Here is a 112,353-nt window from a genome sequence, read left to right as displayed (position 1 = left end):
ACGACCTGGACGACGATATTCCCTTCTAGGATCGTCGCTCCGCAGATCGAGTGCCACGAGGCCCGCCAAGCGCGGGCCTTGTTGTTTCGGCGCTCTCCGCTGGACGGCGTATTCGATTGAGGGTCGGGCCGAACCTCCGGCTAAGACTGGCGCCGCGGCCATGTCGGCGACCGCTACACGCGCCCGACGAAGGGAGAAGAAGGATTTCGGCCTACTGGTCGGCCCATGCGTCTCGACAGGCGCCAGGTTTTGTGGTGTGGGTTACAATATTAGGCTTGCTTGAATTCGCCCGAAATGGGCACGAACGGTCATGACCAGCACGACCCAACCCAAAGTCTTCGTTCAGACCTGGGGCTGCCAGATGAACGAGTACGACTCGGCCAAGATGGTGGAAGTGCTGCGCAAGCAGCGCGGCGCCGAGCGCGTCAATACGCCGGAAGAAGCCGACGTCATTCTCCTGAACACCTGCTCCGTGCGCGAAAAAGCGGCCGAGAAGGTGTTCTCGCAGCTCGGCCGCTGGCGCGAGCTCAAGGCAGAACGCCCAGATCTCGTGATCGGCGTGGGCGGCTGTGTGGCATCTCAGGAAGGCCATGCCATCCGCGAACGCGCGCCATATGTCGACATGGTGTTCGGCCCGCAGACGCTGCACCGGCTGCCGGAGATGCTCGACGCCGTGCAGGACAACGGCGCCGGCATCGTCGATATCGCCTTTCCGGAGATCGACAAGTTCGATCATATGCCGCCGGCCAAGGCCGAAGGCGCGACCGCGTTCGTGTCGATCATGGAAGGCTGCTCCAAGTACTGCAGCTTCTGCGTGGTGCCGTATACCCGCGGCGAGGAGATCTCGCGACCGTTCGACGACGTGATTCTGGAAGTCGCGGAGTTGGCGGAGCAGGGCGTTAAGGAAATCACCCTGCTGGGACAGAACGTCAACGGTTATCGCGGGCCGATGGAAGACGGTTCGGTCTGTGATCTGGCGATGCTGGTCGAGTTCGTGGCCGAGATCGAAGGTATCGAGCGTATCCGCTACACCACCAGCCATCCGCTGGAATTTTCGGATGCGCTGATTGAGGCTTATGCCCGCGTGCCCAAGCTCGCCAACTATCTGCATCTACCGGTGCAGTCCGGTTCGGATGCGGTGCTGGAGCAGATGAAGCGCGGCTACACGGCCGAGCATTTTCGTGAGCGCATCGCGAAGCTGCGCGAAGTGCGCCCGGACATCAGCTTGTCAACCGACATCATCGTCGGCCATCCGGGTGAGGGCGAGGAAGAGTTCGAGCAGACCATGCAGCTGGTCGAGGACATCGGCTTCGATGCCGCTTTCTCGTTCGTCTACAGCAAGCGCCCCGGCACGCCGGCGGCCGACATGACCGACGACACGCCGCGCGAGGTCAAGAAAGAACGCCTTGCGCGCCTGCAGGCGCGCATCGGCGACTTCAACCGGCAATACATGCAGGGCATGGTCGGTACCACCCAGCGTGTTCTGGTCGAGCGTGAATCCAAGCGCGGTGGTGGCCAGATGGCCGGGCGCACCGATTCCAATCGCTGGGTTAACTTCGACGGCCATCCGCGCATGGTCGGGCACTTCATCGAGATCGAGATTACCGAAGCGCTGGACAACTCCCTGCGTGGACGCGTGTCCGTGATCGAGCCCGAGCCGGCCACGCCGGATCTGGCCGCCGCGGCGGGCTGACAGCGACGCCGACCGCACTACAGTCAACGCCGCGCGGCGCAAAGCCCGGCACAACCGACGAGTCATCTTGAGCGAAAATATCCGTAAGTCCCTGGAACTCACGCCGCCGGACACCACGCGGCTGGCACATCTGTGCGGCCCGCAGGACGAACACCTGCGCCTGATCGAGCGCACGCTCGGCGTGCAGGTGCACAACCGCGGTCATCAATTCCAGGTGGAAGGCGAAGCGGTCTCGAGCGAGGCCGCGATCGATACCCTCAACGAGCTGTACAGCGCGACGGCTGCCGGCGCGATCGACCCGGAGCGCGTGCATATCGTGGCGCGCACCGCCGAGCGTGAGCGCAAGGGCGAACCCGAGGACGAGCAGTCCGCCAAGGATGTCGTGATCAAGACCCGGCTCGGGCTGGTTCGCGGCCGTGGGCCGAGCCAGCGCCGTTATCTGGCCAACCTGGCCGAGAACGACCTGAATTTCGGCATCGGCCCGGCCGGTACCGGCAAGACCTATCTGGCGGTGGCCGCAGCGGTCGATGCGCTCGAGTCCGAACGCGTGCGGCGTCTGCTGCTGGTGCGCCCGGCGGTGGAGGCCGGCGAACGGCTGGGCTTTCTGCCTGGCGATCTGGCCCAGAAGATCGACCCCTACCTGCGTCCGCTCTACGACGCGCTCTATGAAATGCTCGGCTTCGACCGCGTGGGGCGGCTGATCGAGCGCAACGTGATCGAGATCGCGCCGCTGGCCTATATGCGTGGTCGTACGCTCAACGAGGCGTTCATCATCCTTGACGAGGCGCAGAACACCACCGTCGAACAGATGAAGATGTTCCTCACCCGTATCGGCTTCGGTTCCACCGCGGTGGTCACCGGCGACATGACCCAGGTCGACCTGCCGGTCGCGAAGAAGTCCGGGCTGCGTCATGCCGTCCGGCTCCTCAACGGTATCGAGGGCATCAGCGTGACCAAGTTCTCGGCCCGCGACGTGGTCCGCCACCCGCTGGTTCAGCGCATCGTCCAGGCTTACGACCGCGAAAGCGAAGCCGCTCAGGGCGACAGCTAGCACCGCATGAATGTCGAACTCGCGCTGGATTGCGCGCCCGGTATAGAAGCCGTCGACACGGACGCTCTCGAGGCGGCCGCCGTCGCGGCCCTGCGCGGCGCCGAACAGGACGACGAGCCGGTCTACGAGATCGCCGTGCGGTTGGTTGACGAGGCCGAGTCCGCGGAGCTCAACGGCCAGTATCGCGACAAGCCTTATGCGACCAACGTGCTGTCGTTTCCGGCGGGCGCCGAACTGCCGGGGCTGGTGGTGCTCGGTGATCTGGTGATCTGTATGCCGGTGATCGAGCGCGAGGCTGGCGAACAGCACAAGTCGGTCGACGTGCATCTATGTCATATGGTCGTGCACGGTGTGCTGCACTTGCTCGGCTACGATCACATCGGCGACGATGAAGCTGAAACCATGGAAGCGCTGGAACGCCGGATCATGGCCGGATTGGGTCACGACGACCCGTATCGCGAGCGCGACACAGCAATCTGACGGCTGCGGGCCGCTATTCATAACAAGGGAGGATGCGGTTCTGGCCGCAAGCCAATGAGCGACGACGACGACAGCGACCAGAGTCGGAACAGCGGAAACTGGCTGCGACAGATCGGCATGAGCCTCGCCGGCCCGCCGCGCGACCGCGATGAACTGGTCACCGTGCTCAAGGAGGCGCAGGAGAACGGTCTTCTCGATATCGATGCGCTGTGGATGATGCAGGGCGTATTGAAGGTGTCGGAGCAGCAGGTGCGCGACATCATGATTCCGCGCTCGCAGATGGTAGTGGTCGAATCCGACGCCGCCGCGGTGGACGTGCTCTCCAGTGCCATCGAGTCCGGCCATTCGCGCTTTCCGGTGATCGGCGAGTCGCGCGACGAAGTGGTCGGCATCCTGCTCGCCAAGGACATGCTCCAGCTGGCCGAGTCCGGCAACGACGGCGACAATTTCGAGCTGGCCTCGGTGCTGCGCCCGGCGGTGTACGTGCCCGAGTCCAAGCGCGTCAACGTGTTGCTCAAGGAGTTCAAGGCTTCGCGCAACCACATGGCCGTGGTCGTGGATGAATACGGCGGCGTGGCCGGATTGGTCACGATCGAAGACGCGCTCGAACAGATCGTCGGTGATATCGACGACGAATACGACCAGGCCGAGGGCGCGAACATCCTGCGCCAAGAGAAGAATCGTTTTCTTATTCGCAGCCTCACGCCGGTCGAGGAATTCAACGAATACTTCGAGACCGAGTTCTCGGACGAGGACTTCGACACCATCGGCGGGCTGGTGGTGCACGAGTTCGGGCATATGCCCAAGCGCGGCGAGACGACCATCATCGACCGCTTCCAGTTCAACGTGCAGCGCGCCGATTCGCGGCGTATCCACCTGTTCCAGATGACGATTCTGCCGGAGGCATCCGAATAGGAATGTCGAAGGCAAAGACCGTCGGCCTTAGCCTGCTGCTTGATCTGCTGCTGCCCGCGCTGCTGGGCGCGGCGGCCACGCTCGGCTTCGCGCCGTTCGGTTATTACGGGCTGACCTTCCTCGCGCTGGTCGGCCTGATCGCGCTTTGGTGGCCGGCGACGACCGGCCGCGGTGCCTGGCGCGGTTTCGTGTTCGGGCTGGCCCATTTCGGCACCGGCATCTACTGGACCTTCGTGTCCACCTACTACTACGGCGGCGCGCCGCTGCCGATGGCGATCGGCCTCGTCTGCCTGCTCACCGTCTATATGTCGCTTTACCCGGCGTTTGTAGGTGCGCTGGCCGGCTTCACGCGGCGCCTGCCGCGCACGCTCTGGGCGATTGTCGTTCTGCCCGGCGCCTGGCTGCTCGCCGAACTGGTGCGCAGCTGGGTGATGACCGGCTTTCCCTGGCTGTCGCTGGGTTACTCGCTCATTGATGCGCCGGTGACATCGCTGGCGCCGATCGGCGGCGTGTATTTCCTCGGCGTACTCATGATGATCAGCGCCGGCATCGTCACGCTGCTGTTCGCCGGCTCGCTGGCCGCGCGGGCGATCGCGGTCGTGCTCATCGCGCTTACGCCGCTGGGCCTGTGGTACACGCCGCCGGCCATGGAATGGACCCGGCCGGACGGCGAGCCGATCAGCGTGGATGTGGTGCAGGGCAACTTCGATCAGGCGATCAAGTGGCAGCGCGACACCTTCCCGACGACGCTCGAGCGTTACCGGTCGATGACCGAGCGCTCGAATGCGGATCTGGTCGTATGGCCAGAGGTGGCGATCCCGGCACCGGCCAATCAGGTCGAGCCATACCTCGCGGATATCACCCAGCTTGCCGGCAAGCGTGACCAGACCGTGCTCGCTGGCGTGCTCGTCCACGAAGGCGCCGACGCCCCGTATTACAACGCGGTGCTCGCGCTCGGCGCGGGCGAGGGGCGGTACTACAAGCGTCATCTCGTGCCTTTCGGCGAATATTTTCCCGTGCCGGATTTCGTCAAGAGCTGGCTCGACGGCATCGACATGCGTTACAGCAGCTTTGGCTTCGGCGCGGATGACCAGTCGCTGATCGATGTGCGCGGCGTGAAGCTTGGGCTGTCGATCTGTTTCGAGGACGCCTTCGGCTATGAGATTGCCAAGGCGTTGCCGCAGGCCGGCGTGCTGGTCAACGTCACCAACGACGGCTGGTTTGCCGGCACCACTGCGGCCGCCCAGCATCTGGAGATCGCGCGCATGCGCGCACTCGAGGCCGGCCGGCCGATGCTGCGCGCGGCCAACACAGGCATCTCCGCGATCATCGATTACGACGGCCGGGTGCGTGAGCGCACGCCCGAGTTCGAGGTAGCGAATATCGAATCGCAGGTGCAGCCCCGCACCGGGCTTACGCCCTATATGCGGATTGGTGATACGCCGCTGTGGATCACCGGCTTCCTGCTTACCGGCCTGAGCCTGCTCGCCGGTCTGCTGCTCAATCGGCGTCCGCGTAAGGCGTCGTAGGCACCTCACAGCCGGTTGCGCATCGCGCCGGCTGATGCGAAGCGGCAAGCGACGCAGTACACTTGCCCGCTGTTTTTCGACCGCCCGATCGATAGTCGCCAATGGATTCCACCTACCGTTTCGATGCAATCGAGGCCGATGTGCAGGCCCGCTGGCGCGACCACCGCGCCTTTGAGGTCACGCGCGACGCCCGCGAAAAATTCTATTGCCTGTCGATGTTTCCGTACCCGAGCGGCAAGCTGCACATGGGCCATGTGCGCAACTACACCATCGGCGACGTGATCTCACGCTATCAGCGCATGTGCGGCAGGAACGTGCTGCAGCCCATGGGCTGGGATGCCTTCGGCCTGCCCGCCGAGAACGCGGCCATCAAGAACGGCGTGCCGCCGGCGAAATGGACGCGCGAGAACATCGACTACATGCGCGGCCAGCTGCAGCGGCTGGGCTTTGCGTACGACTGGTCGCGCGAACTGGCCACCTGTGACCCGAGCTACTACCGCTGGGAGCAGTGGCTGTTCACCAAGCTGTTCGAGAAGGGCTTGGTCTATCGCAAGGAATCGGTGGTCAACTGGGATCCGGTCGATCAGACCGTGCTCGCCAACGAGCAGGTGGTCGACGGGCGCGGCTGGCGCTCCGGCGCGATCGTCGAGCAGCGCGCGATTCCGCAGTGGTTCGCGCGTATCACCGACTATGCCGATGAGCTGCTCGACGGCCTGGACGATCTCGACGGCTGGCCGGACGCGGTCAAGACCATGCAGTCGAACTGGATCGGCCGTTCGACCGGCCTCGAAATCGATTTCGCCGTCGCCGATCAGGACGCGCCGCTGACGGTCTATACGACCCGCCCGGATACCCTGCACGGCGCGACCTATATGGCGCTGGCGGCCGATCATCCGCTGGTCGCCGCCGCCGCGGATACCGACGCCGAACTGGCGGCTTTCTGCGAGGAATGCCGCAAGGCCGGCACCGCCGAGGCCAGCCTGGAAACGCGCGACAAACGCGGCTATCGCCTGCTGGTCGAGGCGATCCATCCGCTGTCCGGCGATAGGCTGCCGATCTTTGTAGCCAACTTCGTGCTCATGGGCTATGGCACGGGCGCGGTGATGAGCGTGCCGGCGCATGACCAGCGCGACTGGGAATTCGCCACCGCCTACGATCTGCCAATCGTGCCGGTGGTCGCTGACGCCGACGGCAACGCGCCGGATATCAGCGCGGGCGCGAGCGCCGAGAAGGGCGTGCTGATCAACTCGGCCGCGGACGATGGGAAGGACTTCGATACCGCGTTCGCCGATATAGCCGATCGTCTGGAAGGCCAGGGCATCGCCCGGCGCAAGACCCAGTACCGCCTGCGCGACTGGGGCATGTCGCGCCAGCGCTACTGGGGCGCGCCGATCCCGATCATCCATTGCGATGATTGCGGCCCGGTGGCGGTGCCGGAAGCCGATCTGCCGGTCGTGTTGCCGGAAGACGTAACCCCGGAAGGCGCCGGCTCGCCGCTGCCGGACATGCCCGAATTCGTGAACGTGGATTGCCCGAGCTGTGGCAAGGCCGCGAAACGTGAGACCGATACCTTCGACACCTTCATGGAATCGTCCTGGTATTTCGCCCGTTTCGCCTGCCCGGACGCGGACGCCATGCTCGACGACCGTGCCGGCTACTGGCTGCCGGTCGACCAGTACATCGGCGGTATCGAACACGCCATCCTGCATCTGCTCTACGCGCGCTTCTTTCAGAAGGTGATGCGCGACGAGGGATTGTCGGATGCCGGTGAGCCGTTCAAGCGCCTGCTCACCCAGGGCATGGTGCTCAAGGACGGCGCCAAGATGTCCAAGTCCAAGGGCAACACGGTCGATCCTCAGGCGCTGATCGAGAGCTACGGTGCGGATACCGTGCGCCTGTTCACCATGTTCGCCGCGCCGCCCGAGCAGTCGCTGGAGTGGTCGGATGCGGGCGTGGAAGGCGCCAATCGCTTTCTCAAGCGTTTGTGGCGTCTGGTGGCCGAGCATGTCGAAACCGGCACCGTGGCGCCGGCCACGAGCGCGAAAGGCGACGCCGGCGAGCTGCGCCGCAAGCTGCACGAGACCATCGCCAAGGTCGGCGACGACGTCGGCCGGCGCTACACCTTCAATACTGCGATCGCCGCGATCATGGAACTGTGCAACGCGCTCGGCCGGGCCGACGGCAGCGATGCCGAGCAGCAGGCCGTGCGCCAGGAAGCGCTCGAGGCGATCGTGAAGATGCTCGCGCCGATCACGCCCCATGTCTGCGATGCGCTCTGGCGCGAACTGGGCCACGACGATCTGCTGCTCGACGTCGCCTGGCCGCAGGCCGACGACGCTGCATTGACGCGCGACACGCTTACGCTGGTGGTTCAGGTGAACGGCAAGGTGCGCGCGAAGATCGATGTACCGGCTGCCGCTGACCGGGGCACGGTCGCCGAGATAGCCCAGTCGGAAAGCAATGTGCTGCGCTTTATCGACGGCGCACCGATCAAGAAGACGATCGTCGTGCCGGGCAAGCTCGTCAATCTCGTGGTATAGATCGCGCTATGAAAAAGACCAATGCTGTAACCGGCCGTCGGCGCTTGAATGCGCGCGCCGCACTGACCGTCCTGCTCGCCACCGGCGCCATGCTGCTTGCCGGCTGTGGCTTTCATCTGCAGGGCGCATCGCCTTTGCCGGACGGCATCCAGTCGATGTACGTCAGCTACAACGACGACTATCGCGTAGGCGATCCGCCGCTGGTGGAAACCCTGCGTCAGCGGCTGCGCGAACGCGGCGTGCTTGGCCAGGCGAATGCGCCGGCACGTCTGGATATCGAAGAGATCGAGAATCGCCAGCGCATCGTCTCCGTGAGCCCGGTGGACGGCCGGGTGGCCGAGTACGAACTCACCACCGCCGTGTCCTTCGACTACGACGTCAAAGGCGCGAGCCAGCTGCGCAACGAGACCCTCCGGATCAGTCGTAACTACAGTTTCGACAACACCGAGCGTCTGGGTGCCGAACAGGAACAGCGCGAACTCCTCACCAGCATGCATGAGGAACTCGCCAACCTGATCCTGCTGCGCGTGGCCAGCGCGAACGACAAGCTCTAGACTCGCCCGCGTCAATCTCCAATCGCAGGGTTCGTCATGGCCGATCGCGCCGCGCTCACGCCCAGTCCGATCACGCCGGCCCAGGCGGCCGAGTTCATACGCGGGCGGCGTACGATCGACCAGTTCACGGAGCAGGTACCCGACGAGGCGATCGTCCAGGAAGCGATCGAGGTTGCGCGCTGGGCACCGAATCATCACCTGACCCAGCCCTGGCGTTTCTATCTGCTCGGGCCGCAAAGCCAGGCCGCAGTCATCGATCTGAATACGCAGCTGGTAGCCGCGCGCAAGGGCGACGAGGTCGCCGCGGCAAAGCGCGAGCGCTGGCAACAGATGCCCGGCTGGCTCGCGGTGACCTGCCAGATCAATGACGATCCGGTTACCGCACGCGAAGATTACGCAGCCTGTGCCTGCGCGCTTCAGAACCTGACGCTCTACCTGCACAGCGCGGGCCTGGGCAGCAAATGGATCAGCGGGGAAGCGACCCGCCATCCTGATCTGTTGCCGACGCTGGGTATCGATCCCGCGCGCGAATACTGCGTAGGTCTGCTATGGTACGGCTATCCAAAGCGGTATCCGCGTAGCCAGCGCACCGATTTGGAAAAGATCATGGGCCGCTGTCCGTAGCCCATTCATGGCGAGCCCGAATCCGGGCGTTGCAAATCCCGTGTACGCCCTATAGAATTGCGCGCTTTCGCAGCCGCCCGGCTGCCTAATCGCGTTGGTCCAGGAACAGTGCAATGAAGACGTTTTCTGCGAAGAAAGACGAAGTCCCCGGTGACTGGTATGTCGTCGATGCCGACGGCAAGACACTTGGTCGTCTGGCTTCGGAAGTCGCCACGCGCCTGCGTGGCAAGCACAAGCCGGAATACACCCCGCATATGGATGTCGGCGATCACATCGTGATCGTGAACGCCTCCAAGATTCGGGTCACCGGCAAAAAGCCGCAGCAGAAGATCTACTACCGTTTCACGGGCTACGTCGGCAACCTCAAGTCGATCACGCTCGAAGATCAGCTCGCGGCACACCCGGAGCGCGTGATCGAGCACGCGGTCAAGGGCATGCTGCCCAAGAATCCGCTGGGCCGTCAGATGGCCCGCAAGCTGCGCGTCTATCCGGGCGCCGAGCATCCGCATACCGCACAGCAGCCGCAGACGCTGGAGATTTAGTAGATGGCAACCGAACAAGCCTACGGAACCGGCCGTCGCAAGACCGCGACCGCCCGTGTCTTCATCAAGCCGGGCAGTGGCCAGATCACGGTCAACAAGAAGTCGCTGGACGACTACTTCGGCCGTCCGACCTCGCGCATGATCGTGCGCCAAGCGCTGGAAGCCACGGACGCCACAGGCCGTTTCGACATCAACGTCACGGTCGCCGGCGGCGGCCCGAACGGTCAGGCCGGCGCCATCCGCCACGGACTGTCCCGTGCGCTGGTGCAGTACGATGAGATGATGCGCGCGCCGCTGCGCGCCGCGGGTTACATGACTCGCGACGCTCGTAAGGTCGAGCGCAAGAAGATCGGCCTGCACAAGGCCCGCAAATCGCCGCAGTACTCCAAGCGCTAGCGACGATTGCCGACCGCTCGCCGCCTGCCCGGCGAGCGGTCGTCCCAGTTTGTTGGGGGATCGTCTAGTGGTAGGACTGCGGACTCTGACTCCGCCAACGGGGGTTCGAATCCCTCTCCCCCAGCCAGCACCCAAAGCCCGCCTCATGGCGGGCTTTTTTATGGGTGCTGGCTGGGGGAGAGATCTTGGTTCGCACTCCTTGGTTCGACGAGCGAGCGAAGCTCGCGAGGACAGTTTGGCAAAGCCAAACTGGGCCCGAAGGGCCGAGGTGCGCAGCGCCGAGCAATCCGAGAGTTGCAGCCCGTCGTTCTCTAACAAAAACGTGCAGGTTCAATCGCCAGCGCACCCAAAGCCCGCCTCATGGCGGGCTTTTTTATGGGTGCGGGCTGGGGGAGAGGTCTTGGTTCGAACCCCTTGGTTCGACGAGCGAGCGAAGCTCGCGAGGACAGTCGGGCGTAGCCCGACTGGGCCCGCAGGGCCGAGCGGCGAAGCCGCGAGCAATCCGAGTGTTGAAGCCCATCGGTCGGTAACGAAGCCGCCCGTATTGAGCGATCGACGAACCCAAAGCCCGCCTCATGGCGGGCTTTTTTATGGGTGTCGACTGGGGGAGAGGTCTTGGTTCGCACCCCTTGGTTCGACGAGCGAGCGAAGCTCGCGAGGACAGTTTGGCAAAGCCAAACTGGGCCCAAAGGGCCGAGCGGCGAAGCCACGAGCACTCTTGATGTTGAGGTCTGTCGGTGGCTAACGAAGCCGTTCTTGTCGAACTATCGCCCACACAAATCCGCCCACCAGCGGATTTTTTTCGGAATTAGCCGGAACAGAGAAGCTGGCTCGAATCTCTCGGTTCGACGAGCGCGCTGAGAAGGGGCGCGAGAATCCGAGGTCGGAATGCTAGAGACTCAAATTCGGAGGTCCGTGATTGCGCTTGATCCGCTCGCCTTTCATGCGGCGATAGGTGATCTCCACGTAGCGGCGATTCGCGCGGCGCCTGACGACCACCCAGACGGCGGCGCCGCAGGCGGTTGCCAGACATAGAAGAGCTAGGAATACCTCCACAATCGCCATCGCCCCGAACATTGGAGAACAGTTGTCGTAACGGAGTATAGAACGATAATCGAAAATTCCAAATTTGTGAAACGTTGTGTCATGAAGCGAAATAGCATGATTTCTTAAGACGTTAGCTCGTACGGCTAAGCCTGCTTCATGGCCTGTTGTCTCGACGGCGGTGTATCGCTTGTCGGAAGCGGTGATGGACGCGCGATGGCATGTTTGTTGCTCCCTTGGTTGTGTTGCTTGTTCGAGAGTCTCAGTGGTCATGCGTGTGCTGCTCGTGGATCGTCACTCCGCCCGACTTTCTGCCTTGCGTGCCGTGATCGCGGATGCCGGTTTCGATGTCTTGGATGTCGTCAGCGAGGAGGCGGATCTCTACGAGGCGGTCGAAAGACTCACGCCCGATGCCGTGATCGTCGACGCCGACTCGCCGTCGCGCGACGTGCTCGAGGACGTCGCCACGTTCGGCGAGCACTACCCGAAACCCTTGCTGATGCTGTCGTCCAACGATGACCGGCGCCTTATGGCCCGGGCGTCGGAAGCGGGTATCAGCGCTTATGTGATGGAAGGGTTGTCGCCGGCACTGGTGCGCTCGCTGGTCGACGTGGCGATGCGCCAGTACCGGCAGATGGAGTCCCTCAAACAGGAATTGGCGCAGACGCGGGAAACACTGGCCGACCGCCAGGTGATCAACCGCGCCAAGTGCCTTCTCATGGAACGCAGCGCATTGAGCGAGAAGCAGGCCTACACGCGCTTGCGCAAGACCGCGATGGATCACGGCCTGCCGCTGCCCGAGATCGCGCGTCAGGTGATGGTGCAGGCCACGGCCGACTGAACTGGCCGGCCGGCGCACGAATAGGGTGCGCATCCGCACGTTGAAGATGCATTTGCGGGCCTCGAACGCCGCAGGCGGATTGGCTGGCGGCTCTTGTTCAACCCGCTTCAAGCCTTGCGCCACCAATGTGCGTAGGCCGCTGCCGTCCGATTGGCACGGTTCTCGCTACACCCTTGCTACGCGTTCAAGAGGCGCTGCGGCCTTTCCAGTTTGATCGGTAGTAGCGGCACGGCGCGATACAACCTGTTCAGGACAACGAAGTCCGGTTAAGCAAGCGTTCGATTCGACCGCCTGCAGCCGGGCTTTTTTTATGCGCGCCCAAAACGACGCATATCCGACAAGAGGCGGACCGACGATGACGACATGGCATGAAGCGACTTTCGGTCGTAGCGGACGCGCCACCGGCGCCGGCCTGGAGCGCACGCGTCTCAAACTCGGTTTCATCGCACTCAACGACTGCGCACCGCTGGTGATGGCGAGCGAAGCCGGTTTTTTCGCCGCCGAAGGCCTGGACGTCGCGCTGTCGCGCGAGGCGTCGTGGGCCGCGATCCGCGACAAGGTTGCGCTCGGCCTGCTCGACGGCGCCCAGATGCTGGCCGGCATGCCGATCGCCTCGACGCTAGGCGTGGGCGCGCCACCGCACGAGATGGTGACCGCCTTGTCGCTCGGGCTGAACGGCAATGCGATAACGCTTTCCAGTGCGCTTTACGAACGCATGCAGGCGGCTGACCCGCAGGCGATGTCGGCCCGCCCGTGCAGCGCCGAGGCGCTGCGCCGTGTGATCGAGGCCGATCGCGCAGTCGGGCTCGCGCCACTGACCTTCGGCATGGTCCATCCGGCCTCAGCGCACAACTATCAGCTGCGCTACTGGCTGTTCGCAGCCGGGATCGATCCGGATCGCGATGTACGCCTGATCGTGGTGCCGCCGGCGCGCATGGTCGCCAATCTGCAGGCCGGTCGTCTGGCCGGTTATTGCGTGGGTGAGCCGTGGAATCAGATGGCGGTACGTGCCGGGCTCGGGCATGCGGTGATCACCGGTTACGAGATCTGGAACAACGCGCCCGAGAAGGTGCTGGGCGTGACCCATGAATGGGCCGAAGCCCATCCGCGTACCCATCGCGCATTGATTCGCGCGCTGGTGCGCACCGCCGCCTGGCTCGATGGCCACGACAACCGCGAAGCGGCTGCCGAAGCCATCGCCGCGCCCGAGTATGTGGATGCGCCGGTCGAAGTGATCCGGCGCACGTTAACCGGCCGGTTCTGCTACCGGCCCGGCGCCGCGCCCAGGCCGGCGCCGTATTTCAACGTTTTTCATCGCCACGCGGCGACCTTTCCCTGGCGCTCGCATGCGATGTGGCTCATCGCCGAAATGCTGCGCTGGGGCCAGCTCGGCGAGGCGATCGATATTGGCGCCACCGCCGCCGGCGTCTATCGCTCGGATATCTATCGCGAAGCCGTCGCGCCGCTCGGCATTGCCTGCCCCGATCGTGATCACAAGACCGAGGGCGCCCACGCGGGGCCGTGGTCGATCGCGGCCCGCGAAGGCGGGGCGATCGAGATGGCGTCGGATCGATTCCTCGACGCCCGCGTGTTCGATCCGGCTGACCTGGTCGGCCATCTCGATGACACAGCGCCCGCCATCTCGCCTGCGCTGCTGACAAGACTGGCCGCCCTCAATTCTTCGCTGGACGCACCGGTCGCCGGCGGGCGCCGCGCGACCGCCCTGGGCTAGCGCGTTCGCCTTCGCCCATTCGATTGCCTATTCCTATTTAAAGCAGGAGCACTCACGCCATGGAACTTGCCAACAAGGCCACCCGCATCCGGCTGTTCGACTTCAAGTCGGTACAGATGCGCGCCTTCCATATGAGCTGGCTGGCTTTTCATCTGTGTTTCTTCGGCTGGTTCGGCATTGCGCCGCTCATGGCCGTGGTGCGCGAGGATCTGAATCTCGACAAGTCGATGGTCGGCTCGACCATCATCGCCTCGGTGGCGATCACGGTGCTGGTGCGTCTGCTCATCGGCCCGCTGTGCGACAAGTTCGGACCTAGAAAGACCTATTCGACGCTACTGATCCTGGGCTCGATTCCGGTCATGTGCATCGGTTTCGCCGACAGCTTCGAAAGCTTTCTGATCGCGCGCCTGTGTATCGGTGCGATCGGCGCGTCGTTCGTGATCACCCAGTACCACACGTCGGTGATGTTCGCGCCCAATATCGTGGGCACGGCGAATGCGACCACCGCGGGCTGGGGCAATCTCGGCGGCGGCACCACGCAGATGGTCATGCCGCTGATCTTTGCCGTGATCGTATCGCTCGGGGTCAATGAATTCCTCGGCTGGCGCCTGGCTATGGTGGTGCCCGGCATCCTGCTGTTCGTGCTCGGGCTGGCGTACTGGAAGTTCACCCAGGACGCACCGGACGGCAACTACGCCGACCTGCGTGCGGCCGGCAAGATCCCGCCGGCGGACCGCGAGAACGGCGGCATGGCCAGCTTCAAGAAGGCGGCCTCCGACTATCGCGTCTGGGCGCTGTTCGTGGTCTATGCCGGCTGCTTCGGCGTCGAGCTGACCATCAACAACGTCGCCGCGATCTATTTCTTCGACAATTTCGAGGTCGATCTCAAGACCGCGGGCCTGATCGCCGGCCTGTTCGGGCTGATGAACATCTTCGCCCGGACCATGGGCGGCTTTTTCTCGGACCTGTCGGCTCGTTACATGGGCCTGACCGGGCGCGTGCGCTTCCTTTTTCTCGCCATGTTCATCGAGGGCATCGCGCTGGTGACCTTCTCGCAGATGGAAGTGCTCGCCACCGCGATCGCCAGCATGATCGTTTTCAGCCTGTTCGTGCAGATGTCCGAGGGCGCGACCTTCGGCATCGTGCCGTTCATGAACAAGAAGGCGCTGGGCGGGGTGAACGGCATCGTCGGCGCGGGCGGCAATGCCGGCGCGGTGCTCGCCGGCTTCCTGTTCAAGAGTGAGTCGCTGTCCTATGGCCAGGGCCTGATGTTCCTGGGCTGCGCGGTGATGGTCTGCTCGTTCTTCGCGTTCTTCGTGCGTTTCTCGCCGGAAGTGCTGGCCGAGGAAAAGGCCGCCTTCGATACCGCCTCGTCGGGCGACGATCCGATCAAGGCACGCGGCGCCAACGAGCCGGAACCGGCCTAGCTGCAGGCGTATCGATATGAGCGACACCACACAACCGAAACTCGATCTGGTCGTGATCGGCAACGGCATGGCCGGCCTGCGCACGCTCGAGGATCTGCTCGACGCCGCGCCCGAGCGTTACAACGTGACGGTGTTCGGCGCCGAGCCGCATCCGAGTTACAACCGAATCATGCTTTCGCCGGTGCTTGCGGGCGACAAGGCCTTCGAGGAGATCGAAACCCACGGCCGCGCCTGGTACGTCGACAACGGCATCACGCTCTACACCGACGAGGCCGTGGTCGATATAGACCGGCGGCGGCGCATGGTGATCTCGGACACCGGCCGCGAGATCGGTTACGACCGGCTGCTGCTGGCGACCGGTTCCACCCCGTTCATCCTGCCCGTGCCGGGACACACGCTCGACGGGGTGATCAGTTTTCGCGATATCGGCGATGTCCATCGCATGGTCGAAGCCAGCGAAAAGGGTGGCAAGGCCGTGGTGATCGGCGGCGGACTGCTGGGCCTCGAAGCCGCTTACGGGCTGCACAAGCGCGGCATGGAGGTGACCATCGTGCATCTCATGGGCACGCTCATGGAGCGCCAGCTCGACCCCACCGCGGCCGATCTGCTCCAGTATTCGCTTACCCAGCGCGGGCTGTCGTTTCGCATGGGCGCGAAGACCGCGGCCATCCTCGGCGACGAAGCCGGCCGCGTGACCGGCCTGCGCTTTGACGACGCCGACGACTCCGAGATCGATGCCGATATCGTGGTCATGGCCGTAGGCATCCGCCCGAACGTCGAGTTGGCGAAGACTGCCGGTCTGTACTGCGAAAAAGGCATCGTCGTCAACGACACGATGCAGACCTACGATCCGCGTATTTACGCGGTCGGCGAATGCGTCGAGCATCGCCATTCGGTCTATGGCCTGGTCGCACCGCTATGGGATCAGGCCAAGGTCTGCGCCAATCATCTGGCCTATCGCGGTCATACCCAGTACGAAGGCTCGGTGACCGCGACCCAGCTCAAGGTCACCGGTATCGACGTCTATTCGGCCGGCGATTTTTCCGACGCCGAAGGCACGGAAACGCTGATCTTCTCCGACGTGCGGCGCGGCGTCTACAAACGCATCGTCCTGGGCGACGATCGCATCGTCGGTGTCGTGCTCTATGGCGATACGCGCGACGGCGGCTGGTACTTCAGGCTCATGCGCGAAGGGGCGGACGTCTCGGGCTTTCGCGATCTGCTGCTGTTCGGCCAAGCCTATATGCCGCCAGCCACCGATGCCGCGGAGGCCGCTTGATGAGCACGTTGACCACACGCACCACCTGTCCCTATTGCGGCGTCGGCTGTGGCGTGAATGCCGTGGTCGAGAACGGTGCCGTCAGCGTGGCGGGCGACGCCGCCCATCCTTCCAATCTCGGCAGCCTGTGCTCGAAAGGCACGGCGCTCGCCGATACGGTCGGCCTCGACGGCCGGCTGCTGCACCCGGTGGTCGATGGCCGGCGCGCGAGCTGGGACGACGCTCTCGACGAGGTCGCCACGCGCTTTGGCGAGATCATCGCCGAACACGGCCCGGACGCTGTGGCCTTCTATGTCTCCGGCCAGCTGCTCACCGAGGACTACTACGTCGCCAACAAGCTGATGAAGGGCTATATCGGCTCGGCGAATATCGATACCAACTCGCGGCTGTGCATGTCTTCGGCGGTGGCCGGCCACAAGCGTGCCTTTGGCGAAGACGTGGTGCCGGGCTGCTACGAGGATCTCGAAGTCGCCGATCTCGTGGTGCTGGTCGGTTCGAATACCGCCTGGTGCCATCCGGTGGTCTATCAGCGCATCGTCGCGGCACAGGAGAACGATCCAAACAAGAAACTCGTGGTCATCGATCCCCGCCGTACGGCCACTGCCGAAGGCGCGGACCTGCACCTGCCGCTCGCGCCCGGCACCGACGTGCATCTGTTCAACGGCCTGCTGGCCTTCCTGGCCGAGCACGGCTTCGACGGCGATCTGCCCGGGGCACAAGATGCGGTGGCCGAAGCACGCCGCATGGGCGGCGTCGCCGCGGTCGCCGCCGCCTGCGGCGTGGGCGTGGAGACGGTACAAGCCTTCTTCGAGCTGTTCGCGCAGACCGAACGCACGGTCACGGTCTTCTCCCAGGGCGTGAACCAGTCCTCGGCGGGTACCGATAAGGTCAACGCGATCATCAACTGCCATCTGCTCACCGATCGGATCGGCAAGCCGGGCGCCTGTCCGTTCTCGATCACCGGCCAGCCGAATGCGATGGGTGGGCGAGAAGTCGGCGGCCTGTCCAGCACGCTCGCCGGGCATATGGGTTTCGACGCGGCCGAGCGCGTGCAGCGTTTCTGGCGCTCGCCGGCGATCGCACACGAGCCCGGACTGAAAGCGGTCGAACTGTTCGAAGCGATCGAGTCGGGCCGCGTGAAGGCGGTCTGGATCATGGCCACGAATCCGCTGGTCAGCCTGCCGGATGCCGATCGTGCGAAGCGGGCTTTGGACGCCTGCGAGTTCGTGGCGGTGTCGGACTGCATGCGCCATACCGATACGGTCGATCGCGCCCACGTGCTGCTGCCTGCTGCGGCCTGGGCAGAGAAGAGCGGCACGGTCACCAACTCCGAACGCATCATCTCGCGCCAGCGCGACTTCCTGCCCATGCCCGGCGAGGCGAAGCCGGACTGGTGGATCGTCTGCGAAGTCGCGCGCCGGATGGGTTTCGGCGCCGGCTTCGATTTCCACAGCGCTGCAGCGATTTTTCGCGAACACGCCGCGCTGACCGCGTACGAGAACGACGGTGAGCGGGTGCTAAATCTCGAAGGGCTCGCGGATCTGTCCGATGCCGACTACGACACGCTCGAGCCGCTGCGCTGGCCGGTCTACACGATCGAAGCCCTGCGTGCGGCAGGCGCGATGCCGGCCCGCCAGGACAGTCGGCGCCTGTTTGGTGACGGTATCTATCCGACTGAAGACGGCAAGGCGCGCCTGGTCGCGGTTACGCCGCGCGGGCCGGCCAATCCCGTCAGCGAGCAATGGCCGCTGGCCCTGAATACGGGCCGCGTGCGCGATCACTGGCACACCATGACGCGCACGGCCAAGTCCGCGCGGCTGTCAGCGCATATTCCGGAGCCGTTCGTGGAAGTGCATCCCGACGACGCCAAGCGGTATGGCGTGATCGACGGCGCGCTGGCCACGGTCTCGACCGCGCTGGCCGAGGCGCATGTGCGGGTGATTGTCACGGCCGGCCAGCGTGAGGGCGCGCTGTTCGTGCCCATGCACTGGAACGACCAGTTCGCCGCAAAGGCTCGGGTCGGCGCGCTAGCCAATCCGGCGGTCTGCCCGATCTCCGGCGAGCCCGAATTCAAGCACACGCCGGCCGCGATCGCACCGTTCGAGGCCGCCTGGCACGGCTTCATCCTCGCCAGCCGGCCGTTGCGGCTCAACGGCGAGGCGAGCATCGACTACTGGGTGAAGGTCCCCGGCGAACGTTTCTACCGCTACGAGATCGCCGGTCTGCAAACGCCCGACCACTGGGCAGCCACCGCACGCGGCTGGATCGGCGTGGGCGAGCGCACGGCCGACTGGCTCGATGCGAGCGACACCTCCGCCGGGCGTTATCGCGCTGCGCATATCGACGCCGGCCATATCGAGGCCTGCCTGTTCGTCGCTCCCGAACCGGCTGCACTGCCCGAACGCAGCTGGCTGGCGAGCCTGTTCACCGGCGAGCCAATTGTCGAGAGCGAACGCGCCGGCCTGCTTGCCGGCAGACCGGCCGACGCCAGTAAGGATGTCGGCCCGCAGATCTGCTCCTGCTTCGGCGTCGGCCGCAACACGATCCTGCGTGCGATAGGGGAGGACGGCCTGGACAGCGTGGCCGCCGTCGGCGAGGCACTGGATGCTGGAACCAACTGCGGCTCCTGCAAGCCGGAGATCGCCGCGCTCATCGAGGCTCACGCCGGCAAATGATCCATCCCGATTTCATCGACAACGGTTCGACAACACAGATCGATACACCATGAGCACACAGGATTTCGACGACAGCCAGGAACGCTATCTCAAGGGCGTGACGGCCGGGCTGCATATCGCCCGCGGCGTGCCCGGCATGACCGGGCTGACCACCGGCAAGCGGCTGCGCCCAGATGATTTCCATACCCAGGCACGAATCCGCGCCCAGGCCATGGGCGGCGAGCTCACCAGCCAGGAGGCCGCGAAGGCCGATCTCAATCCCAACGACATGTGGAACGAGATGGTCCAGCTGGCCAGTCTGGGCGAATACCCGAAGGGCGACGACGTATTCCTGATGAAGGGCCGCGGCATTTTCTATGTCGCGCCCAATCAGGACAGCTACATGTGCCGGCTGCGCATGCCGGGCGGCATCTTCTCGTCGCACCAGTTCCGCGCGATCGCCGATCTGGCCGAGACCTACGGTGGCGGCTATACGCATGTCACCACCCGTGCCAATCTGCAGATCCGCGAGATCGGGCCGAAGGATCCGGTGCATGTACTGACCGGCCTGACCGATGTCGGCATCGTCGTACAGGGCTCCGGAGGCGACAACGTCCGCAACATCACTGGCAGCCCGCTGGCCGGCATCGATCCGGACGAGTTGATCGACGTCACGCCGTACTGCCGCCAGATGCATCATCACATCATCAATCACCGCGAGCTGTACGGCCTGCCGCGCAAGTTCAATATCGCCTTCGATGGCGGCGGACGCATCAGCGCGCTGGAAGGCACGAACGATATCGGCTTCTCGGCGGTGCTGCCCAAGGCCGATGGGCCGCTGCCGCGGCGGCCGTATTTCCGCATGGGCCTCGGCGGTATTACCGGCCACAAGGACTTCGCGCGCGATACCGGCGTCATGCTCAAGCCGGAGGAATGCGTGGCGGTCGCCCATGCCGTGCTGCACGTCTTTCTCGCCAACGGCGACCGCACCAGCCGCGAGAAGGCACGCCTGAAATACGTGCTCGATCGCTGGGGCTTCGACAAGTTCATGCGCGAGGTGCAAAAACAGCTGCCGTTCACGCTGCGCCGCTACCCGCTGTCGCGCTGCGAGAAACGCGCGCCGGTGGACAAGGCCGGACATGTCGGTGTCCACGACCAGGTCGACGACAAGCAATACGTCGGCATCGTGCTGCCGGTCGGCCGCCTGACCATCCCGCAGATGCATGGCCTGGCCGATCTGGCCGATCGCTATGCTGACGCGAAGATGCGCACGACCGTGTGGCAGAACCTCGTGCTCGGCAACGTGAAGAAGTCGGACATGAAAACGCTGGTGGCCGGTATCGAGAAGCTCGGCTTGCATGTCAACGCCAGCCCGGCGCGTACCGGCATGGTGGCCTGCACGGGCAGTTTCGGCTGCAAGTTCGCCAATGCCGAGACCAAGGGCAACGCGCTCAAGCTCGTCGACCATATCGAGGAAAAGCTTGAGCTCGACGAGCCGCTGAATATCCATATGACCGGCTGCCCGAACTCCTGTGCCCAGCACTATGTCGGCGATATCGGCCTGCTCGGCGCGCGCGTGGTCGACCCGGACGCAGACGATCCGGAAGAGGCCGATCAGGTGGACGGTTTCCATGTCTATATCGGGGGCGGCTACGAGGACGAGGAAGGCATCGCCCGCGAGCTGGCGACATCGATTCCGGTCGTCCACCTGAACGCCTATCTCGAGAACCTGCTTGGCCTGTATCTGGAGGAGCGGCATGACGGCGAACGGTTTGTCGCCTATGCCCGGCGCCAGGATATCGACGAGCTCAAGCAGCGGCTCGCGGCACGTTCTGAGAAGGCGGCAGCCGCCCAGCGCGAATCCGTGGAAAAAGCCTATTCCAAAGCCGAGGCCGAGGCGGACACCCCCGAAGAGGTCAAGACCGAACGCGACGAGGCCGCACAGGCCGAATACAACCGTGCGCCGGATAAGGAAAACGCCGGCTGATACAGGCGGGATCCGTCCATTTGCGGACTAAAAGCACTTTTTCTCGTGACAAAAAACGAGGTAACCACATGCCCACACAAGTCGACCTGATTCCCGAGGACGCGCCGTTTCCGAACGAGCAGCGCGAATGGCTCAATGGGCTGATCGCCGCGCTGGCCGGCTGGGAAGGTTCGCTTGGCGGCGCCGAGCAGGGCGGTGGCGAGGCCAAGGAATCCTTCCCCTGGCACGACCCGGGCATGGATATAAACGAACGCATGGAGTTGGCTGAGGGCAAGCCCCACGCGCGACAGCTCATGGCCGCGATGGCGCAGCTGGATTGCGGCCAGTGCGGCTATCTCTGTAAGACCTATGCAGAGGCGATCGCTTTTGAAGGCGAGGATCTGAACCGCTGCGTGCCCGGCGCCAAGGAGACCGAGCGCAAGCTCAAGGAACTGGTCGCGGAGCACCAGGCCGACAAGCCGGCCGTAGAGGCCGAGCCGAAGCTGGAACCCAAGCCAAAGAAGAAAGGCCCGCTAGGCACCCGCGACAATCCCTATATGGCCAGGCTCAAGTCGAGCACGCCGCTCAACGCCGATGGCTCGACCAAGGACACGCGCCATGTCGAGATCGATCTAGGCGACTCGGGCATCGAATACGAGGCCGGCGACTCGATGGGGATCTTCCCCGAGAACGATCCGCGTACCGTGGATGCGATTCTTGCCGATATCGATGCCTCCGGTGGAGAGAAGGTCAAGGCGCCGAGCGGCGAGAATCGGCTGCTGCGCCAGGTGCTGCTCAAGGAAGTCGATATCACCAAGCCCAGCGACGAGGTGATCGCGCTGCTGGCCGACTCCGCGGGCGATGCCGAAGAGGCCGAGGATCTGCGGCTGCTGGCCGAGCGTGGCGCCGAGGAAGGGCAGAGCCTGCTCGAGCTGCTGCGGGTCTACCCGAGCGCGCGGCCCGACGTGCAGAAGCTGGTCGACGAACTCGGCCCGCTGCAGCCGCGGCTGTATTCAATCGCCTCCTCATCGCGCAAGCATCCGAACGAGATTCATACCACCGTGGCGGTGGTGAAGACCGCGGTCTACGGCCGCGGCTACAAGGGCGTGGCGTCGACGTTCCTTGCCAAGCGGTTGTCTCGCAACGGCGAGGTGCCGGTCTATATTCAGCGTTCGGACGAATTTCGGGTGAACGCCGATCCCGATCACCCGGCGATCATGATCGGCCCCGGTACCGGCATCGCGCCGTTCATCGCTTTTCTGCAGGAGCGTGAGGCGCGCGGCGACTCCGGACGCAACTGGCTGTTCTTCGGCAACCCGGAAAGTGCGAAGGACCATATCTACCGTGAGCAGCTGGAAAGCTGGCGTGACAGCGGCCTGATCAGCCGTCTGACGCTGGCCTTTTCCCGCGACCAGGAAGACAAGGTTTATGTGCAGAACCGGATGCGCGAACAGGCGCGCGAATTCTGGGCCTGGCTGGAAGCCGGGGCGGTGATCTATATCTGTGGCGACGCCGAGCGCATGGCCAAGGATGTGGACGCCGCGCTGCACGATATCGTGGCCGAGCAGGGCGGGCTGAGCGAAGCCGAGGCCGGGCGCTACGTCGAAACGCTTTCAGCCGAGCACCGCTATCTGCGCGACGTCTACTGAGCCGAGTTCAGTCGGCAGGTCAGCCCTCGATTTCGTACTCGATAGCGAGACGCAGCGTGTGATCGGCCGCGTCGTCGTCGAGGCCGAACAGCAGGGCGAGCTGCCAGTTCAAGCGCGATTCGTCGCCGATATCCATGCCGGCGAACAGCGCGGGGCCGGCGCGATGACCGGGCGCATAGCGCGGCGCGTGGGGATAGGCTGAATCGTCCTCGTCATCCTCGGCAAGGAATTCGTGCTCGCCGAAGCCTTGCACGCCCAGATCGAACGGCCCGGCCGGTGGCGTCCAGCGTGCCTGCCAGCCATAGCTCAGGCCGACGTCGGGTTCGTGCACCATGGCGCGGTCTACAAAGACATTGGCGCTGAGCAGCCATCGCCCCAGCTCTTTCTCTAGCACAGGCCCGATGACCAGCTCGTCCTCGGCGTCGTCGATGGTGCCTATCTCGTAGGACAGGAACAGGCCAATATCGGGCCATAATCCGGTGCCGTCGCCGGGCAGGGCGAACACGTTCTCGATCTGGATCTGGTGCAGATGGGTGGCCGAGCGTGCGCCGTTCACGAGTACGGGCGATACGCTGGCGCGCCAGAAATCGGTGGGGCTGTAGCCGATCTCGATCCGGGTTTCGTGGGTGTTGTTGGTGTCGTTGTCGCCGAGATCGTAGTAGCGGATCTCGGCCTCGAGTTCGCCGGCCTCGACCTGCGGCGAATAGATCTCGTCATCCGGGCCGACATCTGCCGTCGCAGCACCCGCAGCGGCCAGCCAGACGACAGCGCCCAGCGTCCGCGCTGCACGGCGCGTGCTGATGGTATTCGCCATGTTTTTCTTGTTGGTTCTCCCCAGCCTGCATAGTGCGCGCCGGCAAGTGTTGGCGCAACGCAGTGCGGTCAGGGGTTGCCGAACCGCGGGTCGTCCCAGACGGCACGCATGTCGCCCGGCAGTGTCCGCAGGCGTCCTAGGGCGAGCCAGAACTGTTCGGGCGCGTGGAAGTCGGAGCCTACCGATCCGGCCAGGTCGTGCTGGTACGCATCGCGCGCGGCGGTGATTTCCTTCTGCCGATCGGTGGTGCCGGTACAGATCTCCAGTCCGTCGCCGCCGGCCTCGGCAAAGGCCGCGATCGCGCGCTGGCGCCAGGCGCCGGAAAAACCATAGCCGAACGGGTGGGCGAGTACGGCCATGCCGCCGGCGCCGTGTAGCCAGGTGATCGCCTCATCTAGCGATGTCCACTCGATGGCGGCATGGGCGTCGCGGCCCGGGCGCAGATGTTTCTTGAACGCCTGGTTGTTGTCGCGGCAGATGCCGTCCTCGATCAGCAGCCGGGCAAAATGCGGGCGGGTGATCTGGCCGTCCCCGGCCATTGCCTGGGCGCGACCGAGCGCATCGGCAACGCCAAGTTTTTCGACCTTGGCCGCGATCCGTATGGCGCGATCGCGGCGTGCCTGCTGCAGCGTGGCGAGGCCGTCGGCTAGCTGGCTGTCCTGACTATCGAAAGCGAGACCGACCACATGCAGCGTACGACGCTGCCAGGTCACCGAGAGTTCGACGCCGTTGATGAAACGCATGCCGTGGGTGTCGGCTGCTGTGCGCGCTTCGGCCAGGCCGTCGATCGTGTCGTGATCGGTCAGCGCGAAGGTCTTCACCCCGGCCTCGGCCGCGCGGGCGACCAGTTCGGCCGGCGTCAGGCGTCCGTCGGAGCAGGTGGAATGGGCATGCAGATCGATCATGGCCTACAGGGTCGCATGTTCCGCTCTGCACACAGATCGCGGACATGAAAAAGGCGCCGCAAAAGCGGCGCCTTGGACGGGAAGACAGAAGCCCCGATCAGGCGTCAGCGAGATGGGCCGCGTGCAGCACCATGTCGGCCGGGCCGAAGCGGTCGGCCACGGTCTTGCGCTGATGCCAGTAGGGATAGAGCAGCGGCGGGCGGCTGACTTGCTCGATCCGTTCGATCTCGTTGTTGCTCAGCTCCAGATCAGCGGCGGCGAGGTTGTCTTCGAGCTGATGCTGCTTGCGCGCACCGATGACGGCCGTGGTCACGCCCTGGCGGCCCGTGATCCAGGCCAGTGCGACCTGCGCGGCGGAAACGCCGTGGGCTTCGCCGACTTCGACCAGGGTCTCGATGATGTCGAACAGGCGCTTCTCGTCGTGGATCGGCGGTTCATCCCAGCCGTCCGCGAAGCGCGTGCCTTCGGGCTGGTCTTGGTCGCGACGATACTTGCCGGACAGCAGGCCGCCGGCCAGCGGGCTCCAGATCATTGTGCCCAGGCCCTGATCGTGGGCCATGGGCATGAGCTCGTACTCCGCATCGCGGGTATGCGCGGTGTAGTGGATCTGCTGGCTGATCGGCTTGGTGAAGCCGTGGCGTTCGCAGACCTGCATCACCTTCATCGCCTGCCAGGCCGAGAAGTTGGAGATGCCGTAATAGCGGATCTTGCCGTGTCCGACGAGGGTGTCGAGCGTCTGCAACGTCTCTTCCAGCGGCGTCTGGCCGTCCCACATATGCAGCTGGTAGAGATCAATATGGTCGGTATTCAGCCGCTTGAGGCTGGCCTCGACCTGCTCCCGGATATGCAGCCGCGACAGGCCGCCCTCGTTGGGTCCCTCGCCCATCGGGAAACGCACCTTGGTGGCGAGTAGCACATCGTTACGCTTGTCGCCCAGGGCCTTGGCCAGGATCTCTTCAGACAGCCCGCCCGAGTACATATTGGCGGTATCGAAGATGTTCACGCCGTGGTCGATGGCCGTGTCGATCAGCCGGCGGGCGTCGTCGACGTCGGTGTTGCCGACTTTGGACATGAACCCTTCGCCGCCGAAGGTCATGGTGCCCAGGGTGAGTTGCGAGACCTTGAGTCCGCTGTTGCCGAGAAGCCGGTATTGCATAACTGCCTCATTGAATAGCTGTATGTTGAAGATTGGTTTGCATCAGCGGCATTTCAAACACCGATTACCGTGCGCTTGCAGTGTTATTCTGTTGCAGCGCAGCAAAACGAATTAGAATGCGGCCTCGTTTGCATTCGGAAATTGCCGCGCATGTCATCGTCGCTCGTTGCCACCCGCGATTTCGTCGGCCGTCAGTTCAAGCGTAATCAGGCACGGCTCGGCCACGCGCGCCAGCGTCTGTTCGATCCGGAAACGCTGGTTCGGGCCGGTCGGACGTCTTACGAGGTCATCCATCAGGACGGTCCTGTCTCGCTGCGTTATTACCCGCCGCTGGCTGAAAATGAGATCGAGATGGCGGACGGCAGCGTCGTGCCGGTCGCAAGGACAAGTCAGCGCACGCCGCTGGTGATCGTGCCGCCGCTGGCGGTGAACATGCTGGTCTACGATCTGTTTCCCGAGCGCAGCCTTGTGCGCTATCTGCGTGCCCGCGGCTTCGAGCTCTATCTCGTCGACTGGGGCACGCCGACCCGCGCGCAGGACAAGCTCGATCTCGCCAGCTATTTCGCCGGCCTGCTACCGAAAGCGCTGGAGCAGGTGCGCGCACACAGCGGCAAGCGCGAGCTCAGCCTGCACGGCTGGAGCTTCGGCGGCTTGTTCAGCCTCTGCCAGGCCGCGATCGCGGGCGGCGATATTGCCAATCTGGTGCTGGTCGGCGCGCCGGTCGACTACCACGACAACGGCGTGCTCGGTGAGCGCTACAAGACGCTGGCCAAACACGCTCGCTGGGTAAAACGCTTCACGGGCCTGACCGCACACCGCCTGCCGGCTGCGCTGCTGCGTTCGCCGGGGCGGCTGAACTCGCTGGTGTTCAAGCTGACGAGCCCGATGGCGGCGGTGAAAAGCTATGCCAATCTCGTCGCCAACCTACACGACGAGGACTATGTCAGCGGTCATGCAACCAATTCGGCTTTCCTCGACGGCATGGTCGCCTACCCGGGCGGCGTGGTGCAGGACTTCATCGACTATCTCTGGATCGACGACGTGCTGGGTCACGGTAAGCTGCCGATGCCGCACCCGCCAGCCGATCTGTCGACCGTGTCGGCGCCGATTCTCAATATCACCGGCCGCCACGACGTGATCGTCACCACCGAATGCAGCCAGGCGATGCTGCGCTATGTGTCCAGCCGTGATGTCATCTGTCGCACGCTCAAGAGCGGGCATGTCGGCATCGTCTCCAGCGAGACGGCGATGACCGAGACCTGGCGTGAGATGGCCGACTGGCTGATCGCCCGCGATTGACGCCGGGCCACGGCCAGGTCAAGGCTACAGCAGCCCGGCGATCCGTCCGGCGAGAAAATCCAGGAACAGTTCAATCCGCAGCGCCAGCGCGGTATTGCGATAATAGACCGCATGGATCGCCTGCCGCCGATCCTCGATCCGGTCGACGAGCACCGGCTGCAGCCGACCGTCGGCGACCAGTTCGCGGGTGATGTAGTCGGCCATGCTGGTGATGCCTTCACCGGCCAGGGCCAGCGCGATGAGCGTGCTCGCGCTGGAGGCCGATACGGTCGGCGTGATCTGCAGATCACGCCCGCGCGCATCTTTTACCGGCCAGGCATTGAGATGCGGCATCTGGTTGAATCCGAGCAGCGCGTGGTTCGCGAGATCGGCTACCGATGTCGGCATGCCGTGGCGCGCCAGATAGGCCGGGCTCGCGACCAGGCGCAGGCGGGTATGGCCGAGCGGGCGGGCGTGCAGGGTGGAATCCTCGAGCGCGCCGATCCGGATGGCAACGTCGGTGCGCTGTTCGAGCAGGTCGATGAAACGGTCGTGGGTATCCAGCGCCAGCGTGATCTGCGGATAGAGCGCCCGGAACGCACCGATCTGCGGCACGATGACCGACTGCATGAAGGTTGGCGCGGCGTTGATACGCAGTGTGCCGGTCGGTTCTTCGCGGCGCAGCGCCATCGCCTGTTCGGCGTCGTCCGCGGCGTCGAGCAGCACCCGCGAACGAGGCAACAGCTCGCGGCCTTCCTCGGTTAGTTTCACCCGGCGTGTCGTGCGCGCGAGCAGGGTGGTGCCCAGCTTGTCCTCCAGCCGGGCGAGGCCACGGCTGACGCCGGATACGGTCTGGCCGAGCCGTTCGGCGGCCGCGGTGATCGAGCCGCTGTCGACGACCGCGACGAAGACCTGATGTTCTGCCAGCGTCGTTTTCATTGTTGATTAATGGTCAATAATGATTTGCAGTTTATCCCGTTTCGAGCAGGGCGTGAACGCGCCAGACTGCGCGTCGTTTCATACTTCGAACCGCTTCGAGACCCTGTCATGAACATTCTTCTGCTCAACGGCCAACGCCCGTTCGCTCATTCCAGTGGGCGCCTCAATACCACGCTGCACGACACCGCGATCGAGACGCTCACGGCCCTCGACCATGATCTGCGTACGACCGATATCGACGCCGGCTACGACGTCGCGGCGGAAGTCGAGAAATTCCTCTGGGCGGACGCAATCGTCTACCAGATGCCCGGCTGGTGGATGGGCACGCCGTGGATCGTCAAGCGCTATCTCGACGAAGTGCTCACCGAAGGCCACGGCAGCCTCTATGCCAGTGACGGCCGTAGCCGGCGCGATCCGGATCGCCATTACGGCACCGGCGGCCTGCTGCAGGGCCGTCGCTACATGCTGTCGCTGACCTGGAACGCGCCCCAGGCCGCCTTCGACCGGCTGGATGAATTCTTCGAGGGTCGCGGCATCGACGGCGTCTATTTCCCGTTCCACAAGTCGCAGGAATTTCTTGGCCTCGAAGCGATGCCGACGTTCCTGGCCACGGACGTGATGAAGGCGCCGTCGGTCGATGCCCAGCGGGCCCGTTATCGCGAGCATCTGGTAAGCGTCTTCGGCCAGGCCGAGACCAAGGCCGCGATGTCGGCCTAGCCCGGCCATCTCTGCTGCACGACGCGCGGTTTTCGGTAGTCGCCCGCAGTAGCCGCCGCTACACTCGGGCAAACGAAAACAACGCGTGTCGATAAGCGCGACGAGGGGATGAGACATGGTCGAAAAAGCGGACAGTATTGTCGTAGGTGCAGGTCTGGCGGGGCTGGTCGCCGCCGCGGAGCTGGCCGATGCCGGCAAGTCCGTGCTCATCGTCGAGCAGGAAGGCGAGAACTCGGTCGGCGGCCAGGCGTTCTGGTCGCTGGGCGGGCTGTTCATGATCGACACGCCAGAGCAGCGGCGTATGCGCATCAAGGACAGCCCGGAGCTGGCGATGGCCGACTGGTTGGGCTCCGCCGGTTTCGATCGCCCCGAGGATTACTGGCCGCGCAAGGTCGCCGAGGCTTTCATCGAGTTCTCGGCCGGCGAGATGCGCCCCTGGCTGTACGAACAGGGCATGCGCTGGTTTCCGGTCGTGGGCTGGGCCGAGCGCGGCGGATCGCTGGCCAGCGGCCACGGCAATTCGGTGCCGCGTTTTCATCTCACCTGGGGCACCGGCCCGGGCACGGTCGCGCCCTTCGAGCGGCGCGTGCGCGAACATATGGACGCCGGGCGGATCACGCTCAAATGCCGGCATCAGGTCAGCCGTGTGGTGATGACCGACGGCGCGGCGACCGGCGTGGCCGGCGAGACTCTGGCGCCGAGCACGGTCGAACGTGGTGAACAATCCAGCCGCGAAATTACCGGCGCGTTCGAGTTCAGCGCCGGTGCGGTGCTGGTGACTGCAGGCGGCATTGGCGGCAATCACGAACGGGTGCGTGCCAACTGGCCGGTCGAGCGCCTCGGCGCGGCGCCGGCGAACATGATCTCGGGCGTGCCGCACCATGTGGATGGGCGCATGCTCGAGATCACCAACGAAGCGGGTGCCGCGATCATCAACAACGATCGCATGTGGCACTACACCGAAGGCATCAAGAACTGGAACCCGATCTGGCCGATGCACGGCATCCGCATCATTCCGGGGCCGTCGTCGCTTTGGTTCGATGCGAATGGCCGACGCCTGCCTGCCCCGTGTCTGCCCGGTTTCGATACGCTCTCCACGCTGCGCGAGATTCTGGCCACAGGCCATGATTATTCCTGGTTCGTGCTCACGCAGAAGATCATCGAAAAGGAATTCGCGCTGTCCGGTTCGGAACAGAACCCGGATATGACGTCGCAGCAGTGGCGCGAAGTGCTCAAGAGCCGTCTGTCCAAGGGCGCGCCGCCGCCGGTCGAGGCGTTCAAGGAACACGGCGAGGATTTCATCGTCGCCGACGACATCGGCGAACTGGTGGCCGGCATGAACCGGCTGGCGGGCAACGAGCAGATCGATCGCGCCGCGCTCGAGGCCGAGATCGTCGCCCGGGATCTGCAGATCGACAATGCCTATTCCAAGGATGCTCAGGTGACGGCGATCCACGGCGCGCGCCGCTATATCGGCGACAAGCTGTTCCGGACCGCATCGCCGCACAAGATTCTCGATCCGGCCAACGGGCCGTTGATCGCGGTGCGCCTGCATATCCTTACCCGCAAGACGCTGGGCGGGCTGCATACCAATCTCGATGGCCAGGTTCTGGATGCGACTGGCGAGCCGATCACCGGGCTCTATGCGGCGGGCGAGGTCGCCGGTTTCGGCGGCGGCGGCTATCACGGCTACAACGCGCTCGAAGGCACCTTTCTGGGCGGCTGCATCTTCTCGGGGCGTTGTGCCGGCCGCCATGCGGCGACGATCGTCTAGGGGTCAGTCGAGCCGGCGCAGCGTGACCGGCGCGACGCCGCTGCGGATCATGTCCAGCCGGCTAGCTGCAGCACGGGACAGATCGATGACGCGCCCGCGCACATGCGGGCCGCGGTCGTTGACGCGCACGACCACCGAGCGGCCGTTGTCGTTATTGGTTACGCGCAGCCGCGAGCCCATCGGCAGGCTGCGGTGCGCGGCCGTCAGGCGATTCGCGTCGAAGCGTTCGCCGCTGGCCGTGCGCCGGCCTTGAAAGCGGGCACCGTAGTAGGAGGCTTCGCCGCGCTGGTAGACCGCGGTGTCGCTGCCGGTACCGCGCAGGCTCGCGCAGCCGGCGAGCAGGCATGCGCCCGCAAGCAAGGCAACGAGTAAAATCTGCCGCGTGTGCGGGCCGCAAGTGGTGGCGTAGGCGGTGCCGACAGAGGCTGGGGCGGGCGCGTTCATGGGCGCAAGGCTACCGGTAAAACCCGATCCCGTCCTCGTCGGATCGACATTACGGCGGGGTTCTTGCTTATATGCCTGTGGGCCGAGGGGGCCCGGGGTGCGGCGTCAGGCCACGCGAGAAAGGGGCCGGCGTGAGGAGGTAAGGGTCGATGTATGCGATACAAGATTCTGTTATTTGATCTGGACGGCACACTGACCGATCCGCGTGATGGCATTACCCGCTGCGTGCAGTACGCACTGGCGTGCCAGGGCGTGCAGGTCGATGATCTCGCGACGCTCGAGTGTTTCATCGGGCCGCCACTGAAGCAGTCGTTCATGCGCTTCTACGGCTTCGATGACGCCGGCGCGAGCCAGGCGGTCGATGATTATCGCGAGCGTTTCGGGCGTACCGGCATGTTCGAGAACGTGGTCTACGACGGCATGCGAGAACTGCTGGCCGGACTGCAACGCAGTGGTCGCCAGCTGTTCGTAGCCACGTCCAAGCCGTGGTTCTATGCGCGCCAGATCATCCGTCATTTCGAGCTGGATCCGTTCTTCTGCAGCGTCTATGGCAGCGAACTCGACGGCACGCGTACCGAAAAACAGGCGCTGATCGCGCATATCCTGCGCGCGGAGAAGTTGGCCGCCAGCGATACGCTGATGATCGGCGACCGCTCGTTCGACTTGGTGGGTGCGCGCCATAACGGGGTGGCGAGTGCAGCGGTCGGCTACGGCTACGGCAGCGAAGCCGAGCTGCTGGCCGAGTCGCCGGAGTATTTCTTTCCGACGCTCGAGGTGATGCGGGACACGCTCATGGCCTGTCGAGCCTAGCGGTAATGAGTCGCGCTCTGCCATACGCCGACGTATTGCGATAGGCTTGGATCTTTGTGCCTGCAAGGAACCCATTTCATGTCCGATGACGAAGCGCGTACCCCGTTGTCCCAACTGCTCGCCGCCATGGTGAAAGACGGCGATCTGTCCCGTGTCAGCGTGCCGGCCGACTGGATGCAGGGCCGTGCCATCTACGGCGGCCTGTCGGTCGCGCTGTGCCTGCAGGCCACCTATGACCACCTGGGCGACGATCTGCCGCCGCTGCGGTCCGTGGAATGCAGCTTCATCGGCCCGTCGGGCAGTGACCTCGCAATTCGCCCGACGGTGCTGCGCCGGGGCAAGTCGACCGCTTTCGTGGCTGTGGATCTGCTGAGCGATACCGATATCGCGGCCCGCGCAATCCTGTGTTTCGGCAAGGCGCGCGAGTCGCGGATCGACCACGTCGATTTCGCGGCGCCGCAGGCCGCGGCGCCGGAAGCATGCGAGACTGGCTTCTTCACCGCGGCCGGGCGTCTCGCCCCGAACTTCACCCAGCATTTCGACAGTCGTTTCGTCGGCGGCTCGATGCCCGTCACCGGCTCGGAATCGCCGGAATATCTGGCCTGGATTCGTCACAAGGATACGAAGATCGACCCGGTCATCGTCGGCCTCGCTGCACTCGCCGATGCATTGCCGCCGGCCTCGATGGCGAGCTTCAGCGAGCCGGCGCCGATCAGCACCATGACCTGGCACTTCGATGTGCTCAGCGACGCGCCACAGACCGAGGACGGCTGGTGGCTGAGTTCCAGCCGCGCCGAGTACGCGCGCGACGGCTATTCCTCGCAGGCGATGACGGTATGGAATCGCGCGGGCGAGCCCATGGTGATCGGCCGCCAGAACGTCGCAATTTTTCACTGATCGCCAAGCGTCGCGCCGTATAACGATCGGCATAAAACCGGATGGTCGCTCGCGTGCGGCAGAACTAGAGTAGGAAACGTTCGATTCCTACCGGAGTTCTGCCGCCGTGAGTGACCAGAAGCGACCGAAGCAATCCCAGGCCGAACAGCCGGGCAACGAATCGGCCATGCAGCCGACCCCGGAGATCATCCGCGACAGCTACCGACCGGCCAACAAGCTGCGCGACAAGGTGGCCGTCATCACGGGCGGCGACAGCGGCATCGGTCGCGCCGTGGCAGTGCACTATGCGGCCGAAGGCGCCGACGTGGTGCTCGTGCACCTCGAAGAGGATGACGACGCGGCCGAAACGCAACGCGAAGTGGAACAACGCGGGCGTCGTTGTCGGATCCTGAGAGGTGACGTCGGCGACTCGGACTTTTGCCGCCAGGTTGTGGACGACACGCTCGCCACGTTCGGTCGGATTAATATCCTGGTCAACAATGCTGCAGAACAATACGACTGGGCGGACATCACCGAGATTCCGGAAGAGCAGCTGCTGCGCACCTTTCGGACCAACATCTTCAGCCACTTCCACCTGTGCAAGGCCGCGGTGCCGCATATGGGCGAAGGCGACGTGATCATCGCCACGTCGTCGGTCAATGCCTTCAAAGGTAACGACACGCTGATCGATTATTCTGCGACCAAGGGGGCGATTCAGGGGCTGGTTCGCTCTCTGGCGCAGTCGCTCGCCGCGTGAACGCGGTGGCGCCGGGCCCGGTCTGGACGCCGGTGATCCCTGCCAGTTTCGGTGCCGAAAAACGGCGCACTTCGGTGGCCAGGTCCCGATGGATCGCGCGGCGCAACCCAGCGAAATCGCGCCGGCCTATGTCTATCTCGCCTGCGAGGAGTCGTCCTACATGACCGGCCAGACCTTGCATCTCAACGGCGGAGTGATTCTCAATACCTGAGCGATCCAGGCCCTGGGCTATGGCGCCGCCGTCCTGCGCGATGTGCGGCTCGATCGTCAGCTAACTCGAGTCTTCCATATACCAGTCCCGGTGTTTGACACGCCCGTTTTCTGCTATTTGAGAATGAGTCTTATTTGACCTAAGGTGCGTGTTAAATAATAATTATTCGCATTGATGATCCGCGAGTCGCTACTGGGTTCGGCTGCGGACAAATCACGCCGCGGGTTTTTCAAAGGGAGTTCTGGGGAATGGAAACAAGTTGTTATCGTCTTGCGGCCGCTATTGCTCGGCGGCGTATGCCGCTGTTTACGGTGGTGCTATCTACGACGCTCGGCGTATCGGGTCTTGGACTCGCATCGACGGCTTGGGCGCAGTCGGTCAACGGCGATAACGAACAAGGCGACGCGCAAGGCAGCCTAAGTCTTGGCACGGTAGAAGTGGAATCGACAGTCCCCAATATCTACGCGCCGGTTGATGGCTATAACGTCAAGCGTGAGCGCTCGGCCACCAAGACTGATACGCCGCTATCCAAGACGGCTCAAACCGTATCGGTCATCACCAACGATCAGATTCAGGATCGCCAGGCCGACAGTCTTGCCAACGTGCTTGAGTACGGCTCGGCCGGGGTCAGTGGATCGCCCTTTGGTTTTGAACCGCGCTATACCTTCCTGAGGATTCGTGGTTTCGATGTCAGTGACAATTCCCTCTACCGGGACGGTCTCAAGCTCATCGCGCCCCCGGTGGTTGGAGGGTCCGGTACCGCTGTCACTTATAACTATGAACCCTATGGCGCCGAACGCATTGTAGTGCCCAAGGGGCCGGCTTCCACGCTCTATGGCCAGGCGGCGCCGGGCGGTCTCGTCAACTACGTCAGCAAGCGCCCAACCTTTGAAAAGCGCGGTGAAGTTGGGATCGAATATGGTAGCCACGATCACGTGCAGGGTGAGTTTGATGTCAGCGGCCCAGTAAACGACAGCGATAAAGTTGCTTATCGACTGGTTGGCTTGGCGCGCGACGCCGATACCGCGATCGACTACGTCCAGAACGACCGCGTCTATATTGCTCCGTCGATGACCTGGGCACCCACCGACGCGACCGAGTTGACCTTGCTTGCCAGCTATCAGAAAGATGAAACCAAGAGTTCGCAGGCCTATCCGGCTCGCGGCACCCTGGTCAATAGTGAAAACGGCGAAATTCCGCGTAGCCGGTTTACCGGTGAGCCGGGCCTCGACCGCTACGACCGCACGACGTACATGCTCGGCTACGAGTTCGAGCACACCTTCGACGATCATCTGACTTTTCGCCAGAACGCACGCTATACCGATATTCAGGTGGACGACATCTCGGTCTACGCGTCTGATTTCGACGGCGACCGCACCGTCTCGCGCTCCAACTACAACAACCTCGGCGAACTCGACAGCCTGGTGGTGGATAACCAGTTCCAGATCGACTTCGATAGTGGCGAGCGTCTAGAGCATGTAGTGATCGCCGGTATCGATTATCAGCACGCGAACCTGAAGTCGTTCCAGTCTTTTCAGGCGGCCAGCCCGCTCGATATCTACGACCCGCAATACGGCACCGAGCCGGATATCGACGCGGCCGGGGCGTTCGCCGACCAAAGCGGAACCCAGAATCAGATCGGCTTCTATCTGCAGGATGAGGTCACTTTCGACGAGCGCTGGGTGGCCACGCTCGGTGGTCGCTATGACCGCGCCAGTCGTAGTACCAACGATAATCTAACGGGCACGACCACGACCCAGGACGACAACGAGTTTACTTGGCGTGGGTCGCTGCTCTACGCCGCAGACAACGGGCTATCGCCTTACTTCGCCTACAGCGAAGGCTTTCTGCCATCACTCGGTGCCGATGCCAACGGCAACGCTTATGAGCCGGAAACCTCGACCCAATACGAGGTCGGTGTGAAATACATGCCGGAAAACGCGAACTACGGCGTGACCGTGGCGCTGTTTGATCTCACACGCGAAAACTATCTGACCACCGACCCCAATTTCGTGACCCAACAGGTTGGCGAAGCGCAGTCGCAGGGTGTGGAAGTGGAAGCCGTGGCGAGCCTGACCGAAGGGTTGGATGTCACCGCGAGCTACGCGTATGTCGACGCCGAGATCACTCAAAGCGCGTCGGGCAACGAGGGTAACCGTCCCCAGTTGTCGCCAGAGCACCAGGCGTCGGTCTGGGCCGACTATACGATCCAGAAAGGCGCGCTTGCCGATCTCGGCTTCGGTGCAGGCGTGCGCTACAAGGATTCGATCTTTGGCGACAACGCCAATAGCTCGGAAGTACCAGACGTCACGCTGTTCGACGCAGCGGTGCATTACGACTGGAACAACTATGAATTCGCAGTCAACGCGCGAAACCTGTTCGATAAGAAATATGTGGGTGCGTCCTATGCACGCGGAACCGACGACCCGCCATTCTTCGCCACCTACGGCGAGTCGCGCAGCATCATCGGTTCGGTGAAGTACCGCTGGTAGCGCGATGACCGGGTGTGCCGCGGAGCAGTCGCGGCGCCCCCGGTCCATTGGTCGCGCCAGATGTTGCGCGCGACGACTCATGAACGAGGGGAAAACCCGTGCCCGAAGCGCGGGGCGGACGTTTTTGTCTCGAAAAAGGATGCCGACCCCTATGCGAACCACTCCATCCCGCAGTCCTGTGGCCGATGTAAGCCAGTACGACAACGAGCCCGTGGCCCGTCGCGCGCAGATATTCAACGAACACAATCTCGATCTTTATCGCGATCAGGTCGAACAGGCCGCGGACGCGGTTACAGCTGCCGTTCGGCGAGCGAAGCAGGTGCATAGCGGTGTGCGGCCCAATGAGCTGGCGCCCGCGTTCGAAGCTGTCGATCTCGACGATGCCTGTGGCGACATGCCGGGTGCGCTCGCCGAGTTGCGCCAGCTGTATCTCGATCACGCGGTGTATTTTCATCACCCGCGTTATGCCGCGCATCTGAATTGCCCGGTGCTGGTGCCGTCGGTTGCGGCCGAGGTGGTGCTGAGCGCGATCAACTCGTCGATCGATACCTGGGATCAGAGTGCGGGCGGCACTTTCATCGAGCAGAAGCTGATTGCCTGGACGGCAGAGCGCGCCGGTCTCGGCGAGGCGGCCGACGGCGTGTTCACCAGCGGCGGTACGCAGTCGAATCTGATGGCGATGCTGCTGATGCGCGATGCCTGGTGTGCCCGTGAATACGGCCACGGCGTAGTGCAGAAACAGGGCCTGCCCGCCGAGGCGTCACGCCTGCGCGTGTTTGTTTCGGAGGTCAGCCATTTCAGTCTGTCCAAGGCTGCGGCCCTGTTGGGCCTTGGGCACAACGCAGTTGTCAGCGTCGCCTGCGATGAAGCCAGGCGCATGAGCACGGCCGCTCTCGACGCCGCGATCGTCCAGTGTCGTGCAGAGGGCAATATCCCGATCGCCGTGGCGGCCACCTGCGGCACCACCGACTTCGGAAGCGTCGACGACATGAGCGCCATCGGCGCGATCTGTCGTGCCGAGGGTCTGTGGATGCATGTCGATGCGGCGTATGGTTGTGGCCTGCTGGTGTCGAACCGGCATCGGCACAAGCTGGCGGGCCTCGGGAACGCCGACTCGCTGACCGTCGACTACCACAAGGCTTTCTTCCAGCCGGTCAGTTGCAGCGCGTTCATCGTCAACAACGGCGCGGATCTCGGCCTGATCACCCACCACGCGGATTATCTGAACCCGGCCGAAGCGGCTGCGGCAGGCACGCCGGATCAGGTCAACAAGTCGCTGCAGACGACCAAGCGTTTCGACGCGCTCAAGCTGTGGCTGACCCTGCGCACCATCGGTGCCGATGCCATTGGCGACGCATTCGACGGCGCCGTGGCGCTTGCCCGCGCGACCTACGAACTGATGCTCGCCGAGCCGCGGCTGGAACTGCTGCACCGGCCGGAACTGAGCACGATCGTGTTCCGCTACCGGCCGTGTCTGACCACGTCCGAAGCCGAACTGGACGAACTCAATGCCACGATTCGCGCGCAGCTCGCCCGTGACGGCGAGGCCATGGTTGCCGGCACCAAGGTCGATGGCCGGCGCTACCTGAAGTTCACGCTGCTCAATCCGGCGACCACGGTCGAGCAGATGCGCGAGATTGTCGATCTCGTCGTGACCTACGGCATGGCCAACGATCGCAACGCCCAGTTGATCGCGGCCGTGCCCGCGGCGAACCGGGCGTATCGTCGTCATGGATAAACGCGATACGCATATCCACGACGTGGCCGGTATCGGCATCGGACCGTTCAATCTCGGCCTGGCCGCGCTGGCCGCACCCATCGAGAACCTCGATGCGGTGTTCATCGACGAGAACGATCAGTTCGACTGGCATCCGGGCCTGTTGCTGGAAGGCGCGACCCTGCAGACGCCGTTCATGGCCGATCTGGTCACGCTCGCCGATCCGACCAGCGAATACAGCTTTCTCAACTATCTAAAGCAGACCGGGCGGATCTACGCGTTCTACATTCGCGAGAACTTCTTCATGCTGCGGCGCGAGTACAACCAGTACTGCCGCTGGGTGGCGGAACGGCTGGACAGCCTCGTGTTTTCAACCCGCGTTGTCGCCACGGCTTATGACGGAGCGGCCGGCTGCTATGTGCTGACGCTCGAAGACACGGCCAGCGGCGCGCGCCGCGAACTGCGCGCGCGGTCGCTGGTGCTGGGCAGCGGGCCGAGCGTGCATGTGCCCGAATGCTGTCGCGACCTGGGCGGCTCTGTCGTCCACGCCCGCGAATTCGCCCATGCGCGCGACACGTTGCAGGCCAGCGATTCGATCACCGTGGTCGGCAGCGGCCAGAGCGCGGCCGAGGTGTTCCACGAACTGCTCGCCGATCAGGAACGCCACGGCTATCGGCTGGACTGGTTCACCCGCTCGCCGCGTTTCTTTTCGCTCAACTACGACAAGCTCACCCTGGAGATGACATCGCCGGAATATGTCGACTACTTCCACGGCCTGTCGGAACACCGCCGCCACAAGCTCGGCGAGGAACACAAGGCGCTCTACAAGGGCATCGACGAGTCGCTGATCAACGCGATCTACGATCTCATGTACGAGCGCGATGTCGCCGGCACACTGAATGTCGGCCTGCAGGCCAACGTCGAGCTGCGCGATGCGCGTCAGCAGTCCGGCATCGACGCCATCGAACTGGATTTCTTCCAGCACGAGCAGGGCGCGGCGTTCACGCATCGAAGCAATTCAGTCGTTCTCGCCACCGGCTTTGCCTATCGCGTGCCGGACTATGTTGCCGGCATCGCCGATCGTATCCGCTGGGATGACCAGGGCCGCTTCGACGCGTCGCGCCACTATGCGGTCGATCACGACAACGCCGAGATCTTCGTGCAGAACGCCGAGATTCATACCCATGGTTTCGTGACTCCGGATCTGGGCATGGCCTGCTATCGCAACGCCTGCATCCTGCGTGCGCTCACCGGCGTCGAGCATTACCCGATCGAGCGGCGTATCGCCTTTCAGCATTTCGCCGTGGGCGAGCCGGACACGCCGGCTTCGGATCGTCGACGCACACCGGCCTGACGCGGGGCGTATCGACCCCGGTCACTTTTTTTCAACGCAACGAGGAGACGAGCTTGAGCGATACCTGCGTTCTTCAGGCCCGCCAGATTCCCGGTATCGGCGAACTGGCGATCGTGCCGTTCGATATCGAGCGGCATGCGCCGACGGCCCATGCTTGGCTGCGCAGCGACCATGCCCGTTTCTGGGGCATGCAGTCGCTCACGGCGCAGCAGGTTCGCGATTACTTTGCAGACCTCGCCGCGTCCCGCGATTTCGATGCCTTCATTGGCCTGCACGACGGCCGGCCGACGTTCCTGATGGAACGCTATGCGCCGGCTGCGGAAGCCATCGGTGCCCACTACGACGTCCAGCCCGGTGATATCGGTATGCATGTGCTCGTCGCCCCGGCCGACAAGCGCATTCCCGGTTTCAGCTGGACGGTATTCGTCCAGATCATGGATTTCCTGTTCAGCGATCCCGCGGTCGAACGCGTTGTGGTCGAGCCGGACGTGGCCAACGCAGGCATCCATCCCATCAATAGCCGCGCTGGTTTTGTCTATCACCGCGAGGTCGAATTGCCAGGCAAGACCGCCTGGTTCGCGACCTGCACGCGGGAAGATTACGCCGCGGCGCTCAGCGCTTCTCTTTAAAGGATTCCCCAGATGACCCGTATGCCGATCACTGCGACCGAACAGGCCGTCGCCCATCTCGACCCCGCGACCTGGGCCGCCGCCAACACCCGTATGGTTATGAAGATGATCAGCGAGTTCTGCCACGAATTGCTGATCACGCCCGTGGCCACGGATGCCGAGCGCGGCACCTATACGCTCCGCCCCGAGAACAGCGGCGCGTGTTATCGCTTCACCGCGCGCGTGCTCGAACTCGAGCACTGGCATATCGAACCGGGAACGCTGGAAAAAACGGTGGATGGCCAGCCCGCGGCGCTGGATGCCGTGACCCTGATCACCGAACTGCAGGATAGTCTGGGCATCGGGCCGGGCGCGTTGCCGATCTATCTGGAAGAGATCACCGCCACGCTCTACAGCATCGCCTACAAGATCGCCCACGGCGGCCCACGTGCGGCCGATTTCGTTGATGGCGATTTCCAGCAGATCGAAGCCGCGATGACGGAAGGCCATCCTGCATTCGTCGCTAACAGCGGGCGCATCGGTTTCGACAGCGTCGACTATCGCGCCTACACGCCGGAAGCCGCAGCGCCCATCCGGCTCGTCTGGGTCGCGGCGCACAAATGCCGGGCCGAGTTCGCCTGCAGTTCAGAACGCAGCTATGCCAGTCATATGGCTGACGAGCTGGACGATGCCAATCGTGCGGCCTTCGCCGAGCGGCTGGCCGAGCGTGGTCTGGATGCCGGCGACTATCTGTTCATGCCGGTGCACCCCTGGCAATGGCACAACAAGCTGGTCTATCTGTTTGCCGGCGAGATCGCCTCGCAGCATCTGGTCTATCTCGGCTTCGGTCAGGACGCCTACCAGGCTCAGCAATCCATTCGTACGCTGTTCAACCGCGACAATGCGACGCGCTGCTACGTGAAGATGGCGTTGTCGATTCTCAACATGGGTTTCACCCGCGGCCTGTCGCCGTATTACATGCGCGGCACGCCCGAGATAAACGACTGGATCGATCAGCTCGTGCGCGGCGACGCTTACCTGCAAAGCAAGGGCTTTTCAATCCTGCGCGAGGTCGCCTCCATCGGCTACCGGCATCCGCAGCTCGAGGCTGCCGCGCCCAAGACCGACGCCTACAACAAGATGTTGGCCGCACTCTGGCGGGAAAGCCCGTACAACCAGATCCAGCCGGGTCAGCGGCTGATGACCATGGCCGCGTTATTGCACCGCGATGCCGACGACGCGTCCGTGATCGGCGCGCTCATCGACGCGTCACCGCTCGATATCGATGCCTGGCTGGCGCGTTATCTCGACGCCTACATGGGGCCGCTGCTGCACTGTTTCTTTGCGCACGATCTCGTGTTCATGCCGCATGGTGAGAACATCATTCTGGTGCTCGAAGGCAACGTACCGGTTCGCGCGATCATGAAGGACATCGCCGAAGAGGTGGGCATCATGAACACCGAAGTCGATCTGCCCGGCGAGGTGGCGCGGTTGTCGGTCGAGGTGCCCGAAGAGCTGAAGGTGCTCAGTCTGTTCACCGATCTGTTCGACCTGATCTTTCGCTATATCGGCGCCATCCTGCATACCGAGCGCGGCTACCCGCAGCAGGCGTTCTGGCAGCAGGTCGCCAACTGCGTGCACAACTATCAGCAGGCCCACCCGCAGTTCGCTGACAAGTTCGAGAAGTACGACCTGTTCGCAACCGACTTCAAGCGCTCCTGTCTCAACCGCCTGCAGCTGCGCAACAACGCCCAGATGATCGATCTCGACGACCCGGCCGGTAACCTGCAGTTCGCCGGTACGCTGGCCAACCCGATCGCCGCCGGGGCGGGGCGCGCCGCCGGCGGCTGAACGGGACGCGCGCGGCTCAGGTCACCCAGGCCTGGGCCGTGTCGCGTGCGTCGAAGCGAAATGTCTGGCATTCCATCTTCGGCGTGAGCTTGTCGATCACCGTGGTGGCGGTGCGCACGCCCTCGACATCGGTGACGACGGCGAGCCGATCGAAGCGATCCCAGTGCTTGATCGCGTCCTTGAGCTCGTTGAACACCGTCGAGGCGCCCATGCCGCCCAGCGATTTGATTTCGATATAGAGACGCAGGGTGTCGTGCGTGGCGAGGCGTTTCTCCAGATCCGAGAGCACGTTCGCAAAGTCCCGGGAATTGATCTCGCCATCGATTTCGAGCGGTACGACATGATCGACGTCGGGTTCGAAAGGTGCGATTCGCAGCATTGTGTTTCCACGATCTATGAATAAAGCGCCACGCTAACAGATGATTTTCGAGCAAGTCGCGGGGCGATCGTGGCTCTTCCGGCGCACAGCCGTTGCGCCGAGCACGACGCTCGTGCGTTCGTTGGCGATCACTCGCAAACCTGCGCTATGGTCGAAACCATGAGTGAAACGGCAATAGGGCATTACCTGCTTAAACGGCTTTCGGAGCTGGGTGTGGCCCATGTGTTCGGCGTGCCGGGCGATTACGTGCTCGGTTTCTACGACCAGATGACCCACAGCGATGTGGCGCATATCGGCACCACGCGCGAGGACACGGCGGCGTTCGCCGCCGACGGCTATGCCCGCTGCAACGGCCTGGGCGCGCTTGCGGTGACCTACGGCGTGGGTGCTTTGAGCGTGGTCAATGCGGTTGCCGGGGCTTATGCGGAATCTGCGCCGGTCGTCGTGATCAGTGGCGCGCCGGGCACCAACGAGATTCAGAACGATCCGATGCTGCATCACCGCTTCGGGCCGTTCACTTTCCAGCGCGAGATCTTCGAACGCATCACCTGTGCGACCGCCGTGATCGACGATCCGGTGCTCGCCTTTCGCCAGATCGATCGCGCGCTCGCGGCCGCGCTGCGGCATCGCAAGCCGGTGTATATCGAGCTGCCGCGCGATCTGGTCGAACAGCCGGGCGTCACGGTCGCGGCGCCGCCCGACGAGCAGATGGAAACCCGCGACGAGGCCGCGCTTGCCGAAGCGGTTGCCGAGACGGCCGAACTATTGGCGCATTCCAAATCGCCGGTGGTTATCGCCGGCGTCGAGATTCACCGGCGCGGTCTGCAACAGCCGCTGCTGGATTTCATCGAGCAGACGAATCTGCCGATCGCCGCCACGCTCACCGGCAAATCGGTGATCCGCGAACGCCACCCCAACTATCTGGGCATCTACAGCGGCGCGCTGAGCAACGACGACGCCCGCCGTGTGGTCGAGGATTCCGACTGCATCCTCATGCTCGGAATGACGCTCAACGATATCGATACCGGCGGCTACACCATCCAGCTCAACCCGCAGCAGATGATCCGCGCCACCCAGGGCGACGTGTTCATCCGCCATCATCGCTATCCGGGCGCGCCGCTCGGCGATTTCCTCGGCCGGCTCGGCGAAGCGACGCAGCCGCGCAGCGAAGAATTGCCCGCGTTCACGACCGGTCCGCAGGCGACCAATTTTCCAGAGAAGGACCGTGCGATGACCATCGCGCGGCTGATCGGCCGCCTCAACGCCATGCTCACGCCGGACATGATGGTGGTCTGCGATACCGGCGACTGCCTGTTCGCCGGCGTGGAACTGCGCGTGCATGATCAGACTGAATTCCTCGCCTCGGGCTATTACACGACCATGGGTTACGCGGTACCGGCCGCGCTCGGTGCCCAGATCGCGCGGCCGCAGCGGCGGGCGTTGATCCTGGTCGGCGACGGCGCCTTTCAGATGACCGGCACGGAGTTGGTCAGCCATTGTCGCCAGGGCCTGGCACCGATCGTGATCGTGTTCAACAACCGCGGCTATTCCACGGAGCGCTTCATTCTCGACGGGCCGTTCAACGATATTCCGGAATGGCAGTTCCATCGTCTGGGCGAGCTGTTCGGCCCGCTGGATGGCTACAACGCGCCGGATGAGCCGGCCTTCGAAGAAGCGCTGGCCGCCGCAGTGGCGAACACCGACACGGCCAGCATTATCAACGTGCGCTTGGAACCGCGCGATGCGTCGCCGGCCATGCAACGCCTCGGCGCGCATCTCAAGGAAAGACTCGGGCGCGAGGACTGAACCCGCGGCGAGGATGTCGCGCGCCCTGGTTCAGGGGCGCGTGATCGAGGTCTACTGCGCTGCTTCGCGCGGCCCGCGACTGGCAATACCCACGCCGGCCGCCGCGACCAGCATCCCTGCGACCTGGAGGCCATTGAGCGTCTCGCTGAACAGCAGGTAGGCCAGTACGGCCACGACCGGCGGCACCAGATAGAACAGCGACGCCACGCTGGCGACCGAGCCGCGACGGATAAGAAACAGCAGCAGCGAGATCGCGCCCACCGATAACCCCAGCGACGACCAGAGCAGGCCGACCCAGTTCTGCCACACCATCTCGAAACGGCCGTCTTCCGTGAGCAGCATGACCGGGATCGTCACCACGGCCGCGCCGATGAACTGCACTGCGGCATTGGTGCGGATGTCCGCCGCCGCCCCGGTGCGTTTCTGCCAGATCGTGCCCAGCGTGATGCCGAGCATGGCCGCGAACACGGCTACGAGCGGGCCTGGCGAGATGTCCTGCACGTCGACCGCGAGTCTTGGCTCGAGCACGAGCAGGGCACCGCCGAAGCCGAGCACGATTCCTATCCACTTGCGTGCGCCGACGGTTTCGCCGAGTAGTGGAAAAGCGAGCAGGGCGGTCAGCAACGGTTGCAGACCGACCACGAGCGCGGCGATGCCGGCCGGCAGGCCGTGACTTACCGCCCAGAACACGCCGCCAAGATAGATGCCCTGCAGCAGCACACCGGCAATCAGCGCATTGGCCCAGGCTCGCACGCCACGCGGCCAGGGCGCACCGACTGCCGCGGCAATCGCCACGAAGGCAGCAACCGTCAGCAGATAGCGGTAGCAAAGAAAGGTCAGCGGGTCCGAGTGCGGCACCACCAGCCGCGCGGCGATAAAGCCGGTCGACCAGATCAGTACGAAGAACAGCGGTAGTAGGCGTTCGAGCATCAGTGTCGCGCCGCCGGGATTGCCGCGGCGGCGAGCGTGTCAGGTCGCATTGTGCTCAGTCCGTGTCGGCGCTGGTTGCCCAGTTGGGCATCAGGTCGTTGCTGGGCTGTTCCTTGTCGAGCAGCTTGTGCGCGGTTGCGATACCAGCGATCGGCAGGCCAGTCGGGTCCAGCTTGCCGATCTGGACCAGCAGCGAGGCCTGATCCCAGTAGATATGCTCGTTGTAGAGCTTGTCGCCACGGAAGGCGACGATCACCACGAACGGGATCTCGACGTACTTGCCGGTTGGTTTGATGCCGGGTAGCAGCCAGTCGATTTCGCAGTCGTGGGTGAAGCAAAGCACGAACTCATCGACCATGCGGTCGACGCCGACGGTGCGCGAGATGGGCTTCATCTGCAGATCGGCCGGGTTCTTCGGAATGAAGTGGTGCTTGTAGAAGCGCTTGAGTTTTTCGTAGCCGGTGCCGCCGGTCATGGTCGGCACGTGGTTCACATACGGCTCTGCGACCATGGTCTTCATGGTTTCGTCCACGTCGCGGGCGGCGAACTCCAGCTCGAAGTGATGGTCGGCGAGGGCGGCCAGATCGTAATGCGGCCCGAGGGCTGCGCGCAGCACGGCCAGCGTGCGCGTATGCGCCAGCCGCGCCGCGCCGGGGTTGTAGTGGTCGTTGCCCCAGCGGTTGAACGCGTGATCGGCGTTGTCGTAGACGAAGATCTGCACGTCGTCACGATTGTCGAAGGCCGCGCGGATGTTCTGGATCGTCTCCGGCGGAGAGAACTTGTCCAGCCCGCCGAAATGCAGGGCCATCGGGCAGCGGATCTGATCGGCGAGGTCGAGTGAATCGTCGATGCCGACACCGTAGTACCCCACCGCGGCATCGACATCGCAATGCGCGGCCGCGAGATAAGCCAGTTTGCCACCCAGGCAGAAGCCGACCACGCCCACGCCGCCGGTATTGTCGTCGGCGACCACCGTGTCCATCGCGCGAGCGGCCGTTACGGTCGCGCCGATATCGGCCACCGTGCGGTCCACGTCCAGGCGCTGGAAATAGCCGAAAGCCTGTTCGAAATCGGCCGGTTCGTAGCCGAGTTCGATGCCTGCCTCGAACTGGTGGAATAGATCCGGCGCGATGGCGACATAACCTTCCTCCGCATAGAAGTCGCAGACCTCGCGGATGTGCTTGTTCACACCGAAGATTTCCTGCAACACGATCACCGCCGGTCCGTAGCCGCACTCGGGCCGAGCGCGATAGGCATCGAAACGGCTGCCGTCAGGGGCATCGATTGTGATCGTGTCGGCGGTCATGCGAATTCTCTTGGTTAGGGCGTGTTGCCGTTTCATACGAGCCCGCGTTGGAGTCCAAAAAAAGCGTCAGACAAGGCGCGAGTCGCCGGTCGTGGCGTGCCACGATCAAGATTCGCAACGCTGTATGACGCTTTTTTTGGCCCAACCCGTCGGGACGACGGTCATTGAGCCGCAATACGGTGTTGTCGCGCACTTACTGTGGCTCGCTACACCACGCACACGACGCCTTGTCTTGCGGCTCAATGATCGTCGGCGCGGGTTCGTATGAAACGGCAACACGCCCTGATACAACGGCGTCGCATTATCGAGGCAGGACGGAATCGGTGCAAAGTCCTGAATCCGCACGACGGGCCGCTGGCGGTTAATTATCAAATGATCAATAAATAGTATAAAGTGATCATATGAGTTACACGCGAGGTCGACACCATGGCTTCCCAGGCTGCTGAACGGCTCGACACAAGCCCCGATATCCACGATGCGCAACTGCGCCGGCGGATGAGCCCGGGCGCGCTACGGACCTGGTTCGGGATCGCCAAACAATGGGCGCTCACCGACGTGCAGGCCGCGCGCCTGCTGGGCACACCGGCAAGCACCTATCGACGCTGGAAGCGCAGGCCCGACGTCACGCTCGACGTCGGCCAGATCGAGCGCTTGTCGCTGTTGCTGGGGATCTACAAGGGGCTGGAGATGCTGCTGCCGCGGGCGGATGCCGCCGATGCCTGGGTCAAGCGACCGAACAGCAACCCGATCTTCGGCGGCGCGACGCCGCTGGAACGCATGCTTGCCGGCCATATCGAGGATCTGGCGATCGTGCGCCGCCATCTGGATGCCGAGCGCGGCGGCTGGGCATGACGCGGCCGCGTCCAAATGATTTTCCGACGACTCGGGTCGACTGGCGGCCAAGCCACCGGATCGTGCCGTCGCGCTTCCCGCCGCGCGGACTGTTCGACCGGGTATCTGACCCGGCCGATCTGGAAGCCACGATCGCGGTCGAGTCGCTGACCAATGACCGCCTGCGCGACGAAGTCGGCGATCTCGCACTCGTGCCGCAAAATGAGCGGCTCGCCGGGCCGGGTACGACGCCGGTCATGGCTGCGTTTACACATCTCAATCCGGCCGGCTCGCGGTTTTCGGACGGCACTTTCGGCGTGTTCTATGCCGCGCATAGCGAAGCCACCGCCGTACGCGAGACCGTGTTTCATCGCGAGCGTTTTCTTGCCGACAGCGCGCAGCCGCCGATGACCGTGGAGATGCGGGTCTATCACGTCGACGTGACCGGCGATTTGCGTGATCTGCGCGCGGATAGCGCCACCGTACAACCGCTGCTCGACGCTGATGACTACCATGTCCCACAGGCGTTTGGCGGCGCGGAGCGGTCCGCCGGTAGCAACGGCATCGTCTACCCGAGCGTGCGCGATCCGCACGGCGAGTGCGTGGCGATATTCAGGCCGCGCGTGCTGGCGCCGGCGGTGCAGGGCCGGCATTTCGGCTATATCTGGAACGGCGAGCAAATCACGGACGTGGTCACTCTCGGTGAAAGTGGTATCGCGCCGCACGGTTGAACGTCCGTGACGGCCCGGGTCGGTTAGAACTTCACCGGTCGCTTGTCGAGCTTGCGCTGCAGGGTGCGCCGGTGCAGGCCGAGGCTTCGTGCGGCTTCCGAGATATTGCCATCGTGCTCGGCCAGCACGCGCTGAATATGTTCCCACTCGAGACGCTTGAGCGACATGCGTTGCTCGGGTGATTCGACGGGTGTATCCGCGCCATCGTCGCCGAGCGCGGCAATTACCGCCGGGGCATCGACTGGCTTGGCGAGATAGCCCACCGCGCCGCGCTGCATGGCGCTCACGGTAGTGGCGATGCTTGCATAGCCGGTCAGCACGGTAACGCGCAGACCGGGTGCGGCCTCGATCAGGGGTGTGATCAGATCCAGTCCCGACACCTCGCAGTTCAGGTTGAGATCGAGCACGGCATGGGTCGGCGCCCAGTCGTTGGCGCGTGCCAGTGCCTCGTCGGGCGTATGGGCCGTGGCAATGACCAGGCCGCGGCGCCCGAGCGCGCGGGCGAGGGCGTCGGTGAAGGTGGTGTCGTCGTCGATGAGCAGTACGCGCATCGCGCTGGCGTCGGCCTTGTTCATTCGGGCGTTGTCCCGGCGTCGAGCGGCAGGCTCACCAGGGTGCGCGTGCCGCGGCCGTCGCGGCGCCTGAGGCTGACTTCGCCGCCGACACGTTCGAGGCTGACGTGTGACAGGATCAGGCCGAGGCCCTGGCCGTCGGGCTTGGTCGAGAATCTCAGCCGCCCGGCGCGGGCCGTGTCGTGCTCGGCGATGCCCAGGCCTTCGTCGTCGATGGTGACCTGCAGCACGTCGTGTTCGCGCGTGGCCGAGACGGCAACCCGCGCACTGCCGTTCACCAGCGATGCATCGGCGGCATTGTTGAGCAGGTTGATCAGCGACTGGCTCAATGCCGTGCGATCGGTTATCGGGGCGCTGTCCAGCGCCGGGCCCAGATCGAGCCGCGCCTGAATTTCCGGACGCATGACGCGCCAGCGCTCGATTATCGCGCGCAGCCATACGGCCAGATCGACCGGCTGGGTTTCTGCATCGCGGTCCGGTTGCTCCGCCGCGCCAAGCAGCTGGGTGATCTGGAGTTTGCACAGCCCGATCTGCTGGTCGAGCAATTCGAGATCGGGCCGAAGCGCCAGGTCGTCGGCATAGGCCTCGCGCAGTTCGGATACCACTACCGCCATGGTGGACAGCGGCGTGCCCAGTTCGTGGGCGGCGCCGGCCGCGAGCGCACCGAGCGACGTGATCTGCTCGTTGCGCAACATCTGCTCGCGTGCCTCGGCCAGCGCCAGATCGCGGCGCCGCACGGTGGCCGCCATACCGGTCACGAAGATCACCAGCAGCGCTGCCGAGACCATGAACGTCGCCCACATGCCGAGCACGTGCATGGTGAATCCGCCATGCATGGCATGTGGCGGCACGAGGAACTGGAGCAGCAGAGCGGTATAGGCGCTCGCTGCCACCAGGGCGATCAGCCACGCGAGGGCACGCGGCAGGCTGGCCGCTGCGATCGCGATCGGCACGAGGTATAGCGATACGAACGGGCTGGACGAGCCGCCGGCCCAGTACAGGAGCGCGCTGAGCGCGAGCGTGTCGAACACCAGATGCGCGAACAGCTCGGCTTCGGTGGCCGGGCGTGGGCGACGCAGACTCCATCCGATGAGCGCGTTGATCGCCGCCAGTACCGTGATGCTGGCCAATAGCGGGCCAGAACGGGTTTCCACGCCCGGCGTGAGTGCCGCTGTCGCGATCGCGGCGAGCACAAACACGACCGCGCCCCAGCGCAGGCGATGCAGCCAGGTGAGCAGTTTGACGGGCGTCAGCCGGGAAACAGCCTGCATGGGCGATGGGTCGGCAAGCGAGACGCGCAGGATACCGCCATGCGCGCGATCGGCGGTATCGGCGCGACAATATGTCGCAGGCGCCTGTTCGCGTCAGGCCTTGCCGCGTTCGGACAGGCTGATGCCGCCGAGCACCAGCAGCAGCGCGACGACATGGAACAGATGCAGGGTCTCGCCCAGCAGTACGATCGAAAACAGCGTGCCGAAGATGGGCACGAGGTTGATGAAAATCCCCGCGCGGTTGCTGCCGATGAGCTCGTTGCTCCAGATGAAGCAGCTTTGTGCAATCAGGCCTGGGAACAGGGCCGCGAAGAGCACCACCGCGCTGCCTTGCAGATCGGGCGCGATAGTCGCGCCGCGCAGGCCTTCCCATAACGCGAACGGGAGCGCGCCCACCGATGCGGCTATACAGATCACGGTGATGAAACTCAGCCAGTGCATCGGCGGCTTGAAGCGCAGCGCGAAGGTGTAGCCGCCGTAGCAGAGAATGGCGAGCAGCATAAGTGCATCACCGCGGTTCAGGTCGAGATGCAGCAGCTGCGAAAGCTGGCCGTTAGATACCGCGAGCGCGACGCCGAGCACTGTCATCACGAAGCCGATCAACTGCGTACGCCGCGCGGCATGGCGCAGCACGAGGAAGTTGAGCGCAAAGATCACCATCGGCATGCCGGCCTGCTCGATCACCACATTGATCGTGCTGGTGTAGTTCAGGGCGCTGTAAAGCGCGGCGTTGAAGCAGCCGAGGCCGATACCGCCGAAGGCCAGTAGCCGCCAGAAATGCTGTCGGATCTGCGGCCAGTCGCGTTTGAGATACGGCCAGGCGAACGGCAGGGCGACGAGACCGGCAGTCAGCCAGCGCAACTGGGTCAGTAGCAGCGGGCTGATATGACCCACGGCCAGTTTGCCCGCGACCGCGTTCGCGCCCCAGCACATGGTGGTCAGCAGCAGCAGACCGTAGGCGAGTCCGATACGGGGTGCACGCGTGTCCATACAGGTCAGGCGGTTATCGTTATGCGAGCGATAGCGCCGGCAGCGCTGCGGGTTGGCCCGGTCGCTTCACGACAGCGAATTCGGTGGGGCAGGCGTCGGGGCGCACGCGCATCCGGCACGGTGATCTCCTTGTCCACGGCAGTCCACGTGCCAGCCGCGGGCATCGCTGCTAAGGCTGAATTCGATGGTTCCGCACGCCCCATGCGTGCCGACCTGCGCCGGTCGTGGATGACGCGCAGTCTAACGCAGCACCCAGCGGGGCAGGGCTAGCGGCGGCCGAGCCGCCGCTGTGTGTCAGCTTGCGGCGGGCGCGCGGGCGCCGGCGCGGCCCAGGGCATAGCTGGCGACTACGTAGACCACCAGCGCGGTCACGATGGCGTTGAGCGGCGGAATGCCCGGCAGCAGATTGGCTGCCGCGAAGCCCAGTGCCCATGCGCCCACGGCGATCCAGTTGACCGTGTCGAAGGCGGCCTGTTCGAGGGCGGCATACCGCCGACGCGCGACAAGGAAATAGTCCGCAATCAGGATCGCACCGATCGGCGGCAGCGCCGAGCTGAGAAACGACAACCAGCCGACGAAGTTGTTGTACAGCCACAGCGCGAACACGGTACCGACGATGCCGTTGACGAGCACGATCCAGTGCTTGGGCCAGCCGGTGATATTGGAAAAACCCAGCGACGCGGCATAGAGCGCGTTGTCGTTGGTGGTCCAGATATTCAGGCCGAGCACGAGAACGGCCGGGATGATCAGCCCCTGAGCGAACATGACCTGCGAGATGTCCGACTCGCTATAGACCAACGCGCCCACCGCACCGAAGGTGAACATCAGCGAGTTGCCCAGGAAGAAGGCGATCAGCGTGGTGCTCACACCGATCTTCGGGGTCTTCGCAAAGCGCACGAAGTCCGGCGTGAGCGTCGCGCCGCTGATGAACGAACCGATACAGGTCGAAAGCGCCACCGCGAGGGTGATCGAGTTCTCCGGCTGGATTGCGGCCAGCGCGCCCAGGCCACCGGCCTCGTTCACCGCCATGCCGACCGAGAGATTGCCTAGAACGAAGATGGCCGGGACTGCGATCAGGCTGAGCACGGCAAGTGCCTTGAAGCCGAGATAGGCCGTCGCGGTCATCAGCACGCCGCCGGCGATTATCAGCCATAGCGTATCGATACCGGTAGCGACCTGGACCGGCAGGGCGAACATCACCACGCCGACCCCAAACCAGCCCACCTGGGTCCCGCCAAGCAGCGCCGAGGGCAGCCACGAACCGCGGCTGCCGAAGGCATAGCGGCTGATCAGATGGGTGGACAGCCCGGTGCGGCTGGCGATGAGTGCGAGCAGCGCGGCATAGGCGCCGAGCACCAGATTGCCGCACAGCACCACCGCAGCGAAGCGCGCGAGCGAGAGCCCCTCGCCGAGTGTGCCGCCGGCCCACATGCTGGCCGAGAAGAAGGTGAAGCCGAGCATCACCGCGAGCATGGTCCAGAAGCCGCGCCGCGCGCCGGCGGGGACCTGTTCGAGTTCGTAGTCCGTGTGCTGTTCTGCCATGTAGGTCGCTGTTCCCCGGAGCGGTTTTGCAGGCCGATTATGCCGGCTTCCGGTCAAGCAAGCCTCGTGCCATGGCGGCGAGGTGCCGGCGCAGCTCTAGCCGGCAATTCGCGTGGTTGCGGGCATGGCTTGAATCTCGGCGGTGGGAAAGGTCATGGCAAAACGCGAGACCGCGAGCGTCGCCAGATGACGCTGCGAGAAGATATCCGCAAAGCCCGCATCCGACGGTATGGCGTGATCTGTAAGCCGCGCGGCACGAACCCGGCCGCGGGCCGAGATCCGGGTGCGATAGCGATAATCGCCGCAGGGCTGATCGAGGGTATGCCAGCGCGGTCGCAACAGGCGGGTCGTCACCGGTAGCGGTGGCCCAAACGCACGATAGGCCAGGCGAATAGTCGCACTGCCGCCGCGGTGAATATTCACTTGGCGGGCATGGCCGTCGGCCTGATTGCGATCGCGGAAACTGGCGCGCTGTTTGGGCAGGCCCCAATTGAACCGTCCGCCGTCGACGCTTTCCTGTGTGGACACCCAGATATGCGTAACGGCCGGCATGGGTACACCGTGTTCGTTGGCGAAACGGCCGGGAACAATAAGCAGTTCGCGATAGGGGCCGACGTTGGAGCTCGCGTAGTCGACCAGCATGAGCGCCCCGATACCGCCGCGGGCCCGGCCGCGTAGTGCTGGTACGGCTTCGGCACAGGCATTGCCGAACTCCCGGCTGCAGGCGAACAGTGCAATCAGGCCGCGGCCTTCGAGTTGCCAAGGCGGAGCGATGATATCTGCGTGGCGATCACTCATGAGTCCATCCTAGAGGATGGACTCACTGGCGTGCATGCGTCGAGCTATCGAGCTGTCGACCGAAACGCGAACGATGGACTTTACGGGCGCGCTCAGCCGCTGGCGAGTGGCAACGCGGGCCGCGCGCGGTAGCGATCCCCGAAGCGGGCCTGCAGCGCGCTGACCTTGGGCGCATCCCAGTGGCGGATATAGGGATGGTTCGGGTTACGGGTCGCGAAATCCTGGTGATAGGCCTCGGCCGGGTAGAACGCGTCGGCCGCGATCGGGGTGACCTCGGTGGCGATCGGCGCGTCGTAGACGTCGGCGTCGTCGAGTTGGGCGATATAGTCTTGCGCCGCGCGGTTCTGGCCAGCATCGAGCGCGAAGATGGCCGAGCGGTACTGGCTGCCGCGATCGGGCCCCTGGCCGCCGACCTGGGTCGGATCGTGGGCGACCGAGAAATAGATCTGCAGCAGATCGGTATAGCCGATCACTGCCGAGTCGTATTCGATACGCACCGCTTCGGCATGACCGGTACGCCCGCTGCTGGTGGCCCGGTAGCTGGCGGTATCGGCATCGCCGCCGGCGTAGCCGGAGACGACATCGGTTACGCCTTCGACGTGTTCGAACACGGCTTCGATACCCCAGAAGCAGCCGCCGGCGAGCACTGCCGTTTGCATGCCGGTGGGCGCGGTCGCTATCGGCTGCTCGGCGGTCGGTACGTCGATCGCTTCGGCCTCTGCCGCCGCCGGTACGAGCAGCGGCCAGAGCAGCGCGCCGGCGCAGCCGATCACGGCCAGCGCCATGCCCAGGGGGCCCAGGCGTTTCGTATGGGTGACTGGGTTCATGACTGAATCCTCTGGTGTTCAGACTTGGGGCGTGGCAACGAAATGCATTGCCACGGCATTCATGCAGTACCGCAGCCGGGTCGGCGGGGGGCCATCGTTGAAGACATGGCCGAGATGCGCATCACAGCGCGTGCAGACGACCTCGGTACGGCGCATGCCCAGCGTGCGGTCGACGTGTTCTGTGACATTCGGCGCCGCGATCGGTTGCCAGAAACTCGGCCAGCCGGTGCCGGAGTGGAACTGGGTGGCGGCATCGAACAGCGCGGTATCGCAGCAGATACAGCAATAGATACCGGGTGCGTCCGGTTTTTCGTAGTCGCCGCTGTAGGGCCGTTCGGTGCCGGCCTGGCGGGCGACGCGATACGCCGCAGGCGACAGCTGTTCCTGCCACTCGGCATCGGTTTTCACGATCTTGTCGAGCGTCTTTTCGCCCACGCGCTGGCCGTCGTCGCCGAAGACCACGATCCGCACGCTGGCCGGGTCGGCCGCGGAGGCGCGTCGTGCCCAGGGCAGGCTTGTCAGCAGCACGGTCGCGGCGAGCGCACCGGTCAGTAGCCGGCGCCGGTTGTTGTCGACCGGATTGGTAACAGATTGGATGTCGTTCGTCGTTTTCATATGCCGGCCCACCATTCATAGCCGCGGTCTTCCCAGTACCCGCCGTTGCCGCCCTGGATCGCCGCAAAGCTGTCGACCAGTTCCAGGCGCATAACGTATTTCGCCATCTTGTAGCCGAGCTGGCGTTCCGCCCGCAGGCGCAGGGGCGCGCCGTTGGCGATCGGCAGGCGGTCGTCGTTGAGCCCGTAAGCCAGCAGGGTCTGGGGGTGATAAGCCTCGACCATGTCGATGCTTTCGTAATACTTGACCGGCCCGCCGTAGATGTTGTCCGCACAGTGGAAGACCACGTAGCGGGCCTCGGCGGTCGGGCGCACTTGGTCGAGCACGTCGCCGAGCACCGCACCCGTCCACTTGGCGATACAGCTCCAGCCTTCCACGCAGTCGTGGCGGGTGATCTGGGTGCGCGACGGCATGGCTTTCAGGTCGTCGATCGAGAAATCGGCCGGCTGGCGGACGAGCCCGTCGATACGCAAGCGCCAGTCGGCGAAGCCGTTCGCGGCGTGCCGTTTGTAGTCGTCGTTGCTCGGGTTGGTGCTGCCGTTGGCGCGCATGGTGTCGGCGATATCGCTTTCCGAGAATTCGCGGGCCAGCGATGCGCGTGACGACACCAGCCGCTGGGCGGCACGGGTGAGCCGGTCGGTCGCGCCGAGCAGATCCTTGACCTGATCGTTGCGCGACAGGCTGTCGCAGCCGGTGAGTGCAGCGCTCGCGCCGAGCGCGCCCAGGCCGGTGATCAGGCGCCGGCGTTTCGGGTCGGGGACGATGAGCTTGCGGTCACGCATGGCGGTTGTCCTTGGCGGTCGGGGCGTCGCTGCTGATGCGATAGCGGCCGGTGATCATCGAGCGCAGGTTGTTGAGCACGCCCGAGATCAGCACCAGCCCGAGGTGGATCACAAAGAATGCGACCAGCGCGAAGCTGAATATGAAATGCAGCGTGCGTGCGCTCTGGCGACCGCCGAAAACGTCGAGCAGCCAGGGCCAGGCGGCGTTCATCGTCGGCGACATGGTCAGGCCGGTGAGCACCATCAGCGGCAGCAGACCGAACAGGACCAGCAGATAAGTGAGCTTCTGCAGGCCGTTGTAGTCGGCCTTGTGATCGAACTTGAGCCGCGCGTGGTGCGCGATCGTGGCCGGCAATCCGCGCCACTGGGCAGCGGTCGGCCAGACCAGCCGGCGCCGGGCGCGGCTGGCGAGGGTGTAGATCAGATAGGCAAGCAGCATGGGCACGAAGATCCACGCCGCCGCGAAATGCCAGTAGCGGCCCATGGCCAGCCACTGCGGGCCGGGCAGGGTCGCCCAGGCGGGGAAACCGCGTTGGTCGAGTTCGCCATTGCCGTCGCGTGATAGCCCGAGCACGCCGGTGGTGTTGATGCGATAGCCGGCGATCCGGACTACGCCCATCGGTTCGCCGTCGTCGCCGCGCATGGCGGTGATCTGCAGGGCCGGGTCGTCGAAGTTGGAGTCGTTGCCCCAGTAGAGCGCCGGGTGGGCATTGAAAATCTGTAGCCCGCTCATCAGCAGCACGACGAGGCAGACGAGGTTGATCCAGTGCCAGACGCGCGTGAAAAGCCCGTGACGTTTGATCAACCGGCCGCGCCGCCGGGCCGTGCTGTGTGGATTGTTGTTGGCGTTATCCATGATCAGGCCCGTCTTCCGAGAAGAGCAGCCCGCCGGCCGGGGCCGGCAGGCAACCGGGAGGGCGAATTACATGCTGTCTTCTTTCATGCCGTCTTCGTTCGACATGCCGGCTTCGCCAGACATGCTTTCGTCGCCGCCCGCCATGGGCTCGTCACCGTCGAGCGGCGCCTGATAGGTGTCGCTCTGTGCGCCGTTGCTGCCCGGATCCGCCTTCATGCCATCGTCATGCGTCATGCCGCTTTCCTGCGACATCGAGCCTTCCTCGCCCGACATGCTGTCTTCAGCGGCCAGACCCGCGACGCTCCAGACCAGGCAGGCCGAGAACAGCAGGGCGCCGAGAAGCGGGGTGCGGATGGATTGGGACTTGGTCATTGCAACTCTCCGTTTTGGATGATCCGACCGGGTGTGTGCAATTCATAGAGGGCCCGGTCGGCCGCCGCGAATAGGCGGCTGATGACGACATTAGGCGGGGCGCCCGACGCAATCATCACGAATAGATAACGTAGCGGGGCGATTTATGGTTTCGTGATGCCCGTGGTGTGCCGATAGATAGAGAATGGGCGTCGGTCGACAGGGAGCACGGCATGGCAGAACGCATACTCTGTGTAGAGGACGATCCGGATATCGGGCGGCTGCTGGTCGCCATCCTGGGCGAGGCCGGTTATCCGGCGGACTGGGTGACCAGTGGTGAACAGGCGTTGGAACATTGGCGCGATGCCGCGCTGGTCGTGCTCGATCTGATGCTGCCCGGCATCGACGGCCTTGCCGTCTGCCGCGAGATCCGCGCGCATGATGTCGGCATCCCACTGATCATGCTCACCGCGCTTGCGGGCACCCGCGACGTGGTTCTGGGCTTGGAAATTGGTGCCGACGACTACATCACCAAACCTTTCGATGCGGAGATTCTGCTCGCTCGCGTGCAGGCGTTGATGCGCCGCCGTCACCGCGAGGCGGCACTGCCGGCCGACGTTGCGGCGGCTGCGCCGATCACCGTAGGCGCGTTGAGCGTTGATATCGACAAGCACGAGGTGCGGGTCGACGATACCCCGGTCTCGCTCACCGCCAAGGAGTTTGCCCTGCTGGCCCTGTTCGCTCGCAATCCCGGCCACGGCTTTTCGCGCAGCGATTTGCTCGACCAGGTCTGGGGGTCGGAATTCGACGGTTTCGATCACACCGTCAACACGCATATCAATCGCCTGCGCGGCAAGATCGAAGCCGATCCGGCCGAGCCGCGTTATATCCAGACCGTCTGGGGCGTGGGTTACCGGTTTGTCGATCCGCACGACATGCCGGGCGATGGCGTATGAAGCGCGCCTGGCAACGTATCGCGAATGTTTCGCGCAGCCTCTATGCGCGCATCGTCTTCGTTTATTTGGCTGGTCTGTTGCTGTTGTCGGTGACAGCGGCATGGGTAGCGGTCAGCCAGTTCGAGCAACTTGGCCGCGAGTGGCAGCAGCGCACTCAGATCGATCTGGCGGACAATCTTGTTCGGGTCATGCAGGCACCGCTCGGCGCCGGCCCGGACTCGCCCGCAGCGCGTGATGCGGCCGACCAGATCCTGTCCATCAACCCGGCGGTTTCGCTCTATGTGCTCGATGCCGAAGGGCGCGTGGTCGGCGACTATGCCGAAGCCGGCTGCAGCGATAACGCCCAGGTTCCGCTGAGCGCGATCGAGGATCTGCTCTCGGATGAGCCGATGCTGCCGGTGCTGGTGGAGGCGCCATGCTCGCACCACGACAGCGTGTTTTCGGTGGCGCCGGTGCGTTTCGGCGCCGCCGGAGAGCCCGGCTATCTGCTGGCCGTGCTCGATGCCGGCGCGCGCATGTCGATGTTCGCCATGCTGCGCACCAGCAGCATTACCCGGACGTTGCTTATCGCCGGCTCGTTGGCCGTCGGACTGGCCGGTGTGCTCGGGCTGCTGCTGTTCGCGCTGCTGACCCGGCGTTTTCGAAAGCTCACGGCCGCTGTCGAACGATTCGCCGTTGGCGACTATGGCCAGCGTATCGATCCGGGGCGTGCAGACGAGATCGGCCATCTCTCGCGCGCGTTCAACGATATGGCCGCGACCATCGAAGCCCAGCTCGACGCCCTGCGCGAGAACGATCGCCAGCGCCGTGAGCTGGTTGCCAACCTGTCGCACGATTTCCGTACCCCGCTGACGTCACTGCGCGGTTATGCCGAACAGCTGCGCAAGGCCGAGAACCTGCCGGCCGAAACCCGCGATGCGCACTTGGCTGCGATTCTGGCCAACGCCGATCGCCTCACGCGGCTGGCGCGTCAGCTGTCGACGCTGGCACGGGTCGATGCCTTCGAAAAACCGCTGTGCGTGGATGCGTTCTCGCTCGCCGAGTTGATCCACGACATCGCCGGCAAGTTCCGCTCGCAGGCGCTCGATGCGGGCCTGGAGCTGACGGTCGATTGCGCGCCCACGTTGCCACCCGTGGCGGCCGATCTGGCGCTGATCGATCGCGTGCTCGCCAATCTCATCGACAATGCGATCGCGGCCACGCCGCCGGGCGGCAAAGTTGCCGTCGTGGCAAGCGTGTCGGACAGCCGGGTCGTGGTGGAGATCAGCGACAGCGGCGTCGGCCTGTCGGCCGACGAACTCACGCTGGTCACGCAGCGTTTCTATCGCACGCCCGCGTCGCGCAGGCGCGGCGAGGGATCGGGTCTGGGCCTGTCGATCGTCGAGGAAATCTGTGCGCGGCACGGCACGCGGCTGCGCCTGTGCAGCGCGCCGGGCGAGGGGACACAGGCGGCGTTCGATCTGCCGATCGCGTGATCGAATCGTGAGGATTGGCGTGCCGGCACGCCCCAGACTGGCGGCCAGCGGTCGCAACGGCCGCCAACCACCGGAGCGCGCCATGACCCGTATTCGATCTGTTCTGCCGGCAACGCTTTTTACTCTGTTCGCGTTGCTGCTCGTTCCGGCGGCTCAGGCCGCGCCGCGGCCGGTGGTGCTGGAGTTGTTTACCTCAAACGGCTGTTCGAGCTGTCCGCCGGCTTATGAACTCTTGCGTGAGCTGCAGGCTCGCCCGCCGGTCGATGACGTCCGACTGATCTTGCTCAGTCAGCACGTCGACTACTGGAACCGGCTGGGCTGGGTCGATCGCTATTCCAGCGCGGACTTCACCCAACGCCAGCGCGAGTACGCCCGCGACGTGTTCGGCAGCGGGCGTGTATATACGCCGCAGCTGGTGGTCAACGGCAGCGACGAGATGGTGGCCAGCCGCGGCAACGAAGTGCGCGCGGCGATCGAGCGCGCGGCGGACGCCGCGGATCTCGGCGTTACGGTCGACGCGCGCACGGCAGGCGACGGCTCTATCGACGTCACCGCGCGCGTAGAGCGCGGGCAGATCGCTGCACCCGCGAGCGTCTGGTTTGCACTCACCCAGGACGAGGTCGTCTCGCATATCGGGGCGGGTGAAAACCGCGGCCGAAAGCTGATCGAGAACGGCGTCGTGCGTACGCTGCGCCGGGCGGGCCATCATCCCGCGAATGCCGACACGGTACGCAGCTACCGTGCGCAACTGCCCAGTCCGGCGGATGTCGATCGCGACGATCTATTGGTTGTTGTATTCGTGCAGCGTGACGATGACCGGGTGATTGTCGGTGCCGGGCAGGCGGCGCTCGAAAGGGCGCGTACAGCCTCGCACTGAACGAAAGAAGCCGCCAGGTAGTCGGCCGAATGACGCGCATAAAAAAGGGCAGCCCACGGGCTGCCTTTTCGCAAACGGACCGGCGCGATCGGCCGATCGCAGCGACTTACATGCTGGATTCGTCCTGATTCATGTCGTCGCTATCCATGCTGCCGTCCTTGGACATGTTTTCCTTGGTTACGTCCTCTTTGTCGGCCATGCCGTCATCTCCGGACATGCTGCCGTGGCCGGCTTCGCCGGACTCGTCGTAGTCTTCGCCGTCCTTGCTACCGTCGGACGTGCCGTACTCGTCTTTGGCGGCGCCGCTTTCCTCGGTCATCATGTTGTCGTCGGACTTCATCGAGTCGCTCGACATGCTGCCCTCGGTCGACATGCTGCTTTCGCCGGACATGCTTTCGTCACCGCTGTGGTCATCCGCGAACGCGGCCGGGCTCAGGGTGAGCACGCCGGCGCAGACGAGCGAAGCGAGCAGGGACGAGGTGAATTTCTTGTTGGAACGCATATGCAACTCCTTGTGCATGCGACACGGGGCGAGAGTGTTTGCCCCGTGCGGTATGACCATTAGTACGGATCGTCCGCTGAACCGGCGCTTTATGGTTTGCGACGGCCCGATGGCACTTCCCGGATACTAGCGACCGGTGGCTTGGCAACGGTATCCGAAAATACACGGATTCATGGGATCGTCACTTTGCAGGATAGATTTCGAATAGATGGCTTTTAAAACAGGGTTGTGCTTTGAATACATCGGGTAACAACGGTTCTCATATGCAATACGGCCGCGTTCGCTACCTCGCCCGAGGCCAACGGCGATGAAGAGCGCTTTGGCTCGTGTGCTGGCAGTTCTGTTCATGGTCGGCGGTCTGGGCGTTGCGCTCCCGGCCGCTGCCCAGGGCGACCGGGTGCTGGTCTTCGCCGCGGCGAGCCTGAAGAACGCGGTGGACGACGTGGCGAGTGCGTATGAGGCGTCGCACGACACCGATCTGCGTGTGAGCTATGCGGGCAGCTCCACCCTGGCCCGACAGATCGAGCAGGGCGCGCCGGCCGCGGTGTACATATCAGCGAACGAGGCCTGGATGGATCGGCTGGAAGAGCGCGGGCGGATCATGGCCGCCACTCGCGTCGACCTGCTGCGCAACGACCTCGTGCTGGTTGCGCCTTCGGACCGCGGTGTTCGACCGACGCTGGCGCAGAAATCAGACCTTTTCGCTGCGCTCGGTGCGAACGGTTATCTCGCCATGGCAAATACCGAGGCCGTGCCGGCCGGAATCTACGGTCGGCAGGCCTTGCAGCAGCTCGGGTTGTGGAACGAGCTGCAAGGTCGTATCGCCCAGGCTGAGGATGTGCGCGCCGCGCTCGCGCTGGTCGCCCGAGGCGAGACGCCGCTGGGCGTTGTCTATGCAAGCGATGCCGTGGCCGAGCACGGTGTGCGTGTGATCGAAACCTTTGCCGCGGACAGCCACGATCCCATCATCTATCCCGCCGCGCTGGTCACGGATGCCGATACGCCCGCGGCACGGGATTTCCTCGCCTTCCTGCAGAGCGAGCCGGCACGGCAGTTGTTCAAGCAGTGGGGCTTCAGCATTGCGGGCGCCGAATAGATGTTGAACCCGGCCCAGGCCGAAGTGCTGTCGCTGAGCCTGTGGGTGGCGAGCACCGCGGTGCTGTTCAGCCTGCTGCCTGCATTGGCTGCGGCCTGGTTTCTGGCGCGCTCGCGCTGGCGCGGCAAGATGCTGGTCGATGCGCTCGTGCATCTGCCGCTGGTGCTGCCGCCGGTCGTGACCGGCTATCTGCTGCTGGTCGGCCTCGGGCGCAACAGCCTCGTCGGCGGCTGGCTCGCGGATACCTTCGGCCTGGTGTTCGCTTTCCAGTGGACCGGCGCGGCGCTGGCTGGGGCGATCATGGGCTTTCCGCTGCTGGTGCGCCCAATCCGCCTGTCGCTGGAGGCCATCGATACACGCGTCGAGGCCGCGGCTGCCACGCTGGGCGCGTCGCCGGCCTGGGTCGCGCTGACGGTCACCGTGCCGCTGGTTTTGCCGGGGCTGATCGCGGGGATGGTGCTCGCGTTCGCCCGCGCACTGGGAGAGTTCGGCGCGACGATTACCTTCGCTTCCAATATCCCCGGCGAGACGCGCACGCTGCCGATCGCGATCTATACCTTCATCCAGGTGCCGGGTGGTGAGAACCAGGCGCTGCAGCTGATCTTGATCTCGATCGCCGTGTCGCTGTCGGCGCTGCTCGTGTCGGAACTGATCGCGCGCCGGGTCAAGCGCCTACAGGCGCCGCTGTGATGCTCTCGATCGACGTCGCTCATCGCATCGGCGATTTCTCGCTGGATTGCCGTTTCGACAGCGACGCGCGCGTGACCGGGCTGTTCGGCCCGTCCGGCGCGGGCAAGAGCACGCTGCTGCGCATCATGGCCGGGCTGATCCGGCCCGAGCGGGGGCGTGTCGAACTGGCGGGGCGCTGCGTGTTCGACAGCGCACGCAATATCCATGTGCCGGCTCATCGCCGGCGTATTGGCTATGTGTTCCAGCAGGCGCGCCTGTTCACCCATCTGAACGTGCGCCACAACCTGCGCTATGGCGCGTGGTTTGCGCGCGACAAGCCGGATGCCGAGCGCTTCGATCAGGTCGTGGACATGCTCGATATCGGGCCGCTGCTCGGTCGCCGCGTGGCCGGGTTGTCCGGCGGCGAGCAGCAGCGGATCGCCATCGGCAGGGCGCTGTTGTCGAACCCCGCGATGCTGCTGCTCGACGAGCCGCTGGCCTCGCTCGATGCGGCGCGCAAGCAGGAAGTGCTGCCTTATGTGGAGCGGCTGAGCGTGGAGACGCAGCTGCCGATCGTGTTCGTCAGCCATCAGCTCGACGAACTGCTGCGACTGGCCAATCGGCAGGTTGTCGCGGTTCGCGACGGTCGAGTCGCCTACTGTGGCGCCACGGCGGAGTTTCTCGCCCGCCCCGAACTGCTGGGCGCCGATCAGGCCCGCGATGCCGGCGCGCTGCTACGGGTCCGGGTACGCGAACACCAGCAGGCCGACGGCCTGTCGGAACTCGACTGCGGCGGCCAGTCGTTGTTCGTGCCGCGGGTCGATCAGGCGCCGGGCAGTGCGGTGACCGTGCATGTGCGGGCCCGCGACGTGATGCTCGCCCGCGAGCGTCCGCAGGGGATCAGTGCGCTGAATATTCTCTCCGGCACGATCGAAAGCCTTGTGGCCGACGGCGACTATGCCGTGAACGTGCTGATCGGCGTGGGCGATCAGCGCCTGGAAGCGCGGGTCACGCGGCGCTCGGCCGAGCATCTTGAACTGGCGGTGGGGCAGCCGATCCATTCGGTGATCAAGAGTCTGGCGCTCGCGGAACAGGCCTGGGAGCGTCTTGGCGGCCTGTGATTGCGGCGCAGAACACGCTTTCTGCTAGATTCGAATCGCACGTCTTCCAAGGAGAAAGCGATGAGGAGAGCGTTACTGGCAACGGGTGCGATGGTGTTGGCGATGGCCGCGGCAGGGCCGGCTTTCGCACAACAATCGGAGACCCTTGATTCGAAGTCGACCGATGCGACAAAGGCTTCCGAGTTGCCGCTCGACAAGGTCTGTCTGCAGCGCAGCAACATCTATAGCGCAGGCTCGGTCGTTACGATGAACGAGAAGCCTTACGTCTGCAAGATGGACAAGAACAGCGGTACCGGCACCCTGAGCTGGGTCGCCATAGAGCCCGAGTCCTAGGCCTGAGCATGTGTTGATGACGACAGGCCGGGCGCGAAACCGCGTCCGGCTTTTTCGTTCTAGCCCGCGTGCCCAGCGAAGCGCTCGTGGATTTCCAGCACGTGCACGATGCTCGGCAGCAGGGCCGCCAGCGTTTCCTCCGAGCCCGAGCGGCTGCCGGGAAAAGTCAGCACCAGCGAGTTATGGGCAAACCCGGCCACTCCGCGCGACAGCACCGCATAGGGCGTGCGGCGCTGACCGAAGGCGCGGGCGGTTTCCATCAGCCCCGGCATGGGCGTGGTGAGCATCGGCTCGATGGTCTCGACCACGCGGTCTTTCGGCCCGATGCCGGTGCCGCCGACCGTGATGATCAGATTCGTGCCGGCCGCCAGCGCGGTCTGCATCGCTTCGCGCACACGTGATTCGCTGTCGGGCAGGATCTGGTAATCCAGCGGCGTGAAGCCGGCCTGTTCCAACCCTTCGACGACCTGGCGGCCGGCGGTGTCCGGCTTGTTGCCGTCGGCCACTGGGTTGGACACCATCAGCACGCTGGCGGACAGCGGCTGCTTCAGCGTGCGCTTGAAATGGCTCTTGCCGCCGGTCTTGTCGAGCAGGCGGGTATCGCCGATCGCCAGTTCCTCGGGCTCGGCATAGGGCTTGAGCATGTCGTAGAGCGTGAGAGCGGCCATGCTGGCAGCGGTCAGCGCTTCCATCTCCACGCCCGTTGGGCCGATCGTGTGGACTTCGGCCTCGATCACCACGCGATCGCTCTCCACCGCGAAATGCACTTCGGCCGCATGGATGGGCAGCGGATGGCATAGCGGCAGCAGTTCGTCGGTGCGCTTGGCCGCGAGAATGCCGGCGATACGCGCCGAGGCCTGCGGATCGCCTTTCTCCGTGTCGCGATCGGCGATGCGCTGCAGGCAATGGCCGGGTGCGTAAAAGCTGGTGGTCGCGGTCGCCGAGCGCAGCGTCTCGGGTTTCATGCCGACGTCTTTCATCGGTGCTTCCTTCTATGGCTTGCGCGGACGTTCGGGTTGCACGACTTCCGTGCCTTCGAGATAGGCGCTGCTGCCGTCTGCATAGTGTTCGTTCTTCCATACCGCGACGCGCGCCTTCAGCTCTTCGAGCGCATTGCGCGCGGCGTCGAAGGCCGCGGCGCGATGCACCGCGCGGACCACGATATAGACACTGACCGCCCCGAGGCCGAGCCGGCCAGTGCGATGCTGGATACGGCAGGCGGATACATCGAAGCGCTCGATCGTCTCGGCCTCGATATCCGCGATCGTACGGGCGGCGAGCGGGCCGTAGGCGGAGTAATCCATCGACGCGACTTCGCGCCCGTTGTTGGCCAGCCGCACGGTGCCGCCGAACACGACCAGCGCGCCGCATTCGTCGTCAGCGGTTTCATCCATGAGCGCGTCGAGGTCGAGCGGCGCGTCGGTCAGATGATGCGAGTCGGATGCCGGCTGGCCGCCGGATACCGGTGGAATCAACGCGACCGTGTCGTTCTCGGCCAGCGTGTCCGTTGCCGCGAGCAGTCTGTCACCGCGCGCACAGGCGGTACGCGAGAGCAGATCGGCCGCCGCCGGGTACTGGCGCTGGGCACAGACGATGAGTTCGGCGGAGGTATGCGGCGCGTCGACGTCGACGGTGACCGACTCGGCCTGCATCAGCCGCTCGAGTTCGCCGAAGCATTCGACAGTGACGCGGATCGTTTCGCTCATGGCAATCGCTTCGCCGGCAGGCGGGGCAAACGTGGGTTCGCCAGCTTACCTGTGGCCGCACCCAGCGTGAACCGCACGCACCCGGCTTGGAGTTCAAGCGCGGCGGCGCGGTTCAACCCGTGCCTTCGCGCGCAATAACCTGCCGCGGTTCGAGACACCAGAAGCCGAGCGCGACCGCTTCGAGCAGACCGGCGACCGCCATCGTGCCGCGCCAGCCGGCGACCTCGAACGCCACGCCGGCGATCAGCGAACCCGCTGCGCCGCCGAGAAAGAAGCAGCCCATATACGCCGTCGTGATTCGGCTGCGCGCTTCCGGTCGCAGGGTATAGATCGTGCTCTGGTTGAGAATCTGTACGCCCTGCACTCCCAGGTCCATCAGCAGAATGCCGACCACGAGCGCGGTCAGCTGATGGGGCAGCAGGCCCATGAGCGCGAACGATGTCAGCGCGATAAGCATGAAGCCGGCGGTCGCGATCCGGCCGTGGCCGCGATCGTGCAGGTTACCGGCCAACGAGGCGCCGAGCGCGCCGGCCGCGCCGAGCAGGCTGAACAGGCCGATGGTGGTTTCGCTGTAGTGATACGGGGCGGGCGCGAGCAGGAACGGCAGCGTGGTCCACATGATGGTGAAGGCCGCAAAGCCGAGCGACCCATAGACGATGCGCTGGCGCAGCTGCGGTTCCTCGACGAGCAGCGCGCCGACCGAGCGCAGCACCTGGCCGTAGCGCAGCGCGCCGGCGGTGCTGGCCGTGTTCGGCAACACACGATGCAGCACGGCTGCCTGACCGAGCATGACGACGGCAGCGAAGCCGAATACCGCACGCCAGCCCGCGATGTCCGCGATCAGTCCGGAGAATGCCCGGGCGAGCAGGATGCCGATGAGCAGCCCGCTCATGACCCGGCCGACGACCGCGCCCCGCGCGTTCGGGGCGGCCAGATGGGCTGCCATGGGTACGAGAATCTGTGCCGCCGTGGCGGTCACGCCGATCAGGATGCTGGCGACGATGAAACCGCCAAAGCCCGGCGCGAAGGCGGCCGCTGCAAGCGACAGTGTCGAACCGAGACACAGCAGCGGCACCAGTCGGCGACGGTTGAAGAAATCACCCAGCGGCACGAGCAGCACCAACCCGGCGGCGTAGCCGAGCTGGGTCACGGTGACGATACTGGCGGCGGCGGTGCTGGAAACGTCGAGAGTGCGCGAGAGTAGATCCAGCAACGGCTGGGCGTAATACAAACCGCCCACCGACAGGCCACAGGCCAGGGCCATCAGCCAGACGAGGGGTGTGTTCGGGGTGAGTTCGGTCGTTTCAGCGTTCACGGTAATTAGGCATTGGACACGGCAAGGCGCGCGATTGTACCGCTGTATGCTGCAATGATGTCGGCCATGCGATCCGCAGGCGCAGGCGCGTGGCATGAAAAAGGCCCGCCTGAAAACAGACGGGCCTTGCCTTGCCGCGCGTGTCGACGATCAGTCGTCGTCGCGCTCGCTGTGCAGGACTTCGCCGGTCTTGCCGTCGACGGTCAGCTCTACGTGCTGGCCGGCGGGGTCGGTGGCCTCGACCTCGTAGCGATCCATTTCACGATCGATGCTGTCGATGTTCGTGTAATCCTTGGATTCGAGCATCTGGACAACGTCGACAATCGACTTGGTGTTGTCGCTGGTGCCGGTCTGCGCGAGGGCGACGCCCGGGCCTGCGACCAAGGCGGCGGCGAGGGCAAAGGGTGCGATACGGTTATTGAAACGGGACATATGTCCTCCTTGCGTTGAGTTCGAGAGCCAGTCTGGACAGCTGCCATCGAATTCATGGTGAACATCTTGTTAATCGCCAATTCATCGCCGCGGCCATGCAATAGCGTCATGCGACTTCTATTCCTCTCGACTATCTTTTGCCTGCTCGTGGCGATCGGCGCCGTGAGCAGCGTAGGCGTGCTAAAAGCCGACGACTCGGACGCGGCCGACGCGCGCGCCGCGCGCCGCGCCCTCGACGCCGGCGAGATCCGGCCGTTCGGGCAACTCCTCGCCCAGGTCGAGCGCGATTGCCGCGGTCGCTTCGTGGAGATGGAACTCGAGGAAGACGACGGCCGCTGGATCTACGAAATCAAGATGCTCGGCCCGCAGGGCGACGTTGCCGAGTTGGAGTACGATGCCGCCGACCTGCGCCTGCTCGAGGCCGAGGGCAAGCGCCTGGGCGCGCTCGAATGCGTACCGCCCGGGACGCCCGACTGATGCGACTTCCCTGATGCGGCTGTTAATAGTCGAAGACGAACCCACGCTCGCCGATCAGCTCGTCGAAGCACTCGGCGAGGCGGGCTATGCCGTGGACGTATCCACGGACGGGGAGGACGCGGCGTACCGAGGCGCGACCGAACCCTACGACGCCGTCGTGCTCGATCTCGGGCTGCCGCGACTCGACGGCCTGAGCGTACTGCGCCGCTGGCGTGCCGAGGACATGACCACGCCGGTGCTCGTGCTCACCGCGCGCGGCGAGTGGCACGAGAAGGTCGACGGCATGGACGCCGGCGCCGACGACTATCTGGCCAAGCCGTTTCGCATGGAAGAGTTGCTCGCCCGCCTGCGAGCGCTGATTCGTCGCGCGAGCGGCATGGCGTCTGCGGTGCTTACCATCGCCGGCGTCACCCTGGATACGCGTTCGGCGCGGGTCAGCGTCGCCGGCCGGCCCATCAAGCTCACCGGCCATGAGTACCGGGTGTTGTCGTATCTGATGCATCACGCCGACGAGATCGTGTCCCGCAGCGAGCTCATCGAACATATTTATGCTCAGGATTTCGACCGCGACTCCAACACCATCGAAGTCTTCATCCGTCGTCTGCGCAGCAAGCTGGATCTGGCCGTGATCCATACCGAGCGTGGCTTTGGCTATCGCTTTGGTGAACAGCCGGCAGCGGCATCCGACGCATGAGGCGCGCATCGCTGCAGCGGCGACTGTTTCTCGGCGCCGTCGCGTGGATCGTACTGGCACTGGTTGCCACCGGCGTGCTGTTGTCGGTGCTGTTTCGCGATCATCTGGAAGACGAGCTGGCGCGGCGTTTGGACGCTGATTTCCTGCAGCTGGTCTCTCAACTGGAAACCACGGCCGACGGCAACATCACCCATCCGCGCGCGATGAGCGACCCGCTCTACCAGCGCGTGCTGTCCGGCTATTACTGGGAAGTCGATCGCGACGACGACGTGTTGATCCGCTCGCGTTCGCTCTGGGATCAGGCGCTCGCGCCGGACTCCGACGGCGGATCGCTACAGCGGATCGACGGCCCGCGCGGCATGCCGCTGCTGGCGGTGGTGCGTGACGTGACGCTGCCGCGTATCGAGGCGCCGCTACGGTTGACCGTGGCCGCGAGCCTCGAGCCCGTCGAAGCCGCCGTGGACGATTTCCGCCGCACGATGGCTATCGCGCTGGGTTTGCTGGCGCTCGGGCTGATTCTCGCCGCGGCGCTTCAGGTACGCCTCGGGCTGCAGCCGCTCGGCCGGTTGCGCCGCGAACTGGCGGCTATTCGCGGCGCGCGCGCGGAACGGCTGTCCGGCGACTATCCGGGCGAGGTATCGCCGCTGGTCGAGGATCTCAACAGCGTGCTCGCGCACAATGCCTCGCTGATCGAGCGCGCCCGGCGCCAGGCCGGCAACCTGGCCCACGCGCTGAAGACGCCGCTATCGGTAGTCGGCAACGAGGCTGCGCGCATGCAGCGCCACGGCGAGGTCGAACGTGCCCAGCGGTTGCGACATGAAGTCGAGGCCATGCAGCGCCAGATCGACTGGCACCTCGCGCGTACGCGTATCGCCGGCGGTCGCCGTTCCGGCCAGGCAACGCCGGTCGTGCCGGTACTCGAGCGGCTGCAGCGCACGCTGCAGCGTCTCTATGCGGAGCGTGGCGTGGTGATTGATATTGAGCCGTCGTCAGCGGCCGCGCTGTTTGCCGGAGAAAGCCAGGATCTGGAACAGATGCTCGGCAACCTGCTTGAGAACGCCTGCAAGTGGGCGCATGGCGTGATCACGGTTGGCGTGGCGTCGGTTGAAGCCCGGGGCGTCGTGGAAATCGTCATCGACGACGACGGCCCGGGGCTCGACCCGGATCAGCGGGAAAGTGCCGCCCAGCCGGGTCGTCGGTTCGACGAACAGGTGCCGGGGTCTGGCCTGGGGCTGGCCATCGTCAACGACCTGGCCGGCGCCTACGAGGGATCGCTGGCGCTTGAGCGCAGCGCCGCAGGCGGTTTATCAGCGCGCCTGCAGCTACCGGCCGCGCCAGCGAGCTAGCGCTCGCGGGTCTCGACGCCCGAGTCATTGCCGACGATTAGCACGTCTGCCGGCCGGCGAGCGAAAAGGCCGACCGTGACCACGCCGGGCAGGGCGTTGATCGCGTCTTCGAGTTCGATCGGGTTCATGATGTCGAGGTTGTAGACATCGAGGATCGGATGGCCGTTGTCGGAAATGAAGCCGCTGCGCAGTTCCGGTTCGCCGCCGAGCTTGACCAGCGCGCGGGCCACGCTGGAGCGGCCCATTTCGATGACCTCCACCGGTAGTGGAAAGCGTCCGAGCAGGTCGACCTGCTTGGAGCCGTCGACCATGCACACGAATTTGCGTGCCGCACCGGCGATGATCTTTTCGCGGGTGAGCGCGCCGCCGCCGCCCTTGATCAGCTCGAGGTGTTCGTTGGCCTCGTCCGCACCGTCGATATACACGCCCAGTTCGCCGCTGCTGTTGAGATCGACCACGTCGAAGCCGGCAGCGCGAAGGCGCTCGGTGGTGGCCTTGGAGCTGGAAACGCAGCCGGGGATCTCGGGCTTGCGTTCGGCAAGCACGTCGATGAAGTGGTTCACGGTCGAGCCGGTGCCCACGCCCAGATATTCGCCTTCACTGACGTATTCGTAGGCGGCCTCGGCGGCGGCGCGTTTCAGATCGTCCTGTTTGCCCATTAAAGATTTCCTGCGGTCGTGTCGAAATTAAACGTCAAGCGGTGCGCGCGCCGAAAATGGCGGTGCCGACGCGTACATGGGTGGCGCCCTCGGCGATCGCGGCTTCGAGGTCGGCGCTCATGCCCATGGAAAGGGTGTCCATTGTGTGGCCATTGGCGTTCAGATCCTTCAGCAGTGTGCGCAGAGCGGCGAAGGGCCGCCGCTGCGCTTCGGGATCGTCGGCCGGAGCCGGAATCGCCATCAATCCGCGTAGCTTAACGTTGTCGAGTGTCGCGATCTGGTCTGCGAGTTCAGCGACCTGCTCCGGGGCCAGGCCGGACTTGCTGTCTTCGCCGTCGATATTGACCTGGATACACAGATTCAACGGCGCCATGCCTTCGGGGCGCTGGTCGGAAAGTCGGCGTGCGATCTTGAACCGATCGACCGCATGCACCCAGGCGAAACTGGATGCGATATCACGGGTCTTGTTCGACTGAATGTCGCCGATAAAGTGCCAGAGAGGTTCGCGATCGGCGAGCGATTCGATTTTGGCAAGGGCGTCCTGGAGATAGTTCTCGCCGAAATCGCGCTGGTCGGCATCGAGTGCCTTGGCCACCAGGGCGGCTGGCTTGGTCTTGGAGACGGCGACCAGTGTGATGCTGGCCGGATCACGGTCTACCGCATGAGCGGCCGCTGCGATCCGCTCGCGAACCTGGGTCAGTGCGGTAGCGACATCGAAGTCGTCGGGCTGGGTGGTTGTCATGAAAATCGTTTCATTTGGCGGCGTTAGGTTAGGATTAGGATAACGTGGCCGGCATTCTAGGGAGTACGTTGGGGGCACATGGATATTTCCCAGTTACTGGCTTTCTCAGTCAAACAGAACGCCTCGGATCTTCATCTATCGGCCGGCTTGCCGCCGATGATTCGTGTCGATGGTGATATGCGGCGGATCAATCTGCCGCCGATGGAACACAAGGAAGTGTTCGATCTTGTCTACGACATCATGAATGATCGTCAGCGCAAGGCCTACGACGAACACCTGGAGACCGACTTCTCCTTCGAGATTCCGAATCTCGCGCGTTTTCGTGTCAACGTGTTCAACCAGAACCGCGGCGCGGCGGCGGTGTTCCGCACGATTCCGTCCGAGGTGCTGACCCTGGACGATCTCGACGCCCCCAAGATTTTCCGCGAGATCGCGAGCCTGCCTCGTGGGCTGGTGCTGGTCACCGGGCCGACGGGCTCGGGCAAGTCGACCACGCTTGCGGCGATGATCAACCACAAGAACCAGAGCGAGCTCGGCCATATCCTCACCGTCGAGGACCCGATCGAGTTCGTGCACAGTTCGCAGAAGTGCCTGATCAACCAGCGCGAGGTCGAGCGCGATACCCATTCCTTTGCCGCAGCCCTGCGCAGCGCGCTGCGCGAGGATCCGGATACCATTCTGGTCGGCGAGCTGCGCGATCTGGAAACCATCCGCCTGGCGATGACCGCGGCCGAGACCGGTCATCTGGTGTTCGGCACGCTGCATACCAGTTCCGCCGCCAAAACCATCGACCGCATCATCGACGTCTTTCCCGGTGCCGAGAAGGACATGGTGCGGGCGATGCTGTCGGAATCGCTGCGCGCGGTGATCTCGCAGACGCTCATGAAGAAGAAGGCCGGCGGGCGCGTGGCCGCCCACGAGATCATGATGGGCACGCCGGCCATCCGAAACCTCATCCGCGAAGGCAAGGTCGCGCAGATGTATTCCGCGATCCAGACCGGCCAGTCGGTGGGCATGCAGACCCTCGATCAGTGTTTGCAGGACCTGGTGCGCCGCGGCGTGGTGGCGCGCGAAGAGGCCTCGCGACGGGCCAGCAACCGCGATTCGCTCGCCGGCTAGACTCCAAAAGAAAAAGGCAACGTCATGGATCGTGCACAGGCAACGAAGCTGCTCACCGTATTGCTCGAGCGGCTCGTCTCGGAAGGCGGCTCGGATCTTTTCATTACCAGCGGGTTTCCGCCGGCGATCAAGCATGACGGCCAGATCTCGCCGCTCATGGAGCGCGCGCTCACGAACGAGCAGTCGGCATTGATCGTGCGCTCGATCATGAACGACCGCCAGGCGCGCGAGTTCGACGAGTTCAAGGAATGCCAGTTCGCGATCTCGCCGCCCTCCGGGCGTTTCCGCGTCTCGGCGTTCGTGCAGCAGGGCCGGGTTGGCGCGGTCATGCGCGTGATCAACACCGAGATTCCGAATTTCGACGAGCTCGGCCTGCCGCCGGTGCTCAAGGACGTGGTACTCGCCGAGCGTGGCCTAGTGATCATGGCCGGCGCGACGGGGTCGGGTAAGTCGACCTCGCTAGCGGCGATGCTTGGCCACCGCAACAACAACTCGGCGGGCCATATCATCACCATCGAGGACCCGATCGAGTTCGTGCATCCGCATAAAAAATCGATCGTGACCCAGCGTGAAGTCGGTGTGGACACCCAGTCCTGGGAGAACGCGCTAAAGAATACGCTGCGCCAGGCGCCGAACGTGATTCTGGTCGGCGAGGTGCGTACCCGCGAGACCATGGAATACGCGATCAACTTCGCCGAGACCGGCCATCTGGTGCTGTGCACTCTGCATGCGAACAGCGCCAACCAGGCGCTCGATCGCATCATCAACTTCTTCGACGAGGCCAAGCGCGAACAGCTGCTCATGGATCTGTCGCTGAACCTGCGTGCGCTGATTTCGCAGCGGCTGGTACGCAAGCTCGGCGGCGGTCGTTGTGCGGCGACCGAGATCCTGCTCAACACGCCGCACGTCGCGGACATGATCTTCAAGGGCAAGGTCGGCGAGCTCAAGGAGGTGATGAGCCGCGGCAACGAGCAGGGCATGATCACGTTCGATCAGAGCCTGTTCAAGTTGTTCGAGGCCGGCGAAATCGACTTCACCGAAGCGCTGCGCCATGCCGATTCGCAGAACGAACTGCGCCTGAACATCAAGCTCAACAGCCAGCGCGCGCGCCAGAATCTCAAGGACGACGCCGGTGTGCAGTCGTTGTCGATGCGCGAGGACGAACCGGAGGAAGACGAGGAAGAGTTCGGCCATGGCGGATAGCGCGTCGGTTGCCGATCAGGTCTACCCCTATCTCCAGCTCGCGATAGACAAGGGCGCATCGGACGTCTATTTCACGACCCATGCGCCGGTCATGCTGCGCGTCGAGGGCGAGATCTACCCGGTCAAGAGTAAATCGATCGAGCCGCTCACGCCCGAAGTAATCGAGGCGTTGGTCGAAAGCATCATGAGCGACGAGCAGCGGGCGGAGTTCGAGCGCGAGCAGGAAGTCGATTTCGCATTTCGGCTGGGCAATCACGGCCGGTTTCGTGTCAACGCGTTTCGCCAGCGCGGCTCCGCGGCCATGGTGTTGCGCAATATCGGCAAAATGCCGACGTTCGACGATCTGGATCTGCCGCCGGTGCTCAAGCGGCTGGCCATGCAGAAGCGTGGCCTGGTGATTGTTGTCGGTGCCACGGGCTCCGGCAAGTCGACCACGCTCGCCGCAATGATCAACCATCGTAGCGAAAATGCGAACGGACATATCCTCACCATCGAGGACCCGATCGAATTCATGTATCGCCACAAGCGATCGATCGTGAACCAGCGCGAGCTGGGCGCGGATACGCTCAATTTCGCGCGCGCCGTGCGCTCGGCCATGCGTGAAGCGCCGGACGTGGTTCAGATCGGCGAAACGCGTGACCTGGCCACCGCGGAAGCCGCGATTCAGCTCGCCGGTACGGGCCATCTGGCGCTCACCACCTTGCACGGCAATAACGCCTATCAGGCGCTGCAGCGTCTAGTTGCGCTGTTCCCCGAGGCTTCGCGGGATGCGTTGTTCATGGATATGTCGCTCAACCTGCGCGCGATCATCTCCCAGCGCCTGGTCGCCGGAATTGGCGGCAAGCGCGTTGCGGCTTTCGAGATCCTGCTTAACACGCCCTACATCGCCGAGCTGATCCGGCAGGGCCGTATCGACAGCGTGCGCGAGGCGATGTCCGAAGGCGACGGCGGCGACGGGATGGCGACGTTCGACGACTCACTGCTCGCGCTGGTGCGCAATCGTCAGATCACTTCGGAACAGGCGTTGGCGTATGCCGATTCACGCGAGAATCTGCAGAGCAAACTCGCCTTTGCCCAGCTGTAGATACAACGCGCGCCTTGCCAGCGCAGGTGCGTTGCGGCGACGATTCACTTCAGATTTGAGTTCCCGGATGGGTGGATGACAAGCAATGGCGCCAACGGCGACAACCTCATAAATCCGGCCGACGCCGCCGAAGGCACGCTGATCGGCTGGCGTGAATGGGTGAGCTTGCCCGGCCTGGGTATCGAATACATCAAGGCGAAGATCGATACCGGTGCCCGTACGTCGGCGCTGCACACCTTTGAACTCGATGTGGCCCACGAGGCGGGCGTAAAGATCGCGCGTTTCGGCGTCCATCCTTATCAACGCGATACCGAAACGGTCACCTGGTGCGATGCGCCGGTGGTCGACGAGCGCAGCGTGCGCGACTCCGGCGGCCATCGCGAATGGCGTTTCGTGATCGAAACCCCGGTGCGCATGGCAAATCGCGAGTGGCCGATCGAGATTACATTGACTGCACGCGATACAATGCTTTTCCGCATGCTTGTCGGTCGAACCGCCATGCGGTCGATCCGTGTTGACCCCTTGGCATCCTTTCTCACCGGCCGACCGCCGGAGTAAGGAATCTCTGATTAAGCCGAACACGGTCGCGCCGGCGTCTTGGCGCGCGTTTGGCAAGGAATGAGGAGAGAAATGTGCTGGCTGCACATGAACGACGAATGACGCAGACCAGGCGCGCGCCAAGGCCCGGCCTCTCCGAGGTTTGGCCCAAGCCGCGCGCCTGCGGCGTTGTCCCGCTCGATCGGGCCGTACGAGGCGAGGAGCAGGGTTCCCGGCACAGCCGGGATGCGACCGCCGGCGTGCGGCCAGAGACCCGAGGCTACGACTCGTACGGGTTCGTCCCGCCGAGGGTCGCATCCCACAGCTATGCCGCGGGAAGACCCTGCTCCGCCTCTCGGGTCGACGCCCGCCACGATGCGTCGCGGGGCGCCTTGCAGACACACGGCTTGGGACACAAACGCGATCCGCGTTCGGCTTAATCAGAGATTCCACCTATGCAAATCGCCATCCTGTCTCGTAACCGCAACCTCTATTCGACCCGCCGGATGATCGAAGCGGGCAAGGCGCGGGGTCACGAGATGACCGTGATCGATCCGCTGCGCTGCTACATGAATATCGTGCCGCACGCGCCGGAGATCCATTACAAGGGCCGCAAGCTGGAAGGCTTCGACGCGATCATCCCGCGTATCGGCGCGTCGATCACGTTCTATGCGACCGCGGTGCTGCGCCAGTTCGAGATGATCGGTGTCTATCCGCTCAACGAATCGGTGGCGATCTCCCGCTCGCGCGATAAGCTGCGCTCGATGCAGCTGCTTTCGCGCAAGGGCATCGGCCTGCCGGTGACCGGTTTTGCGCATTCGCCGGACGATACGGACGATCTGCTCGAGCTGGTCGGCGGCAACCAGTACGTGATCAAGCTCACCGAGGGCACGCAGGGCAAGGGCGTGGTGCTTACGGAGACCCGCGGTGCGGCCGAATCGGTAATCGACGCCTTCCGCGGTCTGGACGCCCACTTTCTGGTGCAGGAGTTCGTCAAGGAAGCCAAGGGCGCGGATATCCGCTGCTTCGTGATCGGCGACAAGGTCGTCGCCTCCATGAAGCGCCAGGGCAAGGAAGGCGAGTTCCGGTCCAATCTGCATCGCGGTGGCTCCGCGTCGGTGATCAAGATCACGCCGGAAGAGCGTTCCACCGCGGTGCGCGCAGCCAAGATCATGGGGCTCAACGTGGCCGGTGTGGATCTGTTGCGCTCCAATCATGGCCCGGTGGTGATGGAGGTCAATTCCTCTCCCGGTCTGGAAGGCATCGAGACGGCGACCACCAAGGACGTCGCCGGCCAGATCATAAGCTTCATCGAGACCTACTCGAAGCGCGGCAAGACCCGGACCCGCGGCGGCGGCTGATTGTCTGGCGACGCAAGGGCTATACTGCTATACGGCAGCGTTTCGACGCTGCCGTTTTTCGTTGTGAGCCAGTCGAGAAGGTATCCACCACAGCCGTATGACCGAAGACACCACGAACACGACCCGCGCTAAAGAGCCCGGCCACGCCAAGCCGCTGGAAATCGGCGGCCAGAGCATCGCGCCGGGCACGCGCACGACGATCGATCTGCCGGTTGCCGATCTCTATACCCACGCCAAGCTCACCATGCCGGTGAACGTGATCCGCGGTAAGCGCGGCGGGCCGGTGCTGTTCGTATCCGCCGCGGTGCACGGCGACGAGCTCAACGGGGTGGAAATCATTCGCCGTTTGCTCAAGCTGCGTGGCCTCAAGCAGCTGCGCGGCACGCTGATCGCCGTGCCCATTGTGAACGTGCACGGGTTTTTGCGCCATTCGCGTTATCTGCCGGATCGGCGCGATCTCAATCGCTCGTTCCCCGGCACCTCGAAAGGCTCGGTGGCGGCGCGCCTGGCCAAGGTGTTCGTCGACGAGATCCTGTCCAAGGCCGATTACGGTATCGATCTGCACACCGGTGCTATTCACCGTTCCAATCTGCCGCAGATTCGAGCCGACCTATCGAACGACACCACGCGCCGGCTGGCGGAAGCTTTCGGCTGCCCGCTGCTTATCGATGCCGGCCTTCGCGAAGGCTCGTTACGCGAACACGCCAATGAGAAAGGCGTGCCGCTGCTACTTTATGAAGCAGGCGAAGCGCTGCGTTTCGACGAGTTTTCGATCCGTGCCGGTGTCCGCGGCATCTCGGGCGTGATGCGCGAACTGGGTATGCTGCCCATGCGCGGCCGTCGCGCGCCGCACAAGTCGGTGGTCGCTCAGGATTCGAACTGGGAGCGCGCCCCCGAGTCCGGCATCCTGCGCTCGCTGGTCGAACTCGGTGAATACGTCAGTAAGGATCAGGTGCTGGCGTATATTGCCGACCCGTTCGGCGAGACCGAGGTCGCAGTGAAATCGGAGCACCCGGGCATCGTTATCGGCCGCTCCTATCTACCGCTCGCCCATGCCGGCGACGCGCTTTACCACGTCGCAAGGGTCAAGGGCGCGCAGAAACTCGCCAGCCGTGTCGAGGCCTATCAGTCCGACAACGAGCCGGACGACTTCGACGACCGTGGCGAATCCGGCGAGCCGCCGATCGTGTAAAACCGGCTTCGTAGCGAGCCGGGCTCAATCACTGAAGATCAGGATTACGCAGGCCGCGGTCAGTAGGCCCATCACGCCGTTGAAGATCCGCCAGGCGCGCGGCGTGCGCAGGCGCGTGCCGAGTGTGCGCCCGAACAATGCCCAGAACGACACGCATGGAAAGGCCACGGCTTCCATCAGCAGCGCCAGCAGGAAGGCGTTGACCACCAGCGACCCGTTCGCGGGCAGGAAAGAGGCGGTCAGCGTCAGGCCCATGATCCACGCCTTTGGATTGGCGAACTGGAACGCCGCGGCTTCCCAGGCGTTGAGCGGGCGTGCGTCACCGGCCGCGTCCAGCGTCGGCGGCGGGGCCGTGGCAATGCGCCAGGCCAGATAGAGCAGGTAGGCGCTGCCGATGAATCGCAGCGACCACTGCACGCTCGGGTAGCGTTCGAATACCGCGCCCAACCCTAAAGCGATCGCCATGAACAGCACGACACAGCCGCCGAGAATGCCGGCGATATGCGGCAGCGTGCGCGCATAGCCGTAGCGCGCGCCCGACGCTGTAAGCATGACGTTGTTCGGCCCCGGCGTGCCCGACATGGCCACGCTGAACATGACGATCGACGCCAGCCAGGTGACAGAGCTCACGACCGGCCGCCCGTATGCCGGTTCTGGATATTGGTCACGTAACGACGGTCGGCTTTGTTCCGGTCGCGCGTGGTGCCGTGGTTGGTGTCGGTTGCCCGGTCTGGCGCTGGGCGGGGGATCGGCTTCATTTCCAGGGTCTTTCTTATTAATTATTGTACGGGTACAAAAGTCGTGGTTAGATAATTCGTATGCGGACGAATTCACTCTAATGCAGCGTTTTATCGCGTCAACGGTTTTATTGTCACCATGACAATCTGGGAGCCAGAACTGTCCGGCGTCGGTCCACGGTATCGCCAACTGGCGGAAGCGATCGTGGCCGCCATCGACGCCGGTGAACTCGGCGAAAACGAGAAGCTGCCGCCACAGCGCCGGCTTGCCCACGCGCTGGGCGTGACCACCGGCACGGTCACCCGCGCCTATGCCGAGGTCGAGCGCAAGGGCCGGGTCGAGGCGCGCGTCGGCAGCGGCACATATGTATGCCCGCGTGCCGAATCCGTGTTCACGCATGTCAGCCCGCAGGCAGACGATCAGCGGGTGGATCTATCGCTGTCGTTGCCGCCGCCCTGCGATGAACGCGCGCTGGGCCTGGGGCGTGCCATGGCGGCACTGCAAGCCGATCCGGCAGCGCTGCGACATGCCATGGACTATCAGCTGGAGGGTGGCCTAGATTCGCATCGTGCCGTTTATGCCGCATGGCTAACGCGGCTCGGGTTGCCGATGGACGCCGACGAACTGCTCATCGACCAGGGCGGTATGAATGGCATCTTCCTGAGCGTCTCGACGCTGCTTGCCCCCGGCGAGCGTCTGGCTGCCGAGACTCTGACCTATCCCGGGTTGATCAGCGTGGTCCAGCAGCTCGGTATTCGCACTGTGGCTGTGGATCACGATGGTGAGGGTATCGATATCGAGGCGCTGGCCGTGCGCCATGAACGACAGCCGTTCCGTGCGCTCTATCTCATGCCCGAACATCACAATCCGACGACCGCGCCGCTCTCCGAGGCGCGCCGGCACGCGCTTGCAGCGCTCGCCCGCGAGCGCGACTTCTGGTTGATCGAGGACGGCGTGCAGTTCACCGGCGAACGCGGCACGCCGCTGTATCAACTCGCGCCGGAACGCACGGTGTATCTGTTTTCGGTGGCCAAGATCCTCGGCGGCGGCATGCGTTCGGGTGTGATGCGTGTGCCGCCATCCATCCGTGCGCGGGTTTCTGCAGCGCTACGCAATCAGAGCTGGATGCCGCCGCCTTTGATCGCAAGCCTGGTCTGCCGCTGGATCGAGTCCGGCGATGCCGACCGGGTGCTGACATGGCAGCGCGAGGAGATGGCCGCACGTCATGCGCTCGTCGACGAGCACCTGGACGGTTACGACTACAGCGGCCAGACCGACGGTTTTTATATCTGGCTGCGATTGCCGGCCGGGCGCCGCGCTGGCACGTTCGTGGAACAGCTCGCCAGCCGCGACGTGATCGTCACCGCCGCCGAGCCGTTTTGCGTGGGCAGCGAGCCGGCACCGCAGGCCGTGCGGATCTGTATCAGCGCGGCCCGAGATCGCGTGGCGCTCGTGCGTGCACTGGAGGCGATTCGTGAAAGCCTCGTAGCGCCGGAGCCGACCGTCTGGCGGACGCTCTGAACGGATCGCTTGTGTGGCGGGCGCGAGTGAGCCGCCGCACTAATCCGGCAAGCCATGTTGATGACGCTGGCAGTGTCCTGAAGCGGCGAGGCACAGGTTGGTTGGCGGGGTTCGATCCTGTCGGGGCGACAGCCCCTGCCACACGCCGACGCGCTCAGCGCGCGTTGCTGTTGCCGGCAATGATCGCCATCACCGCCATGCGCACGGCAATACCGTTGCGGACCTGCTCAAGAATCACCGACTGGTTGCCGTAGGCGATATCGGCATTGATCTCGACGCCGCGATTGATCGGGCCGGGGTGCATGACCAGCGCGTCCGGTTTCGCATGAGCGAGATTGGACGCGGTCAGGCCGAAGCGTTCGTGATAATCGGCGACGCCTTCGAGTGCGTCGCCGGCGATGCGCTCGCGCTGGATACGCAGCCCCATCACCACGTCGGCCCCGGAAAGTCCGGCCGCGATATCGCCGGTGGTGGTCACGCCGAGTGATTCCGCATTGTCGGGCAGGAAGCGTTTGGGCCCCACCACGCGAATATCCGTGGTGCCGAGCGTGCGCAGCGCATGGATGGTGGAATGCGCCACCCGCGAATGACTCACATCACCGACGATCGCCACCGAAAGATTGGCGAAATCCGGCCGGTGCCGGCGAATGGTGAACACGTCGAGCAGCGCCTGGGTCGGATGCGCGTGGCTGCCGTCGCCGGCGTTGATGATCGCCACGTTGTCGGCTGCGTGGGCGGCGAAGCGTGCCGCCGCGCCGTTCTCCGGATGACGGATCGCGAAGATGTCGGCGCCCATGGCCTCCAGGGTATAGAGCGTGTCGAGGTCATCCTCGCCCTTGGAGCGCGACGAGTGCGCCACGTCCATATTGATCACGTCCGCAGACAGGCGCTTGGCTGCCAGCTCGAAGGTCGTCCGGGTGCGCGTGGAGTTCTCGAAGAACAGGTTGAAGACTGTCTTGCCGCGTAGCAGCGGCACTTTCTTCGGCGGCGCGCCGGCGGCCGGAACGAACGTTTCGGCCGTGTCGAGAATGCGCTCGATCAGTGTTCGGGGCAGGCCTTCCGTGGTGATCAGATGCCGCAGCCGGCCGGCATCGTCGATCTGGATGGAAGCATTCGGCGCACCGCTCATCGCATCTCCAGGCGCAGCGGCTCGGGGCCGGTGAGCTTGATCTGACGGCCGCGCTCGATATCGATATGCAGCCCGGTGGCATCGGCAGCGAAGGGCAGTTCGCGCGCCCCGCGATCGACCAGCACGGCGAGCTTCACCGCGGCCGGGCGGCCGTAGTCGAACAGCTCGTTGAGTGCGGCACGCACGGTGCGGCCGGTATAGAGGACATCGTCGACGAGGATCACGGTACGTCCGTCGATATCGGCCTCGATCTGCGACGGGCCAACGCTCGGGTGCAGCCCGATGGTGGAAAAGTCGTCGCGATAGAAACTGATATTGAGCGTGCCCAACGGCGCCGCGAGGCTAAAGCGCGCATGCAGATGCTTGGCGATCCAAGCACCGCCGGTCTCGACGCCCACCATCACGGCATCCGGGTCGGCGGCGACCAGCGGCGCGAGCTGGGCTTCGAGTGCAGCCATTGCCGCGTCGACATCGAATTGCTGGGGGCGGTCGTTCATGCGCAAGGGCTCATCAGAGGGTGTCCTGTGTTCCGTCGCTGGCAAGCCAGCCTTCGAGAATGACCTGGGCGGCCATTGAGTCCGAATCGCCCTTGGACAGGCGCTTACCGCGGCTGCCGCTGGCCCGCGCGGTGCGCAGGCGATCCATGGCTTCGATCGTGGAGAAGCGCTCGTCCATGGCATGGACGGGAATATCGAAATGCTCGCCGAGCTGGTCCATGAAGCGGCGGGCGTTCTCGGTCATCGGCTGGCTGCTGCCGTCCTTTGCCAGCGGCAGGCCGACCACAAGCGCGCCCGGTCGCCATTCGGCGACGATCCGAGTCAGGCCTTTCCAGTCCGGGCCGCCGTCGGCGTTGCTATGGTGCAACGTCGTCAGCGCCTGGGCGTTGCCGGTGATCGCATTACCCACGGCGATACCGATGCGCTTGGTGCCGAAGTCGAAGCCGAGCATGACGTCTGCGCTAGGCATGACCGATCTGTCCCGATAGCTGATGGGCTTCAAGGCCGAGCAGACGAGCGGCCGCGGCCCAGCGGGCCTCAACAGCGGTATCGAAGATGATCTGGTCGCTGGCGGGTGTGTTCAGCCAGCTGTTCGCGAGCATCTCGCTTTCGAGCTGACCGTCGCCCCAGCCGGCGTAGCCTAGGGTGATCAGGTAATCGCTCGGCCCGAAGCCGTTACCGATCGCCTCGAGAATATCTCGCGACGTGGTCAAGGCGAGTCCGCCGCCGACCTTCAGGGTGGACTCCCATTTGCCTTCGTCCCGATGCAGCACGAAGCCGCGCTCGGTCTGAACCGGCCCGCCCCAGTAAACCGGCTGCGTGGCCGGGACGTGCGCCTCGATATCCATATGCGCGAGCATGTCGCGTACCGACATCTCGCTCGGCTTGTTGATCACCAGCCCCATGGCGCCGTCGTCATTGTGCTCGGCGATGAAAGTCACGCTGGCAGCGAAATCGCCGCCGACACGCCCGGGCATCGCGAGCAGGAACTGGTTACGAAAAAGTCCGTCGGTCATGTGCCCATTATCCGCCGCCGGCTTGCAGCCCGGCAAATGAGCGCGAGGCTGTTGCGCCTTGCCGGCCCGCGGAGCGCTTAGCCGCTGGGGCTGAGTTCGCTGGCCCCGCCGGGCTCGAACAGCCAGTCGTAAGCGAAGCTGAGTTCGCTGGTCATCCGGGTGAGGGCAACGTCGAACGGGTCATATGGGGCCGCGCTGCGCACGATGGCGAGTGCGGCAGCATCCAGCGCCTTGTTGCCGGACGAACGCAGCACGCGGACTTCACGCAGACGGCCGTCTGCGCCTACGCGTACCGCCATGGTCAGGCGTCTCGGCTTGTTCGCCTCGAGCAACTGGCGCGAATAGCGCCGGCTGCCGCGTGTCTCGATCCGTTGCTGCCACGCGGCCAGATATTCGGCACGCGCGTCCTGGGCCGCAGAGAGCACGCGTTGCGCCTGCGCCGACTGCGGTGTGTCGACCGCGGCCTGTGTGCTGGGCTGTTCCTGCTCGCTCGCCTCGGAAGAACGCTCGGTCACCATCACGAAGCGGGTGAGCGTCTTCTGTCCGGGGCGCGAGGCCTCGACCGGGGCCTGAGCGGCGACAGGTTGGCGGGCCGCCACTGCGTTCTGCGAGAACGAGTCGTCGCCGCGCTGGTGCTGGATTGCGCGTACCGACGTGTCCTGTTGCGCGGCTGGCGCACCGGCCGCGCGCGTGGCGGCCAGCGCGTCGCTGCCGGCTGGTTCCGTGTTGTCGGACGACCAGCCAAGCAGCAGCGCATGGGCGATCAATGCGATCGCCAGGCAGAAACAGAAGCGGGCCCGCGCGCTCGACATCCGATCGGTCTACGCCAGCCGCAGCTCGATGGCGTCGAACAGCTTGGCGGCGATGTTGATGCCGAACTGCTTGTCCAGCTCGCGTACGCAGGTCGGGCTGGTGACGTTGATTTCGGTGAGCTTGTCGCCGATCACGTCCAGGCCTACGAACAGCAGCCCCTTCTCGCGTACATAGGGGCCGATCTCCTCGGCGATGGCGCGATCGGCATCGGTCAGCGGTCGGCCCACGCCGCGCCCGCCGGCGGCCAGATTGCCGCGCAGTTCGCCTTCGGCCGGCACGCGCGCCAGCGCATAGTCGACCGGCTTGCCGTCCACCACGAGGATGCGTTTGTCGCCTTCCTTGATCGCCGGCAGATAGGCCTGCGCCATCGCGTAGCGCGTGCCGTGCTCGGTGAGCACTTCGAGTACGACGCTGATGTTGTCGTCGCCAGTCCTCACGCGAAAGATGCGCGAGCCGCCCATGCCGTCGAGCGGTTTGATCACCGCGTCACCGTGCTCGGCGATGAAGCGCTTGAAGTCTTCGCTGCGGCGGGCGACCAGCGTCGGTGCGGTCAGGTGCGCGAAGCGGTTGATCGACATCTTCTCGTTAACGTCGCGCAGCGCGTCGCAGCGATTGACCACCAGCGTGCCTTCGTTCTCGGCCAGCTCGAGGATGTAGGTCGCGTAGATGTACTCGGTATCGAAAGGCGGATCCTTGCGCATGAGGATCGTGTCCAGATCCGCGAGTGGCAGGATCTCGGACTCGCCTGTAAAGCGATACCAGTCGTCGTTGTCGTCGAACACTTCGAGCCGACGACCCGTGCCGTAACCGATGCCGTCGCGCACGAACAGATCGGACATCTCGAAATAGACGATCTCGTACTCGCGGCGCATCGCTTCAAGCAGCAGCGCAAGGGTGGTGTCTTTATACGGGGTGATATCCGCGATGGGATCCATCACGACGCCGAGGCGGGTGGCCATGCCGGGCTCCTGGAACTTCGGGCACGCCGGAGCGCGCCGCTACGATGACGAACAAGCGCGCATGGTAGCGCAGCGCATGGCGATTGGGTCAGCGTCGAAACTCAGCCAAGATCGCCCCACAGGGTCTGCAGCGCGGCGAGTGCGGCCATGCCGGCGGTTTCGGTACGCAGCACGCGCGGGCCGAGCGTGATTGGCTGCCAGCCGGTCGCCGTGGCGGTATCGATTTCGTGGTCTGACAGGCCGGATTCGGGGCCGACCAGCAGGGCGATGTTTTCGCTGCGGGTGATCGATGAAAGGCCGCCATCGGCGGTCGGCGCGAGCATCAGGCGGAGGCGGTCTTTGTCCTCGTCGGCAGCGAGACAGCTCGCCAGCGGCAGGGCATCTGCGACCGTCGGGCGTACGAGCCGGCCGCTCTGTTCGGCGGCGGATTCGGCCACGGCCTGCCAGTGGGCCTGTTTCTTCTCCAGCCGGCTGCCTTCGAGCTTGACCTTGCCGCGATCGGTGAAGACCGGGCGAATGGTGGTTACGCCCAGCTCCACCGCTTTGCCCAAGGCGAAATCCATCCGGTCGCCGCGGGCGATGGCCTGATAGAGGGTGATCGACAGCGGCGATTCGTGTTGCGGCGCGTGCTGCGCGTTCACGACGAGCGTCATGCGTTTGCGATCGGCCTGTTCTACACGGGCGTCGTACTCGTGGCCGTCGCCGTTGAACAGCGTGACGGGGGCGTCGACGGACAGGCGCAGCACTGTGCCCAGATGATGCCGCTTGGCATCGTCGAGCGTGACGGTCTCGCCCACCGAAAGCGGCGCGTCGAGATACACGCGCGGTGTGTGACTGCCTCTACCCACTACAGATTCTTGATCAGGACCGCGGAATTACGCTGGTAGTTGTAGAGCGCGCGCCGCGCCAATGGCAGGGCCTCGAGATCGGCCGCGACGAAACCGTGCTCGACGAACCAGTGTGGCGTCTTCGTGGTTAGCACAAAGATGCGGGCTAGCCCGGCCCGTTTGGCGCGCCTTTCGACTTCGACGAGTAACTGAGCGGCACGATCCTGGCCGCGATAGTCCGGGTGCACGGCGACACAGGCCAGCTCGCCCACGGCTTCTTCGACGTAGGGCATGAGCGCACAGCAGGCCGTGATCAGCCCGTCGCGTTCCATGACCAGGTAATGGCCGATATCCAGCTCGATCTGTTCGCGCGAGCGGCCGACTAAGATGCCGGCCGTGGCCAGCGGTTCGATCAGCGCGAGCACGCCGCCCAGATCTTCGGGCGTGGCGGTGCGGGTGATGTCGTAGGTGTCGGCCGCGATCATCGTGCCGGCGCCGTCGCGCGAATAGAGTTCGCGCAGCAGGGCGCCGTCGCTATCGAAGCTCACCAGATGCGCGCGTGCCACGCCGGCCTGACAGGCACCGATTGCGGCTTGCAGGCGAGCGCGGTCGGCCGCTTCCAGCGGCGCGTCCGGTGCGGCCAGCAACTGGCGGGCGGCCTGCGGGTCGAGCTCGGCCGGTGTATCGGCAAAGCGCTCGTGCAGCGCCGCGCCCGAATGCAGGACGACGAACTTGTCGGCAGACAATGCGGTGGCAGTCGCGGTCGCCACTTCCTCGGCATAGAGATTGAAGATTTCGCCTGACGGCGAATAACCGATACAGGACAGCAGCACGATCGCGCCGCGTTCCAGATGCGCATTGATGCTGGCCACGTCGATCCGCCGTACTTCGCCGGTATGGCCGTGATCGACGCCGCCGGTAATGCCGACCGGACGCGCGGTAACCAGGTTGCCGCTGGCCGTGACGACGCGTGCGCCGCCCATCGGCGTGCTGGCGAGGCTGGTCGACAGCAGTGCTTCGATATCCATCTGCAGGCTGCCGACCGCACGCTTCACGCAGGCCAGTGCGGCGCTGTCGGTTACGCGCACGCCGTCGACGAACTGCGTGGCCACGCCGGCTTCTGTGAGCGCGGCATCGATCTGCGGGCGGGCACCGAACACGATCACCAGCCGCACGCCGAGGCTGGCGAGCAGGGCGATGTCGTAGACCAGATCGGCAAACGCCGGCGAGGCCGCGGCTTCGCCGGGGATATTGATCACGAACGTGCGGCCGCGATGGGCGTGCACATAGGGCGCGCTCGCGCGCAGCGAGGCGACCAGGGCGGCCTGCTGGGCCGGCACGCCGGTGTCTTCGCTGGGCGCGTCGGCACTTCGTAGTGGGGCGGTGCGCGTGTTCATGGACGCATTATGCGTGCGCGGGCCTTATTCGGCGAGACAGAAGCGCTCGACGAGCCCGTGCAGGATGCGCTGCATGGGCTCGACACGATCGAGCGCGAGATATTCGTTGGGCTGATGCGCCTGGGCGATATCGCCGGGGCCGAGGATCACGCTGTCCATACCCATGGCGTTGTAGAAGGCGCCTTCGGTGCCGAAATCGACGGCGGCGGCCTCGTGGCCGGCCAGTTCTTCGCAGGCGGTCACGATCGGCGAATCACCCGCGGTTTCGAACGCCGGCGTACCCGCGAACAGCTCGCGGAACTCGACGCTGCAGTCGCTGCCGGCCAGCGCGGCGTCGACGCGCTCACGTAGCTGGGCGCGCAGATCGTCGATGGTCATGCCGGGTAGGAAACGCAGGTCGATATCCAGACGGCAGCGAGCGGGAATACGGTTGGCGTTGTCGCCGCCGCTGATTGCGCCGAGGTTGAGCGTGGCGTGCGGCACCGGAAAGCCGGCGATGCGTTGGCGCTGGGCGAGTTCTTCGCGTAGTTCACGGATCGCGCTCATTGCGCGATACATGCCTTCGATCGCATTGGCGCCGAGCGCCGGATCGCTGGAATGGCCCGAGGCGCCGTGCACCTCGACGGTCTCCATGAAAATGCCCTTGTGCTGGCGGATCGGCACCAGGTTGGTCGGCTCGCCGATCACACAGAAACGGCCCGGGCGCTGGCCGTGTTCGCGATGCGCATCGAGCAGGGCACGCGCGCCGTCCATGCCGCACTCCTCGTCCGCGCTGACCAGCAGGCTTATCGGGGCGGCGAGATCGCCTGCCGCGTATTCGCTGGCCGCGCCGGCCGCGATGGCAATAAAGCCTTTCATGTCGCAGGTGCCCAGTCCGTACAGCTTGCCGTCGCGCTCGGTGAGGGTAAACGGGTCGCTATGCCAGCCGCTGTCGTCGTAAGGGACAGTATCGATATGGCCGGCGAACACCAGCCCATGCTCGGCGGCGTGCTCGGCCGGGCCGAGTCGAGCGACCAGGTTGACCTTGTCGTCGCGGCCGGGCATGGGCGTGATTGTGCAGTCGAAACCATTTGATTCGAGACGGGCGGCCAGGTCGTCGACCGCCTCGCGGTTGCCGCAGTCCAGCGCCGGGTTGCCGCTGCTGATCGTGCGGTGGCCGATCATTTCGGCAAGCGTGTCCTGCCAGTCCAGTGCTGCCATGTTCCCGATTCCTTTCGTCGGCGCGCGTATTCCCTGAAACGCCGCCATGGTATACCTGCATACAGGCGCGAATTGAAAAAGACGCCGACAGACTTTCATAAGGTCTTGCACGGGTAGATAGACATGAAATCAGGGTCAGCCTTGGCGACAGTGCTGGCGGTTGCGGTGATGGGTGTTGGCAGCGTGTTTGCTGCCGGCGCGCTCCGTACCGCGAGCGCGGATGTCGACCAGCCGCAGCAGAAGATATATCTCGATCCCCAGACTGGCGAAGTGCTCGAAGCGCCGGCCGCGGATCGGGTCGAGTCCCAGTCCGAAGGACAGGGCGCCAGCCAGCGCACGCGCCCGGCCGAGCCGGAGGCGTGGACCAACGACGACGGCGACGAGATGCTGACGCCCGCGCCCGATGCGGGGCCGGCCATGCGGGCCGTGCGTTGTGACGACGGCACGCTGCGTATGGGCCATGCCGAAAGCGCGCCCAGCCAGAGCGAGCGGGAGGCCCTATGCGAACGCGCCAAGCATTGACCGATCGCCGGCTGGGCCGGCGCCTGCATTTTTTAACCGTGCCCGTAGTTGCGGCAGCCATCGCGGCGACGAGTTTCAGCGCGCAGGCAGCCGATATCGTGCTGGTCGTGGGCGACAGTTCGAACAGCGGTTTCAACGACCCGACGCCTGTCGAACCGGTGGGCGGCAACGGGGGCAACACCCTGGGGGCGCAGCGCCGAATCGCTTTTCGCTATGCGGCGGCGATTTTAGGCAGTCGTGTACAGAGCACGGTGCCGATTCGTATCGAGGCGGCATTCGACAGCACATTCGCCTGTGGCCGTAATAGCGCCACGCTCGCCAGCGCATCGCCGGTGACGTTCGTGGCGAACTTCACGTCCCAGAGTCCTCGTGAAGCCAATATCTTCTACCCGCTTGCACTGGCCAACGCCCTGCGTGGTCGGCGCGTGAGCAATACCGTCAACGACGTCACCGCGCGCTTCAATCCGGGGCTCGACAGCAACGCCGACTGCCTGGGCGGCGAGGGCTGGTATTACGGCATCGACGGCGCCACGCCGGACGACCAGCCGAGTTTCGTGAGCACGGTGGGCCACGAGCTCACCCACGGTCTCGGTTTCGTCTCGCTGGTCGCGGTCGCCAGCGGCGACGGCAATCAGCCGGGCCAGTTTCCGCGTTCGCCAAGTGGCACTCGCTATCCGGATATCTACAGCAGCTTTATTCAGGACTTGGAGGTCAGCGGCCAGCCGTTCTGGCCCGATCTCACCGACGAGCAGCGCCGTGAGTCGCTGACCAATACGCCGAATGTGGTGTTCGCGGGCGACAGTACGAACGCAAACGGTGCGCCGGCCCTGACCCAAGGCACCAACCAGGGCCGGGTGAAGATCTACACGCCGGCCGCGCTGAGCCGCTCCAGTTCCATCGCCCACTGGGATCCGTCGCTCGGCCCGGACCAGATCATGGAACCGTTTGCGACCGGCGGGGATACTGTGACTCGCGGCATCGGTTTGTCGTCCTGCGTGCTGCAGGACATCGGCTGGCCGTTGGCGAACGGGACGCGCTGCCCGGACGACAGTAATGAAGCAATCCAAGGCGACATGACCGCTGACGACGTCGAGGTCGAGCAGCCCGTGGAAATGGTTGCCGGCGGTCAGTCCGCGTCGCGTGATGACGACGATGGTGGCAGCGGCGGTGGCGGCTGCACGATCGCCGACAACGCACGATTCGATCCGCTCTGGATGCTGCTGCTCGTCGCCGCTGCCGGCGCGGTGCTGCGCAGGCGGCGTACTGCCTGAGGTCTCGTGCCCGCTGCGCTGCAGCCGTGGCGGGATCGCTGGTATGGCGTCGCGCTCGCCGCGGCTCTGCCTGCGGTCTTTCTGCTCGCATGGCTGACGCCGCTGTCGCTGACGTTACGCTGGCCGGGCATCACGCCGATGCTACTGGCGGTCGTCGTACTGCCGGTTCTCGAGGAGGTTGTTTTCCGCCTGGGCGTGCAGGATGCGCTGGCCGCTCGTCTTCGCGGGCGTATCGGCGCGCTCACCCTGGCCAATGTCTTCACCGCGATCTGTTTCGCGGCCGCGCATCTCTGGCAGCACCCGCCGGCCTGGGCGCTGGCCACTTTCGTGCCGGCCCTTGTGTTCGGCGCGCTGTGGGAACGCCATGGCCGTCTGCTGTCGCCGATCAGCGTGCACGGCTTCTATAACGCTGCTTATCTGTGTCTTCTGGGTGGCTCGACGGGCGTGTCCTGAGGCCCGGCTTTGGTACCATGCGGCATTGCAATAGAGAAGCGCGATGAGTCAGGAAAATATCTTTGAAGCCCTTCAGGTCGGCTTGACCCAGGCCAAGTCGGTCCAGACCCCGGGCGAAATCCACGGCATCCTCACCGGCATGCTGTGTATCGACAATGAAACCAGCGGATCGCGGGCAGTCGAGGACGTGCAGTCCGACATGCTCGACAGCGCGCTCGATGCCTTGCGCGAGATGACGCTGGAAGGCCTGTTCGACCCGGATATGGGGTTCAAGCCACTGCTGCCCGACGACGAGGTCGCACTGGACCAGCGGGTACGCTCGCTCGGTCGCTGGTGCGACGGTTTCCTGTACGGGTTGAGCAACAGCGGCCAGTTCGAGCTCGACAAGCTGTCGCCCGAGATCCGGGAAGTGATCAGCGATCTCACCGAGCTGTCCCGTGTGGGACTGACCGAGGACGAGGCGCAGTCTGAATCCGCCGAGGCGGATTACGCCGAGCTGGTCGAGTATGTTCGCGTGGGCGTACAGATGATCTTTCTCGAGCTCCAGCCCAAGCGCGAGGGCCCGAGTACCCGCGAATCGCTGCACTAGTCACAACACCCGCCGGGCATTTCTGTCCGTGGGCCGGTGTTGGCCGATCCGGGCCGACATTGGCGATATGAAGCCGTCCGTCGGTAGAGAGGATTGAATGAGGGATCAGTCGCATCTGCGCCATCAGGATCGTCAGGCCGATCACGCCGCACGCCGGCGTCGGCTGGCACAGGTGGTCGGCGACGACGGGGTCGCGCTGATTGCGGCGACACCCGAGCGCAACCGCAATAACGATGTCGACTATCCCTACCGGCCGAACAGCGATTTTCGCTATCTGACCGGCTTCAGCGAGCCGGAAGCGGTCGCCGTGATCGCGCCCGGATTTGAAGAAGGTGACTATCTGCTGTTCTGCCGCGAACGCAATGTGGAGCAGGAGATCTGGGTCGGGCGCCGCGCGGGCCCCGAGGGCGCTATGGCCTGGTACGGCGCAGACAGTGCATTCGATATCGAGGATTTCGACAACTGGCTTGCGAAGTTGCTCAACGGCCGCCGGCGTCTGTATCTGACGCTGGGTACGCACAAGGAATTCGAACACGATGTGCTGCGCCGCATGGAAAAGCTGCGCAGCCAGGGTCGCCGGGCCACGCCGCCGAACGAGATCGTTGCGCTCGATCGCATCGTGCAGGAAATGCGGCTGCGCAAATCCGGCGAAGAGGTCGCGCTCATGCGCCAGGCCGCGGCGACCTCGGCCCGAGCCCACGTCGCCGCGATGCAGGCGGTGCAGCCGGGCATGTACGAATACCAGCTCGCGGCCGTGCTGCACTACGAGTTCGAGGTCGACGGCATGACCTGGGCCTATCCCAGCATCGTCGGGGCCGGCGAGAACGCCTGCGTGCTGCACTACATCGAGAACAGTGCCCCGATGAAGGACGGCGATCTGGTGCTCATCGACGCGGGTGCCGAGTATCGCGGCTATGCCGGTGATATCACCCGCACGTTTCCCGTGAATGGGCGCTTCTCCGAAGCCCAGCGCGAACTCTACGACGTGGTGCTGGCCGCCAACCGCGCTGCTATCGCGGCCGCACGTCCCGGCGCGCCGGTGAATGCCGTTCACCAAGCCGCGCTGCATGTACTCGTCGACGGCCTGCTCAAGCTCGGACTGCTCGAAGGCGACGCCGAGGACGTGATCGAAACCGAAAGCTACCAGCGCTTTTTCATGCACGGCACCAGCCACTGGATCGGCATGGACGTACACGACGTGGGCGACTACAAGAGCGATGGCGAATGGCGGCTGCTCGAGCCCGGCATGGCCCTGACCGTCGAACCCGGTCTCTACGTACAGGCGAATAGCGAGGGCGCGCCGCGGCGTTTCTGGAATACCGGCATACGGATCGAGGACGATATCGTGATCACCGACGACGGCTGCGAAGTGCTCACCTCCGACGTGCCCAAGGACGCCGACGAGATCGAGGCCTTGATGGCGGGCGAGACGGTCGGGGCAAGCGCGTGAGCCGCGACTACGACATTACCGTCGTCGGTGGCGGGCTTGCCGGCGCCAGCCTGGCCTGTGCGCTGGCTGATAGCGGCCTGTCCATCGCGCTCGTCGAGGCGGTGCCGTTCGATGCCCCGGCCGACGCGAACATGCAGGCCCGCACCACAGCACTCGCCTGGGGCACGCGCGCGCTGTTCGAACAACTCGGCCTGTGGGCGGATATGGCCCGCGACGCCGCACCCATCAAGCGCTTGCACGTCTCCCAACAGGGTCGATTTGGCACCGTGCGCGTCAATGCAGCCGATTATGGTTTGCCGGCGCTGGGCTATGTGCTGCCCAATCTCACCATGATCGAGGCGCTGCGTGCGCGCCTGGCGGCGATGCCGAGCGTCGATGTCATCGCCCCGGCGCGCTTCGAGTCGCTACAGCGCGACGAGGCAGACGGACGTATCGAGATCAGCTGCACGCGTGAAAATGGCGATGTCGAAACCCTGCGCACGCGCCTGCTGGTGGGCGCCGACGGCGCGCGCTCGTCGGTGCGCGGCGCGCTGGGCATCGGCGCGCGTACCGACGACTATCACCAGCGCGCCGTCATTACCATTGTCGAGCCCGAGCGTGCCCACGGTGGCTGCGCCTACGAACGTTTCACCCCGGACGGCCCGGTCGCACTGCTGCCGCGCACTCGCGAAACCTGCGCCGCGGTCTGGACGCTACCGAGCGAACGCGCTGAGCAGCTCTGTGCGGCGAGCGAAGATGAATTCATCGACGCTTTGCAGGACGCTTTCGGTCAGCGCCTCGGCGCGCTCGAACTGGCCGGCCCGCGCGGCAGCTATCCGCTGGCGCGCGTGCTCTGCGATCGAGCTGCGGTGGACCGCGCGGTGCTGATCGGCAACGCCGGGCACGCGCTGCATCCGGCCGCGGCCCAGGGATTCAATCTCGCCATCCGCGATGCGCTGGTGCTCGCCGCCATGCTGCGCGAACGTCTGGCGGCCGATCCGGAATTCGATCCGGGAACCGCCGATCTGCTGAACGGCTGGGCCGAAGCTCGTCGCCCGGATCAGCATCGCGTGGCCAACTTCACCGACGCCATCGTGCGTGTTTTCTCCAATCGTATCCCAGGGCTCGATCATGCCCGGGGTGCCGGCTTGTTCGGCCTGTCGCTGCTGCCGGCGATTCGCGATGACATGGCCCGGCGCAGCATGGGCTTGGCCTTGGCGCCGGCCAGGACATCATCTAGCGTTCGCGAGGGATCGGCATGAGTACACGCACATCGCGATACGACGTCGCCATCGTCGGCGGCGGCATGGTGGGCGCCGTTCTGGCGGTGGCGCTCAGCCGCGCCGATTTCTCGGTGGCGCTGGTCGAGGCCAAACGCCCGAAGCGTTTCGATACGAACGACGATTACGACCTGCGCCTGTCCGCGATCGCGCCCGGTCCGCGTCGCGTGCTCGACAATCTCGGTCTCTGGGATTCGGTCGAGCGGCGTCGCTGCTGTGCGTTCACGGGCATGAAGGTCTGGGATGCGGGCAGTGCGGCGGAACTGTTTCTGGAACATACGGCGGTCGGCTTGCCCGAACTCGGTCATATCGTGGAGAACGATCTGGTCGTCGACAGCGCCTGGCAGGCGCTCACCGACGTCGATATCTTTTGCCCGGCGATGCTGGAAAGCCTCGCCATCGAGACAGACGCCGTGCATCTGTATCTCGACGACGGCAGCACGATCAAGGCGGCGCTCGTGGTGGGTGCCGAGGGCGCGAACTCGCCGGTGCGTGCGGCCGCCGGTATCGAGACCGCGGGCTGGGCCTATGGTCAGCGCTGCACGGTCGGCGCGGTCACGCCCGAGCGGCATCATCGTCATATCGCCTGGCAGCGGTTCATGGAGACCGGGCCGGTAGCGTTTCTGCCGCTCGCGGACGGACGCTGTTCGCTGGCCTGGCATGCGGACGACGCGCTGGCAGCAGAGCTGGCCGAGCTCGATCACGACGCGTTCTGCGCACGTCTGACCGAAGCCAGTGCCGGCGTGCTTGGCCGTATCGAGCGCATGGATACGCGCGCGGCGTTTCCGCTCAAGTTGATGCATGCCCGTGAATATTGCCGGCCGCGGGTCGCGCTGGCTGGTGATGCCGCGCATGTGCTGCACCCGATGGCCGGGCAGGGCGTAAATCTGGGCCTGCTCGATGTTGCCGAACTGACCGCCGCGCTCGAAGCCGGCCGCGCGGCTAATCGCGATGCGGGCGATATGACTTATCTGCGGCGTTATCAGCGCGCGCGCATGGCCGAAAACCTGATGATGATGGGCGCCACCGACGCGCTGAAGCGCGTCTATGGCAGCGACAATCCGCTGCTGCGCAGCCTGCGCCAGCAGGCGATCGGCGTGGCTTCGAATCTCGCGCCGATCCGCCAGATCATGATCCATCAAGCGGTCGGACTGGCCGCCGACGGGCCGCGATTGCTGCAGTAGCCAGCGATCGGGGGCTTGCTTGGCGCAAGCCGAGCGCGTCGGTATAGTCGGTTTCACGGTCAAGAACCGCGTGGGAGAGAACGGGCTGCGGCCCGTCACCGAAGGCGCACCCGCCCGGAAACGCTCAGGTACCCGAACCACGCGGCCGCCGCGCCATGACGTGCGGCACGGTCGACTCTGGAGAGCAGCCGCGGGCAACCACGGCTCACCGAAGGGGCAAATCTCTCAGGTGCCAGGACAGAGGGGCGACAGAACGAAGCATGGGCTTCGGTCGTGCCTGTTTACTGCTGCTCAACCTGAGAATCCGATGGCCAAACGCACCCCGCTATACGACGCGCATGTCGCGGACAACGCCAAGCTGGTCGATTTCGCCGGCTGGGACATGCCGATCGACTACGGTTCGCAGATCGCCGAGCACAAGGCAGTGCGCGAGAGTGCCGGTATGTTCGATGTATCGCATATGGCGGTGGTCGATATCACCGGCAGCGAGTCACGCGTTTTCCTGCGCCGTGTGCTCGCCAACGACGTGGTCAAGATCAACGAAGACGGCCGCGCGCTTTACACCTGCATGCTCAACACCCGCGGCGGTGTGATCGACGACCTGATCGTCTATCACCTGGCGGGCGAGCTTTACCGGATCGTGGTCAACGCGGCGACCACGGAAAAGGATCTCGCCTGGCTGCACAGCCAGGGCCGCGATTTCGAGGTCCAGATTCAGCACCGCCAGGATCTGGCGATTATCGCGGTACAGGGCCCTCGAGGCCGCGACCTCGGCGCGTCGGTGCTCGATGACGAACTCGGCGCAGCGGCCATGCAGCTCAAACCGTTCCGTGTCGCCAGTCAGGGCGATCGTTCGGTTGGGCGTACCGGCTATACCGGCGAGGACGGGTTCGAACTGGTGCTGCCGGCCGACGAGGCGGTCAGCGCATGGAAGACGCTGCGCGATATCGGCGTGGCACCGGTCGGTCTCGGCGCGCGTGACACGCTGCGGCTCGAGGCGGGCCTGAATCTCTACGGCCAGGACATGGACGAGGACCGCACGCCGCTCGAATCGGGCTTGGGTTGGACCGTAGCGTTCAAGCCTGCCGATCGCGAATTCGTCGGCCGTGAGGCACTCGAGTACATACGCGAGCAGGGCGTGGCCGAAAAGCTCGTTGGTCTGGTGCTCGAAGGCCGCGGCGTGATGCGCAGCCATGCGGCCGTGCGTGCCGCCGACAGCGACGCTGACGAAAAGCAGGCCAAGGGCGAGGTCACCAGCGGCAGCTATGCGCCGAGCCTGTCGCGCTCGATCGGGCTGGCGCGCGTGCCGGCGGAATGGGAGGAGCGCGTCGAGGTCTGCCTGCGCGGCAAGTGGTTGCCCGCGCGGATCGTGGCCTATCCCTTCGTGCGTAATGGCAAGAGCCGTATCGACGACTGAGGGGCTTTCTGAGTAGCCTCTACCGACCATCTGTTAAAGCGCAGCGCGCGACTTCTGCTTAAAGGAAAGCCCCATGAGTGAAATCCCGAAGGATCTGTCCTACACCAAGACCCACGAATGGATCGATTACGACGGCGATGGCACCTGCACCGTCGGCATTACCGACTACGCGCAGTCGTCGCTCGGCGATCTGGTGTTCGTGGAACTGCCCGAGACTGGCACCAAGGTCGGCGCGGGTGATGCGGTTGCCGTGGTCGAGTCGGTGAAAGCGGCCTCCGATATCTATGCGCCGCTCGACGGTGAAATCGCCGAGATCAACGAACAGCTCGAGGATTCGCCGGAACTGGTCAACGAAGACCCGTTCGGAGAAGGCTGGCTGTTCAAGATCAACGTCTCCGACCCGGACGCGGTCGAGAATCTGCTCGATGCCGATACCTACGAAGGCATCGTCGAGGACGAAGAAGACTAGCGCGCTGCGCGTGCCGCCCGCCGGTCGATGATCCGGCGGGGCGGCGTCGCGCAGCCGGAAAACGACCAGCGAGGCACCATGCCCTTCATTCCGCATACCGAAGACGATATCCGGTCGATGCTCGACGCCATCGGCGTAAAAGACATCGACGATCTGTTCGACGAGATCGATCCGCGCCTGCGCGATGTCAGTCTGGATTCGATTCCGACCCGTGCGAGTGAACAGGCGGTATCGCGGCTGATGGGCGAGCGCGCGGCCCGAGATAGCGGCGGGCTGTGTTTCATCGGCGCCGGCGCCTACGAGCACCACATCCCGGCTGCGGTCTGGGAGCTGACCACGCGCGGCGAGTTCTATAGCGCCTATACGCCGTACCAGCCGGAAGCCAGCCAGGGCACCCTGCAGGTCGTCTACGAATACCAGACCATGATGACCGGTCTCACCGGCATGGACGTGGCCAACGCCTCGCTCTACGACGGCGCTTCAGCGCTGGCCGAGGCCGTGCTCATGGCGGTACGTGCGAACCGCAAGTCGAAGGCGTCGCGCATCCTCATGCCGGCGAGCGTGCACCCTTTCTATCGCCAGGTCGCGCACAACATCTGTGCGAACCAGGGCATCACATTCGAATCGATCGATTTCGATACCGCAAAGGGCACCATCGACCGCGATGCGCTCGAGCGCTGGTCCGGCGAGGACGTCACCGCGCTGGTGATTCCGCAGCCCAATTTCTTCGGCGCGCTCGAGGATGTCGATACGCTCACCGACTGGGCGCACGACAACGGCGCGCTGGCGATCGGCGTGGTCAATCCGCTGTCGCTGGCCGTGCTCAAGGAACCGGGCCGCTGGGGCAATGGCGAGGGCGCGGATATCGTGGTTGGCGAAGGCCAGCCGCTGGGTGCGCCGCTGGCGTCCGGTGGGCCGTATTTCGGCATTCTGTGCTGTCGCAAGAAGCATGTGCGCCAGATGCCCGGCCGTGTAGTCGGCCGCACACAGGATCTCGATGGCCGCTCCGGCTATGTGCTCACGCTGCAGCCGCGCGAGCAGCACATCCGCCGTTCGAAGGCGACCTCGAACATCTGCACCAATCAGGGGCTGCTGGTCACCGCTGCGACCATCCACATGAGCCTGCTGGGGGCCCAGGGGCTGGAGAATGTGGCGGCGACCTCGATCGCCAACACGCGTCGTCTGGTTGAAAAGCTCACCGCGATCGACGGCGTGGAGCGTGTGTTCGACAGCGTCTGTTTCCACGAAACCCTGCTGCGGCTGCCCGCCGATGCGCAGGCCGTACTGGACGCCCTCGCCGAACGCGGCGTGTTCGGCGGGCTGGCGCTTGCGTCGTTCTATGACACGCTCGAGAACACCGTGCTCGTCTGCGCCACCGAAACCAAGACCGACGCCGATCTCGACACCTATGCCGATGTCCTGGCGGACGTGCTGCGCACGCACGCCGCGGTGTCGGTCGCCTAGCCATCCATCGATTCCATCGATCAATCAAGGACTCACATGACCCAGCAGATCACGCTCAAGGGCAATCCGGTTCAAGTCGGCGGCAAGCTGCCCGCTGCAGGCGACCAACTGGCCGATTTCAGCCTCACCGGTTCCAACCTGCGGGATGCGAGCCTCGAGTCCTTCTCGGGCAAGCGCAAGATATTCAATATCTTCCCCAGCATGGACACACCGACCTGCGCGCTGTCGGTGAAGCGCTTCAATGCCGAGGTCGATGCGCTGGACAATGTGGCGCTGCTGCAGATTTCAGCCGACCTGCCGTTCGCTCATGCGCGCTTTTGCAGCGCAGAGGGCCTGGAAAACGGCACGACCCTGTCGATGATGCGCGACAAGCGTTTCGCCGAAGACTACGGCGTCCTCGTCGCCGATGGCCCCATGGCCGGCCTGTGTGCGCGTGCCGTGATCGTGGCCGACGAGAACGACACCGTGCTCCATAGCGAACTGGTCGCCGAGATCGCGGAAGAGCCGAACTACGACGACGCCCTGGCTGCGCTCAAGGTCTGAAGCCACAACCTATTTGGAACAGCCCGGAGCGAAAGCGGCGGGCCGAATACCCCATGACCGAAAAGCTGATCTTCGAACACAGCCGTCCCGGCCGCCGCGCACTGGCACAGGCGCCGGCCGAGGCGCCGTCCATCGACGATATTCCGGCCGCGCTACGGCGCGAGTCGGGCGTGGGCCTGCCGGAAGCCTCGGAGATGGACGTGGTGCGCCACTACACGCGGCTGTCGCAGCTTAACTTCTCGATCGACACGCATTTCTATCCGTTGGGTTCGTGCACGATGAAGCACAACCCGCGGGCCTGTAACACGCTCGCCTCGCTGCCGGGTTTTCTGAACCGGCATCCGCTGGCGCCGGCGAGCCACGGCCAGGGCATGCTTGCCTGCCTGTACGAACTGCAGGAAATGCTGACCACCGTGACCGGCATGGACGCGGTCTCGCTCACGCCGATGGCGGGCGCTCAGGGCGAGTTCACCGGCGTGGCCATGATCAAGGCCTATCACGAGTCGCGCGGCGACACCGCGCGAGACGAGATTCTCGTGCCAGACGCGGCGCACGGCACGAACCCGGCCACCGCCGTGATGTGCGGCTGCAAGGTGGTCGAGATCCCGACCGATTCGGACGGCGACGTGGATATCGCCGCGTTGCGTGGTGCGGTATCCGAGCGCACAGCCGGCATCATGCTCACCAATCCGTCCACGCTCGGGGTGTTCGAGCAGGACATCCTCGAGATCGCCGAGATCGTGCACGGCGCCGGCGGGCTGTTGTATTACGACGGCGCCAATCTCAACGCCATTCTCGGCAAGGTCCGGCCCGGCGACATGGGCTTCGACGTCATCCACATGAATCTGCACAAGACATTCTCGACGCCGCATGGCGGCGGCGGGCCGGGTTCCGGCGCGGTCGGCGTGGGCAAGCGCCTTCGCGACTTCATGCCGATCCCGGTGGTCGGCAAGGACGGCGAGGGTGATGCCGCGACCTATCGCTGGCTCACCGAGCAGGACGTGCCGCATACCATCGGCCGCCTGTCGGCCTTCATGGGCAATGCCGGCGTGCTGCTGCGCGCCTATGTCTATGCGCGGCTACTGGGTGCGGAGGGCATGACGCGGGTGGCGGAGTTCGCGACGCTGAACTCGAACTACCTAATGGCGCGGCTGCGTGAACATGGCTTCGACCTGGCGTTTGCCGATCGGCGCGCCAGCCACGAGTTCATCGTCACTCTCAAGCGCCAGAAACAGCAGTTGGACGTCACCGCGACCGACTTCGCCAAACGTTTGCTCGACTACGGCTTCCATGCGCCGACGATCTATTTCCCGCTGCTCGTGCCGGAATGTTTTCTCATCGAGCCGACCGAGAGCGAATCCAAGGAGACGCTGGATGCGTTCGTGGCGGCCATGGTCGCGATCTGGGACGAGGCCAAGGCCGATGCCACGACGCTGAAAGACGCGCCTGTCAATCTGCCGGTGCGCCGGCTCGATGAAGTGGCGGCGGCCAAGAACCTCGATCTCAAGCATGAGTCGGCCACTGCCGCCGACGCCTGATTCCAGACGTCGCTCAGACAGTCGCGTCGGCCCGCTGTGGCATGATGCGCGGCTGATCTCGGCGCGCTCCACCCCGTGGTGCGCGCTGCGTTTTACAAGATACAAGGACGATTTATGTCAGCTCTGATCTGCGGATCCTTCGCCTACGACACGATCATGGTCTACACGGGCCACTTCAAGAACGAGATCCTGCCGGATCGCGTGCACATGCTGAACGTGTCGTTCCTGGTGCCGGAGATGCGCCGTGAGTTCGGCGGCTGTGCCGGCAATATTGCCTACAGCCTGAAGCTGTTGGGCGGCGAAGGCGCGCCAATGGGCACCGTCGGCAGCGACTTCGACGACTATGCTGACTGGATGGACAAGCACGGCATCAGCCGCGACTATCTCAAGCAGATCGACACGGCTTACACCGCACAGGCCTATATCACTACCGATCTGGACGATAACCAGATCACCGCCTTCCACCCGGGCGCGATGGGCCATGCCCACGAGCAGACCGTGCCGACCGATGGCAGCGTGTCGCTGGGCATCGTTTCGCCTGACGGCAAGGACGGTATGGTTCAGCACGCGGCGCAGTTCGCCGAGGCCGGTATCGATTTCATCTTCGATCCGGGCCAGGGCCTGCCGATGTTCAATGGCGAGGAGCTCAAGCGCTTCATCGACCAGGCGAGCTATGTGACGGTGAACGACTACGAGTCGCAGCTGATGCTGGACCGCACCGGCCTGTCGCTCGAAGAGATGGCGGGCCAGCTCAAGGCGCTGATCGTGACCAAGGGCGGCGAAGGCTCGGTGATCTATGCCGACGGCGAGCGTATCGAGATTCCGGCCGGTTCGCCGACCGCGCTGGCCGACCCGACCGGCTGCGGCGATGCCTTCCGTGCCGGCCTGATCTATGGCCTGCAGCAGGGCATGGACTGGGAAACCATCGGCCGCGTTGCGTCGCTGATCGGCACCATAAAGATCGAGCGTCCGGGTACCCAGAACCATCGCTTCACGATGGACGAGTTCGCGGCGCGCTATAAGAAGGAATTCGAGCGGGACATGTTCTAGTCGATTGCCGATCGACCGCTACCCGCCGTGATCAGCATGCCGCATACGCTGACGACGCCCCGCCTCGCTCTGCGCGAGCCGGGGCCGGCCGATGCCGAGGCGATCTTCGCTTTCGCCAACGATCCCGAAGTCGCGCGTTACATGACGTGGGCGCGACATGTCGATCTCGACGATAGCCACGATTTCCTCGACGACGTGGCGGCCGGCTGGTCGTCCGGCGAGGAATACTGCTGGTTGATCGAGCACGAGACGCTCGGGGCGATCGGCACCGTGGCCTGCGTGTTCAGCGAGCAGGGCGCCGAGATCGGCTATGTGCTGGCGCGCGACGCATGGGGTCAGGGACTGGGCCTGGAAGCCGCGCGGGCCGTGTTCGATGCCGCGCGCTCGCTCGACGATATCTATCGAATCTGGGCGAGCTGCGATCCCGACAATCGCGCATCCATGCGTATTCTCGAGCAGCTCGGCATGGTCTGCGAAGGCCGCCTGCGCCGCTGGTCCGAGCGGCCCAACGCCGACGATGCCGACGGCACGCCGCGCGATGTCTTCATGTATGCCTGGGTGCGTTGACGCGCATAAGACACCCGTAAGCCGAATGACTAATTGACGTCACTCCTTCCTGCTAGAATCCGTCGCCATGTTCGTGCATCCCGATATCGACCCCGTCGCCATTGCCATTGGTCCGCTTGCCGTTCACTGGTACGGGCTGATGTATTTGTTGAGCTTTCTCGTCGGCTGGGGGCTGGGCATCGTGCGCACGAAACAGGCGCATATCCAGTGGCAGCGCGAGGAAGTCGGCGATTTCCTGTTTTATGTCGTGCTTGGCGTGGTGATCGGCGGGCGCGTGGGCTACATGCTGTTCTACCAGCCCGGCATGTTGCTTGAGAATCCGCTGCAGCTGTTCTATATCTGGCAGGGTGGCATGTCTTTCCACGGCGGCATGCTCGGCGTGTTCGCCGCCGCCGGCTGGTTTGCCCGCGCGACGAATCGAGCGTTCTTCGATATCACCGATTTCGTGGCCCCCATCGTGCCGGTCGGGCTGTTCTTCGGGCGTATTGCCAATTTCATCAACGGCGAGTTGATCGGCCGTTCGGCCGATGTGCCGTGGGCGATGGTCTATCCGCGCATCGACATGGTGCCGCGCCATCCGTCCGAGCTTTACGAAGCCGCGCTTGAAGGCCTGGTTCTGTTCGCACTCCTGTGGTGGTTTGCGAGCAAGCCGCGGCCGCGCATGGCCGTATCGGGCCTGTTCCTGATCGGCTATGGCTGCCTGCGTTTCTTTGCCGAGTTCTACCGCCAGCCGGATGCATTCCTCGGCTTTGTCGCCTTTGACTGGATGACCATGGGCCAGGTGTTGTGCACGCCGATGATCCTCGGCGGCATCCTGCTACTGGCCTTGGCTTATCGTCGTGAGGCGGCGACGTCATGAATACTGCGAATACGCCGCTCGAACAGCCGTATCTCGATCTCATGCGCGAGGTGCGTGATCACGGCACCCGCAAGGCCGACCGCACCGGCACCGGAACGGTCTCCGTGTTCGGCCGCCAGATGCGTTTCGATCTTTCGCGTGGTTTCCCCGCGCTGACCACCAAAAAACTGCACCTGCGCGCGATCATCCACGAACTGCTGTGGTTCATCGCCGGCGATACCAATATCGGTTATCTCAAGGACAATAAGGTCCGGATCTGGGACGAGTGGGCCGACGAGAACGGCGATCTCGGGCCGGTTTATGGCTATCAGTGGCGCAGCTGGCCGGCGCCGAACGGCGAGAGCGTCGACCAGCTCGCCCGCGTCGTCGAATCGATCAAGAACAACCCGGACTCACGCCGGCATATCGTGACCGCCTGGAACCCGGCCCAGGTCGACGATATGGCCTTGCCGCCATGCCACCTGTTGTTCCAGTTCTATGTGGCCGAAGGGCGGCTGTCCTGCCAGTTGTATCAGCGCAGCGCGGATATCTTTCTCGGTGTGCCGTTCAATATCGCCTCCTACGCGCTGCTCACCCACATGGTGGCCCAGGTCTGCAATCTCGAGGTCGGCGATTTCGTCCATACCCTCGGCGACGCGCATCTTTATCTGAACCATCTCGATCAGACCGACGAACAGCTCACGCGGTCACCCATGGCCGCGCCGCGGCTTTGGCTCAATCCCGAGATCGACGATCTGTTCGCGTTCGGCTTCGACGACATCCGTCTGCAGGGTTACGAAAGCCACGCCCGGATCAGCGCCCCAGTCGCGGTCTGATCGCGGGCGGCGGCCGCGCCGCCGGTGCGGCCGCGGGTTTGCTTCTTTAGTCGAGGATTGCGCCGGTGGGCGCAACCTTCACTATCGAGACGGCCAATTCGGCACCCAGGGCAGGCTTGCCTGCGATATCAGCAACATGGGCTTCAACCGTTTTCACAAGGTTTGCGGCGATCGGCCGATAGTAGCCGAACAAATGTATGAGATTTGCGGACCGGGGCACGGTCGTGGCGTCGAATTCTGCGCTAGACTTCCCTGAACCTCGGCTGACTGGGCACGGGAGCTATGACGCAACCCCGAACGGTACGTGTGCTTATTGTGGATAACGATCCTGAGGATCGTTCACTTCTCGCAGATTTGCTGCGTTCGGGGCCGCGTAGCCGTTACGAACTGACAATGGCCGGCTCCTATGCCGACGGGTTGGCTGCGCTTCGCCGAGGCAGTTTCGATATCTGTCTTCTGGACTACGAACTCGACGGCCACACGGGCCTCGAGTTGATCCGCAGCCCAGCTGCGGTCGCGCTTGGCGCGCCGATCGTCGTGCTCACCGCGCACGACGACTACGAGATCGATCTTGCCGTGATGGAAGCGGGCGCTGCCGAATTCCTTCCCAAGGGCGAACTCAACGCCACACTGCTCGAGCGCACGATCCGCTACTCGATGCAGCACTACGAGAGCCAGCGAAAATTCACCTATCTGGCGCGTCATGACCAGGTCACGGGCCTGTTCAATCGCACGGTGTTGCTCGAACGCCTGACTTACATGCTCGAGCGACCACGAGGTGATCGAAGCCCGTTCGCGGTGCTCTATTTCGATCTGGACGGCTTCAAGTCAATCAACGACAGCCTTGGTCACGGCGTCGGCGACGAAGCGCTGAATACTTCAGCCAATCGTCTGAAGACACAGTGCGGCGACCATCCGCTGCTGGCGCGACTCGGCGGCGATGAATTCGTTGCCGTGCTGGATACCGACGACGAACAGGCTGTACGCGATCTAGTCGAATCGGTACTGGACGCTTTCCGCAAGCCCATCGTGGTGGGCGAGCACGATATCTTCGTGACCATTTCCATTGGCGTGGCGATGTATCCGGCGAGCGGTACCGACGCGGATACATTGATCAACAATGCCGATGCGGCCATGTACCTGGCCAAGCAGGGCGGGCGTGACACGGCGCATTGGTTCGATAACGAACAGGATGGCCGGCCACATGCGCGGGTCGGCCTCGAGAATGAGCTGCGGGCAGCGATCGAAGCGAACGAGTTGCATCTGGTGTATCAGCCCCAGTTCGATCTCGGCACTGGCCGCGTGATCGGCCTTGAAGCCCTGGCACGCTGGAATCATCCGCGGCTTGGGCCCATCCCGCCCGAGGAATTCGTGCCGCTCGCGGAATCGCGCGGGTGTATTCGCGCGCTCACGCGGTGGGCGCTGAGCAACGCCTGCCAGCAGTATTTGAGTTGGCGTGATGCAGGGGTGCTGGATGCGGATGTGGTCTTGGCCGTGAACGTGTCGTCCCAACATGCGCGCGACGAAGATTTTCTGCCGATGGTGCAGCAGATCATCGAGTCTCTGGCGATGCCGGCGGCGCTGCTGGAGCTCGAGTTCACCGAGAATGCGCTGATGCTTGGCCCGAACGATACCAATCCGCTGGTCGAGCAACTCAAGGATCTAGGTGTGCAGGTCGTGATCGATGACTTCGGCAAGGGCTATTCCTCGCTGAGTTATCTCACGCGCCTGCCGGTGGATTCGCTCAAGATCGATCTGAGTTTCCTGCAAGGCGTGACCGAGAACAATCGCGATCGCGCGATGGCACGGGCGATCATCGCGCTTGGCGCCAGCCTTGGTCTGCGGGTCGTGGCCGAGGGCGTCGAAACCGACGATCAGCGCCAATTCCTCGTAGAGAACAAGTGCTCGTTCGGGCAGGGCTTTTTCTATGCGCCTGGTCTGCCCGTGGCCGATTGCACACGTCTGTTGCAGCAAAGCGCGCCCAAGCGTGCTCTGTACCATTAAGCGCAGTCGCATTCAGTTGAACGGCAGGGGATACGCAGCGTGAGCACGATGTTCCGCGACGACTCGGAAACGCGCGCACAGTCACTCGGGGCGGCTGCGTTTTCGCTATTGCTCGAGCAGATGCCGGATGCCGCGATATGTCTGTTGGACCCCAACGGGGTGATCGAGGAATGGCACGCCAGCGCAGAAGCGCTGTTGGGGCATATCGCCTCGCAGGTTCAGGGCCAGCGGCTGGAGACCCTGCTGCCGGAAGAGCGTCGCTTCGAAGCGGAGCTACCGCGAGCGCTGTTTGAGGCCAGCGCACAGGGGCGCGGTCGTCTCGAGGCCGCATTGATGACTCGCACTGGGCAGCGGCGCGTTTGTGCGCTGGATCTATCTCCGCGCTTGGATGGTGCCGAGGATATTGCCGGCTTCATCGTGCTGATCCGTGCCTCGGGCCCGCGAAGAGCGGTGGATAGCGTCGCTGCCAGCGAGAATCTGGCCGCGGCGCATCGACTGAATCTGACCCGGGCCAGCGACGATCCGGCCTGGGTTGGTATCGATCTCGGCGGTCGTGTAACCGGCATGGGCGAAGGCGCGGCCCATTGGCTGGGTTGCGACGTGGAAGACACGCTGGGACGCAGTATCGATGTATGCATAGAGCTGCGCGATGCGGCCAGTTGGTCGGTCGTGCTACACCGCGCCGTGCGTTCGCGGCGTCCCATCAGCCTGAATGTGGCCCCGAAGGGGCCAAGCGATGCCGCGAAGCGTACTGCGCGCCTGTTGCCATTGCGCCAGTCCGAGGGGCGGCTGAACGGTTTCACGTTGCTGGTGGAGTCTGCCGAACTTGCGACCGCCAACGTCGAGCCTTCTGCCAATTCGAGCCAGCGCACACCGCTGGACCGGGCCAGTGATCGAGCGGGCGTTCTCGCGGCCGCCCACGACCTGCGTGAGCCGCTGCGCAAGATGCAACACAACGCCCGACAGCTGCAGGCTGCCGAGGCGCCGCGGCTTACAGACCAGGGCCGGCGTCAGCTGGAAAGTCTTCAGAGCGCCGCCGACCGCATGCAGGGCATGATTGGCGGCATGCTTCGGCTGGCGCGAATCGATACCGGCAGCGTCGAGATCGAACGCCTGCAGATCGATGGGCTTATCGACGAGGTGCGCGCCGATCTCGCGGTGTTGATCGAGGAGCACGGCGCCACCTTCGAGATCACTTCTCCCGGCACAATCACCGGCGATGCCGCGCAGCTGCGTGCCCTGTTTCAGAACCTGATCGACAACAGCATTCGCTATCGCCGCCGTGATGTTCCGCCGCGCATTCGTATAGCGGCCGCTGCGAGCGCAGATGCGGCCAGCGGTGTCGTGATTGACTACGAAGACAATGCTCGCGGTATCCCGTCTCCGGAACTGGCGTTTCAGCCGTTCCGAAATCGGGAGGCGACTGATCACGGCACGGGCATTGGGCTGTCGCTATGCCGGCGTATCTGCCGTCGTCACGGCGGCGAACTCACGATTGCAGACACGAGCGACAGTGGTACCACGTTCGTGATCGAGCTGAACGACCTCGAGGACGAGGCCGCCCTCGAAGCCTGAGCTGCCCCAGACTGTAGTAGCCTGCCGCGTTTTCGCCCGGAGACACACCTTGCAAGCCGAGCCCGAAGACTCGCATTCCCGCGTCGACCTCACCTTGATCGCAGCGATGGATCAGAACGGGGTGATCGGCGCCGATGGCGGCATGCCCTGGCATATCCCCGGCGATCTGCGCTGGTTCAAGCAGCAGACGCTTAATAAGCCGATCGTCATGGGCCGGCGCACCTTCGAGTCGATTGGCCGGGCGTTGCCGAAGCGCCGCAATCTTGTGCTGACCCGGGATGCCGAGTTTGCCCACGAGGGTGTGGAGCGAGTCGCCGATATCGAAACGGCGCAGCGTATAGCCGCGGCTGACGGGGCGACCGAATTGATGGTGATCGGCGGTGCCCAGGTGTATGCGCTGACACTGGCACAGGCGACGGCTCTCAAGCTGACTCGGATCGAGGCCGCCTACGATGGCGACACATGGTTCCCGGCGATCGACTGGTCGGAGTGGACCCTGGTCGACGAGGCGCCTGTCGCGGCAAGCGATACAACGCCGGCGCACCGGTTCATGACATGGCGCCGCCGGCACGCATAAACTGCTCGCTCGTATTACTGCGTTTCCCAGGAGATGGATATGGCAGAAGACCTCAAGGCCCGCTTCGAACAAGCCCAGAAAGATGTCGAGACGCTGTCGTCGCGCCCGAGCAACGATGATCTGCTTGGCCTCTATGCGCACTTCAAGCAGGCGACGGCCGGCGATGTTGAAGGCAAGCGCCCCGGTATGACCGATTTCAAGGGCCGCGCCAAGTACGACGCGTGGTCCAAGCTCAAGGGCACGAGCGCCGACGATGCGATGGAAGGCTATATCAACAAGGTGAATTCGCTACTCGACGCCGATAGTTGATACCGGTCGTAGCGACAGAGTGTCGCCGACCACGGTCCGGGCTTCGGTCAGCGTCATGTAGCGGCCAAGCCCGGCTTCCTGTGGAACCGTGCAGGTGAATGCATGAACCGAGTCGGCCCCGGCGGGCGATATGTCACTGATGTCGTGCCCGTAGCGGCGCTCGAAAGCCGGCGCGGCCATCGAGCCGCGTGAGGCGAAACGGATCTCGCGAGACGCGGTGCGATCCGGCCGCTGCTCGGCATGCGTCACGGTGAAGGTCGCCGGATGAATAGTCTGTGGCGCCGCTTTGGGGCCATGCACCTTGAGCTCGCAGCGGGATCGTGCGTCGTCGATCTCGCCCAGTCGCTCGGCATGACCATGCTGGGAATACGCGCTCCATCGGCGCTCGGGTGCGACGAGTTCGCGGTCGAGCCGACGCGTGCTGCCCGCCGGCAGCAGCGGCCTGCTCGCTTCGCGCACCGTGGCGCAGCCGCGTGTCAGGGCACTCAAGCCGAGCAGGGCGGCGTTCGATATGCGGCGTATTCTCGTGACCAAGACAATGGGCTGTGGTGACGCATCGGCATCATGTCGATCCACGTAAAATAGGCCCTATGACTGATCCCGTATCCTGGCTCGTATTCGATCTCGGCGGCGTGCTTGTCGATGTAGCCCCTGCCGAGGTGACCCTCGCGACGCTGGCGCGGCGTAGCGAGACGACCGAAGCGACGCTTGCGCCCCTGCTGCGTGAGCGTTTTGTCGAGACGCCGTACTCCCCCGCCGAGCGTTTCCAGACGGGTGAACTCGACGAAGCGTCTTTCCATGCCGAGCTCAACGCCGCACTCGCGCGGCCGTTGGCCTTCGGTGAGTTGATCGCCGAGGTGGAGGCCATGCTTCTGGGCGTCAAGCCCGACACGGTCGACCTGCTGGCGCGGCTCGCGGCACGTAATCGCGTGGCTTGTTACAGCAATACCAACGCCACGCATTGGCGCTATATGGCGCGAGCGTTCGATTTCTTCCGGCATTTCGATCAGACGTTTGCCTCTCAGGAGTTGGGCATCGCGAAGCCCGATGCCCGTGGCTTCGAGCATATTGCGCGCGTGCTCGATACCGTCCCTGCGGGCTGTCTTTTGATCGACGATCGCGAGATCAACGTGCGCGGAGCCCGCGCGGCCGGCTGGCAGGCGTTGCATTTCAGCGATGCCGCTACGCTGGCTAATGATCTGAGCGCGCTCGGCGTGGACTTCGAGTGCAGGCCATGATGACGCCCGATGCAGGCTTGTCTGATGCGGTCGACGCGCCATCGCGGGCAGGTAACGTCGATGCGTTGCATGACTTCATCGACAGCCACCGGCAGGTGTTCGTGCTTACCGGGGCAGGGATCAGCACGCTATCCGGCATTCCCGACTATCGCGACCGTGACGGCGGCTGGAAGGGCGCTACGCCCATCCAGCATCAGGATTTCGTGCGCAAGCTGTCCAAGCGCCGGCGTTACTGGGCGCGCAGCATGGCCGGCTGGCCTGCTGTGGCGCGCGCTCGTCCCAACCGGGCGCACCATGCGCTCTACCGACTGGGCAAGGCAGGCCAGACGTCGCTGCTGGTGACCCAGAACGTGGACGGGCTACACCAGGCCGCGGGTAACCGTTCCGTGGTGGATCTGCATGGTCGCCTTGATCGAGTGGTCTGTCTGGACTGTGGCACGCGTCTTTCACGCCACCGCGTGCAGGAGATGCTTGTCGCCGCGAATGCCGGCTGGCTGCACGACAGCGATGCAATACGGCCGGATGGCGATATCGAGCTTGGCGATGTCGACTACGAACAATTCGTGGTGCCGGACTGCCCGGTCTGTCGCGGAATTCTCAAGCCGGATGTCGTGTTCTTCGGCGGCGCAGTGCCGCAGCGCACCGTTGCGCGTGCCTGGAAAGGGCTGGCCCGTTCGGACGCGGTTCTGGTGGTGGGGTCGTCGCTGATGGTGTGGTCGGGGTATCGTTTCGTGCGCGAGGCCGCGCGAAACGGACTGCCGATCATGGCGGTCAATCGTGGCCGTACCCGTGCAGACGCGCTGATCACGCACAAGCTCGATGACGACTGCGGCGCACTGCTCGACGCGGCGATCGCGCCCGCGTAGCCCGCTGGCGGCGGGCGGTGCGTTTCAGGCGTCCCGGGTGGCGCCGTCCACGCGGCCGAAGGGTATAGCGCCCACGACCAGTCGGGTCGCGATAACATAGCCGATAAACTGGAGTTGCTGGCGAATCATGAGTCTGTCCTCGAATGTCCGCGTTCTTTTCTACGCCGTGTTCCCAAGCATGGTTCCCAGCTATGACAGAGGCGTGACATGAGCGATCAAGTCGAGAATGCGCACGGCCTGCGGCTGGGGGTAGACCTGGGCGGCACCAAGATTGCCGGTATCGTGCTCGACGGCGATGCGGGCGTACGCGCCGAACGCCGGATCGACACGCCGGAAGGCGGCTATCTGGCGACGATCGAAGCGATTGTCGATCTGGTCAATGCCCTGGAAGCTGAAGTCGGCACCGCTGGGCTGCCCCTGGGCGTGGGCACGCCGGGTAGCGTACTTGCATCGACCGGGCGTTTGCGCAATGCCAATTCCCAGTGTCTGAACGGCAAGCCCCTGGGCGCCGATCTGTCGACCGCATTGTCGCGTGACGTGCGGCTGGCCAACGACGCGGACTGTCTCGCGCTCTCGGAAGCACGTGATGGCGCGGGAGCGGCCTTCGACAACGTGTTCGGCGTGATTCTCGGCACCGGCGTCGGCGGCGGGGTGGTCATCAACAATCAGCTGATTACCGGCCGCAACGGTTTGGCCGGGGAATGGGGCCACACCTGCCTGCCCTGGCCGACATCGGCCGAGACGCGCCAGCCGCCGCGCTGCTGGTGCGGTCTGGACAGCTGCCTGGAAGCCTGGCTCTCCGGGCCCGGCATGAGCGCGGATCATGTTCGCCGTGGCGGTTACAACATTCCTGCCCAGGACATTGTCGAACGCGCCGAAGCGGGCGAGCGCCTCGCGGGGGCCACACTCAAGGTGTGGTTGCAGAGAGTGGCCCGCTCGATGGCCATGATCGTGAACATTCTCGACCCCGAGGTGATTGTAGTCGGCGGCGGGCTATCGCAAATTCGCTGGCTTTACAGTGAGGTGCCGAAGATCTGGGCGGAGCATGCGTTCGCCGAATCGATCGACACACCGCTGGTCGCTGCACAGCATGGCGACGCGTCCGGCGTACGCGGCGCGGCGCGGCTCTGGCCTTTGCCGTAACGGCCTTTTCCCTGCCGTTCGTGACGCCGTGAGCGTCGCGTTCAGCCCACGCGAGTTGGCGATCTCGAATGGTATTGCGCGCAACCCGACTGCGGCGTACAAGAGATGATCGCTGTGCGGGTTTCGGCGCCGGATCAGACCGGCCCGATCCTTCAGCCAACCCCCGTATATGCTACGGTCTATGGGAATTCGACTTTGAGGCAAATATGACAGAAAAGAATCCCGAAAAGGGTTATGTCGCGCTGCTCGGTTGGTCGCTGGGCGCGATCGAAGCTGCAGATCGCTTCGATCGCCGTTACGTTGTCGTCGCCCCGGATTGGGCTGAAGACTACTGCAAACAGCACGATATCCCCTACATTCCATGGAATTTCGAGCGTCTGAATGACCGTTCCATGGAAATTGCGGAAAAACTCAAGGAAGAGGGCGTCGACGTCGCCATTCCGCTGTTCGAGGAGACAGTTGAATGGTCCGGCGCCATCAACTCGGTGCTCATGGACAACCCGCGTCTGCATGGTCAGGCGGTGCTTTTCCGTGACAAGGCGCTGATGAAGCGTCGTGCCCAGTTGGGCGGTATCCGTGTGGGCATTTTCGAAGAAGCCCATGAGATGGACGACGTCTATCGTTTCTTCAAGCGCGTCAACCAGACGCTGCTCAAGCTAGACGGCGACCCGCAGGATCCGATCCATCTGAAGGCGTTCGACAAGGCCGGCTGTCTCGGCCACCGCATGATTCGGACGGTCGAGGAAATCGATTTGATTCCGGACAGCGAATATCCGTTGCTGATGGAAAGCCATCTCGACGGTTGGGAGTTCGCGGTCGAGGCATGGGTCTGGGACGGCAAGATCCAGTTCCTGAACATCTCCGAGTACGTCACCCTCGGCTACTCCGTGTTCGTGCCAGCTACGCCGGAACTCGAAAGCTGGCGCGCGGCAATCACCGAACAGATCGAGAAGCTCATCAAGACCTTCGACATCAAGTTCGGCCAGATCCATCCCGAGTACTTCGTGACCTCGGACGGCACCATGTACTTCGGTGAAGTCGCCTATCGTCCGCCGGGCTTCAAGGCCTTCGAGCTGATCGAACGCGCCTACGGCTTCAACGCCTACCAGGCCACGATCCTGGTCATGGATCCGAAGACCAAGCAGGAAGAGATCGACAATTTCTTCCCTGAGCCGGTCAAGGACGCGAAGGGCTATGCCGGTTGCTTCGGCGTGTACCCGCGCAAGCGCGTGGTCAGCAAGCTGGAAATTCCGAAGGAAACGGAAGAGCATCCGTACTTCGATTTCCACGAACTGACCGCCCCGCTGCAGGACACCGTGACCAAGCGTACGGCGTTCGGCACCCACTGGGGTCTGATCTTCTTCTTCGGTGACGATCCGCACAAGGTGCGCGATCTGCTCAAGCATCAGGAAGAACTCGACTTCTACGTCTAACGCGGACGTATAAGCCGAAACGAAAAGGCCGCGCCGGGATTCCCGGCGCGGCCTTTTTTTATGGGCGTCACTCGCGGTAGGCGACCGTTACCCGTCAGTCGTCGTTCCACGGCAGATGAGCGGCCCAGCTCTCCGCAATGAGGGCGCGAATTCGTGCGACTGCGTCATCGGGCACGATGCCGGCGTCGCCGATCTCCCGCGTCTTGTAGTGAAAGACATATACACGGGCGATGAACTGCTCGAAGGGCAGTGATGACTCGCCCTCGAGTTCGCCATGGCTGTGGGTGGACGTGATGATGTCCTGACCCCAGTTCTGGCCCTTGTCGCGATTGGGGTTGAAGAAGTAGACACGCCACTCACCGGCGGGGTCGTAGGCGACCCGCTGGATCGATATGGCGTGCCAGCCGACCAGCGCACCGCTGTAGTCGGTGGTCGCGATACCGCAGGGCTGGGCATAGACCAGATCACGCCCGCCGTTATAGAGCGGGTGATAGGCGGCATAGAATGCGCGGATGAAGTCGTTGCAGCGGTGAACGCCCCCGGTGGCCGTGTCGAGCAG

Annotated in this window: 109 protein-coding genes, 1 tRNA gene, 2 pseudogenes and 2 riboswitches (2 of these 114 only partly in view); of the genes and pseudogenes, 74 read left to right on the top strand and 38 right to left on the bottom strand. The window is 64.4% G+C overall.

The genetic code is table 11. The features are described from left to right. The 12 genes from ssb to SADO_RS03360 all read left to right on the top strand — a co-directional run. Positions 1-29 carry the end of a single-stranded DNA-binding protein gene (ssb, locus tag SADO_RS03415; protein WP_353109223.1) on the top strand. It extends 529 nt beyond the left edge of the window, so the window shows 29 of its 558 coding nt (coding positions 530-558); its start codon lies off the left edge, out of view; its stop codon occupies positions 27-29. Positions 30-310: 281 nt separating this feature from the next. Beyond that, positions 311-1,693, top strand: a complete 1,383-nt coding sequence (gene miaB / locus SADO_RS03410; RefSeq protein WP_353109222.1) for a tRNA (N6-isopentenyl adenosine(37)-C2)-methylthiotransferase MiaB — start codon at positions 311-313, stop codon at positions 1,691-1,693. Between the two features lie 67 nt (positions 1,694-1,760). Then, positions 1,761-2,744: a PhoH family protein gene (locus SADO_RS03405; protein ID WP_353109220.1), complete on the top strand. Its 984-nt coding sequence runs from the start codon at positions 1,761-1,763 to the stop codon at positions 2,742-2,744. Between the two features lie 6 nt (positions 2,745-2,750). Then, positions 2,751-3,224, top strand: a complete 474-nt coding sequence (gene ybeY, locus SADO_RS03400) for an rRNA maturation RNase YbeY (RefSeq protein ID WP_353109218.1) — start codon at positions 2,751-2,753, stop codon at positions 3,222-3,224. A 54-nt stretch (positions 3,225-3,278) separates the two neighbouring features. Further along, on the top strand, positions 3,279-4,139 hold the full coding sequence (locus SADO_RS03395) for a CorC family transporter (protein WP_353109216.1): 861 nt from the start codon (positions 3,279-3,281) through the stop codon (positions 4,137-4,139). 2 nt (positions 4,140-4,141) lie between these two features. Next, the gene (gene lnt, locus SADO_RS03390) at positions 4,142-5,668 is read left to right on the top strand and encodes an apolipoprotein N-acyltransferase (RefSeq protein ID WP_353109214.1); all 1,527 of its coding nucleotides are present in this window, start codon (positions 4,142-4,144) and stop codon (positions 5,666-5,668) included. 101 nt (positions 5,669-5,769) lie between these two features. Beyond that, on the top strand, positions 5,770-8,208 hold the full coding sequence (gene leuS / locus SADO_RS03385; protein ID WP_353109213.1) for a leucine--tRNA ligase: 2,439 nt from the start codon (positions 5,770-5,772) through the stop codon (positions 8,206-8,208). Positions 8,209-8,216: 8 nt separating this feature from the next. Further along, positions 8,217-8,762, top strand: a complete 546-nt coding sequence (locus tag SADO_RS03380) for an LPS-assembly lipoprotein LptE (RefSeq protein WP_353109212.1) — start codon at positions 8,217-8,219, stop codon at positions 8,760-8,762. 36 nt (positions 8,763-8,798) lie between these two features. Further along, positions 8,799-9,386, top strand: coding sequence for a nitroreductase family protein (locus SADO_RS03375; protein ID WP_353109210.1), 588 nt, complete (start codon positions 8,799-8,801; stop codon positions 9,384-9,386). Positions 9,387-9,499: 113 nt separating this feature from the next. After that, a complete protein-coding gene (gene rplM, locus SADO_RS03370) occupies positions 9,500-9,928 on the top strand; it encodes a 50S ribosomal protein L13 (protein ID WP_353109209.1) in 429 nt (142 codons plus the stop codon). 3 nt (positions 9,929-9,931) lie between these two features. Beyond that, complete coding sequence (gene rpsI / locus SADO_RS03365; protein ID WP_353109208.1) at positions 9,932-10,324, top strand: 30S ribosomal protein S9; 393 nt, start codon at positions 9,932-9,934, stop codon at positions 10,322-10,324. A 53-nt stretch (positions 10,325-10,377) separates the two neighbouring features. Continuing rightward, positions 10,378-10,451: transfer RNA gene (locus tag SADO_RS03360), tRNA-Gln, on the top strand. A gap of 764 nt (positions 10,452-11,215) precedes the next feature. On the opposite strand, the gene SADO_RS03355 is transcribed toward SADO_RS03360, so the two are convergent. Next, positions 11,216-11,641 carry a hypothetical protein gene (locus tag SADO_RS03355; RefSeq protein ID WP_353109206.1) on the bottom strand — a complete coding sequence of 142 codons (426 nt, stop codon included), beginning with the start codon at positions 11,639-11,641 and terminating at the stop codon, positions 11,216-11,218. On the opposite strand from SADO_RS03355, the gene SADO_RS03350 reads away from it, so the two are divergent. The 7 genes and pseudogenes from SADO_RS03350 to SADO_RS03320 all read left to right on the top strand — a co-directional run bounded on the left by SADO_RS03350 (position 11,640) and on the right by SADO_RS03320 (position 22,916). After that, positions 11,640-12,209 (top strand): ANTAR domain-containing response regulator, encoded by a 570-nt coding sequence (locus SADO_RS03350; protein ID WP_353109204.1) that lies wholly within the window; start codon positions 11,640-11,642, stop codon positions 12,207-12,209. The genes SADO_RS03355 and SADO_RS03350 overlap by 2 nt on opposite strands. A 355-nt stretch (positions 12,210-12,564) precedes the next feature. After that, on the top strand, positions 12,565-13,941 hold the full coding sequence (locus tag SADO_RS03345) for a CmpA/NrtA family ABC transporter substrate-binding protein (protein WP_353109202.1): 1,377 nt from the start codon (positions 12,565-12,567) through the stop codon (positions 13,939-13,941). 59 nt (positions 13,942-14,000) lie between these two features. Next, a complete protein-coding gene (locus tag SADO_RS03340) occupies positions 14,001-15,368 on the top strand; it encodes an MFS transporter (protein ID WP_353109201.1) in 1,368 nt (455 codons plus the stop codon). Positions 15,369-15,384: 16 nt separating this feature from the next. After that, positions 15,385-16,644 (top strand): annotated as a pseudogene (locus tag SADO_RS03335) (NAD(P)/FAD-dependent oxidoreductase); the annotation flags it as partial. Between the two features lie 2 nt (positions 16,645-16,646). Then, positions 16,647-19,322 carry a molybdopterin-dependent oxidoreductase gene (locus SADO_RS03330; protein WP_353109199.1) on the top strand — a complete coding sequence of 892 codons (2,676 nt, stop codon included), beginning with the start codon at positions 16,647-16,649 and terminating at the stop codon, positions 19,320-19,322. Positions 19,323-19,371: 49 nt separating this feature from the next. Next, positions 19,372-21,288, top strand: a complete 1,917-nt coding sequence (locus tag SADO_RS03325; RefSeq protein ID WP_353109198.1) for a NirA family protein — start codon at positions 19,372-19,374, stop codon at positions 21,286-21,288. 68 nt (positions 21,289-21,356) lie between these two features. Continuing rightward, positions 21,357-22,916, top strand: a complete 1,560-nt coding sequence (locus SADO_RS03320; protein WP_353109196.1) for a sulfite reductase subunit alpha — start codon at positions 21,357-21,359, stop codon at positions 22,914-22,916. A 19-nt stretch (positions 22,917-22,935) separates the two neighbouring features. Here the strand turns inward: SADO_RS03320 and SADO_RS03315 are convergent, their stop codons facing one another. The 3 genes from SADO_RS03315 to SADO_RS03305 form a co-directional block, all read right to left on the bottom strand. After that, positions 22,936-23,730 carry a hypothetical protein gene (locus SADO_RS03315; RefSeq protein WP_353109195.1) on the bottom strand — a complete coding sequence of 265 codons (795 nt, stop codon included), beginning with the start codon at positions 23,728-23,730 and terminating at the stop codon, positions 22,936-22,938. A 68-nt stretch (positions 23,731-23,798) separates the two neighbouring features. Beyond that, positions 23,799-24,635, bottom strand: coding sequence for a PHP domain-containing protein (locus SADO_RS03310; protein WP_353109193.1), 837 nt, complete (start codon positions 24,633-24,635; stop codon positions 23,799-23,801). A gap of 97 nt (positions 24,636-24,732) precedes the next feature. After that, positions 24,733-25,791 carry an aldo/keto reductase gene (locus tag SADO_RS03305; RefSeq protein WP_353109192.1) on the bottom strand — a complete coding sequence of 353 codons (1,059 nt, stop codon included), beginning with the start codon at positions 25,789-25,791 and terminating at the stop codon, positions 24,733-24,735. Between the two features lie 150 nt (positions 25,792-25,941). Between SADO_RS03305 and SADO_RS03300 the strand changes: the two genes are divergently transcribed. Next, a complete protein-coding gene (locus SADO_RS03300) occupies positions 25,942-27,090 on the top strand; it encodes an alpha/beta fold hydrolase (protein WP_353109190.1) in 1,149 nt (382 codons plus the stop codon). 24 nt (positions 27,091-27,114) lie between these two features. On the opposite strand, the gene SADO_RS03295 is transcribed toward SADO_RS03300, so the two are convergent. Continuing rightward, complete coding sequence (locus SADO_RS03295) at positions 27,115-28,008, bottom strand: LysR family transcriptional regulator (protein ID WP_353109188.1); 894 nt, start codon at positions 28,006-28,008, stop codon at positions 27,115-27,117. Between the two features lie 108 nt (positions 28,009-28,116). Between SADO_RS03295 and SADO_RS03290 the strand changes: the two genes are divergently transcribed. Both SADO_RS03290 and SADO_RS03285 read left to right on the top strand, forming a co-directional pair. Next, the gene (locus SADO_RS03290) at positions 28,117-28,725 is read left to right on the top strand and encodes an NAD(P)H-dependent oxidoreductase (RefSeq protein WP_353109187.1); all 609 of its coding nucleotides are present in this window, start codon (positions 28,117-28,119) and stop codon (positions 28,723-28,725) included. A gap of 115 nt (positions 28,726-28,840) precedes the next feature. Next, the gene (locus SADO_RS03285; protein WP_353109185.1) at positions 28,841-30,499 is read left to right on the top strand and encodes an FAD-binding dehydrogenase; all 1,659 of its coding nucleotides are present in this window, start codon (positions 28,841-28,843) and stop codon (positions 30,497-30,499) included. Positions 30,500-30,502: 3 nt separating this feature from the next. Here the strand turns inward: SADO_RS03285 and SADO_RS03280 are convergent, their stop codons facing one another. Further along, on the bottom strand, positions 30,503-30,943 hold the full coding sequence (locus SADO_RS03280) for a septal ring lytic transglycosylase RlpA family protein (RefSeq protein ID WP_353109183.1): 441 nt from the start codon (positions 30,941-30,943) through the stop codon (positions 30,503-30,505). Positions 30,944-31,096: 153 nt separating this feature from the next. Between SADO_RS03280 and SADO_RS03275 the strand changes: the two genes are divergently transcribed. The 8 genes and pseudogenes from SADO_RS03275 to SADO_RS03240 all read left to right on the top strand — a co-directional run bounded on the left by SADO_RS03275 (position 31,097) and on the right by SADO_RS03240 (position 41,619). Further along, positions 31,097-31,753, top strand: a complete 657-nt coding sequence (locus SADO_RS03275) for an HAD hydrolase-like protein (RefSeq protein ID WP_353109182.1) — start codon at positions 31,097-31,099, stop codon at positions 31,751-31,753. 78 nt (positions 31,754-31,831) lie between these two features. Further along, positions 31,832-32,650 (top strand): thioesterase family protein, encoded by an 819-nt coding sequence (locus tag SADO_RS03270; RefSeq protein WP_353109180.1) that lies wholly within the window; start codon positions 31,832-31,834, stop codon positions 32,648-32,650. Positions 32,651-32,756: 106 nt separating this feature from the next. After that, positions 32,757-33,597: pseudogene (locus SADO_RS03265) on the top strand (SDR family oxidoreductase). Between the two features lie 248 nt (positions 33,598-33,845). Continuing rightward, complete coding sequence (locus tag SADO_RS03260; protein WP_353109179.1) at positions 33,846-36,089, top strand: TonB-dependent siderophore receptor; 2,244 nt, start codon at positions 33,846-33,848, stop codon at positions 36,087-36,089. 151 nt (positions 36,090-36,240) lie between these two features. Next, complete coding sequence (locus SADO_RS03255; RefSeq protein WP_353109178.1) at positions 36,241-37,827, top strand: pyridoxal phosphate-dependent decarboxylase family protein; 1,587 nt, start codon at positions 36,241-36,243, stop codon at positions 37,825-37,827. Next, positions 37,820-39,160 (top strand): lysine N(6)-hydroxylase/L-ornithine N(5)-oxygenase family protein, encoded by a 1,341-nt coding sequence (locus SADO_RS03250; RefSeq protein WP_353109176.1) that lies wholly within the window; start codon positions 37,820-37,822, stop codon positions 39,158-39,160. The genes SADO_RS03255 and SADO_RS03250 overlap by 8 nt, the downstream gene beginning before the upstream one ends. Before the next feature lie 53 nt (positions 39,161-39,213). Beyond that, a complete protein-coding gene (locus SADO_RS03245) occupies positions 39,214-39,789 on the top strand; it encodes a GNAT family N-acetyltransferase (RefSeq protein ID WP_353109174.1) in 576 nt (191 codons plus the stop codon). Positions 39,790-39,801: 12 nt separating this feature from the next. Continuing rightward, positions 39,802-41,619 (top strand): IucA/IucC family protein, encoded by a 1,818-nt coding sequence (locus tag SADO_RS03240; RefSeq protein WP_353109173.1) that lies wholly within the window; start codon positions 39,802-39,804, stop codon positions 41,617-41,619. Positions 41,620-41,635: 16 nt separating this feature from the next. On the opposite strand, the gene SADO_RS03235 is transcribed toward SADO_RS03240, so the two are convergent. Next, positions 41,636-41,998 carry a SpoIIAA family protein gene (locus SADO_RS03235; RefSeq protein WP_353109171.1) on the bottom strand — a complete coding sequence of 121 codons (363 nt, stop codon included), beginning with the start codon at positions 41,996-41,998 and terminating at the stop codon, positions 41,636-41,638. Between the two features lie 159 nt (positions 41,999-42,157). Between SADO_RS03235 and SADO_RS03230 the strand changes: the two genes are divergently transcribed. Continuing rightward, positions 42,158-43,804 (top strand): alpha-keto acid decarboxylase family protein, encoded by a 1,647-nt coding sequence (locus SADO_RS03230; RefSeq protein WP_353109169.1) that lies wholly within the window; start codon positions 42,158-42,160, stop codon positions 43,802-43,804. 51 nt (positions 43,805-43,855) lie between these two features. Here SADO_RS03230 and SADO_RS03225 read toward each other — a convergent pair whose 3' ends face one another. Together SADO_RS03225 and SADO_RS03220 are read right to left on the bottom strand one after the other, a co-directional pair. Then, positions 43,856-44,734, bottom strand: coding sequence for a DMT family transporter (locus tag SADO_RS03225; RefSeq protein WP_353109167.1), 879 nt, complete (start codon positions 44,732-44,734; stop codon positions 43,856-43,858). A gap of 55 nt (positions 44,735-44,789) precedes the next feature. Further along, the gene (locus SADO_RS03220; protein ID WP_353109165.1) at positions 44,790-46,040 is read right to left on the bottom strand and encodes a dienelactone hydrolase family protein; all 1,251 of its coding nucleotides are present in this window, start codon (positions 46,038-46,040) and stop codon (positions 44,790-44,792) included. Between the two features lie 426 nt (positions 46,041-46,466). On the opposite strand from SADO_RS03220, the gene SADO_RS03215 reads away from it, so the two are divergent. Together SADO_RS03215 and SADO_RS03210 are read left to right on the top strand one after the other, a co-directional pair. Further along, a complete protein-coding gene (locus SADO_RS03215; RefSeq protein ID WP_353109164.1) occupies positions 46,467-46,892 on the top strand; it encodes an antitoxin Xre/MbcA/ParS toxin-binding domain-containing protein in 426 nt (141 codons plus the stop codon). Continuing rightward, a complete protein-coding gene (locus SADO_RS03210) occupies positions 46,889-47,602 on the top strand; it encodes an RES family NAD+ phosphorylase (RefSeq protein WP_353109162.1) in 714 nt (237 codons plus the stop codon). The genes SADO_RS03215 and SADO_RS03210 overlap by 4 nt, the downstream gene beginning before the upstream one ends. Positions 47,603-47,625: 23 nt before the next feature. Here the strand turns inward: SADO_RS03210 and SADO_RS03205 are convergent, their stop codons facing one another. The 10 genes from SADO_RS03205 to SADO_RS03160 form a co-directional block, all read right to left on the bottom strand. After that, positions 47,626-48,177, bottom strand: coding sequence for a response regulator transcription factor (locus SADO_RS03205; RefSeq protein WP_353109160.1), 552 nt, complete (start codon positions 48,175-48,177; stop codon positions 47,626-47,628). Continuing rightward, a complete protein-coding gene (locus tag SADO_RS03200; RefSeq protein WP_353109158.1) occupies positions 48,174-49,445 on the bottom strand; it encodes an ATP-binding protein in 1,272 nt (423 codons plus the stop codon). Before SADO_RS03200 ends, SADO_RS03205 begins: the two co-directional genes overlap by 4 nt. Positions 49,446-49,538: 93 nt before the next feature. Beyond that, positions 49,539-50,435, bottom strand: a complete 897-nt coding sequence (locus SADO_RS03195) for a DMT family transporter (protein ID WP_353109157.1) — start codon at positions 50,433-50,435, stop codon at positions 49,539-49,541. 294 nt (positions 50,436-50,729) lie between these two features. After that, entirely contained in the window at positions 50,730-51,977 is a 1,248-nt protein-coding gene (gene codB, locus SADO_RS03190; protein ID WP_353109156.1) for a cytosine permease, read from the bottom strand. 96 nt (positions 51,978-52,073) lie between these two features. Beyond that, positions 52,074-52,775 carry an acetoacetate decarboxylase family protein gene (locus SADO_RS03185; protein ID WP_353109155.1) on the bottom strand — a complete coding sequence of 234 codons (702 nt, stop codon included), beginning with the start codon at positions 52,773-52,775 and terminating at the stop codon, positions 52,074-52,076. A 92-nt stretch (positions 52,776-52,867) separates the two neighbouring features. Then, a complete protein-coding gene (gene msrA, locus SADO_RS03180) occupies positions 52,868-53,602 on the bottom strand; it encodes a peptide-methionine (S)-S-oxide reductase MsrA (protein ID WP_353109153.1) in 735 nt (244 codons plus the stop codon). Positions 53,603-53,620: 18 nt separating this feature from the next. Continuing rightward, positions 53,621-54,217 (bottom strand): peptide-methionine (R)-S-oxide reductase MsrB, encoded by a 597-nt coding sequence (gene msrB / locus SADO_RS03175; RefSeq protein WP_353109151.1) that lies wholly within the window; start codon positions 54,215-54,217, stop codon positions 53,621-53,623. Next, positions 54,214-54,999 (bottom strand): molybdopterin-binding protein, encoded by a 786-nt coding sequence (locus tag SADO_RS03170; protein WP_353109150.1) that lies wholly within the window; start codon positions 54,997-54,999, stop codon positions 54,214-54,216. Before SADO_RS03170 ends, msrB begins: the two co-directional genes overlap by 4 nt. Continuing rightward, positions 54,992-55,855 carry a cytochrome b/b6 domain-containing protein gene (locus SADO_RS03165; RefSeq protein ID WP_353109148.1) on the bottom strand — a complete coding sequence of 288 codons (864 nt, stop codon included), beginning with the start codon at positions 55,853-55,855 and terminating at the stop codon, positions 54,992-54,994. Before SADO_RS03165 ends, SADO_RS03170 begins: the two co-directional genes overlap by 8 nt. 66 nt (positions 55,856-55,921) lie before the next feature. Then, complete coding sequence (locus SADO_RS03160; RefSeq protein ID WP_353109147.1) at positions 55,922-56,227, bottom strand: hypothetical protein; 306 nt, start codon at positions 56,225-56,227, stop codon at positions 55,922-55,924. 212 nt (positions 56,228-56,439) lie between these two features. Here SADO_RS03160 and SADO_RS03155 point away from each other — a divergent pair, with 212 nt between their 5' ends. The 3 genes from SADO_RS03155 to SADO_RS03145 all read left to right on the top strand — a co-directional run bounded on the left by SADO_RS03155 (position 56,440) and on the right by SADO_RS03145 (position 59,514). Then, entirely contained in the window at positions 56,440-57,162 is a 723-nt protein-coding gene (locus tag SADO_RS03155; RefSeq protein ID WP_353109145.1) for a winged helix-turn-helix domain-containing protein, read from the top strand. Further along, positions 57,159-58,637 carry a sensor histidine kinase gene (locus SADO_RS03150; protein ID WP_353109144.1) on the top strand — a complete coding sequence of 493 codons (1,479 nt, stop codon included), beginning with the start codon at positions 57,159-57,161 and terminating at the stop codon, positions 58,635-58,637. The genes SADO_RS03155 and SADO_RS03150 overlap by 4 nt, the downstream gene beginning before the upstream one ends. A gap of 82 nt (positions 58,638-58,719) precedes the next feature. After that, positions 58,720-59,514, top strand: a complete 795-nt coding sequence (locus SADO_RS03145) for a DUF1223 domain-containing protein (protein ID WP_353109142.1) — start codon at positions 58,720-58,722, stop codon at positions 59,512-59,514. A gap of 106 nt (positions 59,515-59,620) precedes the next feature. Here the strand turns inward: SADO_RS03145 and SADO_RS03140 are convergent, their stop codons facing one another. Then, positions 59,621-60,016, bottom strand: a complete 396-nt coding sequence (locus SADO_RS03140) for a hypothetical protein (protein ID WP_353109140.1) — start codon at positions 60,014-60,016, stop codon at positions 59,621-59,623. A gap of 307 nt (positions 60,017-60,323) precedes the next feature. Here SADO_RS03140 and modA point away from each other — a divergent pair, with 307 nt between their 5' ends. Genes modA through SADO_RS03120 form a run of 4 tightly spaced genes read left to right on the top strand, consistent with a single transcriptional unit; the run spans position 60,324 to position 63,235 of the window. Beyond that, the gene (modA, locus tag SADO_RS03135; protein WP_353109138.1) at positions 60,324-61,112 is read left to right on the top strand and encodes a molybdate ABC transporter substrate-binding protein; all 789 of its coding nucleotides are present in this window, start codon (positions 60,324-60,326) and stop codon (positions 61,110-61,112) included. Beyond that, the gene (gene modB / locus SADO_RS03130) at positions 61,113-61,802 is read left to right on the top strand and encodes a molybdate ABC transporter permease subunit (RefSeq protein ID WP_353109137.1); all 690 of its coding nucleotides are present in this window, start codon (positions 61,113-61,115) and stop codon (positions 61,800-61,802) included. After that, on the top strand, positions 61,802-62,902 hold the full coding sequence (gene modC / locus SADO_RS03125) for a molybdenum ABC transporter ATP-binding protein (RefSeq protein ID WP_353109135.1): 1,101 nt from the start codon (positions 61,802-61,804) through the stop codon (positions 62,900-62,902). The genes modB and modC overlap by 1 nt, the downstream gene beginning before the upstream one ends. 60 nt (positions 62,903-62,962) lie before the next feature. Next, positions 62,963-63,235, top strand: a complete 273-nt coding sequence (locus SADO_RS03120; protein WP_353109133.1) for a hypothetical protein — start codon at positions 62,963-62,965, stop codon at positions 63,233-63,235. A 59-nt stretch (positions 63,236-63,294) separates the two neighbouring features. Here SADO_RS03120 and moaCB read toward each other — a convergent pair whose 3' ends face one another. From moaCB to SADO_RS03100, 4 genes are all read right to left on the bottom strand, one after another. Next, positions 63,295-64,215: a bifunctional molybdenum cofactor biosynthesis protein MoaC/MoaB gene (gene moaCB / locus SADO_RS03115; protein WP_353109131.1), complete on the bottom strand. Its 921-nt coding sequence runs from the start codon at positions 64,213-64,215 to the stop codon at positions 63,295-63,297. Positions 64,216-64,227: 12 nt separating this feature from the next. After that, positions 64,228-64,941 (bottom strand): molybdenum cofactor biosynthesis protein, encoded by a 714-nt coding sequence (locus SADO_RS03110; RefSeq protein WP_353109129.1) that lies wholly within the window; start codon positions 64,939-64,941, stop codon positions 64,228-64,230. Between the two features lie 112 nt (positions 64,942-65,053). Beyond that, on the bottom strand, positions 65,054-66,256 hold the full coding sequence (locus tag SADO_RS03105) for an MFS transporter (RefSeq protein ID WP_353109127.1): 1,203 nt from the start codon (positions 66,254-66,256) through the stop codon (positions 65,054-65,056). A 150-nt stretch (positions 66,257-66,406) separates the two neighbouring features. After that, a complete protein-coding gene (locus SADO_RS03100; RefSeq protein ID WP_353109125.1) occupies positions 66,407-66,688 on the bottom strand; it encodes a PepSY domain-containing protein in 282 nt (93 codons plus the stop codon). Between the two features lie 108 nt (positions 66,689-66,796). On the opposite strand from SADO_RS03100, the gene SADO_RS03095 reads away from it, so the two are divergent. Genes SADO_RS03095 through SADO_RS03085 form a run of 3 tightly spaced genes read left to right on the top strand, consistent with a single transcriptional unit; the run spans position 66,797 to position 69,205 of the window. Next, positions 66,797-67,165, top strand: a complete 369-nt coding sequence (locus SADO_RS03095) for a PepSY domain-containing protein (RefSeq protein WP_353109124.1) — start codon at positions 66,797-66,799, stop codon at positions 67,163-67,165. Between the two features lie 13 nt (positions 67,166-67,178). Continuing rightward, on the top strand, positions 67,179-67,859 hold the full coding sequence (locus tag SADO_RS03090; protein WP_353109122.1) for a response regulator transcription factor: 681 nt from the start codon (positions 67,179-67,181) through the stop codon (positions 67,857-67,859). Beyond that, on the top strand, positions 67,856-69,205 hold the full coding sequence (locus SADO_RS03085) for a sensor histidine kinase (protein WP_353109120.1): 1,350 nt from the start codon (positions 67,856-67,858) through the stop codon (positions 69,203-69,205). Before SADO_RS03090 ends, SADO_RS03085 begins: the two co-directional genes overlap by 4 nt. On the opposite strand, the gene rpiA is transcribed toward SADO_RS03085, so the two are convergent. Continuing rightward, positions 69,202-69,864: a ribose-5-phosphate isomerase RpiA gene (rpiA, locus tag SADO_RS03080; RefSeq protein ID WP_353109118.1), complete on the bottom strand. Its 663-nt coding sequence runs from the start codon at positions 69,862-69,864 to the stop codon at positions 69,202-69,204. The two genes, SADO_RS03085 and rpiA, sit on opposite strands and share 4 nt — an antisense overlap. 34 nt (positions 69,865-69,898) lie before the next feature. Further along, positions 69,899-70,606, bottom strand: a complete 708-nt coding sequence (locus tag SADO_RS03075) for a YggS family pyridoxal phosphate-dependent enzyme (RefSeq protein WP_353109116.1) — start codon at positions 70,604-70,606, stop codon at positions 69,899-69,901. Positions 70,607-70,684: 78 nt separating this feature from the next. On the opposite strand from SADO_RS03075, the gene SADO_RS03070 reads away from it, so the two are divergent. The 6 genes from SADO_RS03070 to SADO_RS03045 all read left to right on the top strand — a co-directional run bounded on the left by SADO_RS03070 (position 70,685) and on the right by SADO_RS03045 (position 77,102). After that, positions 70,685-71,725, top strand: coding sequence for a type IV pilus twitching motility protein PilT (locus SADO_RS03070; protein WP_353109114.1), 1,041 nt, complete (start codon positions 70,685-70,687; stop codon positions 71,723-71,725). A gap of 24 nt (positions 71,726-71,749) precedes the next feature. After that, entirely contained in the window at positions 71,750-72,928 is a 1,179-nt protein-coding gene (locus SADO_RS03065) for a PilT/PilU family type 4a pilus ATPase (RefSeq protein ID WP_353109112.1), read from the top strand. Continuing rightward, positions 72,918-74,012, top strand: coding sequence for a PilT/PilU family type 4a pilus ATPase (locus tag SADO_RS03060; RefSeq protein ID WP_353109110.1), 1,095 nt, complete (start codon positions 72,918-72,920; stop codon positions 74,010-74,012). Before SADO_RS03065 ends, SADO_RS03060 begins: the two co-directional genes overlap by 11 nt. Positions 74,013-74,087: 75 nt before the next feature. Continuing rightward, positions 74,088-74,570 carry an ATP-dependent zinc protease family protein gene (locus SADO_RS03055; RefSeq protein WP_353109108.1) on the top strand — a complete coding sequence of 161 codons (483 nt, stop codon included), beginning with the start codon at positions 74,088-74,090 and terminating at the stop codon, positions 74,568-74,570. Positions 74,571-75,004: 434 nt separating this feature from the next. Further along, positions 75,005-75,910, top strand: a complete 906-nt coding sequence (gene rimK / locus SADO_RS03050) for a 30S ribosomal protein S6--L-glutamate ligase (protein WP_353109106.1) — start codon at positions 75,005-75,007, stop codon at positions 75,908-75,910. A gap of 97 nt (positions 75,911-76,007) precedes the next feature. Then, the gene (locus tag SADO_RS03045; RefSeq protein WP_353109104.1) at positions 76,008-77,102 is read left to right on the top strand and encodes a succinylglutamate desuccinylase/aspartoacylase family protein; all 1,095 of its coding nucleotides are present in this window, start codon (positions 76,008-76,010) and stop codon (positions 77,100-77,102) included. A gap of 24 nt (positions 77,103-77,126) precedes the next feature. On the opposite strand, the gene SADO_RS03040 is transcribed toward SADO_RS03045, so the two are convergent. Continuing rightward, positions 77,127-77,699, bottom strand: a complete 573-nt coding sequence (locus tag SADO_RS03040; protein WP_353110071.1) for a LysE family translocator — start codon at positions 77,697-77,699, stop codon at positions 77,127-77,129. Positions 77,700-77,978: 279 nt separating this feature from the next. On the opposite strand from SADO_RS03040, the gene SADO_RS03035 reads away from it, so the two are divergent. After that, positions 77,979-79,361 (top strand): aminotransferase-like domain-containing protein, encoded by a 1,383-nt coding sequence (locus SADO_RS03035; RefSeq protein ID WP_353109102.1) that lies wholly within the window; start codon positions 77,979-77,981, stop codon positions 79,359-79,361. Between the two features lie 154 nt (positions 79,362-79,515). Here SADO_RS03035 and SADO_RS03030 read toward each other — a convergent pair whose 3' ends face one another. The 9 genes from SADO_RS03030 to argE all read right to left on the bottom strand — a co-directional run bounded on the left by SADO_RS03030 (position 79,516) and on the right by argE (position 87,199). Next, positions 79,516-80,490 (bottom strand): aspartate carbamoyltransferase catalytic subunit, encoded by a 975-nt coding sequence (locus SADO_RS03030; RefSeq protein WP_353109100.1) that lies wholly within the window; start codon positions 80,488-80,490, stop codon positions 79,516-79,518. Then, positions 80,487-80,987: a bifunctional pyr operon transcriptional regulator/uracil phosphoribosyltransferase PyrR gene (gene pyrR / locus SADO_RS03025; protein ID WP_353109098.1), complete on the bottom strand. Its 501-nt coding sequence runs from the start codon at positions 80,985-80,987 to the stop codon at positions 80,487-80,489. Before pyrR ends, SADO_RS03030 begins: the two co-directional genes overlap by 4 nt. Before the next feature lie 13 nt (positions 80,988-81,000). After that, positions 81,001-81,456 carry a Holliday junction resolvase RuvX gene (gene ruvX, locus SADO_RS03020; RefSeq protein ID WP_353109096.1) on the bottom strand — a complete coding sequence of 152 codons (456 nt, stop codon included), beginning with the start codon at positions 81,454-81,456 and terminating at the stop codon, positions 81,001-81,003. Further along, entirely contained in the window at positions 81,449-82,003 is a 555-nt protein-coding gene (locus tag SADO_RS03015; RefSeq protein WP_353109094.1) for a YqgE/AlgH family protein, read from the bottom strand. The genes ruvX and SADO_RS03015 overlap by 8 nt, the downstream gene beginning before the upstream one ends. 77 nt (positions 82,004-82,080) lie before the next feature. After that, positions 82,081-82,815 (bottom strand): energy transducer TonB, encoded by a 735-nt coding sequence (locus SADO_RS03010; protein ID WP_353109092.1) that lies wholly within the window; start codon positions 82,813-82,815, stop codon positions 82,081-82,083. A gap of 9 nt (positions 82,816-82,824) precedes the next feature. Further along, positions 82,825-83,775 carry a glutathione synthase gene (gene gshB / locus SADO_RS03005; RefSeq protein ID WP_353109090.1) on the bottom strand — a complete coding sequence of 317 codons (951 nt, stop codon included), beginning with the start codon at positions 83,773-83,775 and terminating at the stop codon, positions 82,825-82,827. 101 nt (positions 83,776-83,876) lie between these two features. Further along, positions 83,877-84,623, bottom strand: a complete 747-nt coding sequence (locus SADO_RS03000; protein WP_353109089.1) for a 16S rRNA (uracil(1498)-N(3))-methyltransferase — start codon at positions 84,621-84,623, stop codon at positions 83,877-83,879. After that, positions 84,623-85,999 (bottom strand): amino-acid N-acetyltransferase, encoded by a 1,377-nt coding sequence (gene argA, locus SADO_RS02995; protein ID WP_353109088.1) that lies wholly within the window; start codon positions 85,997-85,999, stop codon positions 84,623-84,625. The genes SADO_RS03000 and argA overlap by 1 nt, the downstream gene beginning before the upstream one ends. 24 nt (positions 86,000-86,023) lie before the next feature. Then, positions 86,024-87,199 carry an acetylornithine deacetylase gene (gene argE, locus SADO_RS02990; protein ID WP_353109086.1) on the bottom strand — a complete coding sequence of 392 codons (1,176 nt, stop codon included), beginning with the start codon at positions 87,197-87,199 and terminating at the stop codon, positions 86,024-86,026. Between the two features lie 123 nt (positions 87,200-87,322). On the opposite strand from argE, the gene SADO_RS02985 reads away from it, so the two are divergent. The 20 genes from SADO_RS02985 (at position 87,323) to SADO_RS02890 (ending at position 107,114) form a co-directional block, all read left to right on the top strand. Next, on the top strand, positions 87,323-87,721 hold the full coding sequence (locus SADO_RS02985) for a hypothetical protein (protein WP_353109085.1): 399 nt from the start codon (positions 87,323-87,325) through the stop codon (positions 87,719-87,721). Next, positions 87,700-88,992 (top strand): JDVT-CTERM domain-containing protein, encoded by a 1,293-nt coding sequence (locus tag SADO_RS02980; RefSeq protein ID WP_353109083.1) that lies wholly within the window; start codon positions 87,700-87,702, stop codon positions 88,990-88,992. Before SADO_RS02985 ends, SADO_RS02980 begins: the two co-directional genes overlap by 22 nt. Before the next feature lie 6 nt (positions 88,993-88,998). Further along, positions 88,999-89,445 (top strand): JDVT-CTERM system glutamic-type intramembrane protease MrtJ, encoded by a 447-nt coding sequence (mrtJ, locus tag SADO_RS02975; protein ID WP_353109081.1) that lies wholly within the window; start codon positions 88,999-89,001, stop codon positions 89,443-89,445. A gap of 43 nt (positions 89,446-89,488) precedes the next feature. Beyond that, positions 89,489-90,034 carry a UPF0149 family protein gene (locus SADO_RS02970; protein WP_353109080.1) on the top strand — a complete coding sequence of 182 codons (546 nt, stop codon included), beginning with the start codon at positions 89,489-89,491 and terminating at the stop codon, positions 90,032-90,034. Positions 90,035-90,131: 97 nt separating this feature from the next. Next, positions 90,132-91,484, top strand: a complete 1,353-nt coding sequence (gene pepP, locus SADO_RS02965; RefSeq protein ID WP_353109078.1) for a Xaa-Pro aminopeptidase — start codon at positions 90,132-90,134, stop codon at positions 91,482-91,484. Further along, complete coding sequence (gene ubiH, locus SADO_RS02960; RefSeq protein ID WP_353109076.1) at positions 91,481-92,725, top strand: 2-octaprenyl-6-methoxyphenyl hydroxylase; 1,245 nt, start codon at positions 91,481-91,483, stop codon at positions 92,723-92,725. Before pepP ends, ubiH begins: the two co-directional genes overlap by 4 nt. Beyond that, complete coding sequence (locus tag SADO_RS02955; RefSeq protein ID WP_353109074.1) at positions 92,722-93,927, top strand: UbiH/UbiF/VisC/COQ6 family ubiquinone biosynthesis hydroxylase; 1,206 nt, start codon at positions 92,722-92,724, stop codon at positions 93,925-93,927. Before ubiH ends, SADO_RS02955 begins: the two co-directional genes overlap by 4 nt. A gap of 61 nt (positions 93,928-93,988) precedes the next feature. After that, positions 93,989-94,073, top strand: a riboswitch (glycine riboswitch). A gap of 21 nt (positions 94,074-94,094) precedes the next feature. Then, positions 94,095-94,178: riboswitch (glycine riboswitch) on the top strand. A 56-nt stretch (positions 94,179-94,234) separates the two neighbouring features. Further along, positions 94,235-95,344 (top strand): glycine cleavage system aminomethyltransferase GcvT, encoded by a 1,110-nt coding sequence (gcvT, locus tag SADO_RS02950; RefSeq protein WP_353109072.1) that lies wholly within the window; start codon positions 94,235-94,237, stop codon positions 95,342-95,344. A 73-nt stretch (positions 95,345-95,417) separates the two neighbouring features. Then, positions 95,418-95,813, top strand: coding sequence for a glycine cleavage system protein GcvH (gcvH, locus tag SADO_RS02945; RefSeq protein ID WP_209064152.1), 396 nt, complete (start codon positions 95,418-95,420; stop codon positions 95,811-95,813). A 78-nt stretch (positions 95,814-95,891) separates the two neighbouring features. Beyond that, positions 95,892-97,277 (top strand): aminomethyl-transferring glycine dehydrogenase subunit GcvPA, encoded by a 1,386-nt coding sequence (gcvPA, locus tag SADO_RS02940; RefSeq protein WP_353109070.1) that lies wholly within the window; start codon positions 95,892-95,894, stop codon positions 97,275-97,277. 36 nt (positions 97,278-97,313) lie between these two features. After that, positions 97,314-97,820: a thiol peroxidase gene (gene tpx / locus SADO_RS02935; protein WP_353109069.1), complete on the top strand. Its 507-nt coding sequence runs from the start codon at positions 97,314-97,316 to the stop codon at positions 97,818-97,820. A 53-nt stretch (positions 97,821-97,873) separates the two neighbouring features. After that, a complete protein-coding gene (gene gcvPB / locus SADO_RS02930; RefSeq protein WP_353109067.1) occupies positions 97,874-99,358 on the top strand; it encodes an aminomethyl-transferring glycine dehydrogenase subunit GcvPB in 1,485 nt (494 codons plus the stop codon). A 114-nt stretch (positions 99,359-99,472) separates the two neighbouring features. Beyond that, complete coding sequence (locus SADO_RS02925; RefSeq protein WP_353109065.1) at positions 99,473-100,408, top strand: carbohydrate kinase family protein; 936 nt, start codon at positions 99,473-99,475, stop codon at positions 100,406-100,408. Positions 100,409-100,444: 36 nt separating this feature from the next. Continuing rightward, positions 100,445-100,975, top strand: a complete 531-nt coding sequence (locus tag SADO_RS02920) for a GNAT family N-acetyltransferase (RefSeq protein ID WP_353109064.1) — start codon at positions 100,445-100,447, stop codon at positions 100,973-100,975. Positions 100,976-101,042: 67 nt separating this feature from the next. After that, entirely contained in the window at positions 101,043-101,834 is a 792-nt protein-coding gene (gene lgt, locus SADO_RS02915) for a prolipoprotein diacylglyceryl transferase (RefSeq protein WP_353109063.1), read from the top strand. Then, entirely contained in the window at positions 101,831-102,649 is an 819-nt protein-coding gene (locus SADO_RS02910) for a thymidylate synthase (protein WP_353109061.1), read from the top strand. The genes lgt and SADO_RS02910 overlap by 4 nt, the downstream gene beginning before the upstream one ends. 282 nt (positions 102,650-102,931) lie before the next feature. Beyond that, positions 102,932-104,653, top strand: a complete 1,722-nt coding sequence (locus tag SADO_RS02905; protein WP_353109060.1) for a putative bifunctional diguanylate cyclase/phosphodiesterase — start codon at positions 102,932-102,934, stop codon at positions 104,651-104,653. 48 nt (positions 104,654-104,701) lie between these two features. Continuing rightward, positions 104,702-106,228 (top strand): sensor histidine kinase, encoded by a 1,527-nt coding sequence (locus SADO_RS02900; protein ID WP_353110069.1) that lies wholly within the window; start codon positions 104,702-104,704, stop codon positions 106,226-106,228. 49 nt (positions 106,229-106,277) lie between these two features. Then, positions 106,278-106,805, top strand: a complete 528-nt coding sequence (locus SADO_RS02895) for a dihydrofolate reductase (protein ID WP_353109058.1) — start codon at positions 106,278-106,280, stop codon at positions 106,803-106,805. 39 nt (positions 106,806-106,844) lie between these two features. After that, positions 106,845-107,114 carry an acyl-CoA-binding protein gene (locus tag SADO_RS02890; protein WP_353109057.1) on the top strand — a complete coding sequence of 90 codons (270 nt, stop codon included), beginning with the start codon at positions 106,845-106,847 and terminating at the stop codon, positions 107,112-107,114. Here the strand turns inward: SADO_RS02890 and SADO_RS02885 are convergent. Next, a complete protein-coding gene (locus tag SADO_RS02885; RefSeq protein WP_353109056.1) occupies positions 107,094-107,690 on the bottom strand; it encodes a hypothetical protein in 597 nt (198 codons plus the stop codon). The two genes, SADO_RS02890 and SADO_RS02885, sit on opposite strands and share 21 nt — an antisense overlap. 14 nt (positions 107,691-107,704) lie before the next feature. On the opposite strand from SADO_RS02885, the gene SADO_RS02880 reads away from it, so the two are divergent. From SADO_RS02880 to SADO_RS02865, 4 genes are all read left to right on the top strand, one after another. Beyond that, on the top strand, positions 107,705-108,352 hold the full coding sequence (locus tag SADO_RS02880; RefSeq protein ID WP_353109055.1) for an HAD family hydrolase: 648 nt from the start codon (positions 107,705-107,707) through the stop codon (positions 108,350-108,352). Further along, the gene (locus SADO_RS02875; RefSeq protein ID WP_353109053.1) at positions 108,349-109,218 is read left to right on the top strand and encodes an NAD-dependent protein deacetylase; all 870 of its coding nucleotides are present in this window, start codon (positions 108,349-108,351) and stop codon (positions 109,216-109,218) included. The genes SADO_RS02880 and SADO_RS02875 overlap by 4 nt, the downstream gene beginning before the upstream one ends. Before the next feature lie 207 nt (positions 109,219-109,425). Beyond that, a complete protein-coding gene (locus SADO_RS02870; RefSeq protein WP_353109051.1) occupies positions 109,426-110,361 on the top strand; it encodes an ROK family protein in 936 nt (311 codons plus the stop codon). 206 nt (positions 110,362-110,567) lie between these two features. Beyond that, positions 110,568-111,794, top strand: a complete 1,227-nt coding sequence (locus tag SADO_RS02865; protein WP_353109050.1) for an ATP-grasp domain-containing protein — start codon at positions 110,568-110,570, stop codon at positions 111,792-111,794. Positions 111,795-111,888: 94 nt separating this feature from the next. Here SADO_RS02865 and SADO_RS02860 read toward each other — a convergent pair whose 3' ends face one another. After that, positions 111,889-112,353: the 3' end of a hypothetical protein gene (locus SADO_RS02860; protein WP_353109049.1), read on the bottom strand. Its footprint extends 1,524 nt past the window's final position; 465 of the gene's 1,989 nt are visible here — the last part of the coding sequence; its start codon lies beyond the right edge, outside the window; it ends in the stop codon at positions 111,889-111,891.

This window comes from Salinisphaera dokdonensis CL-ES53 (assembly GCF_040361215.1).
Lineage (GTDB): Bacteria > Pseudomonadota > Gammaproteobacteria > Nevskiales > Salinisphaeraceae > Salinisphaera > Salinisphaera dokdonensis.
Note: the sequence above shows the minus strand (reverse complement) of the source record. Positions and strands in the feature narration are given on the sequence as shown.

What these genes read in the sequence shown, in the direction of transcription:
- SADO_RS03255 (WP_353109178.1), top strand. Translation starts at nt 36,241, where the DNA reads ATGCGAACCACTCCATCCCGCAGTCCTGTGGCCGATGTAAGCCAGTAC.
- SADO_RS02955 (WP_353109074.1), top strand. Translation starts at nt 92,722, where the DNA reads ATGAGTACACGCACATCGCGATACGACGTCGCCATCGTCGGCGGCGGC.
- SADO_RS03060 (WP_353109110.1), top strand. Translation starts at nt 72,918, where the DNA reads ATGGCGGATAGCGCGTCGGTTGCCGATCAGGTCTACCCCTATCTCCAG.
- SADO_RS03040 (WP_353110071.1), bottom strand. Translation starts at nt 77,699, where the DNA reads ATGTTCAGCGTGGCCATGTCGGGCACGCCGGGGCCGAACAACGTCATG.
- SADO_RS03355 (WP_353109206.1), bottom strand. Translation starts at nt 11,641, where the DNA reads ATGACCACTGAGACTCTCGAACAAGCAACACAACCAAGGGAGCAACAA.
- SADO_RS03380 (WP_353109212.1), top strand. Translation starts at nt 8,217, where the DNA reads ATGAAAAAGACCAATGCTGTAACCGGCCGTCGGCGCTTGAATGCGCGC.
- lgt (WP_353109063.1), top strand. Translation starts at nt 101,043, where the DNA reads ATGTTCGTGCATCCCGATATCGACCCCGTCGCCATTGCCATTGGTCCG.
- pyrR (WP_353109098.1), bottom strand. Translation starts at nt 80,987, where the DNA reads ATGAACGACCGCCCCCAGCAATTCGATGTCGACGCGGCAATGGCTGCA.
- SADO_RS02985 (WP_353109085.1), top strand. Translation starts at nt 87,323, where the DNA reads ATGAAATCAGGGTCAGCCTTGGCGACAGTGCTGGCGGTTGCGGTGATG.
- SADO_RS03185 (WP_353109155.1), bottom strand. Translation starts at nt 52,775, where the DNA reads ATGAGTGATCGCCACGCAGATATCATCGCTCCGCCTTGGCAACTCGAA.
- SADO_RS02880 (WP_353109055.1), top strand. Translation starts at nt 107,705, where the DNA reads ATGACTGATCCCGTATCCTGGCTCGTATTCGATCTCGGCGGCGTGCTT.
- argE (WP_353109086.1), bottom strand. Translation starts at nt 87,199, where the DNA reads ATGGCAGCACTGGACTGGCAGGACACGCTTGCCGAAATGATCGGCCAC.
- SADO_RS03250 (WP_353109176.1), top strand. Translation starts at nt 37,820, where the DNA reads ATGGATAAACGCGATACGCATATCCACGACGTGGCCGGTATCGGCATC.
- lnt (WP_353109214.1), top strand. Translation starts at nt 4,142, where the DNA reads ATGTCGAAGGCAAAGACCGTCGGCCTTAGCCTGCTGCTTGATCTGCTG.
- SADO_RS03090 (WP_353109122.1), top strand. Translation starts at nt 67,179, where the DNA reads ATGCGGCTGTTAATAGTCGAAGACGAACCCACGCTCGCCGATCAGCTC.
- SADO_RS03035 (WP_353109102.1), top strand. Translation starts at nt 77,979, where the DNA reads ATGACAATCTGGGAGCCAGAACTGTCCGGCGTCGGTCCACGGTATCGC.
- SADO_RS03230 (WP_353109169.1), top strand. Translation starts at nt 42,158, where the DNA reads ATGAGTGAAACGGCAATAGGGCATTACCTGCTTAAACGGCTTTCGGAG.
- SADO_RS03170 (WP_353109150.1), bottom strand. Translation starts at nt 54,999, where the DNA reads ATGCGTGACCGCAAGCTCATCGTCCCCGACCCGAAACGCCGGCGCCTG.
- gshB (WP_353109090.1), bottom strand. Translation starts at nt 83,775, where the DNA reads ATGGCCACCCGCCTCGGCGTCGTGATGGATCCCATCGCGGATATCACC.
- pepP (WP_353109078.1), top strand. Translation starts at nt 90,132, where the DNA reads ATGAGGGATCAGTCGCATCTGCGCCATCAGGATCGTCAGGCCGATCAC.
- gcvPB (WP_353109067.1), top strand. Translation starts at nt 97,874, where the DNA reads ATGACCGAAAAGCTGATCTTCGAACACAGCCGTCCCGGCCGCCGCGCA.
- SADO_RS02910 (WP_353109061.1), top strand. Translation starts at nt 101,831, where the DNA reads ATGAATACTGCGAATACGCCGCTCGAACAGCCGTATCTCGATCTCATG.
- SADO_RS03285 (WP_353109185.1), top strand. Translation starts at nt 28,841, where the DNA reads ATGGTCGAAAAAGCGGACAGTATTGTCGTAGGTGCAGGTCTGGCGGGG.
- SADO_RS02865 (WP_353109050.1), top strand. Translation starts at nt 110,568, where the DNA reads ATGACAGAAAAGAATCCCGAAAAGGGTTATGTCGCGCTGCTCGGTTGG.
- SADO_RS03085 (WP_353109120.1), top strand. Translation starts at nt 67,856, where the DNA reads ATGAGGCGCGCATCGCTGCAGCGGCGACTGTTTCTCGGCGCCGTCGCG.
- SADO_RS03045 (WP_353109104.1), top strand. Translation starts at nt 76,008, where the DNA reads ATGACCGAAGACACCACGAACACGACCCGCGCTAAAGAGCCCGGCCAC.
- msrA (WP_353109153.1), bottom strand. Translation starts at nt 53,602, where the DNA reads ATGAACCCAGTCACCCATACGAAACGCCTGGGCCCCCTGGGCATGGCG.
- SADO_RS03350 (WP_353109204.1), top strand. Translation starts at nt 11,640, where the DNA reads ATGCGTGTGCTGCTCGTGGATCGTCACTCCGCCCGACTTTCTGCCTTG.
- SADO_RS03240 (WP_353109173.1), top strand. Translation starts at nt 39,802, where the DNA reads ATGACCCGTATGCCGATCACTGCGACCGAACAGGCCGTCGCCCATCTC.
- SADO_RS02870 (WP_353109051.1), top strand. Translation starts at nt 109,426, where the DNA reads ATGAGCGATCAAGTCGAGAATGCGCACGGCCTGCGGCTGGGGGTAGAC.
- SADO_RS03100 (WP_353109125.1), bottom strand. Translation starts at nt 66,688, where the DNA reads ATGTCCCGTTTCAATAACCGTATCGCACCCTTTGCCCTCGCCGCCGCC.
- SADO_RS02980 (WP_353109083.1), top strand. Translation starts at nt 87,700, where the DNA reads ATGCGAACGCGCCAAGCATTGACCGATCGCCGGCTGGGCCGGCGCCTG.
- ruvX (WP_353109096.1), bottom strand. Translation starts at nt 81,456, where the DNA reads ATGCCTAGCGCAGACGTCATGCTCGGCTTCGACTTCGGCACCAAGCGC.
- SADO_RS03095 (WP_353109124.1), top strand. Translation starts at nt 66,797, where the DNA reads ATGCGACTTCTATTCCTCTCGACTATCTTTTGCCTGCTCGTGGCGATC.
- SADO_RS03210 (WP_353109162.1), top strand. Translation starts at nt 46,889, where the DNA reads ATGACGCGGCCGCGTCCAAATGATTTTCCGACGACTCGGGTCGACTGG.
- rplM (WP_353109209.1), top strand. Translation starts at nt 9,500, where the DNA reads ATGAAGACGTTTTCTGCGAAGAAAGACGAAGTCCCCGGTGACTGGTAT.
- modA (WP_353109138.1), top strand. Translation starts at nt 60,324, where the DNA reads ATGAAGAGCGCTTTGGCTCGTGTGCTGGCAGTTCTGTTCATGGTCGGC.
- SADO_RS03340 (WP_353109201.1), top strand. Translation starts at nt 14,001, where the DNA reads ATGGAACTTGCCAACAAGGCCACCCGCATCCGGCTGTTCGACTTCAAG.
- SADO_RS03375 (WP_353109210.1), top strand. Translation starts at nt 8,799, where the DNA reads ATGGCCGATCGCGCCGCGCTCACGCCCAGTCCGATCACGCCGGCCCAG.
- SADO_RS03165 (WP_353109148.1), bottom strand. Translation starts at nt 55,855, where the DNA reads ATGGATAACGCCAACAACAATCCACACAGCACGGCCCGGCGGCGCGGC.
- SADO_RS03275 (WP_353109182.1), top strand. Translation starts at nt 31,097, where the DNA reads ATGCGATACAAGATTCTGTTATTTGATCTGGACGGCACACTGACCGAT.
- SADO_RS03070 (WP_353109114.1), top strand. Translation starts at nt 70,685, where the DNA reads ATGGATATTTCCCAGTTACTGGCTTTCTCAGTCAAACAGAACGCCTCG.
- SADO_RS03315 (WP_353109195.1), bottom strand. Translation starts at nt 23,730, where the DNA reads ATGGCGAATACCATCAGCACGCGCCGTGCAGCGCGGACGCTGGGCGCT.
- SADO_RS03345 (WP_353109202.1), top strand. Translation starts at nt 12,565, where the DNA reads ATGACGACATGGCATGAAGCGACTTTCGGTCGTAGCGGACGCGCCACC.
- SADO_RS03195 (WP_353109157.1), bottom strand. Translation starts at nt 50,435, where the DNA reads ATGGACACGCGTGCACCCCGTATCGGACTCGCCTACGGTCTGCTGCTG.
- SADO_RS02875 (WP_353109053.1), top strand. Translation starts at nt 108,349, where the DNA reads ATGATGACGCCCGATGCAGGCTTGTCTGATGCGGTCGACGCGCCATCG.
- SADO_RS03270 (WP_353109180.1), top strand. Translation starts at nt 31,832, where the DNA reads ATGTCCGATGACGAAGCGCGTACCCCGTTGTCCCAACTGCTCGCCGCC.
- SADO_RS03065 (WP_353109112.1), top strand. Translation starts at nt 71,750, where the DNA reads ATGGATCGTGCACAGGCAACGAAGCTGCTCACCGTATTGCTCGAGCGG.
- miaB (WP_353109222.1), top strand. Translation starts at nt 311, where the DNA reads ATGACCAGCACGACCCAACCCAAAGTCTTCGTTCAGACCTGGGGCTGC.
- codB (WP_353109156.1), bottom strand. Translation starts at nt 51,977, where the DNA reads ATGGCAGAACAGCACACGGACTACGAACTCGAACAGGTCCCCGCCGGC.
- SADO_RS02890 (WP_353109057.1), top strand. Translation starts at nt 106,845, where the DNA reads ATGGCAGAAGACCTCAAGGCCCGCTTCGAACAAGCCCAGAAAGATGTC.
- rpiA (WP_353109118.1), bottom strand. Translation starts at nt 69,864, where the DNA reads ATGGGCAAACAGGACGATCTGAAACGCGCCGCCGCCGAGGCCGCCTAC.
- SADO_RS03325 (WP_353109198.1), top strand. Translation starts at nt 19,372, where the DNA reads ATGAGCACACAGGATTTCGACGACAGCCAGGAACGCTATCTCAAGGGC.
- SADO_RS03075 (WP_353109116.1), bottom strand. Translation starts at nt 70,606, where the DNA reads ATGACAACCACCCAGCCCGACGACTTCGATGTCGCTACCGCACTGACC.
- SADO_RS03295 (WP_353109188.1), bottom strand. Translation starts at nt 28,008, where the DNA reads ATGAAAACGACGCTGGCAGAACATCAGGTCTTCGTCGCGGTCGTCGAC.
- SADO_RS03235 (WP_353109171.1), bottom strand. Translation starts at nt 41,998, where the DNA reads ATGCTGCGAATCGCACCTTTCGAACCCGACGTCGATCATGTCGTACCG.
- SADO_RS03260 (WP_353109179.1), top strand. Translation starts at nt 33,846, where the DNA reads ATGGAAACAAGTTGTTATCGTCTTGCGGCCGCTATTGCTCGGCGGCGT.
- SADO_RS03155 (WP_353109145.1), top strand. Translation starts at nt 56,440, where the DNA reads ATGGCAGAACGCATACTCTGTGTAGAGGACGATCCGGATATCGGGCGG.
- SADO_RS03205 (WP_353109160.1), bottom strand. Translation starts at nt 48,177, where the DNA reads ATGAACAAGGCCGACGCCAGCGCGATGCGCGTACTGCTCATCGACGAC.
- SADO_RS03145 (WP_353109142.1), top strand. Translation starts at nt 58,720, where the DNA reads ATGACCCGTATTCGATCTGTTCTGCCGGCAACGCTTTTTACTCTGTTC.
- SADO_RS03015 (WP_353109094.1), bottom strand. Translation starts at nt 82,003, where the DNA reads ATGACCGACGGACTTTTTCGTAACCAGTTCCTGCTCGCGATGCCCGGG.
- SADO_RS03140 (WP_353109140.1), bottom strand. Translation starts at nt 60,016, where the DNA reads ATGCGTTCCAACAAGAAATTCACCTCGTCCCTGCTCGCTTCGCTCGTC.
- msrB (WP_353109151.1), bottom strand. Translation starts at nt 54,217, where the DNA reads ATGAAAACGACGAACGACATCCAATCTGTTACCAATCCGGTCGACAAC.
- SADO_RS03150 (WP_353109144.1), top strand. Translation starts at nt 57,159, where the DNA reads ATGAAGCGCGCCTGGCAACGTATCGCGAATGTTTCGCGCAGCCTCTAT.
- ybeY (WP_353109218.1), top strand. Translation starts at nt 2,751, where the DNA reads ATGAATGTCGAACTCGCGCTGGATTGCGCGCCCGGTATAGAAGCCGTC.
- rimK (WP_353109106.1), top strand. Translation starts at nt 75,005, where the DNA reads ATGCAAATCGCCATCCTGTCTCGTAACCGCAACCTCTATTCGACCCGC.
- gcvH (WP_209064152.1), top strand. Translation starts at nt 95,418, where the DNA reads ATGAGTGAAATCCCGAAGGATCTGTCCTACACCAAGACCCACGAATGG.
- SADO_RS03055 (WP_353109108.1), top strand. Translation starts at nt 74,088, where the DNA reads ATGACAAGCAATGGCGCCAACGGCGACAACCTCATAAATCCGGCCGAC.
- SADO_RS03200 (WP_353109158.1), bottom strand. Translation starts at nt 49,445, where the DNA reads ATGCAGGCTGTTTCCCGGCTGACGCCCGTCAAACTGCTCACCTGGCTG.
- SADO_RS03010 (WP_353109092.1), bottom strand. Translation starts at nt 82,815, where the DNA reads ATGTCGAGCGCGCGGGCCCGCTTCTGTTTCTGCCTGGCGATCGCATTG.
- SADO_RS03300 (WP_353109190.1), top strand. Translation starts at nt 25,942, where the DNA reads ATGTCATCGTCGCTCGTTGCCACCCGCGATTTCGTCGGCCGTCAGTTC.
- SADO_RS03160 (WP_353109147.1), bottom strand. Translation starts at nt 56,227, where the DNA reads ATGACCAAGTCCCAATCCATCCGCACCCCGCTTCTCGGCGCCCTGCTG.
- SADO_RS03290 (WP_353109187.1), top strand. Translation starts at nt 28,117, where the DNA reads ATGAACATTCTTCTGCTCAACGGCCAACGCCCGTTCGCTCATTCCAGT.
- rpsI (WP_353109208.1), top strand. Translation starts at nt 9,932, where the DNA reads ATGGCAACCGAACAAGCCTACGGAACCGGCCGTCGCAAGACCGCGACC.
- SADO_RS03120 (WP_353109133.1), top strand. Translation starts at nt 62,963, where the DNA reads ATGAGGAGAGCGTTACTGGCAACGGGTGCGATGGTGTTGGCGATGGCC.
- SADO_RS03320 (WP_353109196.1), top strand. Translation starts at nt 21,357, where the DNA reads ATGCCCACACAAGTCGACCTGATTCCCGAGGACGCGCCGTTTCCGAAC.
- SADO_RS02900 (WP_353110069.1), top strand. Translation starts at nt 104,702, where the DNA reads ATGTTCCGCGACGACTCGGAAACGCGCGCACAGTCACTCGGGGCGGCT.
- SADO_RS03225 (WP_353109167.1), bottom strand. Translation starts at nt 44,734, where the DNA reads ATGCTCGAACGCCTACTACCGCTGTTCTTCGTACTGATCTGGTCGACC.
- SADO_RS03330 (WP_353109199.1), top strand. Translation starts at nt 16,647, where the DNA reads ATGAGCACGTTGACCACACGCACCACCTGTCCCTATTGCGGCGTCGGC.
- SADO_RS03395 (WP_353109216.1), top strand. Translation starts at nt 3,279, where the DNA reads ATGAGCGACGACGACGACAGCGACCAGAGTCGGAACAGCGGAAACTGG.
- argA (WP_353109088.1), bottom strand. Translation starts at nt 85,999, where the DNA reads ATGAACACGCGCACCGCCCCACTACGAAGTGCCGACGCGCCCAGCGAA.
- tpx (WP_353109069.1), top strand. Translation starts at nt 97,314, where the DNA reads ATGACCCAGCAGATCACGCTCAAGGGCAATCCGGTTCAAGTCGGCGGC.
- modB (WP_353109137.1), top strand. Translation starts at nt 61,113, where the DNA reads ATGTTGAACCCGGCCCAGGCCGAAGTGCTGTCGCTGAGCCTGTGGGTG.
- SADO_RS03220 (WP_353109165.1), bottom strand. Translation starts at nt 46,040, where the DNA reads ATGACCGCCGACACGATCACAATCGATGCCCCTGACGGCAGCCGTTTC.
- SADO_RS03280 (WP_353109183.1), bottom strand. Translation starts at nt 30,943, where the DNA reads ATGAACGCGCCCGCCCCAGCCTCTGTCGGCACCGCCTACGCCACCACT.
- gcvPA (WP_353109070.1), top strand. Translation starts at nt 95,892, where the DNA reads ATGCCCTTCATTCCGCATACCGAAGACGATATCCGGTCGATGCTCGAC.
- SADO_RS03215 (WP_353109164.1), top strand. Translation starts at nt 46,467, where the DNA reads ATGGCTTCCCAGGCTGCTGAACGGCTCGACACAAGCCCCGATATCCAC.
- SADO_RS02905 (WP_353109060.1), top strand. Translation starts at nt 102,932, where the DNA reads ATGACGCAACCCCGAACGGTACGTGTGCTTATTGTGGATAACGATCCT.
- moaCB (WP_353109131.1), bottom strand. Translation starts at nt 64,215, where the DNA reads ATGAAAGACGTCGGCATGAAACCCGAGACGCTGCGCTCGGCGACCGCG.
- SADO_RS03030 (WP_353109100.1), bottom strand. Translation starts at nt 80,490, where the DNA reads ATGAGCGGTGCGCCGAATGCTTCCATCCAGATCGACGATGCCGGCCGG.
- SADO_RS03305 (WP_353109192.1), bottom strand. Translation starts at nt 25,791, where the DNA reads ATGCAATACCGGCTTCTCGGCAACAGCGGACTCAAGGTCTCGCAACTC.
- SADO_RS02925 (WP_353109065.1), top strand. Translation starts at nt 99,473, where the DNA reads ATGTCAGCTCTGATCTGCGGATCCTTCGCCTACGACACGATCATGGTC.
- SADO_RS03110 (WP_353109129.1), bottom strand. Translation starts at nt 64,941, where the DNA reads ATGAGCGAAACGATCCGCGTCACTGTCGAATGCTTCGGCGAACTCGAG.
- SADO_RS02920 (WP_353109064.1), top strand. Translation starts at nt 100,445, where the DNA reads ATGCCGCATACGCTGACGACGCCCCGCCTCGCTCTGCGCGAGCCGGGG.
- SADO_RS02970 (WP_353109080.1), top strand. Translation starts at nt 89,489, where the DNA reads ATGAGTCAGGAAAATATCTTTGAAGCCCTTCAGGTCGGCTTGACCCAG.
- SADO_RS03310 (WP_353109193.1), bottom strand. Translation starts at nt 24,635, where the DNA reads ATGATCGATCTGCATGCCCATTCCACCTGCTCCGACGGACGCCTGACG.
- modC (WP_353109135.1), top strand. Translation starts at nt 61,802, where the DNA reads ATGCTCTCGATCGACGTCGCTCATCGCATCGGCGATTTCTCGCTGGAT.
- gcvT (WP_353109072.1), top strand. Translation starts at nt 94,235, where the DNA reads ATGGCCAAACGCACCCCGCTATACGACGCGCATGTCGCGGACAACGCC.
- leuS (WP_353109213.1), top strand. Translation starts at nt 5,770, where the DNA reads ATGGATTCCACCTACCGTTTCGATGCAATCGAGGCCGATGTGCAGGCC.